The sequence below is a fragment of the Paenibacillus sp. FSL M7-1455 genome (assembly GCF_038004655.1).
GTDB classification, from domain to species: Bacteria; Bacillota; Bacilli; order Paenibacillales; family Paenibacillaceae; genus Paenibacillus_AQ; species Paenibacillus_AQ cookii.
Map to the genome: position 1 here is coordinate 4,550,343 of NZ_JBBORO010000001.1, position 113,834 is coordinate 4,664,176.

At 55.3% G+C, this 113,834-nt stretch carries 111 protein-coding genes and 3 riboswitches (2 of these 114 cut by a window edge); of the genes, 30 read left to right on the forward strand and 81 right to left on the reverse strand.

The genetic code is table 11. The features are described 5' to 3' along the window. From NYE48_RS20980 to NYE48_RS20995, 4 genes are all read left to right on the forward strand, one after another. Positions 1-454: the 3' portion of a MurR/RpiR family transcriptional regulator gene (locus tag NYE48_RS20980; protein WP_340999854.1), read on the forward strand. It extends 431 nt beyond the left edge of the window; the window shows 454 of its 885 coding nt (coding positions 432-885); its start codon lies beyond the left edge, outside the window; the stop codon is at positions 452-454. Next, positions 451-1,179, forward strand: a complete 729-nt coding sequence (nagB, locus tag NYE48_RS20985; protein WP_340999855.1) for a glucosamine-6-phosphate deaminase — start codon at positions 451-453, stop codon at positions 1,177-1,179. The genes NYE48_RS20980 and nagB overlap by 4 nt, the downstream gene beginning before the upstream one ends. Beyond that, positions 1,176-2,348, forward strand: coding sequence for an N-acetylglucosamine-6-phosphate deacetylase (nagA, locus tag NYE48_RS20990; protein WP_340999856.1), 1,173 nt, complete (start codon positions 1,176-1,178; stop codon positions 2,346-2,348). The genes nagB and nagA overlap by 4 nt, the downstream gene beginning before the upstream one ends. A gap of 285 nt (positions 2,349-2,633) precedes the next feature. Further along, positions 2,634-4,007, forward strand: a complete 1,374-nt coding sequence (locus NYE48_RS20995; protein ID WP_340999857.1) for an MATE family efflux transporter — start codon at positions 2,634-2,636, stop codon at positions 4,005-4,007. A 53-nt stretch (positions 4,008-4,060) separates the two neighbouring features. Here the strand turns inward: NYE48_RS20995 and NYE48_RS21000 are convergent, their stop codons facing one another. Both NYE48_RS21000 and NYE48_RS21005 read right to left on the reverse strand, forming a co-directional pair. Beyond that, positions 4,061-5,041 carry a YhcN/YlaJ family sporulation lipoprotein gene (locus NYE48_RS21000; protein ID WP_340999858.1) on the reverse strand — a complete coding sequence of 327 codons (981 nt, stop codon included), beginning with the start codon at positions 5,039-5,041 and terminating at the stop codon, positions 4,061-4,063. Positions 5,042-5,150: 109 nt separating this feature from the next. After that, a complete protein-coding gene (locus tag NYE48_RS21005; RefSeq protein WP_340999859.1) occupies positions 5,151-5,711 on the reverse strand; it encodes a hypothetical protein in 561 nt (186 codons plus the stop codon). Between the two features lie 217 nt (positions 5,712-5,928). Between NYE48_RS21005 and NYE48_RS21010 the strand changes: the two genes are divergently transcribed. Further along, positions 5,929-6,843, forward strand: coding sequence for an NAD-dependent epimerase/dehydratase family protein (locus NYE48_RS21010; RefSeq protein WP_340999860.1), 915 nt, complete (start codon positions 5,929-5,931; stop codon positions 6,841-6,843). A 74-nt stretch (positions 6,844-6,917) separates the two neighbouring features. Here NYE48_RS21010 and NYE48_RS21015 read toward each other — a convergent pair whose 3' ends face one another. The 3 genes from NYE48_RS21015 to NYE48_RS21025 are packed head-to-tail and all read right to left on the reverse strand — an operon-like array spanning position 6,918 to position 8,740. After that, positions 6,918-7,301 carry a hypothetical protein gene (locus NYE48_RS21015; protein WP_212948092.1) on the reverse strand — a complete coding sequence of 128 codons (384 nt, stop codon included), beginning with the start codon at positions 7,299-7,301 and terminating at the stop codon, positions 6,918-6,920. 14 nt (positions 7,302-7,315) lie between these two features. After that, positions 7,316-8,377: a glycosyltransferase family 4 protein gene (locus NYE48_RS21020; protein ID WP_212948094.1), complete on the reverse strand. Its 1,062-nt coding sequence runs from the start codon at positions 8,375-8,377 to the stop codon at positions 7,316-7,318. Positions 8,378-8,404: 27 nt separating this feature from the next. Beyond that, a complete protein-coding gene (locus tag NYE48_RS21025; protein WP_036714372.1) occupies positions 8,405-8,740 on the reverse strand; it encodes a hypothetical protein in 336 nt (111 codons plus the stop codon). Between the two features lie 182 nt (positions 8,741-8,922). Here NYE48_RS21025 and NYE48_RS21030 point away from each other — a divergent pair, with 182 nt between their 5' ends. Beyond that, positions 8,923-9,552 carry a DUF1796 family putative cysteine peptidase gene (locus NYE48_RS21030; protein WP_036714370.1) on the forward strand — a complete coding sequence of 210 codons (630 nt, stop codon included), beginning with the start codon at positions 8,923-8,925 and terminating at the stop codon, positions 9,550-9,552. 90 nt (positions 9,553-9,642) lie between these two features. Here the strand turns inward: NYE48_RS21030 and NYE48_RS21035 are convergent, their stop codons facing one another. The 23 genes from NYE48_RS21035 to NYE48_RS21145 all read right to left on the reverse strand — a co-directional run bounded on the left by NYE48_RS21035 (position 9,643) and on the right by NYE48_RS21145 (position 33,636). Further along, positions 9,643-9,804, reverse strand: coding sequence for a hypothetical protein (locus NYE48_RS21035; RefSeq protein WP_340999861.1), 162 nt, complete (start codon positions 9,802-9,804; stop codon positions 9,643-9,645). A gap of 37 nt (positions 9,805-9,841) precedes the next feature. Next, complete coding sequence (locus tag NYE48_RS21040; RefSeq protein WP_340999862.1) at positions 9,842-11,065, reverse strand: glycosyltransferase family 4 protein; 1,224 nt, start codon at positions 11,063-11,065, stop codon at positions 9,842-9,844. A gap of 204 nt (positions 11,066-11,269) precedes the next feature. Next, a complete protein-coding gene (locus NYE48_RS21045) occupies positions 11,270-11,602 on the reverse strand; it encodes a hypothetical protein (RefSeq protein ID WP_340999863.1) in 333 nt (110 codons plus the stop codon). 224 nt (positions 11,603-11,826) lie between these two features. Beyond that, positions 11,827-12,540 carry a glycosyltransferase gene (locus tag NYE48_RS21050; RefSeq protein ID WP_340999864.1) on the reverse strand — a complete coding sequence of 238 codons (714 nt, stop codon included), beginning with the start codon at positions 12,538-12,540 and terminating at the stop codon, positions 11,827-11,829. After that, on the reverse strand, positions 12,537-13,469 hold the full coding sequence (locus tag NYE48_RS21055) for an NAD-dependent epimerase/dehydratase family protein (protein WP_340999865.1): 933 nt from the start codon (positions 13,467-13,469) through the stop codon (positions 12,537-12,539). Before NYE48_RS21055 ends, NYE48_RS21050 begins: the two co-directional genes overlap by 4 nt. After that, positions 13,430-14,278, reverse strand: a complete 849-nt coding sequence (locus NYE48_RS21060) for an SDR family oxidoreductase (protein ID WP_340999866.1) — start codon at positions 14,276-14,278, stop codon at positions 13,430-13,432. Before NYE48_RS21060 ends, NYE48_RS21055 begins: the two co-directional genes overlap by 40 nt. Then, positions 14,278-15,261, reverse strand: a complete 984-nt coding sequence (locus tag NYE48_RS21065) for a polysaccharide biosynthesis protein (RefSeq protein WP_339323807.1) — start codon at positions 15,259-15,261, stop codon at positions 14,278-14,280. Before NYE48_RS21065 ends, NYE48_RS21060 begins: the two co-directional genes overlap by 1 nt. Then, the gene (gene wecB / locus NYE48_RS21070) at positions 15,254-16,345 is read right to left on the reverse strand and encodes a non-hydrolyzing UDP-N-acetylglucosamine 2-epimerase (RefSeq protein ID WP_212948106.1); all 1,092 of its coding nucleotides are present in this window, start codon (positions 16,343-16,345) and stop codon (positions 15,254-15,256) included. Before wecB ends, NYE48_RS21065 begins: the two co-directional genes overlap by 8 nt. Positions 16,346-16,357: 12 nt before the next feature. Continuing rightward, positions 16,358-17,776: a glycosyltransferase family 4 protein gene (locus NYE48_RS21075; protein ID WP_212948108.1), complete on the reverse strand. Its 1,419-nt coding sequence runs from the start codon at positions 17,774-17,776 to the stop codon at positions 16,358-16,360. A 144-nt stretch (positions 17,777-17,920) separates the two neighbouring features. After that, entirely contained in the window at positions 17,921-19,057 is a 1,137-nt protein-coding gene (locus NYE48_RS21080) for a CgeB family protein (protein WP_445324033.1), read from the reverse strand. An 89-nt stretch (positions 19,058-19,146) separates the two neighbouring features. After that, on the reverse strand, positions 19,147-20,274 hold the full coding sequence (locus tag NYE48_RS21085) for a CgeB family protein (RefSeq protein ID WP_445324034.1): 1,128 nt from the start codon (positions 20,272-20,274) through the stop codon (positions 19,147-19,149). Between the two features lie 253 nt (positions 20,275-20,527). After that, positions 20,528-20,887 (reverse strand): hypothetical protein, encoded by a 360-nt coding sequence (locus NYE48_RS21090; RefSeq protein ID WP_036714362.1) that lies wholly within the window; start codon positions 20,885-20,887, stop codon positions 20,528-20,530. Positions 20,888-20,911: 24 nt separating this feature from the next. Further along, positions 20,912-21,187, reverse strand: coding sequence for a hypothetical protein (locus tag NYE48_RS21095; RefSeq protein ID WP_036714360.1), 276 nt, complete (start codon positions 21,185-21,187; stop codon positions 20,912-20,914). Continuing rightward, on the reverse strand, positions 21,184-21,522 hold the full coding sequence (locus NYE48_RS21100; RefSeq protein WP_212948113.1) for a restriction endonuclease subunit S: 339 nt from the start codon (positions 21,520-21,522) through the stop codon (positions 21,184-21,186). Before NYE48_RS21100 ends, NYE48_RS21095 begins: the two co-directional genes overlap by 4 nt. 30 nt (positions 21,523-21,552) lie before the next feature. Beyond that, positions 21,553-21,840 carry a hypothetical protein gene (locus NYE48_RS21105; RefSeq protein ID WP_036714357.1) on the reverse strand — a complete coding sequence of 96 codons (288 nt, stop codon included), beginning with the start codon at positions 21,838-21,840 and terminating at the stop codon, positions 21,553-21,555. A gap of 133 nt (positions 21,841-21,973) precedes the next feature. Further along, on the reverse strand, positions 21,974-23,317 hold the full coding sequence (locus NYE48_RS21110) for a glycosyltransferase family 2 protein (RefSeq protein WP_340999869.1): 1,344 nt from the start codon (positions 23,315-23,317) through the stop codon (positions 21,974-21,976). Positions 23,318-23,371: 54 nt separating this feature from the next. Then, entirely contained in the window at positions 23,372-24,490 is a 1,119-nt protein-coding gene (locus NYE48_RS21115) for a GT-D fold domain-containing protein (protein WP_340999870.1), read from the reverse strand. Next, a complete protein-coding gene (locus NYE48_RS21120; protein ID WP_212948117.1) occupies positions 24,487-25,218 on the reverse strand; it encodes a sugar phosphate nucleotidyltransferase in 732 nt (243 codons plus the stop codon). The genes NYE48_RS21115 and NYE48_RS21120 overlap by 4 nt, the downstream gene beginning before the upstream one ends. A gap of 27 nt (positions 25,219-25,245) precedes the next feature. Further along, the gene (locus NYE48_RS21125; protein WP_340999871.1) at positions 25,246-26,004 is read right to left on the reverse strand and encodes a glycosyltransferase family 2 protein; all 759 of its coding nucleotides are present in this window, start codon (positions 26,002-26,004) and stop codon (positions 25,246-25,248) included. Continuing rightward, positions 26,001-27,113 carry a glycosyltransferase family 2 protein gene (locus tag NYE48_RS21130; RefSeq protein ID WP_340999872.1) on the reverse strand — a complete coding sequence of 371 codons (1,113 nt, stop codon included), beginning with the start codon at positions 27,111-27,113 and terminating at the stop codon, positions 26,001-26,003. Before NYE48_RS21130 ends, NYE48_RS21125 begins: the two co-directional genes overlap by 4 nt. A 5-nt stretch (positions 27,114-27,118) precedes the next feature. Further along, positions 27,119-27,949, reverse strand: coding sequence for a glycosyltransferase family 2 protein (locus tag NYE48_RS21135; RefSeq protein WP_340999873.1), 831 nt, complete (start codon positions 27,947-27,949; stop codon positions 27,119-27,121). 205 nt (positions 27,950-28,154) lie between these two features. After that, complete coding sequence (locus NYE48_RS21140; RefSeq protein WP_340999874.1) at positions 28,155-32,414, reverse strand: WIAG-tail domain; 4,260 nt, start codon at positions 32,412-32,414, stop codon at positions 28,155-28,157. A gap of 64 nt (positions 32,415-32,478) precedes the next feature. Then, complete coding sequence (locus NYE48_RS21145; protein WP_340999875.1) at positions 32,479-33,636, reverse strand: glycosyltransferase family 4 protein; 1,158 nt, start codon at positions 33,634-33,636, stop codon at positions 32,479-32,481. A 305-nt stretch (positions 33,637-33,941) separates the two neighbouring features. Here NYE48_RS21145 and NYE48_RS21150 point away from each other — a divergent pair, with 305 nt between their 5' ends. Next, positions 33,942-35,024, forward strand: a complete 1,083-nt coding sequence (locus tag NYE48_RS21150; RefSeq protein ID WP_212948126.1) for a YheC/YheD family endospore coat-associated protein — start codon at positions 33,942-33,944, stop codon at positions 35,022-35,024. A gap of 25 nt (positions 35,025-35,049) precedes the next feature. Here NYE48_RS21150 and NYE48_RS21155 read toward each other — a convergent pair whose 3' ends face one another. Genes NYE48_RS21155 through NYE48_RS21165 form a run of 3 tightly spaced genes read right to left on the reverse strand, consistent with a single transcriptional unit; the run spans position 35,050 to position 37,995 of the window. After that, on the reverse strand, positions 35,050-35,856 hold the full coding sequence (locus tag NYE48_RS21155) for an energy-coupling factor transporter transmembrane component T family protein (protein WP_212948320.1): 807 nt from the start codon (positions 35,854-35,856) through the stop codon (positions 35,050-35,052). Beyond that, entirely contained in the window at positions 35,856-37,394 is a 1,539-nt protein-coding gene (locus NYE48_RS21160; RefSeq protein ID WP_212948322.1) for an ABC transporter ATP-binding protein, read from the reverse strand. The genes NYE48_RS21155 and NYE48_RS21160 overlap by 1 nt, the downstream gene beginning before the upstream one ends. Further along, complete coding sequence (locus NYE48_RS21165; protein ID WP_212948128.1) at positions 37,387-37,995, reverse strand: ECF transporter S component; 609 nt, start codon at positions 37,993-37,995, stop codon at positions 37,387-37,389. The genes NYE48_RS21160 and NYE48_RS21165 overlap by 8 nt, the downstream gene beginning before the upstream one ends. A 105-nt stretch (positions 37,996-38,100) precedes the next feature. Beyond that, positions 38,101-38,212, reverse strand: a riboswitch (TPP riboswitch). A 325-nt stretch (positions 38,213-38,537) separates the two neighbouring features. On the opposite strand from NYE48_RS21165, the gene asd reads away from it, so the two are divergent. Beyond that, positions 38,538-39,344 carry an archaetidylserine decarboxylase gene (asd, locus tag NYE48_RS21170; protein ID WP_212948130.1) on the forward strand — a complete coding sequence of 269 codons (807 nt, stop codon included), beginning with the start codon at positions 38,538-38,540 and terminating at the stop codon, positions 39,342-39,344. Here asd and NYE48_RS21175 read toward each other — a convergent pair. From NYE48_RS21175 to pdxR, 4 genes are all read right to left on the reverse strand, one after another. Then, the gene (locus NYE48_RS21175) at positions 39,341-40,207 is read right to left on the reverse strand and encodes an SDR family oxidoreductase (RefSeq protein ID WP_212948132.1); all 867 of its coding nucleotides are present in this window, start codon (positions 40,205-40,207) and stop codon (positions 39,341-39,343) included. The genes asd and NYE48_RS21175 overlap by 4 nt on opposite strands. Positions 40,208-40,218: 11 nt before the next feature. Then, a complete protein-coding gene (locus tag NYE48_RS21180; RefSeq protein WP_212948140.1) occupies positions 40,219-41,229 on the reverse strand; it encodes a phosphotransferase enzyme family protein in 1,011 nt (336 codons plus the stop codon). A gap of 310 nt (positions 41,230-41,539) precedes the next feature. Further along, on the reverse strand, positions 41,540-42,325 hold the full coding sequence (locus tag NYE48_RS21185; RefSeq protein ID WP_036710836.1) for a helix-turn-helix domain-containing protein: 786 nt from the start codon (positions 42,323-42,325) through the stop codon (positions 41,540-41,542). A gap of 114 nt (positions 42,326-42,439) precedes the next feature. Beyond that, the gene (gene pdxR, locus NYE48_RS21190; RefSeq protein ID WP_340999876.1) at positions 42,440-43,891 is read right to left on the reverse strand and encodes a MocR-like pyridoxine biosynthesis transcription factor PdxR; all 1,452 of its coding nucleotides are present in this window, start codon (positions 43,889-43,891) and stop codon (positions 42,440-42,442) included. 156 nt (positions 43,892-44,047) lie between these two features. On the opposite strand from pdxR, the gene NYE48_RS21195 reads away from it, so the two are divergent. Next, positions 44,048-44,707 carry a pyridoxamine 5'-phosphate oxidase family protein gene (locus tag NYE48_RS21195; RefSeq protein WP_212948150.1) on the forward strand — a complete coding sequence of 220 codons (660 nt, stop codon included), beginning with the start codon at positions 44,048-44,050 and terminating at the stop codon, positions 44,705-44,707. A gap of 136 nt (positions 44,708-44,843) precedes the next feature. Continuing rightward, positions 44,844-46,142, forward strand: coding sequence for an aminotransferase class I/II-fold pyridoxal phosphate-dependent enzyme (locus NYE48_RS21200; RefSeq protein WP_340999877.1), 1,299 nt, complete (start codon positions 44,844-44,846; stop codon positions 46,140-46,142). 336 nt (positions 46,143-46,478) lie between these two features. On the opposite strand, the gene NYE48_RS21205 is transcribed toward NYE48_RS21200, so the two are convergent. From NYE48_RS21205 to NYE48_RS21225, 5 genes are all read right to left on the reverse strand, one after another. Beyond that, positions 46,479-47,702, reverse strand: coding sequence for an ABC transporter permease (locus NYE48_RS21205; RefSeq protein WP_036710843.1), 1,224 nt, complete (start codon positions 47,700-47,702; stop codon positions 46,479-46,481). Between the two features lie 2 nt (positions 47,703-47,704). Next, a complete protein-coding gene (locus NYE48_RS21210) occupies positions 47,705-48,451 on the reverse strand; it encodes an ABC transporter ATP-binding protein (protein WP_212948154.1) in 747 nt (248 codons plus the stop codon). Between the two features lie 34 nt (positions 48,452-48,485). Further along, positions 48,486-49,877, reverse strand: a complete 1,392-nt coding sequence (locus NYE48_RS21215; protein ID WP_340999878.1) for a DEAD/DEAH box helicase — start codon at positions 49,875-49,877, stop codon at positions 48,486-48,488. A gap of 126 nt (positions 49,878-50,003) precedes the next feature. Beyond that, positions 50,004-50,777: an SDR family NAD(P)-dependent oxidoreductase gene (locus NYE48_RS21220; RefSeq protein ID WP_340999879.1), complete on the reverse strand. Its 774-nt coding sequence runs from the start codon at positions 50,775-50,777 to the stop codon at positions 50,004-50,006. A 146-nt stretch (positions 50,778-50,923) separates the two neighbouring features. Then, positions 50,924-51,382, reverse strand: a complete 459-nt coding sequence (locus NYE48_RS21225; RefSeq protein ID WP_340999880.1) for a chemotaxis protein CheX — start codon at positions 51,380-51,382, stop codon at positions 50,924-50,926. Positions 51,383-51,811: 429 nt separating this feature from the next. On the opposite strand from NYE48_RS21225, the gene NYE48_RS21230 reads away from it, so the two are divergent. Together NYE48_RS21230 and NYE48_RS21235 are read left to right on the forward strand one after the other, a co-directional pair. Next, positions 51,812-52,714, forward strand: a complete 903-nt coding sequence (locus NYE48_RS21230; RefSeq protein WP_036710850.1) for a LysR family transcriptional regulator — start codon at positions 51,812-51,814, stop codon at positions 52,712-52,714. Positions 52,715-52,750: 36 nt separating this feature from the next. Beyond that, on the forward strand, positions 52,751-53,560 hold the full coding sequence (locus NYE48_RS21235) for a histidinol-phosphatase (protein WP_212948157.1): 810 nt from the start codon (positions 52,751-52,753) through the stop codon (positions 53,558-53,560). Between the two features lie 172 nt (positions 53,561-53,732). On the opposite strand, the gene NYE48_RS21240 is transcribed toward NYE48_RS21235, so the two are convergent. Genes NYE48_RS21240 through NYE48_RS21250 form a run of 3 tightly spaced genes read right to left on the reverse strand, consistent with a single transcriptional unit; the run spans position 53,733 to position 56,215 of the window. Then, positions 53,733-54,701, reverse strand: coding sequence for a DMT family transporter (locus NYE48_RS21240; RefSeq protein WP_340999881.1), 969 nt, complete (start codon positions 54,699-54,701; stop codon positions 53,733-53,735). Beyond that, positions 54,679-55,317 (reverse strand): GNAT family N-acetyltransferase, encoded by a 639-nt coding sequence (locus tag NYE48_RS21245; protein WP_340999882.1) that lies wholly within the window; start codon positions 55,315-55,317, stop codon positions 54,679-54,681. The genes NYE48_RS21240 and NYE48_RS21245 overlap by 23 nt, the downstream gene beginning before the upstream one ends. A 31-nt stretch (positions 55,318-55,348) precedes the next feature. After that, a complete protein-coding gene (locus tag NYE48_RS21250; RefSeq protein WP_340999883.1) occupies positions 55,349-56,215 on the reverse strand; it encodes a metallophosphoesterase in 867 nt (288 codons plus the stop codon). A gap of 155 nt (positions 56,216-56,370) precedes the next feature. On the opposite strand from NYE48_RS21250, the gene NYE48_RS21255 reads away from it, so the two are divergent. Further along, complete coding sequence (locus NYE48_RS21255) at positions 56,371-57,750, forward strand: aldehyde dehydrogenase (protein ID WP_340999884.1); 1,380 nt, start codon at positions 56,371-56,373, stop codon at positions 57,748-57,750. 14 nt (positions 57,751-57,764) lie between these two features. Here NYE48_RS21255 and NYE48_RS21260 read toward each other — a convergent pair whose 3' ends face one another. The 4 genes from NYE48_RS21260 to NYE48_RS21275 form a co-directional block, all read right to left on the reverse strand. Further along, positions 57,765-58,406, reverse strand: coding sequence for a potassium channel family protein (locus NYE48_RS21260; protein WP_340999885.1), 642 nt, complete (start codon positions 58,404-58,406; stop codon positions 57,765-57,767). 232 nt (positions 58,407-58,638) lie between these two features. Then, on the reverse strand, positions 58,639-59,403 hold the full coding sequence (gene sdhB, locus NYE48_RS21265; RefSeq protein WP_212948168.1) for a succinate dehydrogenase iron-sulfur subunit: 765 nt from the start codon (positions 59,401-59,403) through the stop codon (positions 58,639-58,641). Positions 59,404-59,418: 15 nt separating this feature from the next. Continuing rightward, positions 59,419-61,164 (reverse strand): succinate dehydrogenase flavoprotein subunit, encoded by a 1,746-nt coding sequence (gene sdhA / locus NYE48_RS21270; RefSeq protein ID WP_212948170.1) that lies wholly within the window; start codon positions 61,162-61,164, stop codon positions 59,419-59,421. Between the two features lie 15 nt (positions 61,165-61,179). Next, entirely contained in the window at positions 61,180-61,848 is a 669-nt protein-coding gene (locus NYE48_RS21275; protein ID WP_036710857.1) for a succinate dehydrogenase cytochrome b558 subunit, read from the reverse strand. Positions 61,849-62,067: 219 nt separating this feature from the next. Between NYE48_RS21275 and NYE48_RS21280 the strand changes: the two genes are divergently transcribed. Further along, complete coding sequence (locus NYE48_RS21280) at positions 62,068-62,979, forward strand: LysR family transcriptional regulator (RefSeq protein ID WP_340999886.1); 912 nt, start codon at positions 62,068-62,070, stop codon at positions 62,977-62,979. Between the two features lie 92 nt (positions 62,980-63,071). Here NYE48_RS21280 and NYE48_RS21285 read toward each other — a convergent pair whose 3' ends face one another. Genes NYE48_RS21285 through NYE48_RS21295 form a run of 3 tightly spaced genes read right to left on the reverse strand, consistent with a single transcriptional unit; the run spans position 63,072 to position 66,409 of the window. After that, positions 63,072-64,334 carry a cation:proton antiporter gene (locus NYE48_RS21285; protein WP_340999887.1) on the reverse strand — a complete coding sequence of 421 codons (1,263 nt, stop codon included), beginning with the start codon at positions 64,332-64,334 and terminating at the stop codon, positions 63,072-63,074. Positions 64,335-64,350: 16 nt separating this feature from the next. Then, positions 64,351-65,019 carry a potassium channel family protein gene (locus NYE48_RS21290; RefSeq protein WP_036710861.1) on the reverse strand — a complete coding sequence of 223 codons (669 nt, stop codon included), beginning with the start codon at positions 65,017-65,019 and terminating at the stop codon, positions 64,351-64,353. Positions 65,020-65,065: 46 nt separating this feature from the next. After that, positions 65,066-66,409: a TrkH family potassium uptake protein gene (locus NYE48_RS21295; RefSeq protein ID WP_036710862.1), complete on the reverse strand. Its 1,344-nt coding sequence runs from the start codon at positions 66,407-66,409 to the stop codon at positions 65,066-65,068. Positions 66,410-66,471: 62 nt separating this feature from the next. Beyond that, positions 66,472-66,611: riboswitch (cyclic di-AMP (ydaO/yuaA leader) on the reverse strand. Between the two features lie 260 nt (positions 66,612-66,871). Between NYE48_RS21295 and NYE48_RS21300 the strand changes: the two genes are divergently transcribed. After that, positions 66,872-68,569 carry a CPBP family intramembrane glutamic endopeptidase gene (locus NYE48_RS21300; RefSeq protein WP_340999888.1) on the forward strand — a complete coding sequence of 566 codons (1,698 nt, stop codon included), beginning with the start codon at positions 66,872-66,874 and terminating at the stop codon, positions 68,567-68,569. Here the strand turns inward: NYE48_RS21300 and uvrC are convergent. Then, positions 68,538-70,430: an excinuclease ABC subunit UvrC gene (uvrC, locus tag NYE48_RS21305; protein ID WP_212948181.1), complete on the reverse strand. Its 1,893-nt coding sequence runs from the start codon at positions 70,428-70,430 to the stop codon at positions 68,538-68,540. The two genes, NYE48_RS21300 and uvrC, sit on opposite strands and share 32 nt — an antisense overlap. Before the next feature lie 203 nt (positions 70,431-70,633). Continuing rightward, entirely contained in the window at positions 70,634-70,951 is a 318-nt protein-coding gene (gene trxA / locus NYE48_RS21310; protein WP_036710867.1) for a thioredoxin, read from the reverse strand. 310 nt (positions 70,952-71,261) lie between these two features. On the opposite strand from trxA, the gene NYE48_RS21315 reads away from it, so the two are divergent. Continuing rightward, positions 71,262-71,420: a YqzM family protein gene (locus tag NYE48_RS21315; RefSeq protein ID WP_156124594.1), complete on the forward strand. Its 159-nt coding sequence runs from the start codon at positions 71,262-71,264 to the stop codon at positions 71,418-71,420. Positions 71,421-71,512: 92 nt separating this feature from the next. Here the strand turns inward: NYE48_RS21315 and dnaI are convergent, their stop codons facing one another. The 4 genes from dnaI to NYE48_RS21335 form a co-directional block, all read right to left on the reverse strand. Then, positions 71,513-72,469, reverse strand: a complete 957-nt coding sequence (dnaI, locus tag NYE48_RS21320) for a primosomal protein DnaI (RefSeq protein ID WP_212948188.1) — start codon at positions 72,467-72,469, stop codon at positions 71,513-71,515. A gap of 41 nt (positions 72,470-72,510) precedes the next feature. Further along, positions 72,511-74,022: a DnaD domain protein gene (locus tag NYE48_RS21325; RefSeq protein WP_036710870.1), complete on the reverse strand. Its 1,512-nt coding sequence runs from the start codon at positions 74,020-74,022 to the stop codon at positions 72,511-72,513. A gap of 79 nt (positions 74,023-74,101) precedes the next feature. Then, positions 74,102-75,736: an alpha/beta hydrolase family protein gene (locus NYE48_RS21330; protein ID WP_212948199.1), complete on the reverse strand. Its 1,635-nt coding sequence runs from the start codon at positions 75,734-75,736 to the stop codon at positions 74,102-74,104. 131 nt (positions 75,737-75,867) lie between these two features. Then, on the reverse strand, positions 75,868-76,164 hold the full coding sequence (locus tag NYE48_RS21335) for a YuiB family protein (protein ID WP_036710872.1): 297 nt from the start codon (positions 76,162-76,164) through the stop codon (positions 75,868-75,870). Positions 76,165-76,387: 223 nt separating this feature from the next. Between NYE48_RS21335 and hemQ the strand changes: the two genes are divergently transcribed. Next, positions 76,388-77,137, forward strand: coding sequence for a hydrogen peroxide-dependent heme synthase (gene hemQ / locus NYE48_RS21340; protein WP_036710974.1), 750 nt, complete (start codon positions 76,388-76,390; stop codon positions 77,135-77,137). A 63-nt stretch (positions 77,138-77,200) separates the two neighbouring features. On the opposite strand, the gene NYE48_RS21345 is transcribed toward hemQ, so the two are convergent. Then, positions 77,201-77,452: a hypothetical protein gene (locus NYE48_RS21345; protein WP_212948201.1), complete on the reverse strand. Its 252-nt coding sequence runs from the start codon at positions 77,450-77,452 to the stop codon at positions 77,201-77,203. A 2-nt stretch (positions 77,453-77,454) separates the two neighbouring features. Next, on the reverse strand, positions 77,455-78,648 hold the full coding sequence (locus NYE48_RS21350; protein ID WP_036710976.1) for an NAD(P)/FAD-dependent oxidoreductase: 1,194 nt from the start codon (positions 78,646-78,648) through the stop codon (positions 77,455-77,457). A gap of 685 nt (positions 78,649-79,333) precedes the next feature. Between NYE48_RS21350 and NYE48_RS21355 the strand changes: the two genes are divergently transcribed. Further along, on the forward strand, positions 79,334-80,335 hold the full coding sequence (locus NYE48_RS21355; protein WP_340999889.1) for an NAD(P)/FAD-dependent oxidoreductase: 1,002 nt from the start codon (positions 79,334-79,336) through the stop codon (positions 80,333-80,335). A 210-nt stretch (positions 80,336-80,545) separates the two neighbouring features. Here NYE48_RS21355 and NYE48_RS21360 read toward each other — a convergent pair whose 3' ends face one another. Next, positions 80,546-80,689 (reverse strand): sporulation histidine kinase inhibitor Sda, encoded by a 144-nt coding sequence (locus tag NYE48_RS21360; protein ID WP_156124595.1) that lies wholly within the window; start codon positions 80,687-80,689, stop codon positions 80,546-80,548. A 247-nt stretch (positions 80,690-80,936) separates the two neighbouring features. Beyond that, a complete protein-coding gene (locus tag NYE48_RS21365; protein WP_340999891.1) occupies positions 80,937-81,599 on the reverse strand; it encodes a YheC/YheD family protein in 663 nt (220 codons plus the stop codon). A 211-nt stretch (positions 81,600-81,810) separates the two neighbouring features. Between NYE48_RS21365 and NYE48_RS21370 the strand changes: the two genes are divergently transcribed. Then, the gene (locus tag NYE48_RS21370; RefSeq protein WP_036710879.1) at positions 81,811-82,023 is read left to right on the forward strand and encodes a hypothetical protein; all 213 of its coding nucleotides are present in this window, start codon (positions 81,811-81,813) and stop codon (positions 82,021-82,023) included. 103 nt (positions 82,024-82,126) lie between these two features. Here NYE48_RS21370 and NYE48_RS21375 read toward each other — a convergent pair whose 3' ends face one another. Next, positions 82,127-82,486 carry a HesB/IscA family protein gene (locus tag NYE48_RS21375; RefSeq protein WP_212948203.1) on the reverse strand — a complete coding sequence of 120 codons (360 nt, stop codon included), beginning with the start codon at positions 82,484-82,486 and terminating at the stop codon, positions 82,127-82,129. A 488-nt stretch (positions 82,487-82,974) separates the two neighbouring features. Here NYE48_RS21375 and mqnE point away from each other — a divergent pair, with 488 nt between their 5' ends. Next, a complete protein-coding gene (gene mqnE / locus NYE48_RS21380; RefSeq protein WP_212948205.1) occupies positions 82,975-84,081 on the forward strand; it encodes an aminofutalosine synthase MqnE in 1,107 nt (368 codons plus the stop codon). Positions 84,082-84,144: 63 nt separating this feature from the next. Then, positions 84,145-85,206 (forward strand): NAD(P)/FAD-dependent oxidoreductase, encoded by a 1,062-nt coding sequence (locus NYE48_RS21385; RefSeq protein ID WP_340999894.1) that lies wholly within the window; start codon positions 84,145-84,147, stop codon positions 85,204-85,206. Here NYE48_RS21385 and NYE48_RS21390 read toward each other — a convergent pair. Then, positions 85,203-85,457, reverse strand: coding sequence for a YuzB family protein (locus NYE48_RS21390; RefSeq protein ID WP_036710884.1), 255 nt, complete (start codon positions 85,455-85,457; stop codon positions 85,203-85,205). The genes NYE48_RS21385 and NYE48_RS21390 overlap by 4 nt on opposite strands. A gap of 187 nt (positions 85,458-85,644) precedes the next feature. Between NYE48_RS21390 and NYE48_RS21395 the strand changes: the two genes are divergently transcribed. Then, on the forward strand, positions 85,645-85,890 hold the full coding sequence (locus tag NYE48_RS21395) for a NifU family protein (RefSeq protein ID WP_036710886.1): 246 nt from the start codon (positions 85,645-85,647) through the stop codon (positions 85,888-85,890). A gap of 67 nt (positions 85,891-85,957) precedes the next feature. Here the strand turns inward: NYE48_RS21395 and NYE48_RS21400 are convergent, their stop codons facing one another. The 7 genes from NYE48_RS21400 to NYE48_RS21430 all read right to left on the reverse strand — a co-directional run bounded on the left by NYE48_RS21400 (position 85,958) and on the right by NYE48_RS21430 (position 92,405). After that, positions 85,958-86,743, reverse strand: a complete 786-nt coding sequence (locus NYE48_RS21400; RefSeq protein ID WP_036710982.1) for an SDR family oxidoreductase — start codon at positions 86,741-86,743, stop codon at positions 85,958-85,960. A 295-nt stretch (positions 86,744-87,038) separates the two neighbouring features. Beyond that, positions 87,039-87,881, reverse strand: coding sequence for a MetQ/NlpA family ABC transporter substrate-binding protein (locus NYE48_RS21405; protein ID WP_340999897.1), 843 nt, complete (start codon positions 87,879-87,881; stop codon positions 87,039-87,041). Positions 87,882-88,022: 141 nt separating this feature from the next. Next, positions 88,023-88,691, reverse strand: a complete 669-nt coding sequence (locus NYE48_RS21410; RefSeq protein WP_340999898.1) for a methionine ABC transporter permease — start codon at positions 88,689-88,691, stop codon at positions 88,023-88,025. Beyond that, positions 88,691-89,701, reverse strand: coding sequence for a methionine ABC transporter ATP-binding protein (locus NYE48_RS21415; RefSeq protein WP_340999899.1), 1,011 nt, complete (start codon positions 89,699-89,701; stop codon positions 88,691-88,693). The genes NYE48_RS21410 and NYE48_RS21415 overlap by 1 nt, the downstream gene beginning before the upstream one ends. A gap of 146 nt (positions 89,702-89,847) precedes the next feature. Continuing rightward, positions 89,848-89,989: riboswitch (SAM riboswitch) on the reverse strand. Between the two features lie 86 nt (positions 89,990-90,075). Next, complete coding sequence (locus NYE48_RS21420) at positions 90,076-90,777, reverse strand: Cthe_2314 family HEPN domain-containing protein (RefSeq protein ID WP_212948208.1); 702 nt, start codon at positions 90,775-90,777, stop codon at positions 90,076-90,078. Positions 90,778-90,895: 118 nt separating this feature from the next. After that, positions 90,896-91,852 (reverse strand): COX15/CtaA family protein, encoded by a 957-nt coding sequence (locus NYE48_RS21425; protein WP_036710902.1) that lies wholly within the window; start codon positions 91,850-91,852, stop codon positions 90,896-90,898. A gap of 208 nt (positions 91,853-92,060) precedes the next feature. After that, complete coding sequence (locus NYE48_RS21430) at positions 92,061-92,405, reverse strand: thioredoxin family protein (protein ID WP_036710904.1); 345 nt, start codon at positions 92,403-92,405, stop codon at positions 92,061-92,063. A gap of 150 nt (positions 92,406-92,555) precedes the next feature. Here NYE48_RS21430 and NYE48_RS21435 point away from each other — a divergent pair, with 150 nt between their 5' ends. Further along, positions 92,556-93,959, forward strand: a complete 1,404-nt coding sequence (locus NYE48_RS21435) for a DUF2515 family protein (protein WP_340999903.1) — start codon at positions 92,556-92,558, stop codon at positions 93,957-93,959. 15 nt (positions 93,960-93,974) lie between these two features. On the opposite strand, the gene NYE48_RS21440 is transcribed toward NYE48_RS21435, so the two are convergent. The 8 genes from NYE48_RS21440 to NYE48_RS21475 form a co-directional block, all read right to left on the reverse strand. Then, positions 93,975-95,615, reverse strand: coding sequence for a putative polysaccharide biosynthesis protein (locus NYE48_RS21440; protein ID WP_340999904.1), 1,641 nt, complete (start codon positions 95,613-95,615; stop codon positions 93,975-93,977). 124 nt (positions 95,616-95,739) lie between these two features. Then, on the reverse strand, positions 95,740-96,225 hold the full coding sequence (locus NYE48_RS21445; protein ID WP_036710908.1) for a DUF456 domain-containing protein: 486 nt from the start codon (positions 96,223-96,225) through the stop codon (positions 95,740-95,742). A gap of 73 nt (positions 96,226-96,298) precedes the next feature. Continuing rightward, entirely contained in the window at positions 96,299-97,042 is a 744-nt protein-coding gene (locus tag NYE48_RS21450) for a Cof-type HAD-IIB family hydrolase (protein WP_340999905.1), read from the reverse strand. A 218-nt stretch (positions 97,043-97,260) separates the two neighbouring features. Next, positions 97,261-99,333, reverse strand: a complete 2,073-nt coding sequence (locus NYE48_RS21455; RefSeq protein ID WP_445324037.1) for a peptidoglycan D,D-transpeptidase FtsI family protein — start codon at positions 99,331-99,333, stop codon at positions 97,261-97,263. A gap of 272 nt (positions 99,334-99,605) precedes the next feature. Further along, a complete protein-coding gene (locus tag NYE48_RS21460; protein ID WP_212948324.1) occupies positions 99,606-101,669 on the reverse strand; it encodes a peptidoglycan D,D-transpeptidase FtsI family protein in 2,064 nt (687 codons plus the stop codon). A gap of 477 nt (positions 101,670-102,146) precedes the next feature. Beyond that, positions 102,147-103,112, reverse strand: coding sequence for a helix-turn-helix transcriptional regulator (locus NYE48_RS21465; protein WP_036710916.1), 966 nt, complete (start codon positions 103,110-103,112; stop codon positions 102,147-102,149). Positions 103,113-103,263: 151 nt separating this feature from the next. Beyond that, complete coding sequence (locus NYE48_RS21470; RefSeq protein ID WP_036710918.1) at positions 103,264-103,962, reverse strand: hypothetical protein; 699 nt, start codon at positions 103,960-103,962, stop codon at positions 103,264-103,266. 415 nt (positions 103,963-104,377) lie between these two features. Beyond that, positions 104,378-104,536, reverse strand: coding sequence for a hypothetical protein (locus tag NYE48_RS21475; RefSeq protein ID WP_197069977.1), 159 nt, complete (start codon positions 104,534-104,536; stop codon positions 104,378-104,380). A gap of 246 nt (positions 104,537-104,782) precedes the next feature. Here NYE48_RS21475 and NYE48_RS21480 point away from each other — a divergent pair, with 246 nt between their 5' ends. The 3 genes from NYE48_RS21480 (at position 104,783) to NYE48_RS21490 (ending at position 107,330) form a co-directional block, all read left to right on the forward strand. Then, a complete protein-coding gene (locus NYE48_RS21480; RefSeq protein WP_340999907.1) occupies positions 104,783-105,229 on the forward strand; it encodes a hypothetical protein in 447 nt (148 codons plus the stop codon). Positions 105,230-105,261: 32 nt separating this feature from the next. Then, complete coding sequence (locus tag NYE48_RS21485) at positions 105,262-105,963, forward strand: AIM24 family protein (protein WP_212948219.1); 702 nt, start codon at positions 105,262-105,264, stop codon at positions 105,961-105,963. Between the two features lie 92 nt (positions 105,964-106,055). Further along, positions 106,056-107,330, forward strand: coding sequence for an MFS transporter (locus tag NYE48_RS21490; protein ID WP_340999909.1), 1,275 nt, complete (start codon positions 106,056-106,058; stop codon positions 107,328-107,330). A 17-nt stretch (positions 107,331-107,347) separates the two neighbouring features. Here the strand turns inward: NYE48_RS21490 and NYE48_RS21495 are convergent, their stop codons facing one another. Both NYE48_RS21495 and NYE48_RS21500 read right to left on the reverse strand, forming a co-directional pair. Continuing rightward, positions 107,348-108,226 carry an EcsC family protein gene (locus tag NYE48_RS21495; RefSeq protein ID WP_340999910.1) on the reverse strand — a complete coding sequence of 293 codons (879 nt, stop codon included), beginning with the start codon at positions 108,224-108,226 and terminating at the stop codon, positions 107,348-107,350. Positions 108,227-108,324: 98 nt separating this feature from the next. Then, on the reverse strand, positions 108,325-108,780 hold the full coding sequence (locus tag NYE48_RS21500) for an Lrp/AsnC family transcriptional regulator (RefSeq protein ID WP_212948225.1): 456 nt from the start codon (positions 108,778-108,780) through the stop codon (positions 108,325-108,327). A 237-nt stretch (positions 108,781-109,017) separates the two neighbouring features. On the opposite strand from NYE48_RS21500, the gene NYE48_RS21505 reads away from it, so the two are divergent. The 3 genes from NYE48_RS21505 (at position 109,018) to NYE48_RS21515 (ending at position 110,686) form a co-directional block, all read left to right on the forward strand. Then, positions 109,018-109,845 (forward strand): sulfite exporter TauE/SafE family protein, encoded by an 828-nt coding sequence (locus tag NYE48_RS21505; protein WP_212948226.1) that lies wholly within the window; start codon positions 109,018-109,020, stop codon positions 109,843-109,845. A 1-nt stretch (position 109,846) separates the two neighbouring features. Further along, positions 109,847-110,206 (forward strand): DUF1634 domain-containing protein, encoded by a 360-nt coding sequence (locus NYE48_RS21510; protein ID WP_212948228.1) that lies wholly within the window; start codon positions 109,847-109,849, stop codon positions 110,204-110,206. Between the two features lie 219 nt (positions 110,207-110,425). Further along, positions 110,426-110,686: a hypothetical protein gene (locus tag NYE48_RS21515; protein ID WP_156124596.1), complete on the forward strand. Its 261-nt coding sequence runs from the start codon at positions 110,426-110,428 to the stop codon at positions 110,684-110,686. 26 nt (positions 110,687-110,712) lie between these two features. Here the strand turns inward: NYE48_RS21515 and NYE48_RS21520 are convergent, their stop codons facing one another. Next, on the reverse strand, positions 110,713-112,614 hold the full coding sequence (locus NYE48_RS21520; protein WP_340999912.1) for an ATP-binding protein: 1,902 nt from the start codon (positions 112,612-112,614) through the stop codon (positions 110,713-110,715). 265 nt (positions 112,615-112,879) lie between these two features. Here NYE48_RS21520 and NYE48_RS21525 point away from each other — a divergent pair, with 265 nt between their 5' ends. Then, positions 112,880-113,284 carry a hypothetical protein gene (locus NYE48_RS21525; RefSeq protein WP_340999914.1) on the forward strand — a complete coding sequence of 135 codons (405 nt, stop codon included), beginning with the start codon at positions 112,880-112,882 and terminating at the stop codon, positions 113,282-113,284. 100 nt (positions 113,285-113,384) lie between these two features. Here NYE48_RS21525 and NYE48_RS21530 read toward each other — a convergent pair whose 3' ends face one another. Then, positions 113,385-113,834: the end of a YeiH family protein gene (locus tag NYE48_RS21530; protein WP_340999915.1), read on the reverse strand. The gene runs 576 nt beyond the window's last position; only the last 450 of its 1,026 coding nucleotides appear in the window; its start codon lies beyond the right edge, outside the window; its stop codon occupies positions 113,385-113,387.

Consider the following 113,834-nt stretch of genomic DNA (forward strand, 5'->3'; position numbering starts at 1 on the left):
GACGTCGTCGGTCGTGGCGCTCGATTTTTACCAGAAGCTGATCCGGATCGGGAAAAACTGCACCGCCTTCGCCGATCCCCACATGCAAATCACTTCGGCGTCGACCCTGACGGACCGGGACGTGGCGATCGCCATCTCCTATTCCGGGGAGACCGAAGAGACGATCAGCGCGTTGTCCTGCGCCAAAGACAGCGGCGCCGCAACGATCACGCTCACTTCTTACGGCAGCAACACGCTGGCATCCATGGCCGATATCCCCCTCTTCGTTTCTTCCCTGGAGGAAGGCATGCGAAGAGGCGACATGGCTTCCAGGATCGCCCAGCTTCATATCATTGACATTCTTTTCATGGGCATGAGCAGCGAGCAGTTCGGACAATACGTTCCCAAGCTGGAGCAGTCCTATCAAAACGTCCGGAACTACCGCAAAACAAGAGGAGGGTATTCAAAAGCATGAACATCTATACTTTCAAGCATGAGGCCGACTTCAACGCGACCGGTGCGGGTCTCATCGCCAGCCTGCTTCATACGAAACCAAGGTCCGTTCTCGGCATGGCGACGGGCAGTTCGCCGATCGGCATCTACCAGCGCCTGATTGAAATGAACCGGCAAGGGCTGGTCAGCTTCGCCAAAGCGTCCACCTACAACCTGGACGAATACGTCGGCCTGCCTGAAGGGCATCCGGAGAGCTACCGCAGCTTTATGAACGAAAAGCTTTTTAACCACATCGACATCAAAATGGAGAATACGCACGTGCCTGACGGCAACGCCGCCGACCTCGAGGAGGAATGCCGGAAATACGACGCCATGCTCGAAGAAAACGGCCCGGTCGATCTGCAGATTCTTGGACTCGGGCACAACGGTCACATCGGTTTCAATGAACCGGGTGAAAGCCTGATCGGCGGCACCCATGTCGTCGAGCTCCAGGAAAAAACGCGCACGGCCAATGCCCGCTTTTTCCCGTCTTTGGCCGACGTGCCGACGCAAGCGATCACGATGGGCGTCGGGAGCATTTTGAAAGCCAAACAAATCCTGCTGCTGGTCCGCGGCGAAGACAAGGCGGAAATCGTCAAACGCGCCTTAAAAGGGCCGATCACGTCCCAATGCCCGGCATCGCTTCTGCAATGCCATCCGAACGTCGTCGTGTTGCTGGATCAAGGAGCAGGAGGGTTATTAGGATGAGCGAAACTTCAGGACAATTGTTGTACGGTAAAGTCGTCGTGCCGGGCAACGTCATCGAGGACGGCGTCGTCGCCATCCATGAAGGCACCATTCTTTATGCCGGCGAGGTGCAGCATTTGCCGGACCACCTGCATCATCTGAATCCCGGCAAAAAAACGGAAGGATATCTCGTGCCGGGTTTCATCGATGTCCACGTTCACGGCGGCAACGGCGAAGACTTTATGTATTCCGGCAAAGAGGAGCTCGACAAAATCACCTCCTTCCACTGTTCCCAAGGAACGACCGCCATGCTTGCCACCACGATGACGGCTCCTAAAGCATCCATCGACAAGGTGCTGAAGGAAGTCCACGAGTACAGGCAGCAGGATATGCCATATGCCGTGATTGAAGGCGTTCACATGGAAGGGCCTTTCATCAGCCCGAAATGGCCCGGAGCCCAAAATCCCGAGCATATCGTCCATCCGAACGTGGAATGGCTCGAAGCCTGGGAGGCACAGTATCCGGGACTTATCAAACAGGTTACGCTTGCTCCAGAACGCGAAGGCGCGCTTGAGGCCATCGCCTGGATGAGCGAACACGGCATCAACGCCGCTCTCGGCCATACCGATGCATCTTACGAGGAAGTCGAAGCGGCGGTAGAAGCCGGTCTCCGCCAAGCCGTCCATACCTTCAACGCCATGACGCCGATCCATCACCGCAAGCCGGGCACGGCCGGGGCGGTGCTCAGCGACGACCGGATTCATGCCGAAATCATTGCCGACGGCATCCATGTGCATCCGGCGTGCATTTCGATTTTGACGAAAGTTAAAACAAACGATAACTTGATCCTGATTACGGACGCGATGTCCGCAGCGGGCATGCCGGACGGCGAATATACGATCGGCGATTTGCCCGTGGAAGTAAAGGACGGCATTGCGATATTGAAAGGCGAGTCGAACAGCCTGGCCGGCAGCACGCTTACGATGATCAAAGGTTTCCGTTACCTCGTCGAAACCATAGGATTGACCGTCGAGCATGCCTCGCGCATCGCCAGCTACAACCCGGCGAAACGCCTTCGCATCGAAGACCGGACCGGGACGCTCGAAGCCGGCAAGCAGGCGGATGTCCTGATGCTGGATGAGCGTTTGAACATTCAGGGCGTTTGGGTACGCGGACGCCAGGTCTTTTAATGAATTCCATCCTATAACAAAAATGACGCTGGATCGCCGGCGTCGTTTTTTTATGCCGCCCTTCCGAATGGAAAGCGTCTTACGCATCAAAAAAAGCGCCAATCAAAGCGTCATCAGATTCGCTTTTTAAGACTTTTTTACCCAATTAAAGTACCCTCCTATTACTACCCCCTAAAAAACCGCAAATAAGGCATTTATAGAGCGTTAAACAACGTATTTCACACCCGTTTATCCTATGTTATGATGCTCAAATAACGAAAATTAATAAACAAGGATGGACGTCCAATGAACAATCCAATGAGCAACCGATTCGCCAGCGAAAAAATCCCCAAATTGATACTCTCTTTGGCTGCTCCTGCCGTCGTAGCACAGGTTATCAATGCCCTGTACAATGTAGTCGACCGCATGTTTATCGGAAGGATGCCGGGTACGGGGACCCTTGCTCTAACCGGCATTGGGGTAAGCTTTCCGATCATCATGGTGATTTCGGCCTTTGCTGCTCTCATCGGTTTTGGCGGCGCGCCGCTTGCTTCCATTCGGATGGGAGAAGGGAATCATGAAAAAGCCGAACGATTGCTTGGCGCAAGTTTTGTGATGCTGCTGATCGTTTCCATGCTGTTGACTATTTCATTGCTAACGTTGAAGTCCCCGCTGCTGACCTTGTTCGGGGCAAGTCCGGATACCCTGCCTTATGCCGACGATTATATGGGGATCTACCTGACGGGTACGGTAACCGTGCTGCTATCGTTAGGATTGAACCAATTCATCGCGGCGCAAGGATTTGCCAAAACGGCCATGGTTACGGTATGCGTAGGCGCGGCCGTCAATACGATCCTTGACCCTGTTTTTATTTTCGGGATGCATATGGGCGTCAGGGGCGCTGCCCTTGCGACGGTCATTTCGCAAACGATCTCGGCGGTATGGGTGCTTGGATTCCTCGCATCGAAACGATCCCATCTGCGTTTGCGAATCAAACATATGCGCATCAACGTTCGGATCGTCTGGAGCGTGCTCGCCTTGGGGCTGTCTCCCTTTATTATGCAGTCCACCGAAAGCCTGATTCAGATCGTGTTCAACACCTCCCTTGCCAAATACGGCGGGGATCTGTACGTTGCCGCCATGGGCATCATGAGCAGTTTGATGCAAATTTTCACGCTGCTGCTGCAAAGCTTCGCGCAAGGAGCGCAGCCGATCATCGGTTACAATTTCGGATCGGGCGACTTTGCGCGGGTGAAATCCACGATCATATACTGCAGCTTGTTTTGCGCAGTCTTCGGTCTGGCGATGTGGAGCATAGGCCGTTTTTCTTCCTCGGCTTCCCGTCCTGATTTTTACGAACAATGCCGAACTGATCGCTCTGACTTCGGCGCTGATGAACATATTTTTTATGGGCACCTGCATTTACGGCTTCCAATTGGCGTTTCAGCAAATTTTCATCGCACTTGGCCAAGCGAAGGTTTCCATCTTTATCGCCGTGTTGCGCAAAATCATTTTGCTGATACCGCTCGTTTACGCCCTGCCGGCATTCATTCGCCCGAAAACGGGCGGCGTCATTTTGGCCGAACCCATTGCGGATACTTTAGCCGCTCTTACTTGCTGCATTTTATTCGGCTTAACGGTCAAACGGCTTCTTGTCATAAAAAAGACGTGATACGCTAAAACACCAAAAAGCAGCCCGCAATAATGCGCAAAGCTGCTTTTTGTGTTTGTTTTTACTGCGTCATGTGTCTGCCTGCAGGCGTTTTGCCGGGAGCGTTGTGCGTCGTGCCCATCGGGGTTACGCGATGGTCGGTCGTGCTTGTATTCGTCGGGAAAATCCGTTCGATCATCGTCGAAAGCTCATTCACCATGCCGCTGATCGGATGGCCGTTTCTCACATCGGTTGCATAATTGCTGACGCGTTGGACAAAATCAGGATTAGCAGATACGTAAACATTGGTGATGTTTGGATCGGCTTTTTGAACGATCTTCGTGATTTTGTCTTTTACGTCGTTGCTTACCTTATAATTTTGCGAATAGGTTTCGCTTGTGCCAGCCGTTCCCGGCGTGGTGGCGTTAAAACCGTTGTTTCTCGTGATCGGTTCGCCGGCGCTCGTCGTATATCCGCGGAAGTTGCCGCCGGTTCCGGTTCCTGCCGTACCGGTTGTGCCGGTGCCTGTTGCGCCCGTGCCGTTAGTTCCTGCCGCTCCGTTGAAACCGCGGGTATTCACGCCTGCCGCGCCGGTGTTAAAGCTGCTGTTGCTGCCGCTGGCGCCGTGGTTCATCGTGCCGAAGCTGTTATTGCGGAAACGGCCGTGGGTGCCGTCCGTGGCATGATTGGCTTGTGCGCCGTGCTCCAGGGAGACTGCCACGTACGCGCTGTTGCCTGCCTTTAGGACGTTGGCGGTGCGCACTTCCTTCAATGCAGCCACTTTATCCGCGACGTCCTGGGCCGAAGTCAGGTTCGACAGGTCATGTCTTGCGTTTCGCGTACCGAAGTTGCCGTCCGTATTGTAGGTGGAAAAACGGTTGCCGTTTCTCAAAGAGTTGACGTTCAGTCTGCCGTCCCGGGTATCCAGCATCCGCCCGTCATGAACGTTGCGGGTGCGCACGTTCGTATTGGCAGGTTCTCTCGTGCCGCAGCCGGCCAATCCGGCCATGCTGACGATCAGTGCGGCGGATACGGAAAGACTAATGGCTTTGGATCGTATCATGAGTTCATCCTCCGTTATAATTAATGTAGTAACATCGTTTAGGATGACCTCGCGCTTAACGCGCTATGCTGAAAGGATTTGGCATCCTGAAGGCCTTTTCGCGGCAGCATCAGGCCGAAGGAGCTGATTTGAGCCTGTCGACGTCCCCTTCCAGCAACTCCAAATCCTTGACAAATACAGGGTAAGCAAAAGATGCCCCCGACGGAATGATCCATACCCTGTCCGGGTCTGACGGTGCGGCTGCGATCAAATACACGGTTTCTTCCGTGTTAGCCATGCCGGCAACGGTCACGGTCGAGTCGATTATTTCATCTTTTAAATAAGAAACCGGTTGCTTTTGTGCCGCCCCTTTGGCCCAAAGCAAGTTCATCTGGGACAGCACCCGCATGGCATCGGATTCCGCTGCGGGCTTGCCGTTAAGCGACCATCCCCCTTCCCCTGCCCCATCGTTTGAATCGGTACGCTGCAGGAGCCATGACGTTCTTTTCCCCTCCCATTCGACCGCCGTCACGTCTTGCGGATCTACCCAGGCCGGAAGGGGATCGGATCGCCCGGCCGCAGAATCCGGCTTACCCGGCGCTTCGCTTTGATCAGGGAGAAAGAAATACGCAATGCCGACGATCAGAATGGCTGCAATCGCAACGATAAGCGCCAAAACCCTTTTTTTCATCTAACACCTTCCCCTTTCGCATGGCGTATTTTGCATGCATGAACGATTCGGCCCCGCCAAAAAGATGTCATTCACATATTACCCCGTTGGAAGCTTTTTACTACCTCTTTCTCCAAGATGCCCGGCGCCGGATCGAAATCGGGACAATGCCTAATGCCAATGTTGCCGCTGCCACATACGATATCTCATGATTATAGCCTTTTAAGGAGGTCATGACATGACGACGGTGGTAGTGACGGGCGGTGCCGGATTTATCGGATCGCATCTGGTACGTCATTTGATCGGTATGGGGCATCGGGTACATGTCATCGATGATTTGTCGGCCGGCAAGGCGGAGAACGTTCCTCAAGGCGCGACCTTGCATCAGGAGGATGTTCGCTTGCCTGCCGCTTTGGAGACGATCGTTGCGCTCCAGCCGGATACCGTGTTTCATCTAGCTGCCCAAGCGGATGTGCAGCATTCCATCCAGCATCCGCGGGAAGACACCGAAATCAATGTGCTTGGTACGCTGAACATGCTGGAGGCCTGCCGCCAAGGCGGAATCCGCAAATTCGTGTTTGCATCCACCTCGGGCGTTTACGGAAATCTGCAAAAGGATGTGCTGGAGGAAACGGACCCCGCCGTTCCCATCTCGTTTTACGGATTATCCAAATATGCGGCGGAGCATGATGTCCGGCTGTACGGCGAATTGTTCGATCTGGATTGGACCGTCCTGCGGTTCGCGAACGTCTACGGTCCCGGACAAACTTCGAAAGGGGAAGGCGGCGTCGTGTCCATTTTCCTGAACCAGCTCCGGCAAGGCATGCCCTTAACGGTCAATGGGGACGGGGAACAAACGAGGGATTTTATTTACGTTCAAGATGTCGTCGCCGCCCTGGCAGCGGCCCAAACGTCAGGAGAACGGAAAATCCTTCATGTCAGCACCGGCCAAGCGACCTCCGTCAATCGGTTGGTTGAGCTTCTTCGGCTGCACCATGGCCAACATACCGTTTGCGTCCATCGTCCGGACCGGGCCGGAGACATCCGCCACAGCCGCTTGTCCAATGCACGAGCCTTGGCGCATTTAAATTGGCGGCCGGCATACGGCATCGAGGAAGGACTCCAGCTGACGTACCAAAGCTATTTTCGGTAAAAGGAATGCAAAAAAAGCCGATCCCCGGCTGATGGCAGCCGGAGTCGGCTTGATCCGCATGATTCGATTCGTTTTTACGGAGTATCCACCGTTCCTTCCAAATAATACGCGGCAAGCTGCGCTTTGTGTTCGATCGAGCGGGCCGTCAGGAAAAAATGGCGCATAGCGCCGTCTCCCGCCAACACGCATTCTTCTCTCGTACGGGCCTGGGCATAGCAGGTTTCCATCGTCCAATAGATGATGGGTCCGTCCGGGGCGTCCCTCCGAATCATCAGTTCGAGCTCTCCCAGATCGCACATCGGTTTCAGCCAGGATACGTCGATATCCAAAATCACGCGGTCCCCCTCGGCGATTCCTTCCAATGTGACTCCCGTCAGGACCATCTCATCGGGACCGACCGTAAACGGCATGAAGGTTCCCGCTGCAGCCCCCACCCTGGTGTTGTATTTTGCCGTCATGCGACTTCCTCCCATCAAATATGATACAGCATATCAATAAAGCGCACGCAGTACAGATGCGGGTTGAATTCCGTTTGCACCCGTTTTAACGCGCCGCTCCGGATGTTTTCCCTCAGCGGAGCGTTATGCATCAAGTCCAGCCCTTCCTGCACGGCTTGCGCAATATTGCCTAGCGTATAATTTTTGCCGGTTTCGTTATGACGGATGCAAAGCGCGACCCCGTCGGAATTCGTCGCCAGCACCGGACAGCGGCAGCTCATGGCTTCGAGGACCGATAACGGGCCGCCTTCCACCTTGGACGTATTGCACACGAAACCGCCCGAATCGCCTATGGCCGAGAAATAATGCTGCATCTGATGGTTTGGCACGTTCGAATGCATGATTAAACGCGAATGAAGCCCCAATTGATGCACCACGGAATTGAACTGTTCGCGTTCATGGGGAATCGACAAGTTGGGGTCTTCGAAAACCCAAAGTTTCAAATCGGGCACGTAGAAAGACAGCTGATAGCCGATATGAAGGAATTCCCTCCAGTTTTTATTGTCTTCCATGCGTCCAAGCCATGCGATCACCGGGTGTTCCGGAATCGGTCCCGGCCGGTAGGTAAAGCTTTCGGAATCAAAAAAATTGGGGAAATTATACTGAGGAATATTCGGAAACAGTTCCCGAAACAAAGCGGCAATATGCGGAGTGCTCGGATTCAGCAGCGCGCTTGCGTACGTGTTCACGTAAGGAATGGCTTCGATCAGCTGCTGGCGGGCATATTCCTTGGCGCCGTACCCCTGAATTTCCAGTACGAGCTTTCCCGTATATCCCAGCTGCCTGAAGCGGGGAAAGCTTTTGTGATCCGTCGTGACGACGATGACATCGTAATTCCCGGCGGCCAGAATTCCCCGGATCTCTTCATCGTTGTTCGTAATGTACATAGGGACCCCGTCGTTATTTTGCACCCCCGCCCCCCAATGGAAGTAAAGGCAGGAAGCTTGGATTCCGTATCTGGCAAGGGCTTTGCAGCGAAGCCGATTCAACGTATCCATGCCGCCGCTCGGCACGTAAAACACAAACAGCACGTTCATGGCATCCCCTCCTTTGCGTCTTAACGGTCAGATCATTCGAAACATGTCCTCCTGGGTAAACAAAGCGACAAGGTTGCCTTGGTTGCGGACTCTAACGGTCACTGCGGTATGCGTATAATCGTTCACGTTCGTCACCAGCACCAGCTGAAAAGGCTTATGCTCCGTCATCATATGATAGAGGGGAACCGTGCTGCCCGAACCGACATGGATCAACTGAACGTAAAACAGTCCCTGTTCGCCGTAGCCATGCACAAGCATCTCAAAACCTTCCGTACCGACATTGCATATTTCAAGATCGACGGACTGGATGTACGTAGAGTCGATCGGGGCAAAAGGAGCGGCTTCGAGCCGTAATATGGACATAACCTTTCCTCCTGAAAGTCAAGTCTTAATCCTATCCTATGTGACTGCGCTCCAAGTGGAAGGGCGTTTAACGCCCGCCGCAAACCTATTCTTCCGGGAATAAGCGAGAATACAAGCGAAAGAAGCGGCTCTCGCATCTACTATATTGCGAATCGCAATTTAGGAAGAAAGGATGAAAGAATATGAGGGTTGCCGATCTCAAAGGATCCTACGACGCGATTTTCAGTTTGGGAGACTTATGCCTCGCCGCGATGAAGCTCGAAAAATTCGGCCTGCGAAATTATGCCGGTCCGATCGATTGGATGGCGACTTACAATCTATCCGACGTGAACCGCCTTTTAAGGAACCGATTCGCCCATTTTATGGTCTACAACAACCTCGTCGTTGAAGATAAAGTCAGCGAGCAGCTTTATTTGGTGCGCGACACTTATTACGATTTTCTGTCGAATCACGACTTTTTTACCCACAACAACTTCCCGCCCAATCTTGAAGCTTATCCTTACGTAAAAGCCAAATACGACCGCCGCGTGCAGCGTTTCATGGAAAAAATGCTAACCAGCCGTAAAATTTTGTTCATTCGCACGGAAGGCACGTTCGAACAAGCCAAAGAACTCCAGGAGGTTTTATCGAGTCTTGTCGCGCATGATTTTCGGGTGCTGCTGATCAACCATACCCCTGTCAACGACATCGTGGAACTGGACTGGCCGCTTGAAAAGGTCTGCTCCATCCAATTGCCGAACGCCGATAAATGGTCGGGAAATGATCACTTATGGGGACAAATTTTAAGCGGAATTCATATATCCACTCGTTGAAGAATCGATGAAGGCCGCCGATCCGGACACGTGACATGCCGAATTGGGCGGCCCTTTTTTTTGGCTCCGGATTCCTGTTTGTTCGATCGTTTAGAAAGTCAAAACCTCCAAGTCCGGAAGCGTGTAATCTTTTGGAAGCTGCTCGAAAATCCGGTTCCACACCGCATAATTGACCATCAGATCGACATGGGACGATTGCACGGCAAAAATCCGGTTATACAAATCGCCGATGACCATATAAGGCTCAGACACGTCGTCTCCTCCCTTCCGTGGCTCATGGTTCGGCCGTTTATGCTCCTGAAGCTACCCTCGCATATTCGTTCAATAGCCTGGAAATCATCTGATCGAGCGACCAGTGCTGCTGTCCCCAGCGCGCCGCATTTTGGCCGAGCATGCGCCGGTATTCATCGTTTCCTAGCAGCGTATTCAGATGCTGTGCCAGCGTAAGCGGATCTTTCACCGGGGAAACCAGTCCGGTCACGCCATGTTCCACCATCTCCGGCAGTCCTCCGGCATTCGACACGCATGCCGGCAAGCCGGCGAACTGTGCCTCCATCACCGAAAACGGCTGATTATCCTGGATGCAGGAATGGACGAAAATGTCCGATTGCAGAAGCAGGGCCGGAATATCATGGCGCTCGCCGAAAAACACCACATCATTTTGCAATGCCAGAGCTTGGGTTTGGTCCCACAGCTCCTCCCTTTTATCGCCGTCTCCGACGATCCAGCACACCCAATCCTGCTGCCTCATGCTTTTCAGGATGCTGAGCGCCGAGATCAATACATCGATCCCCTTGACGAACGACAGCCTTGCCGGACAGATGATCACCTTTTTATCCGGCGGCCGGCTGACATCCGTTCCCATATGGGCTTTATGCCAAAATTCCTGGGCATCCAGGCCGTATTGGAAAACGCTGATGCGATGTTCCGGAATGCCGAAATCGCGGACGAGCAGGTTTTTCTGCCACTGCGTCGACGTGATCGTGACGTTTCCGGACGCAGCGCCGCGAGATTCAACGGAAGGGAAATACTTCCAGGCCGGCGAATGCTCGTTGATGCCGAGCTGCGGGTTCATCCGGAAATGGTTGTGAAGTTCTCCCGTGACGGAGCCGTGAACCTGCGAAATCAACGGAACGTGTGCCGGCTTCACCCTGGCGAGCGAGCGGGCCGCAAATATATCCTGGGTGTGGATGATGTCATATTGATCCAGCCCGAAACACGCGGCCGAAAGCTCCAGCATATAGCGGTCCATCTCATAATAGTGAATGAGGGGATCCGCATGCAGCAAGGGCGCGTATTCCCTGGCCAGCTTGGTGACCACAAGCGGGCGGATCCATTCCTTGGAGATTTCGCGGCCGCGGTTAATAATATGGAATTTGGCGTAATCCGGGCTGTTTCCGAGCAGATCCACCTGATGTCCCATGGCTTCCAGCCGCTGCTGGATTTGCGTCATGTATTTCCATACTCCGCCGACATGGGGAATCAGCCAGTATGTCGCTAGCAGTATCTTCATGCCTTCTCCTTCCCATGGGATCCGGCGACGGGAGCCGGACTCATTGATGGTTTAATGGACGATGCCGACAATATACTATATTGGAAAACGATGCGGCGGGACACGACTCTTGAACCCCCTCACGCCGAATGTTCGGAAATTTCGGACAAAAAAATCACCGGAACATCAGTTCCGGTGATCCCAGTTCGTTTAAGCGCCTTTGAATTAGTCGGAGTAAGCCACGGCTTCGAAGCTTTCGGGCCCTACCCGGGTCGGAATGACCGCCAGTCCTCCAGGAATGCTGACGAAAGCCTGATAAACGACGAATCCAGGGTTCGTCGTCAACAAATCGATGCCCGTTACGGTAATGACCTCGGTCGTCAGAAGCAACGTCCCTACCGGCAGCGACTGCGTAGCGGAATAGACGAGAGTGGATACCCCGCCAACGACCCGGAAAATCGTAATGGTTATAGGGACCAGGACGGAAACGATAGCGCTCAGCGTAACGGTTGCCGTGAAATGAACGGAAAGATTCGGCCCTGCCGCGGCTGTGTTCAAGCCAAGCGTGCCGAACAAAGCGGGGGTGGAGCTTGCGGGGATGTTAACTGCGCCTGCGGTGGAGAGACGTTTTGGGAAATCTGGCTATCTATCAAACGGTTTGGCATAAGGAATTCTCCCTCCTTTCATCCATAGATTATGCTAGAGTTTCGCATCATGCATGGACGAACCATCCAGTCTATTCATACAAAACCGGAAGAAGGGAGAAGTGGTAGAATTCCATATTACCCTATAATCGACAAAATTGGATGAATCGCGTTCCGGACGCGTTCCTGCGTCATGGCATATTCCTGCCGAATGAGATCCTGATACCGAAGCGTGCCCATCGCTTCGTGCCAACGGTACCCGACCAGCGCCTCATCGAGGTACGGGAACGATATGCCTGCCTGAATCGCCCTGATCCATAAATCCAGATCATGCGTATAAGGGAGGGACTCGTTAAACAATCCGATATGGTAAAACAGTTCCTTTTTCATGATCACCGTGCAGCCGTTGACCGGATTGTTGATCAGAAAAGTGCGGTAAAAGTCCGCCGTCCCGTGAAAAGCGAAGCCGGCACGATGCTGTACGATCTGGCTTTGCCTATCGATATAATCGAAGTTGGTATGGGATATCCACGCCCCCCGTTCCAGCATAAACTGGATCTGGCGGTTGATTTTATCGTGGTAAAATATATCGTCGGAGCTGAGCCATGCGACATATTCCCCCGAAGCATACCGGATTCCGTGATTTAATGCGCTAGCGGTGCCGCCGTTGGCCTTTCCTAGATAATGGATATACGGCATGTACGGACCTAACCGGTCGGCATGCATCGTCGAACCGTCGTCGACGACGATAATTTCGATCGGCCTGTACGATTGCGTCAGCGCGCTTTGCACCGCTTGATCCACGTAAGGATCGTTGTAAAAAGGAATGACGATCGTAACAAGCGGTTTCATTTGGATACTCCCCCTCCGGTGCGGAAATATTGAAGAATGTCCGATATCGACCTCTCGATCGGAATGGACGGCTTCCAGCCGAGCGATTCCAAGCCCATGGGAACCTGCGAATCCCGCTCCTTGATGGAATCGTCCTCATCCCCCCACTCGACCGGGACATCGCTCCCCGAAGCCTTCATGAACAAAACGGCAATTTCCTCAAGCGTGCGTTCTTTGCCCGACGTGACGGTGTAGACCTCTCCCGGCGTTCCCTTTTCAAGCATGATGCCGTAAGCCCGGACGGCATCCCTGACATCCAGAAAATCGCGCCGCGAGGCTCGCGACGAAATGCGGAAAGCCTTCATCGCCTCTCCTCTTTCGCATGCCGCGATGTAGCGGCCCAGCAAAGCGCAAAAGCCCGTCGACGGCCCGGGTCCGATCAAATTCGACGGCTCCGCCAGCATGACCGGCTGCCCGAACAGGCAGCTCCAGGACATGACGGCCGCCTTCTGCAAGCTTTTGCTTAAGCTGTACGGATGGGGCGGCCGGTAAGGAGGAGTGAGGCTGAACACGGCTTTCGTTCCGGCAATCAGTACCCGGCACGCCGGAAACGGGCGAAGGGCATTCAGCAAATAAAGCGTCGGAAGCACGTTGGTTTCCATGTAGAGCAGCGGATCGGCCCAGGATTCGGGGACCGAGTTTTTCCCGCCGAGATGAAGGACATAGTCGGGAGCGATCTTCCGGGCAAGCTCGTCAAGCTTCTGCTTATCCATCAGATCGCAGGTGTAGTATCTTACCCCTTCGATGGCCGGAAGTGCCTGCGTTTGCCGCACGATGCCGGCGACCCGCATGCCGAGCCCGGCAAAATACCGGCAGGCATGGCCGCCGGTAAATCCCGAAGCTCCGGTAATCATAATGACGCGCTTGCGGAGGGAAGCTCGTTCATCCATATCTTCAACTCCTTCAGCATGTCTCGGTAATGGGGGACGGCATAATCGATGTCGGCCCGCGTCGACACCAGCGTGCGGTCCTGCACCGGCTGGTCGACAGGCAAAACCACGACGTCGCGAAGATCCCATATTTCCTGAAACAGCAGCAGCAGGTCATGTTTGCAGATCGGGACCGGGTGGGCCAGATGGATCAAACCCGACACGGAAGAATTCATGAAGCGATCGACGGCCTTCGCCAGCTCCAGCGTCGTCACGCCGTTCCACATGACGTTGCGGTAGCCGGTAACCGTTCCTTTTTGCGACATGAACCAATGCATGAGCCCGATGCCATGGCTTCGGATCTCCGGACCGATAATCGACGTCCGGATGGTCAGATGCCCTGGAGCCCGCACTTCGCCCAGCGCTTTGGTCATCGCGTACATGCTCGTTCCGTCCGGCTGGTCTTCCTCCGTATAGCCGCCCCGGGTTCCTTCGAAGACGCAGTCCGTGCTGATATGAATGAGGCGGGCACCGATCCGGTCCGCGGCCCGGCAGAGCCGGTGGGGCAAAAAGCCGTTGATATGATACGCATTGATCCGGTCTTCATCGGCATGATGGTTCAGGACGCCGATGGCATTGATCACGACATCGGGCCGGACGATGTCCAGCAGCCGGTCGACCATGCACGGTTCGGAGGCGTCAAGGTAAAGTCCCCCGGGACTTCGGGCTTCCCGGGTGGTGTAGAAGACGCGATGTTTTTCCTGACGCCGAAAGTAATGAACCAGCATATGGCCCGCCATTCCGTTTCCGCCAAGAATAAGCAATTTCATCACAGAAACCCTCCGCGCTGGAGAATGTTTTTGATCTCCTCTTTATTCATCAAGTGATGGTTGGAGCTGAAGCTGCTGAATTCTACCGGTCTGCAGTGTTTGTAACGTTCCTTGAGCTCGGGCATATGAAGCGTCGGCAGGATGACGAGGTACTCTTCGTCGTATACCACCGTCGTCATGCTTTCGAAATCGCTCATCAGGATTTCGTGGATCTTCTCTCCGGGGCGGATGCCGGATTCCACGATGCTTACGTTTTCTTTGCCGGAGGCTTCGATCAGCACCTCCGCCAGGTCCACGATTCTGCAAGCAGGCATCGTCATGACGAAGATTTCCCCGCCGTAGCTTTCCTCCGCGGCCTTGAACAGCAGTTTGATCGCGTCCGGCAGCGTCAGGAAAAACCGGGTCATCTCCATGTCCGTAATCAGCACCTGGCCTTTGCTCCGGATTTGGTCCTTGAACACGTGCACCACGGAGCCGTTTGTCCCAAGCACGTTGCCGCCGCGAACGGTAACAAAGCGGGTTTCGCTGTTGAGCAGATTCGCGTACACGACCAGCTTTTCGCCGATGGCTTTGGTCATGCCGTAAAAATTCGAAGGATTGGCCGCCTTGTCGGTCGAGATGTAAAACACTTTCTTGACCTTGTTGTCGATGGCTGCTTCGATCACGTTTTGGGTGCCGATGACGTTGGTTTTAAGCGCTTCGTACGGCTGGTCCTCGCACACCGGAACATGCTTGAGCGCGGCAAGATGGAACACGTAGTCGATGCCTTGGCAAACGGCGGTCAGCGCCTCTTTGTCACGGATGTCCCCGATCCGGAAGCTCAGGCGCTTGTCTTCGAACGTCCGGCTCATCGCCACTTGCGACGATTCGTTGCGGGAGAACACGATCACCTCCCTCGGATTTTGCATAAGCAGCTGGGCAACCAATTCATACCCCCAGGATCCGGTCCCCCCAGTCACCATAATACGTTGATTTTCAAACATGCACTTTCCCTCCAAGCAGAAATTTGACTACCTTATCCGAGACGTTTTTGGCCAAATACCCTTCCGGGCAGACCCATTCCCGGTTCAAGCTGATCATCAGGTCCGCCGCGCGCGCGATATGCTTCGCTTCAAGGCCTGATACGATGTTGCTGCCGCAGTCGACGGTTTCCGGGCGTTCGGTCGTATGCCGCATCGTGACGGTGGGGACCTGCATGATGCAGCATTCCTCCTGGACCGTTCCGCTGTCCGTCAATGCGCAGCAGGCGTGCCTTTCCAGCTTGACGAAATCGAAAAATCCGAAAGGCTCGTGGAATTCCACCAGCGGGTGCGTGCGCAAATCTTTCAGCCCCGCAATGCGGGAGGCCGTTCGCGGATGAATGCTGCAGATGAGCCGGCGGCCGTATTTTTCCGCGATCATGTTCAGCCCTTCGACGATTTGCCGCAGCCGTTCCGGATGATCCACGTTCTCCGCGCGGTGGGCCGTAACCAAAAAATATTCCTTCGGCTTCAGGGAGAGGCTGTTCAAAATGCGGCTTGCTTCGATCGAATCCTTGTAGTGCTCCATCACTTCATAGATCGGATTTCCCGTCAGCACGATGCGCGAGCTGGGAAAACCTTCGGCAAGCAAATGTTTTTTGCTCTGTTCCGTATACGGCATGTTGATCGAAGAGATCGCGTCGATGACCCGCCGGTTTTTCTCTTCGGGCACGCCCAGGTCAAAGCAGCGGTTGCCGGCTTCCATATGAACCACGGGATATCCGAGCCTTTCGGCAAGCACCGCGCACAGCGCGCTGTTGGTATCGCCAAGCAGAAGGATGGTATCGGGCTTCTCCTTATCCAGAATCCGCTCCATTTGAAGGAACATGGACGACAGCTGTTCCCCAAGCGTTGCGGCTGCATCCTGCAAAACGTAATCCGGTGAGCGCAAGCCCATCTGCTTAAAAAAAATGCCGCTCAGCCTTTCTGCAAAATTTTGCCCGGTATGCACCAGCACATGCCGCTCTGCATACCGGTCCAGCTTGGGAAGGATGAGGCTGAGGCGGATAATTTCGGGCCGGGTGCCCAAAATCGTCATGATTCTCATAGCGTCCGTCCCCTACTTTCGTTTAATGGACTTGGAGCGACGTTTGGAACGTTTGCCTGCTCCTGCCTTTCTTTGGATCCGGCGTGCTCGAACCGCGGCCGCCGGCCTTCTTGCTTTCCTTGCATGTTTCCTTCTCCTGCCCGCCCTCCTTTTTGCCGGGGCAGCTTGCCCAACCGGAGGCGGCGGAACGTTCAACGCAGGGACGCCTGCGGCGGATACGCGGCGGGAAACGTCCCCGCTCATCCAATCGGGGCATCCCCGCTGCAGCTCCTGAACGAATCCGTGAACCCGCTGCCGGTAGGTCTCCATGCCGTATGCCGTCCTCGCGGCGTTTGCGTTCATGCTTCCGGTATACTGCAGGAACTCCGGTTGATTGACCAGTTCGGATACCTTGGCCGCCAGCGCTCCATAGTCGCCCGTCGGAACCGCAAAGTGACCGTTGCCCGTATTTTTCATCAGCTCGCCGAGACCACCGGAATCGAAGGATACGACCGGCTTGCCGCAAAGCATGCCTTCCAGCGCCGTCATCCCGAAACCTTCCTGCACCATGCTCGGAACGACAAGGATATCCATGGCGCTGTAAGCCGAATGCACCGATTCCACAAATGGGATGAAGCGGAAAGAATTTCGGTGGCCGGAATCATTCACTTCCTGAACGCAGCGGTCGTAATAGGACTGGTCGGCGGGTTTCCCGATCACGACAAACCGGCAATTCGGGTACGACGCCGCCAGAATTTTCGCCATGCGGATGAACTCAAGCAGCCCCTTTTCGGGATGGATAAAAGAAGAGATATAGCCGATGCAGATATGGGAGTCCTTCAGGCGGAGAATTTTACGATAGCCGTTCCGGATCAGCATTTGGGAAGGCTGCAAAAGCTCATTGTCCGCGGACGGGGGAAGCAGCGTGATCGGTTTGGAGACCGTTCCGCGAAAGACGCGGGCCGACGCCTCCGAAATCGCGATCAGGCAATCGCTGTACTTCTCTACCACGGCCGTGGCCGCAGACGTGTATGCCGTCGTTTGCATCGTTTCGGTTATTTTCCATAAGACCGGAATGCCAAGCAATTTGGCAGCCATGGCGGGCATCACGTTCACGATGGTATTGGTGAGGACGATGTCGGGAGCCGTCTCCGCCATGCAGCGGACAACCGAAGCAAAATCCGGATGGTGCCGAAGCCCCTCCGCTTCCTGTTCGAGCCGTTCGCCGGGCTGATACATGCCAAAAAGCAAGGGGCAGGATTGGATTCGTACCGTCATGCCTTGTTTACGGGCAGAAGCCGTCAGCTTGCCTTCCTGCGGAGCGACCAGAATGCACTCGAAATAAGGCGCGATTTGAAGGCAGAACATCAGCAGGAGCTTTTCGGCCCCCGTGATGCTGCTTGTATTGCTGACATGGGAGAACAGCATCATCTTAGGCTTATACGTCATCATGGGCGTTGAGACCGCTGCAAAAAAGCACAGGGTACGATTCGCACCTCCTTTCACCCAAGTAATACAATATATTAGAAGTGAATCTGTACCGGCACGACATATGCTCCCCTCCAGATGTCCAAAAGTGGAGGGGAACCTCCCCGTTTACGGAAATACGATGGACAGCAATTGGTTCAAGCGATGGCCGTACGTATGCTCGCGGAGCGTGCGGTCCAGCGCGTTCAGGGCGATCTCCCTGCGCTCCTGCTCGTGATGGAGATAATATTGGATTTTGTCTAACAACTCTTCCGGCGAGTTGTACGTTTCGATCTCCTTGCCGGGCGTATAAAGTTTGGCAAGGTCGCTTCGGGAATCGGTGAGCTGCAGCGTGGCGCAGGCGGAAATTTCGAACGTGCGCGGATTCGGGGATGCGGCGGGAATTTTTACGGCATTGTTGTTGACGGAATCATCTTCGTGGGAACGGTGAAGATTGATGACGATTTTCGAGGCGTTGTAAGCATCCGACGTTTCCTGCGGTCCCATCCATTTATTGACTTCGATCCGGTCCCGGTAAGCGGCAAAATTGGGCAGGCGGTCCCACCAAATGCCGTTGATGAGCGTATTATACTGCATTAACCGGTCCATGATCGGACTCAGGAATTCGATCCGGTTCCAGTAAGCGGAACCGATGAAGCTGACGTCCCTGCGCTGCGGGGAAGGCGTTCTTGCCGGTTTGTAATAATCCGGAAAAGCGGCGAAAGGCAGATGATAAACCTGCTTGCAGCCAAGCTGCTGGTAATATGGAATGCAGTTGGATTCCAATGTGAATACGTAATCGTAATGGTTGACGTTTTCCGTGGTCATATCCGTGTAATACGGATCATCCGTCAGCCAGACGGCCGTTTTGATCCCTTGGCGGCGGATATCGTCCAGCTGCTCGTTTTGAACAAACATGCCGTCCAGCACGAGAACGAGGTCCGGCATCAGTTGATAAGCGATTTCGCTGACCGGCTGGCCAGGCTCAATGACGGTGACTTGGGCAACCAGCCCGCGCAGCGTCGTCGAAATGGCTTCGTCCATCGGAGAATACGGGAACCCTTTCCCCGAGGCGACGTACAGGACGTGAAGCTGGCGGAAAGGGAACGATTCCGTGTGGCTTTTGACGATATAGTCGGCCCGGCCCTTTAAATATCCCTCTTCGTATCCCCCCGAATACCCCGCCTCGCGTCCGCGCGCCCGCGCTTCTTCAGCCGGACTCGGCTGATAGTGGTGCACCATTTTCCGGTGTTTTACGATTGACATGTGACAACCCGCTCCTCTTTCTTTTTTTTTCGACAATCTCCAGACCTATCGACTTCGGGGTTCGGTGCCCCGTCTTTGAATAAGTTGGGTTAAACATGCTCCAGCAGCGTTTTGATTCTCGAAACGAAGGAATGCTCTTTTCGCGTCGTCCATAAACCGCGCCATGCCAATTGTAAGCGCTCGTCGTCATGTGCCAGGTAATGGCTGATTTTGTCCTGCAGCTCTTTGACCGAACCGAAGGTTTCGATGTCGTAGCCCGGCCGGTAATGCGAATGCGTATCCTCCCGGATGTCCGTAATTTGCATCGTGCCGCAGGCGCTGATTTCGTACGTGCGCGGATTGATGGATTTGGCGCGGATGCGGTGGGTGTTCCGGTTGTCCTGCCCATACTCGTCCGGGCGATGGATATTGATGACGATTTTTGCCCCGTTGTAATAGTTCACGGTCTCCTCCGGCGGAATGAACCCCAGGTGCAGGAACCGCCCGAGGATTCGGGTCTCCTTCAGCCTTTCCCAAAAACCGCCGGCGATCAGCACCTTTTTGTCTTCCAAAAACGGGGCCATTTCGTCGAAGATCGCGACCCTGTTCCAAAAGGCGTTGCCGATAAAGCAAATGTCGTACAAATGCTGGGGGGCCGGACGTTGGGGCTTGAACATGGCGGTGTTGACGGCCAAGGGCAAATAATGCACCTTCGCCGCGCCAAGTCCGCGGTAAAACGGGACGCAGCTGAGTTCATGGGTAAACACGATATCGTAGCCCGTGCACATGGGGGCCGTATCTTCCGTAAAATACGGATCATCCACGAACCAAATTGCCGTTTTGATCCCCATCCCCCGGATTCTGGCCACATCCTCCAGGTGATTGTCGGGGAATATGTGCAGCCCGTTCATGACAAGGACGAGATCGGGCCGTTCCTTGACGGCCAGCTCCAGCATTTTCGGGGCTTCCCCGACGATGCATTCCTTTACCAGGCTGCGAAGCGCCGACGCAACTCCCTGATCAATGGCATGAAAGCCTTGGGGAACGTAAAGTATTTTCATATCCCGGAAATAGGGCGGCGGCGGCGGGACTCTTTTCTCGACGGCTTGACAAATGCCGAGCCGGTAGCCGGCACCGTAACCGCTTCGGTAACCTTCGCTTTGTTCTGCAACATTTTTTTCCACAGCTCTCACCCTGCCTGTCGTAAAATAAGGTAGAATTCCGGCCGCATATAACATGCGGGAAAAGTGTTCCTATTTGCAGCTGATCTAAGCCGGCTCGGCATTCGCCGAAGGCTTATATCATTCTATAATGATAAATATATGCGGAAGAGGCACATGCATCATGGACGGCTGCCTTTCGGGCGGGAAATTGGCGCGTATCACGTTTTAAGGGCGCGAAAAAGCCTTCAACCCCATAGGTTTCCCATGGAGCGAAGGCTTGACTGTGTTCCTATCCCTGCTAATTTATTTCAGGATTTTGGCCAAATCCTCATTTCGATTGATAAGCGAGCTGATGCCCGTCTTCATAACCTTTGGCGAATCCGGCATTAAAACCTTCGTTGTAAGCTTCGTCGTATCCTTCGTTATAAGCGACGTCCGGCGATTGCGGCAGCGAGCCCTGCTCTACCGGAGCCGGAAGGACGGGGTTACCCCACCCGCGTCTGCGCTTCCTGCGAAGGGCGCCAAGCCGGGAAAGCCGTCCTTTTCTGCCCTTGACAAGCCGGCGCGGCCTGGTTTTGTTCGCACGGAGCCTTCCCGTTCTTTGCACTCGGGCCTTTCGGGCAACGAGAAGCTTCCGCCTCCGGGTGCCGGATCTCGCGGACCGGGAAACACGTTTCTTGGTCTTCATCCGTTATTCCTCCTGTTAGTTCGGTCATCGTGCATGCGGCAGTCGGGATGCGTTTAACCAGGGCGGCGCAGGAGTACCGCTGCGGGGGTGGCATAACGTGATTCCTTGCAGCATCTCGCACATGGCGGCTTGATACTGCGTGAGAAGACGGATGTTTTCGCTCAAACTCCGCGCGGACAATTCCGAATGGGAGGAAATATCCGCAATGCTGCCGAGAATCCGGGCAAGCGCCTGCTGGCTGCGCGCGATGGAGGCGATCAGCTCAAGCTTTGCTTCCTGTTCTCTCACGAAAAGACTCATTTTTCGATGTCTCCCATATCGAATCCCGGGCCGAACATGCCGTCCTCGCCGCCGAAGCCTCCTTCATCCTGAACGAGCACGGCTTTCAAATTGCTGCAAAGCCCGTTTTCGAGTTTGGTCAAACCTTCGAGCAGCTCGACGATTTGGCCGTGAATTTGCAGCGGTTCGTTAAGCTGATGATCATGCGTTTCAAATGCATCCGGGGTCAAGTGGTTGATCGCCCAGTTCCGGACTTTCTCCGCCTCAACCGCCTTAGCCTCCAAAATCATCGCAATGTTCCACTGAATTTTGGATGCGGCGTCCAGCATATGCAAAAATGCCTGCTCCCTGCTCATCTGCAGCACTCTCCTATATCAAGTCTCCAATTACTCTTCCTCATTGCTGCCGAGCTCTTTCACGACATGATTCAGAGTCTCCGCGAGCGCTTCCTGAAGATCCGCGATACTTCCCAGATAGGCGATGATGCTCTTATTGATTTGCCCGGAGTTCTCGATCAATCCGCTAATCCCGTCGAATTCGGGATCGGCGTCCGGAAGGTCGTGAATGATCTGGGACATCCGGACGGCCATTTGCCGCTCGGCATCCAGAACCCTGGCCATCTGTTGATGGGAATGGGACATATGGATTAACATTTCATCGATTTTATTCTGCATGGTCGATTCCTCCTGTAGATGTTCCGCGAAAAGCCGCGAAGGCCCGCCCCTCCTGATCCGCTTCTGCCTGCTATATCTTATGCCGGCCGCCTACATACAGTTACGGGTAACCCGGCCCGCAGTCAGAAATTTATTACAGCACGGGATTTTCGAGCACCGGGGGAGCGATGATCGGCAATCCGCGGGGGATCAAGCGCAGCTTTTCAGGCGGGAGATGAACGATGTTCCGCTCTTTCAGGTTCCAGCGCTTCAGGGCATAGTCCGAAACGAAGGGCCGAACCGAACCTTGGCGCCACTGATAGACGGTTCCGTCGCCGCAGCTGACGATTTGCCCGTCGCTCAGCCCGCCTTCGGCGGGCCTAAGCAAAGCCAGCATCTCCTGTTCCCCCATCGGCGCCTCTGCCGCCGGGATGCTGCGGAGATCCAGCCTGGACAACACAACCGACCGGATTCCCGCCTTCTCTTCCATCCCGTTGCACGGATGTTTTTTGCCTTCGCAGAGAACATACTGACGCCCCCCTTGATCCCGGATCAGCACTTGGGTGGGGAAAAAGTCGGCGGGCGAGCCGCAAGGCTCAGCCTCCCCGTCGGCACCGCGGTATCCAAGCTGCCGTGCCTCCTCTACCCACGCATGGGGATTCCCCCATTTCTCCGCATAATACCGCTCGTTGTATCCTTGAACCGTTTCGAACCGTTCCCGTCCCAGATTCTTCATGCTGACGCTGCCGAAATGATGGATGAACGCGTCGCCCGCAATGACGAGCTTAAGGCCGCACAGCCGGATCCGGATCATCCAGTCGTCATCCTCGTAATTTCCGACGCGGAAGCCTTCATCGAAATAACCGACCCGCTCCAGCAGTTCCTTCCGGAAAAGCACGCAAAATCCGACGATCCTGTCGGTTTGCCGCCATTTGGACGCATCCGGCCGGCAGAAGGCAGCCGCGAACTCCCACATCTGCTCCACGTCGTTATACGGCACCGGGATCTGCTGCTCGCCGCTGATGTAATTCGTCACCGGTCCTACGGCGCCGATTCGGGGGTCGCTTTCCAGGCAGCGCAGCATATGGGTAAGCCAGCCGCCCGTGACCAGCGTATCGTTGTTCAAAATGACGATGGTGTCGCCTTTGGCCATCATGAGCCCTTGATTCACGCCGCCGGCGAACCCCCGGTTCGTTTCCAAACGTTTGTACCGCAGCCGGCCCGCTTTTCGATTCAAGTAGGCTTCCGTCCCGTCCGTCGAACCGTTATCGACGACGATGATTTCGTATGGTTCGGCCGTGTGCGTTTCGATGCTGTCGATGCAGCGGGACAGGTAATCCAGCTGGTTATAGCTGGGAATGACGATGCTTGTGCCGTGGAACGGGCGTCCGAACGCTTCTCGGCCTTGGGCAAGCCCCTGTTCGTAGCCCCGCTCGAACCCGGCTTGGTAACGCAGGGCGGCATCCTTCGCCCGGACGCCGGTTTTTTTCCTGTTCATAGATCAACCCTCCTCGCCTGGCATGATGTCCGCCGGTGCCGGGCACCGGCCGTCTTACGATGCGTCGTCATCGTAGGTCAGCTCGCCGGAAATGAGCTTATCGGCCAAATGGCCGAAATCGAGCGCTACTTTGCCAAGCTCCGCGGCGATGGTTTGGCAGATCACGACCGCGGGAATCCCGCTTGCGACCAGCGCGATATCGAACGTATGCTGCGCCGTCGCCGCAAGCGCGCCAGGAACGTCCCTGAACCCGTTGACGGGGGCGACCGTCCCCGTAATATGCACGCCTGAGGCGGAAAGGACTTCAGCCAACGGTTCTGCCTTGTTGCCGATGACCAGCACTTGCCTGTTTCGCAGCAGCGGTTGAAGCAGCCTGTGCTCGTGAAGCGCATAATTTATGGTTGAGATGGTGAAACGATGCGGGTCATGGCCGATGCCGTAATAACGGAGTACCGGAAACAGCAGGCCCTGATACGTAGGCAACCGCGACGCCGGAATGCCGATGATGTCCGCTCCCCGGACGGCTTCCGCCAGCCGCTCCCTCGCCTCGTAATCCGGGAGGGTGATCCCGGCGCGGGTCAGGAACGGCCCCGCCGCCTTGGCATGCGCCAGCGGAAGCACGGTGTCGTGGGCCAAAGCAAGCAGTTCCCCGTCCCCCAGCCGAACGACCGACAACGGTTTTTTTAAGGCTAACGATTGTTCGAGGCGAACATGAACCTCCTCCGGTTTCAACAACGGCTGAAGCCGGGGCAAAAAACGCTGTAATCCAGCCTCCATCACCTCTTTGGCCGAGACGCCCGGGAGAATCGTGTACGGCGGAAGCAGCGACGCCATCTCCTCTTCCGCTCCGGTCGCGGCGCCCGCCTTGTAACCTGCGTCAAATCCTTTGGCATACGCCGACTCTTCGGCTTGGTCCGTTCGCGAATCCCGAATCTCTCCCGTGTCGGGCAAGTTGAGTTCTTGAGTGTGCGCTGCTGAAAAATCGGCCATTCGCCTGCGCCGATGAGAGACCGGGGCCGCTTTTCTCCAGGGGCTGCGTCCGCGTCTTGCATGCCGCTTGCCGGATCGGGCGGCCGCCCGTACGCCGTTTCTTCGCCTTTTGGCGCTCCTGACAAGAGCAGCCTTCTTCCGTAAAGGAACGAAGGCTGCCGTGGTATGATATGGCCGTGTCATGGAATCATCCCCTTCATGCGCCGCCCGGCTTCCTGCAGCGATTCGAAGGTGCCTGCGTCGCTCCACCATTTTTGGAGAATGTCGTATTCCAACTTTCCTTCCGCTGCATACACGTTATTCACATCCGTAATTTCAAGCTCCCCGCGTTCCGAGGGATGAATTTGCGAGATGATATCGAATACGGCCGTATCGTACATATATATTCCGGTGACGCAATAAGAGGACTTGGGCTGCGCGGGCTTTTCTTCGATTTTGGCGATCAGTTCCTTGTTTTTTTCGTCGAAAACGGGGACTCCGTAACGTCTCGCATCTTTCACCTGCTTTAAGAGGACTTTGGCCGTTCCCTCCGGCTGGCGAACAAAACCGTCAACGAACGGCTTCAAATCATCCATAAACAGATTGTCGCCGAGCAGCACGACAAAACGTTCTCCTTCCGCCACAAATCCCCGGGCCAATTCCAACGCCTCGGCGATGCCGCCCGCCTCTTCTTGAATCCGGTAGGTGAGATGGACCCCGAATTCCTTGCCGCTGCCCAAAAAGTCCGTGTACAACCCGGCGGACTGCTTGCCTATCACCATCAATATATCGGTAATCCCTGCTTGGCGAAGCCTCTCCAAGCCGTAGAGGATCATCGGGTACTTCCCTACCGGAAGCAAATGCTTGTTGATCAGCCGGGTCAGCGGGTACAATCTGGTTCCTGTGCCGCCTGCCAATACGACGCCTTTCACTGCACTTTCCCTCCTTCGGGTTCGGTTTTAGTGTTCTTCGATAAACTGGCGCGGATCAAAATGCCATTTTTCGATAAACAACCGGTAATTTCGTTCGATCAATGCCTGCAGCTGCTCCGGCTGCGCTTGTCTGAAGCTGACGCTTCCCCGGTGATGCACGAGCACGTCCCCGCAAATCAGCAAACGGTAGCCCGCAAGCCGGGCCCGGTGACAATAATCGTCGTCTTCATAGTGGCCGGGGGAAAACGCTTCGTCAAAATAGCCGATCCGGTTCACCACTTCCCTCTTGATAAGCAGGCACATGCCGATGATCCGCTTTACTTCGAGCCAACGCCCCGGATCCGGACGGTTGTTTTCGAAGGCGATCCGCTGAAATTCGGACAGGTCCTGAAAGGCAATCTCCACCTTTTGAATGCCGCTTGCCTCGTTGGTGACCGGCCCGACGAGCCCGATGTCCGGGCGGCTGTCGGCGGCGGCAAGCAAATTGCCGAGCCAGTTTTTCGTAACGGTCACGTCGTTGTTCAACAGGAGGAGATACTCCCCGCGGGCTGCCTTCATCCCGAGATTGCAAGCCTTGGGAAATCCTTCGTTGGCCGGCAGGGATATAAAAACGACGCCTTCCCGGACGCAATATTCATCCGTGCCGTCGGTGGACGCGTTATCCACGACGATAATTTCGTAAGGAACATCGGTGTATTCGCGGATCGACTCGATGCACGAGACGAGCATATCCAAGCCGTTGAAGGTGGGAATGATAATGCTGGTCAAACCCCGTTTCCTTTTCACATCGCATTCCTCCGCATCGCGACGTCCTTGCGGGACAAAGGAGGCTTCAGGCCGGAAACTCCCCTCCGTCTCAGCACTTCTCCAAGCGCTTCCGCATGGTCGCCGATAATCATGCCTGCAACGCTGTTGCCCCTGCCCGTGTTGCCTGCCCGCCTCCGGTTGCCCGAAAAGACGTCTACGGCATGCACCGCCTCCACGCGGTACCCTTCAAGCACCGCTATCGCTTGCGCTTTCGGCGGAACGGACAAATGGCGTAGATCCAACTGCCGGAGAAGCCGCCCGGACAGGGCATGCGGCACGGCGGTCATGGAATTTGCGCCCAAATCCCCCCGGGAAAGAACGGCATTCAAAAAGCTTTTGCAGCGCGTGACCTCATCCTGATCGGCGAACAAGGGCAAAAATCCGTTAAGGTCATTCAAGGCCACGTCGCACCCTGCGTCAACGGCATATAAAAAGGGCGCCAGATCCTCCGCGGCGATGGCCATGTCCCCGTCGCAGAACAACACGATGTCCGCTTCGGCGAGCTTGGCGCCGAGGCTCCGGCCTACGTCGTGCCCCAACAGGTCCGGATAATACGCGACCGTTACCCGGCGGTGCTTCCGGGCAAGCGCGTAACTGCGGTCCCGGCATCCGTTCAGCACGACGATGATCTGCCGGAGCGGCAGCCTTTCCAGCTCGCGCAGCACGGCATCGATGCTGTCCTCCTCGCTGCTCGCGCACACCACCGCAGCCGCGCTGCCGCGCAGCGGAAGCGGAATCCCCCTGTCCTTGCGCCCGGCGGCATCGGAGTACCCTTGAGCGTAAGCTTCCGACAAACGTTTCATTCTGGCGTAACCCGGTTTTTCTTTTATGCTTTCGTTCATCCATTCCGCAAACGATTGCTGAAGCGCGGAAGCATGGAACGCCGAGGCTCCGGAATCCGGCGGGGCGGCGTTTCCGGCTTCCCATCCGGCGCTCGCCGCGCGGCGCAGCCACGGGTCCCTCCAGGTTCCTCCGCGGTAAACCGATGAACGCTTTTTCGTTGTTGATACGCGATGTTTCCTTTCGGGGCGGCGGGACCGCCCGCTATTCCGGCGTTTTCTTGCCGACCGGCCCGTTCCTGCACCCATACCCTTCACCTCCCCACCCTGTCTCTATCCCGGCCCAGATCGGTGAATCCTGCCCTGGAATCCGTATGGGATATATACCATTCCATCGCCCGCAAATGGTCGTCGATGACGACCTGCTGCAGCAGATCCTGCCCGTTATGTTTGCCCCTGCGCCGGTTCATCCTTCCGACAGGAACCTCGTGAACGGCAGCTACCTTAAGGCCGCTCCGTACGGCGATCGCCTGGGCAAGCGGGGGGACGGAAAGATTGCTTGTTTCGATGCAATCGGCGGCTTTGCGGCTGATCGCATGCGGAACGGTGGTCATCGAGGCTCCGGACAAATCGGGGCGCCCCAAAAACGTGTTCAGCGTATGCTTGGCTAATACGACGGGATGGGGGTGTCGCAGGCGGATCGGCCCGCCGTAACGGTTCAACGCGACATCCGTCCCGTTTAACACCGCGGACACAAACGGTTTAAGATCCGAACCGCCGATCCTGATGTCGGCATCGACAAACAACAACGCCCGACCCGCGGCCGCGGCGGCGCCAACGGCCCGGCCCGCGTCGTGTCCAAGCGGCTCGTCGTAATGCAGGACCCGGGCTCCCATCGCTGCGGCAATCTCCTCCGTTCGGTCGGTACAACCGTTAGCGACGACGATCACTTCGCAGGACTCGTGGACTTTCCAGGCTTCCCTGATGACGTGGCCGATTGTCCTTTCCTCGTTCATTGCCGGGATAATGACCGATACGACCGGGCTCCCGCATGTCCTGCGCGCCAAAAAGCTTGCAACGGTGCGGTTGCTTCTCCTCCGCCGCGACCGATTTGTAGTTCGTATTCGTCCAGATGGCTTGTGCATGCGGGCATACTCCCCCCTGTTCGAGTCGGCTGATATTCCTTAAGTATCCTATGCGGCGGCCACAAGAGCGGACGCGGCGTTTGTGCATGTTTGCTTCGCTCCGCAGCGGTTTGAGCGGCAACGGCTCGCGTGGCTTCAAACGCAAAACGAGCCGGGATCAAGGTCCTTCCAACCTTGACCCGGCTCGCATCATGTCCGGCTTTGATTACATCGGGGCGCTGCCGACGGCAATCCAGGAAAGGAATCCGAACGTTTCGGCCCCGTTTTGGCGGCGAACCACTTCAATGAACGCGGTATCCTCCCGTTGGGTTTTCAATACGGCATAAAAATCTGGGTGGTTGCACATCGCCACGATGACGTACTGGTTGCTTGGGTACGGCTCCTGCAGCATGACGGGGACTTCGACCTTCGTCTCGCCTTCCCCGATGCGGAAAGAGGTCATTCCGCACTGCTGCACGGTCGGCACCCGCGATGCGCTTCGGACCGGAGCGAAGGCCAAATGGGCGGCCGTCACCGATTGATCGGCCAAATGCCTTGCCTCAACGGATTGGTCCTGGAGATGGTTTCCGTTCACGGCCCCCGGCTGCAAATGCCATTCCTCAACGCTTTCGGCCTGCAAATGAAGCGAACGGATCGACTCCGGCTGAATATGGGTGGCGGATATCGCGCCGGGCGCGACCTTGGCCGAATGCACCGCGCCGTCGCGGAGCGCTTCGCCGTGCACGGCGCCGGGGACCAAATGCCGGGCACCGATCGCTCCGGATTGGATATGGACGCTTCCGACCGAAGATTCCGCCAGTTTTTCGAACGTGACCGCCTCGTTGCCCAAAATCTCCGTGCTCACTGCCCCGCTGGCGAGATGCCGCTCGCTGACGACGCCCGGCTGCAGTTGGTCTTCGCCGACCGATTCGGCGGCCAAATGCATGTAGTCGACCGCCCCCGGTGCGAGATGCCACTTTTGTACCGATTTTTCCTGAAGCTGAGCCGCGGATACCGACCCTGGCAGGATGTGCCCGTGCCCGATCGAACCGGGCGCGATTTTATCCCCGGTGACGGCTTCCTCCTGCAAAGCATCACCCGATACGGCCCCGTAAGCAAGATGCCGCTCCGTGATGATTCCCTCCTGCAGATGGCCGCCGCCGACGGCTTCCGGCGCGAGATGGGAGAAACTGACGATGCCGTCCCCCAAATGCCGTTCTTGTATAGAGCCGGACTGCAGATGGTAAGCCCCAACCGACTCCTCTGCCAGCTGATGGCTTCCGATCGACTCGAAGGCAATTTTGCTTCGCGTTACGGCACCGTCCTGGATCGCCCCGCCGTAAACGGAGCCTTCGGTCAGATGCTCCGCTCCGACGCATCCGTTTTGGAGCTGCTCCGGTCCGACGGAATCCTCGGCCAAATGGCGCGATACGACGGCATTCGGCGCGATATGCCGCTGCTGGATGCTTTTTTCGTGAAGATGGATGGAACGAACGGCCTCCTGCTGCAAATGCACGCTTGCTACCGACTCCGGCGACAAATGCTGGGCGGCAACGGAACCGCCTTGGATCGCTTCTGATCCGACCGAACCGACGCTAAGGTGACGTTCCTGCACGATCCCCGGCTGCAGCTGTTCCGATCCGACTGACTCCGCCGCCAAATGCCGGTATTCCACCGCGCCGTCTTCGATCGCTTCTGATCCGACCGAACCGACGCTAAGGTGACGTTCCTGCACGATCCCCGGCTGCAGCTGCTCCGATCCGACTGACTCCGCCGCCAAATGCCGGTATTCCACCGCGCTGTTTTCGATCGCCAGGGAATGGACGGCCCCTTCGGCCACATGTTCCCTTCCGACCGCGCCCTTGGCAATTTTGGAAGAGAGGATGCTGCCGTCCGCCAGCTTCTCCGGCGTGACAGCCGAATCTTGGAGTTTATCCGTGGCGACGCTTTCGGGCGCCAGCTTTAGCGAAGTGACCGCATAATCGGTGAGATGGACATGGGTCACGATGGCGGGATTCAAATGTCTCGTCTGGATGCTGCCCGGGGCCAATCGGTCCGACGTGACCGCTTCCCTGCCGAGAATGTCCGTGTTGACGATCCCGGCCTGGAGATGTTCGGCCGCAATCGCTCCCGCGCCGATATGGCGGGATTGGATCGCTTCATCCGCAAGGGCATCGGGCGAGACGCTCCGGCCTGCGAGATGGCGGCTGCCCACGGCTCCTGCGCGGATATGTTCCGACCCGATGCTCTCTGCCGCGATCGTTTCCCCGCCGACGGAGTTCGGGGCAAGCTTGCTTGCGGTAACGCTCGCATCCGCCAGCTTCTCGGTCGTTACGGAAGCGGACTGCAGTTGGCCGGCTCCGACGGCTCCTTCCGAAATATGCTTTTGTTCCACGGCCTGGTCGCCTAAATGGGTGTTCTGGACGGAGGCCTGCCGCAAATGCCTTGACTCCACGCTGTTTTCCGCCAAATGTTCCCCGCCAACCGCACCCTGGCGGATTTTGGCGGAGAGGATGCTGCCGTCCGCCAGTTTGTTGGCCGTGATGGCCAAGTCTTGAATTTTGTCCGTGGCGATGCTTTCGGGCGACAGCTTTAATGAAGTGACCGCATGATCGGCGAGATGGACATGGGTCACGATGGACGGATTCAGATGTCTCATCTGGATGCTGCCTGCAGCCAGACGGTCGGACGTGACCGCTTCCCTGCCGAGTATATCCGTGCCGACGATGCCGGGCTGGAGATGTTCGGCCGAAATCGCGCCGGGGCCGATATGGCGGGTCTCGACGGCTTTGTCTGCAATCGCACCGGATTCCACGCTAAGCCCGGCAAGATGGCGGCTGCCGACCGCTCCTGCGCGGATGTGCTCCGACCCGACGCCCTCTGCCGCGATGATTTCCCCTCCGACGGAGCGGGGCGCGAGCTTGCTTGCGGTAACGCTCGCATCGGCCAGCTTCTCGGACGTAACGGAAGCGGACTCCAGTTGTCCCGTTCCGACGGCTCCTGCCGTAATATGGTGTTGTTTCACGGCCTGCCCGCCCAGATGGATGTCCTGAACGGAAGCCGGCTGCAATTGTCCGGACCCTACGCTGTTATCTGCCAAATGCCCCGCGGTAACGGCTCCCTGCCGAATATGGCGGCCGGAAACGGAATCAGGCGCAATCTGTCCTTCCTGTACGGCCCCCTGCCCCAAATGGCGTGTTTGGACCGCTTCGCTTGCGATTTTGCTCGGCAAAATGCTCTGATCGGCGATTTTGGAGGACGTAACGGTCTGATCCACGATATGGGCCGTGCTGACGGACTGCTCCTCCAGCTTCGAGGAGCTGATGCTCTGGTCGGCAATGTGTGCTGCGGTAATTTCCCCCGTCCCGATATGCCGGCCTTGAATGGTGCCGTCCGCGAAATGGATGCCGAAAATGGATGACGGAGCTATGCTGCCGCCGCCGATGGACCCCGGCTGAATATGGCTCGAGGTTACGGATCCCTCGGCCAGCTGGGCCGTGCCGATGCTTCCGGCCGCGATCTGTCCGCTTGAGATCGCACCGTCCGCAATCAGGTCGCCCGTCAGCGACCGTTCCCGGATGTGGATGCCTTCAAGCGTTCGTTCCTTGATCTTTTCCCCGGTAATTCCGCCGTCGCGCAATTTGGAGGCCGTGACCGCGCCGTCCGCCAGCTTTGAGGTATCTACCGCACCGCTTGCGAGATGGCGGGATTGGATGCTGGAGCCGGCGATTTTTTCCTCGGTGACGGCCTCATCCTGGATCAGCCGGCTCGAGACGACAAGCTCCGCGAGATGGCGCGTTTTGATCGAGCCGTCGGCGATTTTTTCCGATGCGATCGCTTGATCCTGCAGTTTGTCGGAGGTGATGCTGCCAGCGCGGATTTTTTCTCCGCCGATCGATTGGTCCCGCAGCTTGCTTCCGCCGAATGCGCCGTCCGCCACATGGTCTTCGATGATCGAATACGCCGCGATTTTGGAGGTCGTTACCGCCCCGTCGGCCAAATGGACATGGGTGACGGCATAATCGGCGATCGCTTCGCCATCGACCGCGCCGGGCTTCAGTCTGGACGAGTCGACCGCGCGGAATGCGATTTTGGAAGTGACGACGGATCCGTCGCTCAAATCCTCGGCATAAATAAAGGGCTTCGCCGACTCCGGCAGCTTTTTCTCCGCAATCCATTCCTCGATCGTCTCCTGGGGCTCAAGAACGCTGATCCCAAGGGTCTCTGCCCCTGCATCCGGCTCTGCCGGGACTTCTTGCTGCTCAGCTTCATATTGCTGTTCTTCTGCCTCCGGTTCCACGGGGATCGCCGGCTCCGGCGGTGCCTCCGCAACGACCGATTTGATTTGAGCATGCGTTTCCTGGACTTTCGGCATAAGATCCAGTTTTGGTTTAGGTATCATTTCCAACTCATGAATATTCGGGTTATCCACGAAATAGCGGCGTCTGCCGTTTCTGTCGGGCTGTTTTTTACCCTTCTTTTTCAAGTACCCTCGCTCCCTTCCTGGCCGTAACATCCTTTGGCATCATATGCGCCCGGATGGGCCTTTGTCACAACGAGGCGAGCTTTTGCATCAGTTCATGCCATCTGGCGGCCGTCTGCTGCCATTGGAAGGACCGGGCGGCCCGCAAGCGCCCCGCTTGCCCCAATTCCCTCCGCAGCGGTTCATCGTTTAAAAGCCGGATCACGGCAGCGCCAAGCTGTTTTCCAAGGGAGGGAAGCGGCAGCACGATCCCGCTTTTCCCGTTCTCTACGATTTCCGGGATCCCGCCCGCATCCGAAGCCACCACCGGAACCGCCGATGCCATCGCTTCCACGTTCACCAGGCCGAAGGCTTCGCCTTCCGCGGAAGGAACCGCCACGACATCGGCCAGATGGTACCAATACGATATCGCGGGGTACGAGACGAAGGGGATGAAGGTCACATGCCCAAGGTAAGGTTCTGCCAGATCGTGAAGATACCGTTCATAAGGATGAGGCCTGCCGGATTGGTAATACGGGCTGCCGACGATCAGCACCATGACGTCCGGCACGGCCCGCACCAGCTCAGGAAGAGCGGCAAGCAGATGATGCACGCCCTTGATCGGCAGCAGCCTTCCGGCATACATGACGATCCGCCTTCCCTGCCAGCCCCTGTCCCTCAGTTTGGCTTCCCGAAGCGCCTCGGAGGACGGATTCCAGCGCGGGGTAAAGTCCTGGAGCCTGACTCCAAGCGGGTTGACGCTTATTTTGTCCCGGAGCGCGGGATGGCGCGCGGTCACCTCATGCTTCAAATACATGCTGTTGACGACGATTCCGTCCAGCGGCTGCAGGACCCGGCCTGCCGACTCCCGATCCATATAAGGCGGCGAAATATAGGTAAGCGAATGAATGGATGCCACCACCTTGCTGTCAGGCAAAGCTTCTTTAATCTTGCAGGCCAGAAGCGGACGGTTCTGCACGTCGACCACCCGCGGCCTCCACGCCGACAGGGCTTGGATCACGGCCGAAGCATAACGGGCGCCTCCGGGAAGGCGATGAACCGGAATCCCGCCGTCGATCGACCCGACGACAGGGCGTCCCGGCTCCCGGACTCCGTAAATTCTCGTATCGAAACCTGCTGGCACCATAGGGATCATCTGTTCCACCACCCGCTCCACGGAACTGCTCCGGCCCGAAGGAATATAAAACGAACCCGGCGTTACGACGGCGGCTTTTTGCTTTTCCATTTGCTGTCCCCTCCTTCCCACCAGGTGGAAGTGCCTGTTCGGCATAAACATGCGACTGAACCTTCCCTTCTCTAGCCTATACAACCACGGGGGAGGGCGGTGACAAACGGGGAAGACCCGAAGCCAAAATAGGCTGAAAACAAACGGACAAACGTCCCTTGCTGTCACGAAACCAGCGGCATAAACTATATCGACCGGGGGGAACGCCATCCGGAAGGCACCGGCCAAGTTTCCGCATCCTAAGATCACGGGCATCTATGGCGAGAGTTAAAAAAACGACGATAAAGATACAGGAGGGATGAAATGTGTGGTTTTCTTATGTCGGGATTCTGTTGAATGCGGCTGTGCACCGGGGAATTCCGCATGGAACAACCGGGCAGGAATCCCTATCGAACTATGAGGAGGCCGCGCGGGTTTACGGTCTGATCCCCTGCTATATGCGGCTTCAGGATCTTGACCCGGACAACGGGCAGTGCAGCGCTTACGTGCTCAGGGACGATGCTTGGACGCTCGTGCGCATGCCGATCCCGCGCGTCATTCATAACCGGGCGATCTATTTGGACGCTGGGTCGCGGCAAAAAGTCGAATACCTGCTCCGCCAGGGTTACGTTATCTTTAATGCTTTTAACCGCTATGGAAAAGATGAAATACACCATCTGCTCAAAAAAGACCCGCTGCTTGCGCCCCACCTCCCGGAAACGCAAAATGCCACATCCTCATCCATCACGGACATGATGCGGCATTACGACGATTTGGTCATGAAGCCCTGCGTCGGCAGCGTCGGCCGCGGCATATGGCGGCTCCGCCGGGCCGGAGCGGCCTGGAAGCTTACCTATTCCCCCAGCGGCCGATCCTCCGGCTGGAAAACGGTAACGCTGCATCAAAACCAGCTGCCGGCCATGCTGCGGAGACGGCTCGCGCGCATGCCTTACCTCGTGCAGGAACGCATCGCCCTGGCGGAGTACAAGGACCGGCCGTACGACCTGCGCGTTTCCGTGCAGCGGGGCATCAGCGGACAATGGGAAATCACGGGGTTGTACGCGAAGGCGGCCTCCTCCCGCACCTTCGTCTCGAACGTGGCGCAAGGAGGCAGGGCTTTTCCCGCCGAAACCGTCCTTGCCGAAAGCCTTCCCGGATTGGCGCCCGATGTCGTCTTGACGGACGTAAAACAGCTTGCCCTGCGGATCGCCGCAAGATTGGAGCTGCATCTCCCCTGGGCGGCCGACTTCGGGCTCGACATCGGCTTGTCGAAAACGGGGAAACCTTATTTTATCGAATGCAACGGACGCGATCAGCGTTACGGCTTCCGCAAGGCCGGCCTGAACGGGCTGTGGATGGAAACGTACCGCAAACCCATGGCCTATGCACGTTATCTTCTTGGGGACTGATGCCCGCTCCCTCGTTCCCTCATGTTTAGGAATGATAGCGGACATCGGCGATGCCGAACCACGGGAAGACGACCGCGGCGGCATAAGCCGCGCATGGAGCGAGGGCAAGCAGCAGGACGGCGGCCGCGTCGGTCCATGAAACGTTCGACGGGTAATAATAGGTTCGTTTTCCCCCGCCGTCAAACTGCTTCGCTTCCATCGCAACGGCTACCCGGTGGGCCCGGCGGATGCTTTGGGACAGGAGCGGCACGGCGTACAGCCGGACATGCTCCGCCATCCCCCGCAACCCTTTTCCGCGAACCGTGATCCCCCGTACCTGAAGCGCCTGCCTGCGGATCAAAAATTCCTCCCACACCATCGGCAGCAGGCGGATCGAGGCCATAAAGCTGTAAGCAAACCGTGGGGCCAGCCTGAAATTTTGCATCAGGGCGTAAAACAGCTTCACGGACGGCGTCGTGCTGACAAAAAGCAACCCTTCGGCCGCAAACGCAATCGAGCGGAATCCCAGATGCAGCCCGCGGTAAAAGCTTTCCTCCGAAATGCGAAAGAGCCCCCACTGCCACCACAACGTGTCCCCCTTCCCGAACAGGATCATCGTCATCGAAGAGGAGACGAAAAGAAAACCAAACGGCAGAACCAACAGCAGCGTCTTCCGGACCGGAAACCCGCCGAACGCGAACAATAGAACGGTATAAGTCAGCGCCTGGTACGCCGCGAAGTCGATGTTCCGCGTCAGCACCGTGACCAGGCACAACGCGACAAACAGGACGAGCTTGATGGCCGGATTGGTGCGCAGCAGCACCGTTTGCCGCGTAGGTTTCAGCAATTCGATCATGTGCCCGCCCGCCTTTCTGCCAGATCGGCCTCGATCGCCGGACGTTCGGTAACCGCGCCGTCCAGCACCTCCCACACCTTCGTGGCAACACGCCGGGCGATATTCTCTTCATGGGTGACCATTACGATGGCTGCGCCCTTTTCCTGCATCTCCAGGCAGTATTCGAGGATCGCAAACGTATTCCGGGCATCCTGGCCGAAAGTCGGTTCATCCAGCAAAAGGACGGGCTGCTCGCCCACGACGGCGGCCGCCATGCTAAGCCTCCGTTTTTGGCCGGTGGAAAGCTGGTACGGATGGCGGCGTTCCAGCCCTTCCAAATGAAAGAATCGCAGCAACCTTCGCGCTTTCGCTTCGGCCTCGGCCTTCCCCGCTTGTTTCGCTTTCGCGGAAAAGCCGGCTTCCCCCAGCACCGATTCCGCGACGAACTGGAATTCCGGGTTTTGGAACACGTAACCGATCCGGTCCGTGGGCGGACGAATCGCCCGGCGCGCTCTCCGGGAAGCGCCCTCCGTTTCCGGCATGGCCTCCCCGCATAACCGGTATTCCCCCCGAAAGCGCAGCAGCGACATCAGGCTGAGCAACAACGAGCTTTTGCCCGCCCCGTTCGGACCGACGACCGCGATAAAATCCCCGGGATCGACCCGCGCCTCGTCTGCCCGCACCACGGGCCGGCCGGCCCGGAATCCCGAAAACCGCCGCAGCGTGAGAAGCGGAGCGGATGCGTCCGGTTCCAACGGTTTCGCCGCTCCGCCCCGCCTCAGGTCAAGCACCTTGAAAAAATCCGCCCATACGCCCGGATACCAGATGCCGTACTGCTGCAGCTCCCGCCGGAAGGCGCCGAAAACCCATGCGGGAGGGCCGTCGCCGAGAATGCTCCCGTCCGGAGCCAGCAGGACGATCCGGTCCATCCGGTCCGCGATCTCTTCGATCCGGTGCTCCACGACGATTAAAGTCCGCCCTTCCGCCGCTTTCCAGACGGACTCCCACATCTGTTTTCTTCCCTCGGGATCCAGGAGGGCGGACGGTTCGTCCAGAAAAATGACCTCGGGCTCCAGCAGCAGCACGGAGGCCAGCGCCAGCCGCTGCTTCATGCCTTGGGACAGGCTGTCTACCGGAACATGCAGCAGATCCGGACGCAAACCGACCGCTTCAAGGGCCCGGCGCATTTCGGGCACCATCCGTTCCCGCGGAATGCCGCGGTTCTCCAATACGAACGCCAGCTCTTCGTCGACGTATGGCATGCAAAACTGCGTATCCGGATCCTGGAACACGTACCCTCTGGAATCCGGCGCCACGATGCCTTCCGCTTTGATCGGCACCTCGATCACTTGCGGAATCAGCCCGCCGAGCACCTGCAGCAGCGTCGATTTGCCGCAGCCGCTGGGCCCGAGCAGCAGCACTTTCTCGCCGCGACGAACGGACAGGGACAAATCCTTGAACACGAAAGACGGCTCTCCCGGAAATTTAAGCCTGAGCTTGCTGACTCCCGCCACGGTCTCCGGCCCGAACGGTTCTAAATCCAACGGCTCAATCATGGTCAAGCGCTTCATAATCCTTTTGGGTCACGGGCCGCAGCAGCTGCGTCACGCCGGTAGCCTCCAATGCCTTCGCCAGCGCAAACGCCAAATATCCCGCCAAAATCGCGGAGCTGATGATTCTAAGCACGTATTTGAACAGCATCATCCCGAGCGTATAGTCCGTCACGTAACCGAAATAAACATCGACCGCAAACGAACCGAGCGCAGCGGCCGCGCCCGCAAATGCCGCCGTCCCCATCTTGAAGCTGCGGTAGCGCAGCAAGGCAAAAACCAGTTCCGCCGCAAGGCCCTGCGCGACGCTGTACAGCACCAGCTGAACGCCCCATTCGCTGCCGAACAAAATTTCCACGTGTGCCGCCGCCACCTCCGCCAACAGGGCAACGCCGGGTTTGCGAATCAGGAGCATGGCGAGCGTCGGCGCCAAAAACCAGACCCCGTACACCAGCTCATCAGCCTGAAAAAACAGCGGCTTGAACAGATCGTACACCGAGCTCCAAAAATGATAGACGACGCCAAGCGCAAGCGACAGCAAAATCGTGACCAGCAGGTCGCTCAGCCGCAGCCCTTTCCTTTTTTCCGCCTGAAGCACGTGATTCATCCTACATCTTCCTCTCTTCTTCGGTGAGCGGGAATGCGCAAAAATAGGCATGAAAAAAACCGCCCTGGATACGCAAAGAGAGACGGTTAAATAAGCCCGGTCCATGGGCTTCTATCGCGAATTCTCTACGCTGGCATTATCCAGATCAGATTCCCGGTCAGCAGCGGATACAGCTGCAATCTCAGCCTGATTCACTCAAGCTCCCGCATCCCATATGTAACGGACCGCCCTTCGCCAAAAAAACGAAGCATGCGAAAGCGTCCGGTTCCTGGTTCCAAAATACACCAATTCCGTGCCGGTTGGCAACAGAAAAAATTTTTCCTCGGCAGCCCCTGCCCTACTTCCTCCCCCTGCATGCGGCCGTCCGTCTTGCGTTAGACGTTATTGATTTAACCGCTATTCTATGTCAATATATTTCAGAGTGTTCCAAAAATAGTATGCTGCGCATTTCGGATCCGGCCGAAATTCGGTGAAACCAAAAGGCGGCCGCGCACGTTAACTCTATAAATCGACTCGAAGCACCATCCGAAGGGAGAAATAGCATGGCAAAACGATTGTTAAGGCTGATGACGGAGCTCTCCTCAAGAAAGTGGCTATCCGCATTGATGGGGCGTTTTTCCCATAGCAGGCTCAGCAGGGGCGTCATCCCTTATTTTATAAAAAGCTATCAGATTCCAGCCGACGAAGCCGAAAAGGAAATCCACGAATACAGGACGCTGAACGAGTTTTTTTCGCGCCGGCTGAAGCCGGGCATGCGCCCGGTCGAGGAAGGGCCGAACGTGCTGACAAGCCCGGTCGACGCCAAAATAACGGCCATGGGCGACATTTCCGCGGGGACGATATTAAACGTCAAAGGCCAGGATTATTCCGTGGCGGAGCTGCTGAACTTCTCCCCCCATTTGGAGCTGTACAAACACGGCTATTTTTTTGTGCTTTATTTAAGCCCGACCGACTACCACCGCATCCATTCCCCCATTACGGGGGTGCGTACGGAAAGCGAGCACATCAAGGGCCGGGCTTATCCGGTCAACGAATTCGGCATGACCCGGATGAAATCGGTGCTGTGCCGGAACGAGCGGCTGATCACCTACATCGCCGGGGAATACGGCGAGGTGGCCGTCGTGAAGGTCGGCGCCATGAACGTCAGCAGCATCCGTTACGACGACGAATCCGTGTCCCGCTGGAACAACGGCGACGACCTGGCCTATTTCGAATTCGGCTCGACCGTCGTGCTGCTGACGCAGGACGGAACGTTTACGCCAAGGGCCGGCCTGAAGCCCGGGGACCACGTCCGGATGGGCCAGCTTCTCGGAACGCTTCACCCTCCGGTCCCGCGGGACAAGGGCTAAGATCCGCTTTCGTCCCGTCCCATGACGGAAGCGATCATCTTTTGCAGCAAACGCCCCGGCAGGATCGCTTTGGCCCGGAGCGTCAACCGCGTGCTTCCCGGCAGGGCGTACCGGAACGCGGGCCGCTTCATGCATGCGATACGCGCAACGAGTTCGGCTACCTCCTTCGGGTCGCCTCCTTGTCGTGCGCTTTTTCGCGAAAACGCCAGCACCTTGTCCATCATGGCCCGGTAAGGCGAACCTTCGGGAGCGCTCATTTGCGCGAACCCCTTGTCCCAAATCGGGGTGCCGTAGGCACCGGGCTCTACCAGGACCACATCGATGCCGAAGGGTTTGGCTTCGAGCGCAAGGCATTCGCTGAAACCCTCCATGGCGAATTTCGAGGAAGCATACGGCGCATATCCCGGAAATCCGATGCGGCCGCTGATGCTGCTCATCTGGATGATCCGGCCTTTCCCCCGCTCCCGCATGATCGGCAGCACCGCCTGCGTCACCCGCACCATGCCGTGAAAGTTCGTATCCATCTGTTCCTGCCAAATCGCGGCAGGCACCTCCTCGACGAAACCTCCGTAGGCCGTTCCGGCATTGTTGACCAGCACGTCCAACCGGCCGTACTGCCGGCGTATGTATGCCGCAGCGTCCGCCACGCCGGCCGGGTCGGTAACGTCCAGCCGCACGGCAACGATTTTTCCCTGCACCCCGGCCTCCGCCGCCGCGTCCATCAGCCCTGCCTGCGCCTCCATCCTCCGGATGCCCGCGATGACGGCGAATCCCCGCCGGGCAAGCTCAACCGCCGTCAGCAGCCCGAAGCCGCTTGAACCGCCCGTGACCAGGGCTACCGGCTCCCCTTGCATTGTTTTCATGTTACCCCACCTTATACGGGAATCGCTTCGAACAGAAACGGATTCCCGTCCAAATAATGCCGAAGGAGCGCCAACGAATACGGCTTGCTTTCCCTCAGCTCCGCCGCTTCCCACGGATGCGGGGCATGGAAGCTCTGGTTTTCGATCAGCGCTTTGACAAAAAACGTTTCGAGCGCAGGAATGCAGCCCGGCTGGCCGGAAACGGGCCGCAGCCGCTCGTATCCTTCCATGAACCATTGACGCTGCACAGGGTACAAGCCGATAAACGACTGCGCCAAATCATACAAATAGAAGCCGAAACCGCAGCGCCCGAAATCGATCGGATAAGGCTCCCCGCCTTTGAACACCATGTTTCCTTCGTGGAAATCGCCGTGAATGAGGCCGAAACTCTCGCGATCCCGCCGCATGCCGGACATATGGGCCGTCACTTTGGCGGCCGCCTGCTCATAAATCGCGTATTCGTCCGAGGTTAGAAAACTCCCATGATGCTGCTTGAGCCTGGCCGTCTCCCGCGCGAACGGCTCCCCGTCCCATACCGGGCGGACAAAGCCCTCGGCAGGTTTGAAACGGAGGGCCGCCCGGTGCATCTTCGCCAGCAGACCGCCCATGAGAAGGAGCTGCTCTTCGCTGTACTGTCCCTCCCAATGGTCGCCATCGATCCAGCGAAGCACCGACACCTTCCAGCTTTGCCCCCGACCCGTCTCCACCTCGGTGACGTACGAGCCTTCGCGGTTCGGAACGCCCGTGGGGACCACAAGCCCCTCGACCCGCGCCAAATATTCGAGCCACTCCATTTCCGAAACGGTTTCCCCTGAGGATGCCGCTGCGGGATGAACGCGGAGCAAATACAACCTTCCCGCTTCATCTTCGATTTTATAGGTGACATGCTCCGACACCTGAATGAAATCCAGATGTTTTTCCTGAATACCGTACTGCTCCAGGGCAGCCGTCAGAGCCGCCTCCGCCTGAACGAGCAGCAGTCTTCTGCTGTCCTCCGAATCCGCATGAAACGCTTCGTTCATGGGTATCCCCCCCTTGTTTTCGCTCTTTTGCCGTTTTTTTCTGTTCTATCATTACAAAATTCCATATAGCCAGCATAGCATACCGGGCCCGGAAATTTCGATAGCCATCGCCGCCGTGCCGCCTGCTCCGGTCCTCGCCATCCCCTCTTGCAGGCCTCCGGCCCATCGCTTGCCCTTCCCAAAAAAAACTCATTGCAGCAAAAATGGCGGTACGGAGTCGACCCGACCCGCCCGCCATGCGTATGTTTGTTCCTTTACGGGACCGTTGCCTGTCCGCCCGCGATCATCGGAGGAAGGCTCCGATAAGGATTCAACGGATTTCGGAAGGTTTTTTTCCCGTATATTGCTTAAACTGCCTGCTGAAGAAAAAGATGTCGCGATAGCCGAGGGCGTCCGCCACCTCCGTTACGTTCATGCCCGCATGAAGCAAAAGATGCTGCGCGCGCTCGATTCGCGTCCGGATGATGTAGGACTGGACCGGCGTCCCGATCAGCTCCTTGAATTTGATCGAAAAATAGCGCGGCGACAATCCCGCGCGGGCGGCAAGATCCTCTACCCGGTGAGGTTTGCCCGGATGCTGCTGGACGTAGTTCGCGATTTCGTGGATGGCCTCGGTCAGCTGGTTGCTGGCCTTTTTCTCCTCCGGCTGTTCGCGGTCATGCCGCAGCAGATGGATCATGAGCTGCTTCAGGATCAGCTGTCCTTCCTCCTGCGCGGCGAACGTGTTCACCAGAAACAGCCTCACGTACCGGGAAAGCATGTACTCGAAATCAACCGTGTCCGTGAGCCTCCGGTAAGGCTGCGGAATGTCGGTCACCGGCTCGTTGATCCTGAAATGGCTGTACGTCAGCACGAGCGGTTTTTGCGGATTATGGGTTGCGCTCGTATGATCCCCCGGCCTGAACAAAAAGCAGCTGCCTTTGCCGACCTCAAACGGCTCGTCGTTGCGGATCACCGTTCCTTCCCCGCTCCATACATAAAACAAATCGTAGTTCTCCAGCGCTTTTTCGCGTTTCTGCCATTTCCATCCCGGCTCGCATACGATTTTCGCCAGCGAAGGCAGTATTTGAAAAGAAGACGGCGACGCATGCAGCATGGCGTCATTCCCCCTTATGATATTTACTGAACATGAATCAAGTCGATCGCCGTGTACGCAAAAGCGAATGCCGCAATGCAGCAAAAGCGCAAATCCATCTATCATGATACCCTTTCACGAGAAATTTTGCACATCCTGCCACGCAAGCACCAGCCTTCGGACGCCGTCCGCGATCTGTTCCTCCGTCAGATGGGCGAACCCGAAACAGGCCGCCGGAGGCCCCTGTCCCATCCAATACGCCTGCGCATCCCGGAATACAACGCCCCGGCGGACCGCTGCGCCGCGAAACGCCTCGTATTCATCCGCGGACTTCAGCCAGTTCGCATACACATGCAGCCCGGCATCGCCGGGCATCAGTTCGAAAAGATCCCCGGCGAGCGCATGCATCAGCCCCCAGAAATGTCCGTGCCGCGCCCCATACAACCGGGTTAGACGGCGCAAATGGCGCATGTAGCTTCCTTTGGACATGAACCTGGCGAGCGCCCGCTGTTCCAGCAGCCCCGGCGACATCGGCTCATACAGCGATTTGGCGCGCACGGCGGCCTCGACCAGCCCTTCCGGCAGAACCGCAAACCCCAGCCTCAGGCCGGGAAACATCGTCTGGGAGAAGGAGCCGATATAAATGACCCGCTCCTGGGTATCGAGCGTTTTCAGCGGCTCGATCGGACGCCCGCCAAAACGGAATTCGCTGTCGTAATCGTCCTCGATGATGACCGCATCATGCCGCTGCGCCCAGTCGAGAAGCTGCCGCCGCCGCTTCAGGCTGAGCACGGCCCCCGTGGGGTACTGCCTGCTCGGCGTCACGAACAAAATGCCCGCATCCCACTCCTGCGGCCGCACTCCCTGCCGGTCGACCGCCGCCGGAATGATGTTGCCGCCGCAGGCCTCGACCGCCCGCCGGATGCCGTGGAATCCCGGATTTTCGACGACGGCGGCCTCCCCTTCGTTCATCAGCAGCTGAAAAAGCAAAACGATGGCCTGCATCGAACCGTTAAAAAGGACGACATGCTCCGGACGGGCCATGATGCCCCGCGTCACGCGCAAATGGGAAGCGATCGCCTCGCGCAGCTGTCCGTCCCCTTCCGGGGGCGCTTTATGCTGCAGGCCGACTCCTTTGCGCCCCCCGGCAAATGACAAGGCGCTCCGCCACTCTTCGTACGGGAAACGGCTCATCTCGAGCGGCTGGTTGATGAAGCTGATCTCCGCCCGCTTCGCGGCATCGAGCGGCATGTCCGGGATGCGGAGCAGCCGTTCCCCCCATTGGGAAAGCTTGATCGGCGTTTCCTTTATTTTTTCCATCGACGGCGGGGAATAGCCCGCATCCGTGACGAAGGTCCCCCGGCCCGTTTCGGCATATACGTATCCTTCGGCCATCAGCATGTCATAGCTTTGGGCCACCGCCCCGCGGGACAAGCCGTACCGCTCCGCCATCTCGCGGGTCGACGGCAGCTTCATGCCGCCGGGCAAGCGGCCCTCCTGGATGGCCTCCCTTAACGCATGATACAGCGCCAAGTATTTGAATCGGTGTCGGTCGAGATATGCCTCCATATGGAGCGTCAATTCCATCCCCGTCGTCTCCTTTGTTCGAAAGGCAAAATTGGACTATTAAAATTAATCTAAATTGGATCTTTTTTATTGTCAATGTCTCCATTATGCTGACAACAAGCTTTCGCGGCTTGAAGGGCTGCGATACCGGCAATAGAAATATTGGAGGGAAACCAGATGAGAAGAGATGAATTCAGCGTTGACGAAGAAAAGGAAATCGAAGCATTTTTGTCCGGGATGAGTTTCGGCTTTCTCGGCACGGTCGGGGAGGACGGACGTCCGCGGGTGACGCCGCTCAACTTCGTATACGATCAGGGGATATTTTATTTTCACGGCAGCCGGATCGGCGAAAAAATGAACCATTTGAAAGCGAGTCCCATGGTCAGCTTCAGCGTCGCCGACGAATACGCCCTCATCCCGTCCTACTTCACGGATCCCAATCTTGCCTGTCCGGCCACGACGTATTTCAAAAGCGTCACGGTAAGCGGACGGGCCGAAATCGTGACCGACGTGCGCGAAAAAGCGGCGGTGTTCACGCTGCTGATGCACAAACTCCAGCCGGAAGGCGGCTATGATCCGATCGATGCCGACCATCCGGTATATGCTCCGAGACTGCGCAACGTGGCCGTCGTCAAAATCGTTCCGGAACGCCTCACCGCCAAATTCAAATTCGGCCAAAACCTGGAAGAAGGCGAAAGACGCCAAATCCTCTGCGGGCTGGAAGCCCGGAACCGGGAACGCGACCTTGAAACGGCAGAGCTCGTCCGCAGCAGCGTTCCGGAACGCCCCCGGAAGAAAAACGAATCGCCGTGCCAATCCATGGAAAATATCGAATGATATCCCTGTCCAAAGCGGTTTTGTCCGTGACGGTTCCGGCGGCAAATGATATAATGTAAGGCAGTGAAAACGGAAACCTGACATGGAAATCCCACGGCATTTCCGAACTTACAACCGATTTGGAAGGATGGAAGACATGGTAAACCGACCTGCTGAACAATTGAACGAAAGCATCAAATCCGGCAATCCGCATGTATACGACATGCTGTCCACGCTGGGCAAGGAGATCTACTTTCCGAAAGAAGGCATTCTGAGCCAATCCGCCGAAGCTGCCGGCCATGCCAAAAAGTACAACGCGACGATCGGCATTGCGACCGAAGGCGGCATTCCGATGCATTTGGACGTCATCCAAAACAAGCTGTCCGCCTATCAGCCGAAGGACCTTTATCCGTACGCGCCGCCTGCCGGCAAACCGGAGCTCCGGACCGCCTGGCTTGCCAAGATGAAGGAGGAAAATCCTTCGCTGGAAGGAAAATCGCTCAGCAGCCCGATCGTGACCAACGCGCTGACGCACGGGCTGAGCATCGTTGCCGACCTGTTCGTCGATGAAGGGGACGCCGTCATTTTCCCGGACAAAAACTGGGAGAACTATGAGCTGACCTTCGGCATCCGCCGCCACGCGGAGATCGTCAATTATCCGCTTTTTACGGACGAAATGACGTTCAACAGCCAAGGCCTGCGCGAGGCACTGTTAGCGCAAAAAGACAAAGGCAAAGCGATCGTCATCCTCAACTTCCCGAACAACCCGACGGGATATACGCCGGGCCTTAAGGAAGGCGATGAAATCGTTGCGGCCGTCAAGGAAGCGGCGGAAGCGGGCATCAACGTGGTCGTGGTCACGGACGACGCTTATTTCGGACTCTTTTTCGAGGATTCCTTGAAGGAATCGTTGTTCGGCAAGCTGGCCGATCTTCATCCGCGCGTCCTGGCCGTCAAGGTCGACGGCGCGACCAAAGAAGAATTCGTCTGGGGCTTCCGCGTCGGCTTCATTACCTATGCATCCGAAAGCAAAGACGTGCTGAACGCGCTGGAACAAAAAACGCTCGGCATCATCCGCGCCACCGTCTCCAGCTGCTCCCATCCTTCCCAGACGTTCGTGCTCGATGCGCTTAAATCGCCGGAGTTCAACGCCCAGAAGGAAGAAAAATTCCAAATCATGAAAGGCCGCGCCAACAAGGTCAAGGCGCTGCTCGACAGCGGAAAATACGGCGACGTGTGGGAATATTACCCGTTCAACTCGGGTTACTTCATGTGCCTGAAGCTGAAGGACGTTTCCGCCGAAGAGCTCCGCACGCATATCCTCCATCAGTACGGCGTCGGAACGATCGCGCTCGGCGAACATGACCTTCGCATCGCGTTTTCCTGCATCGAAGAGGAATACCTGGAGGACCTGTTTGACCTCGTGTACAAAGGCATTGCCGATCTACGGAAATAAGGCGCCTGGAATAGATTTTTTTAGTCAGGAACGGGTGATTGCCCAAGCACAGTCTTTCCCCGAGACATAAGATACCGTGTAACGCAAAACAATCCAAAGTAAAGGGGAATGAACAATGAGCGAAGAAGTAAGAGGCGGATACGGATACGGTTGTGGACCTGGATTATTCGGTAACACGGGTGCTATCCTGGTTCTCTTCATCCTCCTGGTTATCATCACTCGTTCTTTCTGGGTATAATCGCATACCCTTGACTTACAGGCATCGATAAGCACCGCTAAAAAAGGCAGAAGGCCGGAATTCCGGCCTTCTGCCTTTTTGTTTTCGATACTTGCGCGTTATTCGTCGTCCTCATCGTCTTCCGTCTTTTTCCTGCTTGCAAAGAATCGGGACAACAGGCAAAGAACGATCCCGCCAAGCAGCGCCATGAGCACGGTCCCCATTCGTTCGAGCCCGGCCCCGAGCAACGGAAGCCATGTGACTGCCGCAAACGTCAGTTGAATCTGAAACGCGAGTTTGATGGCATTCCTCCGCCGGCTGCCCGGCGCGATCGGATAGACGTGAAGCCAGAAAGATTCGCTGTGAAAACGCAGCAGCGACGACAGCTGGATGCCTGCCAGAAACACGAAAAACCAATAGATGCCGATGCCGACGTTGCTTCCGCGCTGCCACCAAGCCAAAAACGCCGCCAAAATGCCGACCCTGAGCACGATGCCGAGAATGTCGCTGCGCACAAAGCTTTTCATCAGCAAATACCGGTAAGCCGCTTCCGGCTTCCAAGGAATGTTGTTTCCCGCCCACGAAAGCCACTTTCTGGCATAAACGCGCTGCTCCCGTCCCGGAACGTTGACGAACCACCCCAGGACCATCAGCACCCGCCCGCTGTGGACTTTCTCCTGGGCAATAAGTCTTTCCCATGCGACGGGGTGTTTGGCGGGAAGTCGAAGCGCGGCGGTATACGTGGCCGCAAGCAGCACGATAAATATCAGGCTCCGGCCTGCCGGCTGCCAGATCCATGCCGCGACGCAAAGCGCAAGCACGACGTAGCGCAGCACCCTATAGGCAAACGCGGCGCGCCGGGAAACCATGCGCAGTTCCTTCCAGCAGCCGTAGCTGGCGAGCAGCTTCAGTGCGATCAGCACGAGCAGGAACAGCCAAAACGGCTTGGGCTGTCCGTCGCTCCGGACGTAAATCGGCCACGAAATGAGAAAGATGAGGGCGAGTCCCAGCAGTTTGTACACGACCCCGCTGGTCCAGCTTCCTTGAAAATAGCTTTTCATCCGGGATTCCTGCGGCAGCAGGAACACGGTGTCCGCCGGCGCGAGATAGGTTCTGAAGCTGCTGTTGACCGTCAGCGGCACGAATAATACGAGCATGATCCAGCGAATCGGGAGCCCCGCCGGAATATGCTGCACCAGGGACGTATACCAAGCCGAAAAAACGATCAGCGCGAACAGCATCAGCGCCGCGACCCCGCTTTGCAGTACATAACCGAGATACGGCAGCACTTCCTTCCCCCAGAAGCGGCTCCGGCGCTCGGCCCTTAACTTCATCAAGTCCATCGTCAATCCCTGCCTTGCACGAGGGTATAAAACATATCTTCCAGCCCTGCCCCGGTCGTTCCGGCCTGCGCTTCGATCGCTTCCAGCGTCCCCTGCGCAATGATGCTTCCCTGATGCAGCACGACAAACCGGTCGCAGTAGTTTTCGATCGTCGACAGGATATGGGAGCTCAGCAGAATGGAAGAGCCCCCTTCCTTCAACTCAACCATAAAATCAAGCAAAGACCGGATGCCGAGCGGATCGAGCCCGAGAAACGGCTCGTCGATAATGTACAGAGACGGGCGGGCGACGAAGGCGCACATGATCATGACCTTCTGCCGCATGCCTTTGGACAGCTGCGTCGAAAGACTGTCCATCTTGTCCTGCATCCGGAAAATCCGGGAAAGCCTGTCCGCGCGTTCTTCGTAATCGCCGCGCGGAACGTTGTAGGCCCTCGCCGTGAATTCGAGATGCTCGCGGACGGTCATATCATCGTATAACAGCGGAGACTCCGGTACGAATGCCAGGGAGCCGTGATAGGTTTCGGAATCTTCGTCCCGTTTTTTCCCCCTGACGCGAATCTCTCCTTTTTGGGGAGTCATCAGCCCAAGGATATGCTTCATGGTCGTGCTTTTTCCCGCGCCGTTCAGCCCGATCAAGCCGACCATTTCGCCCGGATTCACCTGAAAGGACACATCATGCAGCACGGGGCGGTTCAAGCTGTATCCGCCGCTCAAGCCTTGAATATCCAGCACCGTATTTCCGTTCATTGCATCACCTCCAAAAAATACCCGGCTCATCCGCTTATGGACGTTTTTTGTCTTTCAGCCATTTGGGAGCCCCTTTGTTTTTCCGGTCGCGGTCCCGCTCGCTGCCTTTTCGTTCCGGCTGCTTGCCGCCGCGGACCCATTCGTTTTTGCCTTTGGCCGGGCCCGGCGCCCGGCGCGTTTCTTCCTTGGCTGTGCGGTTTCTGCCTTCCCCGCCCCCCGACACGTCCGCCGTCGCTTTCTTGTCCGAAGGCTTTCGCGTTCCGGACGGGCCGCGCCCGCCGGGCAGCGCCCCGGGTTTCAGCACTTTGCCGCCGTACAGCCTGCGCTCTTCCAGCGAAATGCCGAGCTCCCTGGCAAATTTGTTCATGATGAAAATTTGACGGTGCGTCACCAGGGAGAGAACGAGGCCGCTGCGACCCATGCGCCCGGTACGGCCGGCACGGTGTACATAGTGCTCGGAATCCGCAGGCGGATCGTAGTTGACCACCATCTCGAGCCCTTCGATGTCGAGACCGCGGGCGGCGACGTCGCTCGCGACCAGCACCTTGAACTTGCCGCTGCGGAAACCGGAGAGCACCCTGCTTCGGGTCAGTTTATCCGCATCCGCGTACAACCCCTCTGCCGAAAGCCCCATATAATTCAATTTGCCCTGCACTTCGGCGATGGTTTCCGTCTGATTGACGAACACGATCGCCTTTTTCGGATCGTAATGGCGGATCACCCGGCGCAGCGTCTCGATTTTATCCCGCTCGTCGCCGGCAAAATAATAATGCTCAAGCCCTTTGGCGGTCGACTGGTCGGGATCGATGCCGATTTCGACCGGAGCGTTCATCTCGCGTTTGACGAGCGCCGCCGTTTCCTCGCTGACGGTCGCCGACAAAAACACGAGCTGCCGGTCCCGGAGCGCGCTCCGGAGGATGCGGTCGACATCGGCCGCGCCGCCAAGCTGAAACACCTGATCGACTTCATCCACGACGATCGTGTTTACTTCATGCATTTTCACCTTGCGCATTTCGATCAGTTCCCGGATTCTTCCCGGGGTTCCGACGAGAAGCTGGGGGTGCTGCTTCAGCTTTTCCACCTGGCGTTTCAGGGCCGCGCCCCCGATCAATCCAAGCACGTTGATGCCAAGGTTTTGTCCGTATTTTTCGCCTTCCCTGACGATTTGCATGGCAAGCTCCTGCGTCGGCGCGATCACGAGCTTTTGCGCCGATTTCCGCTGGGCGTCGATGCCCTGCAGGACCGGCAGCAGATAGGCGAGCGTTTTGCCTGTCCCGGTCTGGGAACGGGCAAGCACGTCCGCCCCTTTCAAAATCGCGGGAATCGCTTCCGCCTGCACCGGCGTCGGATCCGTAATGCCGTATTCCGATAAGCTGTCCATCAAAGATTGTTCAATGCCCAGCGCTGTAAACGAAGTTGGGTTCATTCCATTCCATCCTTTTATAGAAGTCATTCTTAACCATTATATGATAAAAGGGCCGCCACACCAAAAAATTAATTTGCGCGTACGGCGGAGGACGCGAAAAAACCGGCTCTATGCCGAGCCGGCCTGTCATTTTTTATTCATCATCCGATAGGTAAGCCGATCCGACAGGCGCGGGAACAGCTGGTACAAACGCATGGCCGCGGCTGCTTTGAGCGGCAGGTTCAGCTCTTCCTTTCGGGTATCCATCAGGCGCACCATTTTGCGGGCCACGTGCTCCGGCTTCATCATCAGCCATTTGACGTTGCTTACGTAGCCTCCCGAAGGATCCGCGATATCGAAAAAAGGCGTGTCGATGGGGCCCGGGTTGACGGTAGACACCGTAATTCCCGTGCCGCGCAGCTCCTGGCGCAGGGCGTTGCTGAAGCCGAGCACCGCATGTTTCGTCGCCGTATAGGCGGTCGACTTCGCCGTGCCGATTTTTCCGGCCATGGAAGTGACGTTGACGATTTGCCCGCTCCGGCGTTCAAGCATATGGGGAAGCACCGCCTTGGCGCAGCGCACCGTTCCCATATAATTGACGTCCATCATCCGCTCGAATTCCGCGGAAGGCATATCCGTCGCAGGCTCGAATTTGCCGTACCCCGCGTTGTTCAGCAAAATATCGATTCGCCCGTACTCCCGTATCACTTCTTCGACTGCCCGCTTCACTTCGTCTTCCCGGGTCACGTCAAGCGTCTTGACCCCGTGTTTCCCGGCAATGCCGGCGGAAGCTTCGGCCAGCTTGCGCCCGGAGCGCGCCGCGAGGACCGGTACCGCTCCCTTTTCGCTGAGCATTTGCGCCGTCAACAGGCCGATTCCGCTGGAAGCCCCGGTAATGAAAACGACTTTATCCTTTAACATGTTCCCGACCTCCTCCTAAGCGATGCATCCTAACGGGCCATGCCCGCGATGCGCTTTTTGCCTCTCCTCTAAAGATAGCAGAAACTGCCGCCGGGAGAAAATCCACCGGAACGAACCGGCCGGGACCCGCTTAGGACTGCCTTTTTCTAGGAAATCATGACCTGAATGTCCAGCTCCCCGATTCCGTCCATGACAAGAGGGATGCTGAGCGCTTTTTGCGGAAGAATCGACGTAACATGCTCGCTTTTGACCACCTTCGGCGGCGTAATGTCGACGCTGACGCCTTGATTGGACAAAATGGTGCTCGCGTTGCCGCTGATCATGTTGCCAAGCTCGGAAATGGCGCTTTGCCCCATCTCGTCCATTTCCGTCAGCACGTAGCCTCCCATCATGACGGAAACCATGCGTAGCGCCACGCGCTCATGGATGCCGAACATGATGTTTCCGTTCAACTGTCCGGTCATTCCGATTTGAATCCATATATGGTCCTGAATAAACTCGACCGTCTTGACCCCCAGGTTTCCCGTCGAAGGGGATACCTGTATCACCTGCTCAATGACAAGCCGCGCGGATTCCAGAAAAGGATTAATAACCTCCGCTTTCATTAATGTTTAACACCCCTTCCAGATAGATGACAGCACTACGCTCCAAAAGTCCCATTCCCGTTTGAACCAATTATACGTGAAACCCCTTCACAAATCTCGAAAAATTCATATCCGGTTTAATAACTAGGGTATAATTACCCTTATGATTAATCCCTTTTTCCTATTTAAGAATTGTAAGAGGCCGAATCCTGATATGTATATCGGTCCTTTAGGCATAATTTTGAAGGCCTTGGCGAATTTTGTAGATGCATTTTTTCCTTCCCCGGCAGGCCCTGCTTTCCGGGCAAAGCCCGAAGCCATAAGCCGAGCGGCATTGCCGTCACTTTCCGAATCCCATATAATTAAAGGATATACATTGGGTCGAGGCTCAGTTAAGGTGAGGATTTGCAAAATCCTGAGGGTACAAATAAGAGTCTAAGGAGGAACTGCATGAACATCAGTCAACTGGAGACACTGATTACCATCTCGAAGACGATGAGTTTCCGCAAAGCCGGAGAACTGCTCAATTTGACCCAGCCTGCGGTATCCGCCCAAATCAAAAGCTTGGAGGACGAGTTCAAAACCGTTCTGGTCGACCGGAATCAGCCGGTAACCCTTACCGACCGGGGGCAAGTGTTCCTTGAACATGCCGAGCGGATTTTGGCCGTCGTGGAGGAGTTGAAACAGCGGCTGTCCGATCTGGATCAGATCCCGCAGGGACATATCGTGCTGGGCACGACGACCTCCATCGCGATCCAAATCCTGCCCCGGGTGCTTTCCTATTTTCAGAACCAGTTCCCGCTGATCAAAACGTCGATCCAGTCCATGGCCTCCTCCCAAATTTATACGAGCGTGGAAAACGGCCAGATCGATGTCGGCATCGGATACTTGATTGAACGCAATCCCAATTTGATTACATCCGTGCTTTATTACGACACTTTCGAGCTGATCGTGTCCCCGAGGCATCCCCTTGCCCGCAAAACGACGGTATCGATGGACGTTCTTCGGGATACGCCGCTGATCCTGCTGTCCCAGGATACGGTCGGCAGAAAGTTCAGCGACGACATATTCAAAAAACACGGCATCGTCCCCAACGTGGTCATGGAGCTGTCCAGCAGCGAGGAAATCAAACGGATGGTCGAAATCGACCTTGGCGCGGCCATCATGTCCAAACAATCGGTCGCAAGCGAGCTCCGCCACGGCACCCTCAAAATCATCCCGCTCAGGGAGCTCGAGGTCAGCCATCCCGTCGGCGTGATCTATAAATCCGGAAAATATTTGAACTCCGCCATGCAGCAGTTTTTAAGCGATCTCAAAGGCATGCCGGAAACCCAGTTCATCAGCTCCGAATAAATTCGGGCATCTATTATAGCGAAGGGAGACTGCAGGATGAAATTCGATCTTCATACCCACCATTTCCGCTGCGGCCATGCGGACGGCACGATCCGCGATTACGTCGAAGCCGCCATTTCCGCCGGGCTGCAGGCCATCGGCATTTCCGATCACACCCCTTATTTCGGGGAAAAAGCGGAGCAGGCTTTTCCGGGAATCGCCATGGGGAAATCCGAAATCGCCAACTACGTCGAAGAAGTGCTGGAGCTGAAAAAAGAATACGCGGGCAAAATCGACGTGCTGCTCGGCATCGAATCCGACTATTTTCCCGAGCATTTCGAAACCTACCGCAAAGTGCTGTCCAATTACCCGTTCGACTACATCATCGGGTCGGTGCACAACGTGGGGGGCGTCAGCATTTTCAATAAAAACCGGTGGAAAAAGCTAAGCGATCAGCAACAAATCGAAGTCAAGGAAGACTATTACCGGCTGATCCAGGATTCGGCGCGAAGCGGCCTCTTTCAATTTTTGGGCCACATCGACGCCATGAAAGGAAATTATCCCGCTTTTTCCGATATTCCCGCCGAACGGATGTTGGACGAAACGCTGCAGGTCATCGCGGAAAACGGGGTAGCGATCGAAATCAACACTTCCGGCAAAACGAAGCTGAGCGGGGGGTGGTACCCTTCCGACGCGATTCTGGAGCGCGCCTTGCATTTCGGCGTCGACGTGACGTTCGGCTCGGACGCGCACAAACCTTCCCGGGTGGGCGACGAGCTGAACCAAGTGGCCGCGCGGCTGAAGGAAATCGGCTTCAAAGAATGGGTGTATTTCAAAAACAAGCAAAAGATCAGCGTGCCGCTGTAATCTGCTGCTTTCTAACGCAAAAAAAATGGACCCGTCACGAGCGGGTCCTCAAAACATCATTTATATTTTCAAAAAGGGGGTCATGCAATAAGTGTACCCCGTCTCTGTTAGAGACGCATAACAGCAATATTTCATTTATGTTACAAAACCATTCCCCCGTTGCAAGCTTCCGTTACAGGCTTCTTTCGCCCCCTTTTTTAACGATCCGCTTCTGATTCCCTGCTTGACCGGAACGGTTCACGATCACGATGCCGGCAACGACCAGGCCAAGCGACAGCCCGATCCAGGCCGACACGCGTTCATCCAGCAGCACTGCCGACAGCAGGACGCCGAAAACCGGAATCAGGAACAGGTATAAGGATACTTTGCCGACCGCGTTATATTTCATGACCGTGTTCCACAGCGCAAACCCTGCGGCGGAAAGCACGGACAGGTAGATCAGGAGCAGCCACCCTTTGGCGTCAAAAGAAAACGGCGCGATGCCGCTTCGGACGGCCCCTACGGCGAGAAGCCCCAGGCCGCCGGCGAGCATCTGCTTTCCCGTCAGCGCCATGACGGATTCGCTCACGCTTTCCTTGCGGAAAAGCACGTTCCCGAATCCGCCGAAAGCGGCCGATGCCAAGAGCAGGACGGCGCCGATGCCGAAATGGAACTGCACGCCCTGCTGCGCAAACCCCATGACCAGAATGCCGAGAAATCCGAGCAGCAGCCCCATCCATTTCGCCGGGTTCAACCCTTCCGACTTGTCCAGAAGCCGTGCCGACAAAATTTGAAACAGCGAGGTGGAGCCCACCAAAATGGAGCCTTCGATGCCGGAACTGTAGCTGAGCCCCGCGTACAACACGAGGTACTGCAAAAAGGTCTGGATGAAACCGAGCCGTGCGAGGCGGGGCATGGAAAGCGGCTTGCGCCCCGGACTTCGGGTCTGTCCCGTCAGCATGGCCAGAAGGATCAAAATCAACCCCGCCAGCGCAAACCGGTAGCCTGCAAACACCCATTCCCCGAACACGTCCTTGGAATCGATATGAAAATGCCCATAGCTGATCTTGATGACCGGCAGCGCGCTGCCCCACAACAGGGTTGCCCCCGCAGAGCTGATCAAAATGCCTGCCGGATGTTTAAACCATGTTTCTGCCTTCACTTTGCTGTGCTGAATCTCCCTTCAAATCCTTACCGTCGCTTGTCATGCCCTTGTCCTGAAGGGCCTGGTATTGCAGGTTCGTAAGGCTGTAAATTTTCATCTCGAGCGGTGCCGCAAAAAACATCCTTTTATGGGAGAACGTACGCTCCAGCACCATCCCGTTTTTTTGCATGACGCGTTCCGAAGCGGTGTTGACCGCATGGCACCGCCCTTCTACCCGATGCAGCCGCAGCCCGGCAAAAACATACTGCAGCAGCACGCCTACCGCTTCGGTCGCCAATCCCTGCTGCCAAAACTTCCGGTCGAGCATGTAGCCGATCATGGCGTCCTTTTGCTCCTGCCTCCAGTTTTGCAGCGACACGACCCCGACGGGAACGTTCGTCCCCGGAATCCAAATGCCGTAATGCATCGAATCCGGACGGCTGTCGTTCAATAGCTCCGCGGCCACGCGGCGCGACCGCCCGAAGCTGAACAGCGATCCTTGCGTGACGTATTTCATGACCTGCGGATCGGAGAGGATGCCAAGCAAAGCGGGGGCATCCTTTTTCTCGACCTGCCGGAGCGCCAGGCGCTCCCCCGTCAATTCGGGCGAAAACCGAAACTTTTCCGCGAACATCCGCTTCCTCTCCTTTGCATCGCTACATGATTCAGGCGTTTCCCGACCTCAGCGTCATCATGGTCAGCTCCGGCGTGCACAGGAATCGTATCGGCAAATGGGTTTCGCCGATGCCGCGGTTGACGTAAAGCGGCATTGCCCGCTCCCCGACCGCGTAGGCTCCCATCACGTAACGTCTTGCTCCCGGCGGCGTGAGCATCGCTCCGATGAGCGGAACCCGGACCTGTCCTCCATGGCTGTGTCCGGATATTTGCATGTCGAACGGGTACGCGGCCGCCGTGTCCGCGTAATCCGGCTCATGCATCATCAGCAGCGTAAACAGGCCGTCGGGAACGCCGCCAAGCCCCTTTGCGGGGTCCGGGAAACCCTTTAACCCGTCATCCAGGCCCACGATGGCGATCGCCTCTCCTCGCCGCTCCACAAGGGCGCTTCCGTTTCTCAAGACTTGAAAGCCTGCGACCTTCAGCATGTCGGCGACCAAATCCGGGCGGGTCATGTAATCATGGTTGCCGAGGATCGCAAACTTGCCGAGCGTCCCGTTCATGGAAGCCAGCAGCGGAAGATACTCGCGCAAAGCGTCCGCCTCCGAATCTACCGCATCCCCGGTAAAAAGGACCAGATCGGGCGTTTCGCTTCCGATCGCTTCGGCCAGCCTGGCAATCACGCTTTTCCTGGAGTAGAAACCCAGATGGAGGTCGCTGAAATGCGCAATCCGAATCCCGTCAAATGCGGCCGGAAGCCTGGGGCAGCGGAAGGACGGGCGGACGATGTCCAGCTGCACGGGCTCCCAAAACGAGGCGTATCCCCCGGCCAGCATGCCGGCGCCCAACATAGCCGCCCCCGAGCGCTTCAAAAATGCCCTGCGCGTCATCCTGCCGGACTTTGGACTGTTTTTCATCGTCTGGCCGCTCCCTGTATAATAATGATAAGAAAAGCGTCTTTTTACGTTGATGATTCGAACCCTGAGACCGTTTCCAGAAAGAACGGCATTTGCCAAAAAACTTATCCGTTCTCCATCAATCCAAATAGATCAAAGGAAAGGGATGATTCCCTATGTCTAACGATACCATGTCAAGCCTCATTCAGAAACAAAAACATTTTTACAAAAGCGGCATAACGCGCCCCTTGGCTTATCGTTTGGAGCAGCTCAAAAAGCTGCGGGACGCGCTGACCGCAAACGAGAAAAGGATCATCGAAGCCCTGAACAACGATTTGAACAAAAGCGAGTTCGAAGCCTTTTCCACGGAGATCGGCATCGTGTACGAAGAATTGGCCTTTACGCTCAAACATCTGCGCCGCTGGATGGCGCCCAAAAGGGTCCGAACCGCATTGACGCATATCGGAAGCCGAGGCCGAATCATTCCCGAACCTTACGGTACCGCGCTGATTATAGCCCCGTGGAATTACCCGTTCCAGCTCGCCGTATCCCCGCTTATCGGGGCATTGGCGGCCGGAAACACCGCGCTGCTGAAGCCTTCGGAGCTCACCCCCGCCACGTCGGCGCTGTTGGCCGACATGCTCGGCGGCATCTACGGCGAGGAATACGTGGCCGTGGTGCAAGGCGGGCCGGATGTCAGCCAGGAGCTGCTGGCCCAGCCCGTGGACTACATCTTTTTTACCGGCAGCGTCAACGTCGGCAAAATCGTCATGCAGGCAGCCGCCGAACGGCTTATTCCGCTGACGCTCGAGCTCGGCGGCAAAAGCCCCTGCATCGTCCACGAAGATGCCGAGCTTAAGCTTGCGGCCCGTCGCATCGCTTTCGGCAAATTCACGAACGCCGGCCAGACCTGCATCGCCCCGGACTATGTGCTGGCGCACCGCAGCATCAAAAACAAGCTGATCCCGCACCTGCGGGAAGCCATCCGGGAGCTTTACGGACCCGATCCGTTATTTAACCCGTCGTATGGCCGCATCGTTTCCGAAAAACATTTCAAAAGGCTTGTATCCTTCCTGGGGAACGGCAGCATCGCCGCAGGCGGCCGGACGGATCCGGACCGGCTCCGCATCGAGCCTACGCTTCTGGATCAAGCGACATGGGATATGCCCGTCATGCAGGAGGAAATCTTCGGCCCGATTTTGCCGATACTGGAATACGACGACATCCAGGAAACCGTGGACATGATTAACGCCCGTCCCAAGCCGCTTGCTTTGTATCTGTTCACCCGGGATGCCGGGACCGAGAAGGCGGTTGTCGGCAGCGTCTCCTACGGCGGCGGCTGCGTCAACGACACGCTGATGCATATCGCCACCCCCTACCTGCCGTTCGGCGGCGTCGGCGAAAGCGGCATGGGGGCCTATCACGGGAAAGGGAGCTTCGACACCTTCACGCATTACAAAAGCGTCCTGAAGCAGACGACCCGTTTTGATATCGCCTTCCGTTACCCGTCCTCCAAAAACGGGCTCAAACTGTTGCGCAAGCTGATGAAGCCGTAAAGCCTGGACCCTCGCTACAGCTCCTCCGGCAGCTTGTCGTCGGGTCCCGGGCTAAAAATCCGCCGGAATTCGGTCAGCATCGACAAAGCGTACGCCACGGTAATGAAGCTGAAGCATATTTCCATGATGACCGCCAGCCGGGACGTGCTGTCCACGGGCGATATGTCGCCATATCCGACGGTCGCAAAGGTCGCCACGCTGAAATAGAGGAAAGAAACCAGCTGGCTGACAAGATCGCTGCCGATGTTTTCCCCGTCAAACGCGTTTTGTCCGAACAGCTTGTAAATCGACGTATAAATGATCGTAAAAAAGCACACGCACATAAGTGCGGCCGCGCTGATCCGAATCAGCAGCGTCTTCATGTAAAACTTCCTTTTTTTCAGCGCGGACTCGGCAATGCCGTTAAAAATGTACAATATGTAAAAAATGACGGAGGCAAGGCAAAACAGCAGGATTAGCGCCCGCATGCCCCCGCGTCCCGGCACGATGCTCATCAGGTCGATCAGGCCGAACAAATCCTCCAGCGACACCAGCACGTAAATGATGACGGGCGCCAGCAGCACCGCCTTGCTCGTCCATTTTTTCTCCAGCCGGTAAAAAACGGCCATCAACGCCAATAAGCCCGCGATATTCAAAAGCCACATCCACCACGTCATGATCGAACACGCTCCCGCCCGTTACGGAGTCCCGGTTGCCTTTTTGTCCTTGCGGCCCGGTACCGTAAGCCTTGGATTTATAAAAATTTCTTTAATTTGCATTACCCCCGGGCGGGCATTTCGTCACATATTTCGTCCGTGCGGCTGATCCTTGAGCGATTCCGCAGCAAAAAGCCCCTCCGCCCTGCAGTTCACTGCAGCGATGGGAGGGGCCTTACGCTTGGGCTGAACGTTATACGCTAAGCCATTTTTTGAACAAATGCTTGGTCGTCTGTTTGTTGATTTCCGCGATGGACGTCGTGAGCGGAATGCCTTTCGGACAGGAACGCACGCAGTTCTGCGAGTTGCCGCAGCCTTCGATGCCGCCGTCGTCCATCAGGGCGTCCAGCCGTTCGTCCGCGTTCATTTCGCCCGTCGGATGGGCGTTGAACAAGCGAACCTGGGAAATAGCCGCCGGCCCGATGAAGTCGGATTTGTCGTTGACGTTCGGGCAGGCTTCGAGGCAAACGCCGCAGGTCATGCACTTGGACAGCTCGTATGCCCATTGGCGTTTTTTCTCGGCCATGCGCGGTCCGGGACCCAGATCGTACGTGCCGTCGATCGGAATCCACGCTTTGACGCGTTTCAAAGCGTTGAACATCCGGCTGCGGTCGATGACCAGGTCGCGAACGACCGGGAAGGTCCGCATCGGCTGCACGCGGATCGGCTGCTCCAGCTTATCGACCAGCGCCGCGCACGCCTGTCGCGGCTTGCCGTTGATCACCATGGAGCAGGCGCCGCAAACCTCTTCGAGGCAGTTGGATTCCCAGCATACCGGGGCGACTTTTTCGCCTTTGGCATTCTGAGGGTTGCGCTGAATTTCCATCAGCGCGCTGATTACGTTCATCCCCGGGCGATAAGGAAGCTCGAATTCCTCGGCGTACGGCGCCGATTCCGGGCTGTCCTGACGGGTAATGATAAACTTCACTTTTTTGGTAGAAGCAGTTTGTTCCGCCATGTCAAATCCCCCTTCTTACTTGTCTTTGGAATAGTCGCGAATCCGCGGCGGGATGAGCGACACGTCGACCGCCTCATAGGAAATTTCCGGACCGTCCGGCGTCCAGGCCGCCTTGGTCGTTTTCAGGAACTCCTCGTCGTTGCGGTCCGGGAATTCCGGCTTGTAGTGCGCGCCGCGGCTTTCGTTGCGCAGCAGCGCTCCCAGCGTCATCGCTTCGGCCAGCTCAAGCATGTTCCACAGCTGGCGGGTAAAGGATGCCCCCGGATTGTTCCAGCGCGATTTATCGTTGATGTTGATGTTTTTGTAGCGTTCTTTCAATTCCTTGATTTTGCCGATCGTTTTTTCCAGCTTGTCGTTGTAGCGAACCACCGTCATGTTGGCGGTCATCCATTCGCCCAGTTCTTTATGCAGCACATAGGCGTTTTCGTTTCCGTCCATCTTGAGGATGTTTTCGTATTTGTCTTCCTGCTTCTTTTTGTACTGGTCGAAGACGGTCGAGGATACGTCCGCCGCGGACTTTTTCAAGCCTTTGATATATTCGACCGCTTTTGGTCCTGCCACCATGCCGCCGAAAATCGCGGATACGAGCGAATTCGCTCCGAGGCGGTTGGCGCCGTGGTATTGGTATTCGCATTCCCCGGCCGCAAACAGGCCCGGAATGTTGGTCATTTGGTTGTAGTCGACCCACATGCCGCCCATGGAATAGTGAACGGCAGGGAAAATTTTCATCGGGATTTTGCGAGGATCGTCGCCGACGAATTTTTCATAGATTTCAATGATGCCGCCGAGCTTGACGTCCAATTCCTTCGGATCTTTATGCGACAGATCGAGATAGACGGTGTTTTCGCCGTTGACCCCGAGGCCTTGGTTGACGCACACGTCGAAAATTTCCCGGGTCGCGATATCCCGCGGAACGAGGTTGCCGTACGCCGGATATTTTTCCTCCAGGAAGTACCAAGGTTTGCCGTCCTTGTAAGTCCAGATCCGGCCGCCTTCGCCGCGCGCGGATTCGGACATCAGGCGCAGCTTGTCATCCCCTGGAATGGCCGTCGGGTGAATTTGGATGAATTCGCCGTTGGCGTAATATACGCCCTGCTGGTAAACGGCGCTTGCCGCCGTCCCCGTGTTGATGACCGAGTTGGTCGTTTTGCCGAAAATGATGCCGGGACCGCCGCTGGCGAGGATCACCGCATCGGCTGCGAACGTATGGATTTCCATCGAGCGCAGGTCCTGCGCGACGATGCCGCGGCAAACGCCTTCGTCATCGATGACGGCCTGAAGGAATTCCCAGTTTTCATGCTTCGTGACCAGTCCGGCCGTCTCGTGGCGGCGAACCTGCTCATCCAGCGCGTACAGCAGCTGCTGGCCCGTCGTTGCGCCGGCATAGGCCGTACGGTGGTGCTTCGTTCCGCCGAAACGGCGGAAATCGAGCAAACCTTCAGGGGTCCGGTTGAACATGACGCCCATCCGGTCCATGAGGTGAATGATGCCCGGAGCCGCTTCGCACATCGCTTTTACCGGAGGCTGGTTGGCAAGGAAGTCCCCGCCGTAGACGGTGTCGTCAAAATGGATCCATGGCGAGTCGCCTTCGCCTTTCGTGTTGACGGCTCCGTTGATGCCGCCCTGCGCGCATACGGAGTGCGATCTTTTAACAGGGACAAGCGAAAACAGGTGAACATGGACGCCCGCTTCCGCCGCTTTGATGGTAGCCATCAAGCCGGCCAGACCGCCGCCCACGATAATGATGTTGTTTGATGCCATTTTTGCTCACTCTCCTTAACTAAGAACTGACTTTACGGTATCAAGCCAAGCGGTTGCTTCCTGGAATTCCGCGCCGCGGAACGCGATCATGGACAACACGAGCATCACGCTTACAAGGACGAACAACGTCATGCAGATGTAAGACGATACGCGCTGCGCGCGAGGCCCGACCGTGATGCCCCAGCTGACGAAGAAAGACCAGAGGCCGTTGGCGAAGTGGAACGAAGCCGATACGACGCCGATCAGGTACAGGATGAACAGTCCCGGTTGGACGAAGATGTCGTGCATCGTGCTTCCCAGCTGTTCATGGGTAATGTTGCCGAGGGCCAACTGGATGCGCGTTTCGTATACGTGCCAGATGATGTACACGAACGTGATGACACCTGTTATCCGCTGGAACAGGTAACGCCAGTTGCGCGAATACTGAAAGCGCCCGTTATTCGGCTTGGCTTGGTAGGCGATATACAAACCGAACACGCCGTGGTAAATCAGCGGCAGGTAGATCAGCCCCCACTCGAGCAACCAGAGAAGCGGAAGATCATTGATCAGCTTGACGCCGGCGTTAAAACGCGCGAGCCCTCCTTCGAATGCGCCGAAGTTCGTCAGCGCATGCTCGATGAAAAACAAGCCGAGCGGAATGACTCCAAGAAGCGAATGCAGCTTTCTGGAATAATAACCATTCATAGATTGACGTGCCCCTTTCTCACATTATAACGTTTTCAATTTTTCATTTTCCGACATTTCACGGAAGTTCGCACACGAAAGTGTGAACAACTTGTGGCACTTTTCATGTTACTCTTTTTTTTCTTATAATGGAATTGCAATATAATTATTAATCATTATAATTTAGATGCATATGTAATAAACGTTGACCCCGATTCCATGGTAAGGAAGGTGAATCCGATGTTCGAGGATTTGGACGTCTTTGCGACGATTGTCGAACAGTCCAGCCTGAACAAAGCATCCCGGATATTGAATTTGTCGCAGCCGGCCCTGTCCCGCAAAATTTCAAAGCTGGAGGACGAGCTGGGCGTCAGCCTGTTCAATCGGCGCGGCAAAAGGCTGGAGCTTACCGCTTTCGGGCAAACCGCCTACAACTTCGCATTGGAGCAGCGGCAGCAAAAGCTCAAATTCATGCAAATGATCTCCAAATACAAAGGCGACGACCAAATTTCCGTTACGCTCGGCGCCAGCCTCACCACCCTGCAGACGACCCTGCCGCCGCTCGTGACCGCGTTCATGGAAAAACACCCGACGGCCGAGCTGAAGCTGATCACGGGCAAAACGCATGAAATCGTCTCCGCCGTGCGCGACAAAAAGCTTGACGCGGGCATCGTCGCCTCTTCCATCGAGGAACCCGGGCTGCGCTGCACCGCATTGTTCGACGACCATCTGGAGCTGGTGCTTCCGAAAAGCCATCCGCTGCTCGAAAAGGATGACGTAAGCATGGACATGCTTCACGGTCTTCCTATGATCATATTCTCAACCGGAACCTGGTACCGTAAACTGACCGACGATCTTTTTCATCGCGCCGGCGTCGTGCCGGACATCCGGATGGAGATAGACTCGTTCGAAGCGATCGTCCGGCTGCTTCCGGCCTGCAAGGCCGCCGCGCTGCTGCCGAAATCGTATTTGCGGAGCCAGCTGCTCGAGGATAACGATCTCGCCACGATCCATGTCCCGGATTTGAAGGAAACGCGGCGCACGACCTCGCTCATTTATCCGGACAACGGCGGGCTCAGCGCCGGCGCCAAACGCTGGGTGGAAGAAACGAAATCGATCTTCGGCCAACTTGCCCGGCAGCATCATTCATGAAAAACAAACCTCTGTTGCACGCCAAAAAGCTGCTCTCCGCCGTCGTATCGTTACGGCCGGAAGCAGCTTTTTTGAGCGGCGAACCTCTCGTTCTATGCTTTTGCCCCGGCGGATGCGGGTTGGCCGTCAGGTGTGATTTCGAGCCCCAATTTGCGGGCGACAAGGCCGGTCGTGCTTGCCTGAAGCAAAATCGTGAGCATGATCGCCATGAACGTCATCGCCGAAATCGCCCCGGCATGCGCCACGCCCATGCCCGCGATCATGCCGGACAAAGCCGCGGGAATGACCCCCGTCTCGCGTACCCACATCATGAACAGAAGCTCGCGCCAAGTCCATTTGACCTTCCGGTCAGGCAGCGCGCAGAGCAGGACGGTAAGCGGACGGGCCACGAACATGAGCACCAGGACCGCCGCAAAGCTTGGCCAAAAATAGTCGCCGAGCGCCTGAAAATCCACCTGGCTGCCGAGCAAAATGAAAATCAGCATCCGCATCATGATGCTCGTATTGTCGGCAAAGGACCCGGTTTCCTCCAGTTTGTCGTTCATCGACAATCCCATCGTGTCCGCATTCCCCCAGACCAGCCCGGCGACAAACGTCGCCATAAATCCGCTGACGTGCAGCATGTCCCCTATTAAATAGGAAGAAAGTGCAACGACGATCATCGCGATCGTCGTATAATCCTTTAACACGCCGAGGCGGAAATGGGCGACCAAATAGGTGAGAATGATCGAAACGACCGCTCCGACGGCAATCCCGCCGACAGCCGTTTTGACGAAATCCCAAGCCATGTCCCCCGCTTGCAGCGCCTTTCCTCCCGTAACCGCCGCGAGCAGCGAAAACGTCAGTATGGAACCGGTCGCGTCGTTAAACGCCGATTCGCTTTCGACCGTTTCCCTGACCCGCTCCTTGATTTTCACCTGTTTAAAGACGGGAATGATCGAAGCCGGATCGGTCGAGGCAATGACGGCGGCCGCGAGAAACGAAACGATCCAATCGAGCCCAAACAAAAAATGCACCGCGGCGCCCACGATGCCTGTCGTAATAATGACGCCGGGGACGCTCAGCAGCGACAGGGTGATCCAAACCTTCCGCAGCCCGCCAAAGCTCAGGTTCCGGCCGCCATCGAACAGGATCAAAGCCGAGCCGGCGGTCAAAATAAACTGATTGATCAGCGAGCTGCTTTCCGCATGGATCAGGTGCAGACCTCTCCCCAGCACCATGCCGGCGATGATAAACACGGCTACGTCCGGCAAACGAAGCCAGGATGCCAGCCTTCCGGCCAACATCCCGACGGTAATGATAAAGAGCAGCAGGATTAAAATATGATGAATGATTTCGGTCGTCTGGGTTTCCACGTTAACTTACTCCCATCTAGTCTGCATTGACGGCTTCGCTTTCGAACCGGTCGATGTTGTCGTTCGCGCCGATGATCACCATAATGTCGCCGGCGCGGAGCTGATCCATTGCCGTCGGAGCGACGATCACTTTTCCCTGGCGGTGGATCGCCACGATGCTGCAACCGAATTTGGCGCGGGTGTTGATTTCGTTTAACGTTTTGCAGTCCAGTTTTTCAGGCACCTTCATTTCGACGATGCTGTATTCCTTGGACAGCTCGATGTAGTCGAGCAGGTTCGGCGTCACGAGCTGGTGGGCAACCCGGATCCCCATGTCCTTTTCCGGAAAAATGACCCGGTCGACGCCCAGCTTCTCCAGCGCGCGCCCGTGAAGCACAGAAATCGCCTTGGCCACGACCGTGCGCACGCCCAAATCCTTCAGCAAAATCGCGGCCAGGATGCTCATCTGGATATCGTCGCCGATCGCGACGATTCCGCAGTCGAAATTGCGGATTCCGAGCGATTTGAGGACTTCCTCGTCCGTGGCGTCGGCCACGACGGCATGCGTCAAATATTCGCTCATGTCGCTGACGACTTCCTCGTTTTTATCGACCCCGAGCACCTCGTATCCCAAATCGACGAGCTCGAGTGCAAGGCTGGAGCCGAAACGTCCCAGACCGATGACGACAAACTGCTGTGTTTTCATTCTCTCCTGATACTCCTTATTTAATCAATTTCTGTTTTCTTTGAAACTAGCCGATAATGATTTTGCCTTCCGGATGCCGGTACAGCTCTTTGCCTTTTTTCGGGCCGAGTGCGTAAGCCAAAGTCAGCGGCCCAAGCCGTCCCGCAAACATCGTGAGGCAGATCAATATTTTCCCGACCAGCGTCAAATGCTGCGTAAGTCCAAGCGAAAGCCCGACCGTCCCGAAAGCCGAAGTCGTTTCATACAAAATGGTCAAAAAGTTGCTGTCCTCCGTCGTCGAAAGCACCATCGACACCCCGACCACCAGAAACAACGCGAGGAAGGTGATCGTCAGCGCCTTAAAGATGCGGTCCTGCGCCAGGCGGTAGCGGTAGAGCACGATATCGTCGCGTCCGCGGATCATGGCGATGACCGCGCCGACCAGAATGGTGAAGGTGGTCGTTTTGATCCCGCCTCCGGTGGATCCCGGCGATGCGCCGATAAACATCAGGATGACCATGAAAAATTGGGACGCTTGCCGCATGCTTGCGAGATCCAGCGTGTTGGCCCCCGCGGTCCGCGGCGAAACCGATTGGAAAAACGACGCAAGAATTTTGCCGCCCCAATTCAAGGAACCGAGCGTTTTCGGGTTCGTGAATTCGAAAACGAAGATGACGATCGCCCCGACCAGAATCAGCGCCCCGGTCATGGACAGCACGATTTTCGTATGCAGCGAAAGCTTCCGTTTGTGCCGGTAATCCACCAGGTCCGACATGACGATAAATCCGATCCCGCCCGAAACGATCAAAAACATGACGACGATATTCACGAGCGGATCGTACACATACCCCGTCAGGCTGTTGAAATGGCCGAAAAGGTCGAAGCCCGCGTTGTTGAACATCGATACCCCGTGAAATATCCCGAAGTATACCGCCCGGCCGACAGGCATGTCAAAGGACCAGCGGATGGCGAACAAAACCGCTCCGCAGCCTTCGATCACGAGCGAAAAGATAAGCACCTTCCGGATCAGCCGCACGATGCCCTCCATCGTGTTCTGGTTCATCGCTTCCTGAAGGATCAGGCGGTCGCGCAGCGAAATCTTCCGCTTCAGCACGAGGGAAAACAAGGTGGCCATCGTCATGAAGCCGAGCCCCCCGACCTGAATCAGCAGCATAATAACGACTTGTCCGAAGGTGCTGAAAAACGTTCCCGTATCCTTAACAACCAAACCGGTAACGCAAGTCGCCGAAGTCGCCGTAAACAAAGCATCGATGAACCGGAGCGGCTTGCCCGTCGTGTTCGAAATCGGCAAGGTGAGGAGTATGGCTCCGATCAATATAATGCCGGCGAACCCCAATACAAGAATTTGCGGGGGAGCCAATCGAAACCACCTGATTTTTGCTGTCAACATAGTCACCTCTTTAAAAAAGTCAAAAGAAAAAAAGCATCGGAAATCCAATGCCTTTCGGTTTGGTTCCTGCTGCATAACGCCTACGAGGTTAGCTGACGGATTCGGGCATGCACAGGTTGCCCTATTCGCTATGGATAAAGCGAAATTCACCCCAAAATAATGGTTCCCCCGTTTTCATATCGAAATTCGGCGTACGGATTATTCATTTGCTTCAAAGATTATAATCCTATTCGTTTTACATCACAAAGCCATTATTCGAATGAATACGTGGGAATACGGCCCGATTGCATCGCAAATCTCATAAAAGTCTGCCTTTCTCTCGCGTTTACAATCACTTTCCACGATTTTCATCATTTTTTCACGGCCAATGGGGGAGAAAACTGGCTTTCGAGGGACATCGTATGCTATGTTTACGTTTATACTAGGTATATATCTTTAGAATCCAAACAAAGGGGGCATTTCATGAATCCCGTCGGACAACCGCTGCGGCTCAAAGCCAATTACAAATGGCTGGGCATTTTTGCGGTCATCGGACTCGTTTTATTCGTCTTGTTCCAGATTCTCCCTTCCACCGCCTCGGAAACGCTGGAGCAGCAAAACACGAAGGTCATCAGCAAGGCGGAGGCCCAACGCGCCGCGGAGGCCTTCATGCAAAACACGCTGCATTTGGAGGCGGACCCGAGCAAGGACGCGGTCATCACGTACCAGTCCAACTCGGATTTATACGGCTATTTGTCGCGGGAAAAACTGCTGAACGAATACAACAAAACGTTTGAAAAAAGTTATCCCTACGACGTGTTCCGCGTCCGTTTGGCCGAACGCCAAAACGAAGGTTACGCCAATATCGACGTACATATGAATTCGGGCAAGGTCGTCGCTTTTTCCGTTACGCCCCGTTATTCGAATTATGCCGCGGCCATGGCGGACCCGAATAAATCCAAACGCGAAACCAAGCTGAAAATCGTGGAAGGCGGCCTGTCGCTGGAGAAAAAAGAAGAGCTTGCCGCACCTTGGCTGCAGCAAATGGGTTACGACCCGGGCAAGCTGGAGCTGTCGACCAAGGAGAACGAGGCGGGGCTCGTATACACCGACCCGAACCGGGCGATCGGCCGTTCAAGCCTTCAAGTCAAATTGACGTTCGAGGAAGGGAACGTTCATTCCTTCGAACAGACCTTTAGCGTGCCGGAGGCGCATGCGGCCTACGTCGAAAAGGAAACGTCCAAAGCCAAATGGCTGACCATCTTGGGCTACGGGCTGCTGACGTTCGTCCTGGGCGTGCTGGCCATCGTATACAGCGCGTTGACCCGGGCCCATACGTCGTTCAAGAGGGGCATTTTCCTGAGCGTGTTTTATTTTGCGGTCGCCACGTTCAGCACGTACAACATGCTGCCGGTATTCCAAGGCGAGGGGGTTTCGAATTTCGGCCTCGTCTTCATGCTCGGTTTTCAGACTTTCTTTAACCTGGTGATGGCTGCCCTTTTGTACTTCTCGCTCGTGGGCGGGGACGGATTATGGCGCAAAGCCGGCATCAATGCCTGGGCCAAAGCCAAAGAACCCGGCTACGGGCCTTACGTGCTGCACAGCATGTACACCGGGTACCTATGGGCGTTTATTCTGATGGGCGTCCAGTCCGTCATTTACATCGTACTCGACAAAACGATCCACAGCTGGTCGACGACCGATGCCACGCAATCGCCGTACAACATGCTATATCCTTGGCTTCTGCCGATTATGGCGTGGATGGCGGGCATTTCCGAGGAAGCGGTCTACCGCCTGTTCGGCATTCCGATGCTGAAAAAGCTGCTGCGCAGCACGTTTGCCGCCTGCCTGATCACGACGCTGATTTGGGCGCTCGGACACACGCTTTATCCGATTTACCCCGTCATTACGCGTCCGATCGAACTGACGGTCATCGGGCTGCTGTTCAGCTTCATTTTCCTGAAGCACGGCTACATCGCCGCCATGTTCAGCCACGTCGTCTTCGACAGCGTCCTGATGAGCTTCAGCCTGTTCGCGCTGGGCGACGTGCCGGACATCATCGCGGGAATCGTCACGATCGTGATGCCTGCCGTCGTCGCTTATATCGTTTACCTGTACAACCGCAACAAAAAGAAAGAGGAGCCATATGTCATGACTCCTCATCCCGGAGGGCTGCAATAATTTGTTTGGCGAGCTTGTCTCCGATGGAAAGAGGCCGGAAATCTTCGATGCTGGCCTCTTTTATTTTTTTCAGCGATCCGAAATGCTTCAGCAGCAGCTTGCGCCGCTTCTCGCCGATGCCCGGGATCGAATCGAGCTTGGACGCGACCATCGACTTGCCCCGCTGTTCCCGGTGGAACGAAATGGCAAAACGGTGAACCTCGTCCTGAATCCGCTGCAGCAAATAAAACTCCTGGCTGTCGCGCGGCAGGTCGACCGGCTCGGGCGGGTCGCCGACCATAAGCTGCGCCGTTCTATGTTTGGCGTCCTTGACGAGTCCGCATACGGGGATGAACAAACCGAGCTCGTTTTCAAGCACGTCGACCGCTGCCGAAATTTGGCCCTTGCCCCCGTCTACGACGATGAGATCGGGCATTTCCAGGTTCTCCTTCAGCACGCGTTCATACCGGCGGCGGATGACCTCGCGCATCGTTTCGTAATCGTCCGGTCCTTGCACGGTGCGGACCTTATATTTGCGGTATTCCTTTTTATCCGGCTTCCCGTCGATGAAAACGACCATGGCGGACACGGGATTGGCCCCTTGGATATTCGAGTTGTCGAAAGCTTCGATACGGTGAAGATGTTCGATGCCGATATATTGGCCCAGGTTCGCTGCCGCTTTCAGCGTTCTTTCCTCGTCCCGCTCGATCAGCCGGAATTTTTCGTCCAGGGACACCTTCGCGTTTTCCACGGCCATGCCGACCATCTGCCGTTTTTGGCCGCGCTGCGGCACGAGCACTTTGACGCCCAGCCATTCCTGGAGGGAGGCAGCCGCGCTGTGCGCATCCAAAACGTCGCCGCCGTTTTCCGTTTCCCCCGCCGCCTTGTCCGAGCCTTCGGCATCCTTCCCGGAATCGGGCAGCAGTATTTCCTGCGGCAGGGCCGGGTTGTCGCTGTAATATTGGGTCACGAACGACATAAAATCGCTGTACGCCTCGCCGTAAAACGGAAAAGCCGAAGCATGGCGCTGAACCATCTTTCCTTGGCGCATGTACAAAATTTGTACGCACATCCAGCCTTTGTCGACGGCGAAACCAAGCACGTCGCGGTCTTTTGCGTCGGACGTCGTGATTTTTTGTTTCTGCATGATGGCGTCGATGTTCATGATTTGGTCGCGAAGTTCCTTGGCCCGTTCGAAATACAACTCTTCGGCCGCCTCTTCCATCTTCCGCTGCAGCTCTTTTTTGATCTCTTCATGCCCGCCGCTCAGAAACGACTGTATTTCCTGGGTAATCCGTTCGTATTCCGCAGGGTCGACTTCTTTTTCGCAAGGCGCGAGGCATTGGCCCATATGGTAATACAGGCAAACCTCCTTCGGCATGACGCCGCATTTGCGGAGCGGATACATCCGGTCGAGCAGCTTTTTGGTCTGCTGGGCGGCGTACGCGTTCGGGTAAGGCCCGAAATATTTGGCCTTGTCCTTCAGCACGCGCCGCGTGACTTCCAGGCGGGGATGCGCCTCGTAAGTGATCTTGATGTAAGGGAACGTCTTGTCGTCCTTCAGCAGCACGTTATATTTGGGCTGGTGCATTTTGATCAGGTTGCATTCCAAAATGAGCGCCTCGATATTGCTGCCGGTGACGATATATTCGAAATCGCGGATATCCGCTACAAGCCGCTGGGTTTTTCCGTTATGGCTGCCGGTAAAATAGGATCGGACCCGGTTTTTCAGCACTTTGGCCTTGCCGACGTAGATAATGGTGCCTGCCGCGTTTTTCATGAGGTAGCATCCGGGCAAATCCGGCAGCAGCGCCAGCTTGTTGCGGATGTTTTCCTGCGCTTTTTCCAGCTCGGCTAACGTTTCGGTCTTTTTTTCGTCCATATATTCCGCTCTCCCCCTCTCCATAACATGTAACAAGAATCGGAAATATAACTTTTATTATATGGGGAATTCTCCAAAATCCAAAGCGCATTTTATGGGAGAATGTACGACATGCCTGAAAAAAGGCGGCTATGTGAACGCAGCAAAGCGCCCCCGGAAGTTCCGGAGGCGCATCTTATGGCTGATCATGCATATGGCTTGAATTACTGGTGTTTGGAGATGATGTTTTTCAGGTTTTCCTTGGAATTCAATCCAACCACTTTGTCAACCGGCTGGCCGTCTTTGAAGAAGATCAGCGTCGGGATGCTCATCACGCCGAAACGGGAAGCCGTTTCCGGATTTTCATCCACGTTCAACTTCGCGATTTTGACGGAGTCGCCCATTTCGTTTGCGAGCTCATCCAGAATCGGAGCGATCATTTTGCAAGGGCCGCACCATGGTGCCCAGAAATCAACCAATACTGTACCTTGGCCTTCAATTTCAGCATTAAAGGATTGGTCAGTTACGTTTACAATAGCCATAATATTTCTCCTCCTTATAAAAAGCTGAATTTCATCGAAACTTCAGGATTTGTGAAAATCCTCAACTGAAATGTCTTAGCGGACAGTTTTAGTATACCACAATTTTTTCAGAAATGTAAATTCCTTAATTACAGATCTTGCTTCGGCTGTCCTGACCGGCGTGAACCAGCTTATTGTACCCTAAAGTATTCGCCATATATTCTTTACAAATTCTTTGGACTTTGGGTATACTAAGGTTAACTCGGGTTTCTGTGTCAATGACCGCGCTCATTTACATAAAGTGAAACCATCCTGAGGAGGCATTGTATTCATGGATGCAAACGTGCACGCTAACGACCCGCGGGAACACGTAAACGAAGAGCCGCGCAATGACTTGATGGATCTGATGAACGGCTTCGGGGGCATGGCTTTGTTCATGACTCTGATTTTCGCGATCATGGTCATCATCAAGTTCGTGATCTCCGGCTAACATGCTCATCGCTGAAGCGATAGCAAAAAGCCTGGCCTTTCCGCCGCTTCGGCAGAAGGTCAGGCTTTTTTCAATTTCTTGGTGATTCACGTTCAGGAACGAACCCGGCGCTGGTTTTCCCCATGCAGATGCACCACGTCGACAAAAGGCAAAATCCGGTCCATCAGCCGCTGTCCTTTGTACAATTCCTCTCCGTCCTTGCTTGTAAAGCTGAGATGCTTTTCCAGGCCCGCCAGATCGTAATTGGACGTATAAAAGGTCGGCTTGCGGTTCATCCGGTAATTGAGGATCGCTCCGAGTACATGATCGCGTACCCACGGGCTCAAATTTTCCGCTCCGATGTCGTCGAAAATAAGCAGGTCGCAGTTTTTCATGACCTCCACCGTTTCTTTCAGCTTTTGGCTGTCCTGGAGCATCGATTTCAGGTCTTCCACGAAGTCGGGCATGTAGACGATGACGCCGGTGTAACCCGCGATCGCCAGCTCATGGAGCAGATAGCTCATCAGGAACGTTTTTCCCGTCCCGAAGGAGCCGAACAAATACAGTCCTTTCGGCGTGAGCCCCTGCTCCTTCACTTCGCGGATATAGCGGAAAACATGGCTGACCGCCGGCGCGCGCAGCCGGTCTTTCCCCATGATCTCCACTTCGTTGTACCCTTCCGCAAGCGCCCGTTCATCGACGTAAAAGCTGCGGATCCGCTTCCTGATTCTCTCTTCGTTTTGTCTCGCGATGTGCAGCGCGCACGGGGCTTTGCGCTCGACCAATTCCCGCCGCCCGTTTTGCTCGGCCATCTCCAGCTTGGAGTAGTGGCCTTCGAAATCGTTGGGGCATCTGTCGAGCCCCGGACAGTTTTGGCAGTTGCGCCGGTCGTTGACGTATTGGTACAGCCGCGGCAAATTGGCGCGCAGCCGGTCTTCGTCCATCTCCGGATGTTCGGCGCGCAGCTCCTTGACGATCGGATCGCGAAGCAGGTCCTCGAAAATCGCCTGCGATCTTTGCAAAAACGACGGTCCGTTCATTTGTTTTAACACTTGGCCTAATGATTCCAACTTGTATGCTCCTCCTTCCCGTCAAGTGATGCACGATGCCGTCACTTGTTTTTGCTCGCCTGCATTTCGGCGGCCATCCGCAGCATCTCTTCGAATTCTTCCTCGCTGACGGCGTTTGCGGCCCCGCTCTCCTGGGCAATCGGAATATCAGGCTTTAACCTGGCCGCCTTGCTGCCGTATGTACGGGTCCTTCCGCCCCCGGAAGCGGCCGCCTGCTTGCCTTTCACCTTGGATTGGTCGCGGATGTATTGAACGGCTTTTTCGTACGTGTTCACCTGCTTCAGCAGCATGTTGGAAGCGATCGCTTCGACGAAATTGCGGTTGATGCGCTGCTCGTTGCCTCCCGAGGTCAACAAGGACATTAAATAATGGATCAGAACGTTGATGACTTCCCCGGGAAGCTTGTAGCTGTGGTCGATCTTTTCGAAAATATCAAAAAAGTTGTCCGGCACCGCCCCCGGAAAAAACGTCTTCAGCAGACGCGTGTACGGTTCATTGCGCAGCATCATGTTGTATTGGTGGATGTCGCATTTGGATTGGAACTGGACCGGAACGTCCACGTAATATTCCATTTCGACCGCATGTTCCATCGGCGCCGGCTCCGCCGGATCCTCGAGCTGCCTGAGCGCTACCACCTTCCCGGCATACACCTCGCGCTGCTCCTGGCGCCGTTTATCCTGACGGAATTGCAGGTTGGCCCTGCGCTCCAGCTCTTCAAGCGCGACGCTGCCGTCGGGAGCGAACGCCCCGTCTTCGTCCAGCAGCCGGCATAAATCCTGCACGCTCAGGTCGTATTTATGCACGACGTAATTCAGGACCCCCATCTGCTCATGGTTGAAGCGGAGCTTTTCGACATGGGTCCGGTTGACCGAATCTTTCGGAAAACGGAGAATGATGTCGGCATAATTCAGCGCATTTTCGTCCTCGTGAACCCTAACCCCCGGCTGCCTTGCCGAAGACACCTCGGAAAGCGCCTGCTCCAGCTCGTAATCGATCACATGCGTGTTCAGCTCGAAAATGTCGTAAAACGCGAGCGAGATGTTTTCCTTATGTCCTCCCCTCGGTCCCGACAGTTCCTCCGGTTCGCGCGCCCAAAGCTCCTCGCGGAGCGCCAGCACCGCAAACTTGCCGATTTTGTCCCGAAGCAGCAGCGTCAGGTGCTGGGTATTAAAAAATTCGGCCGGCGACAAAGGCTGCTGAAGCTCGTATTCGTAAACGTAATCCTCCTGCTCCGGCATATAGATGCGGCAGGTTTGAAGCAGCCCGACCGCTTCCAGAAGCGAGGCCTGCTCGATCAGGTACCGGCGGCCTTTTTCGCTGGGCTCGAGTCCCAGGGTCAAAAACAGGCGCCGCTGCTGTTCAAGCGGAGAATAACCCAATTTCTCTATAGGAATCTGCTGAAACAGCAGATGGTACAAACTGATGGCGAAGGCTCCGACCATGGGCTGATAAACCGAGCTGAGCATCCTGCTGTCCAGACTGCTTAAACAAAAATCACGATAAACGCAAAACCTGTGATTTTCCGTAAAATGCAGCAGGCTCTTCATGTGCATATTTTGGCTCCTCCCATCGTAACGTAGACTTTCTCTATTCTATCATAAAAGGAATCCCCGCTCCGATATATTTCGACGATTATTTTATCCCCAAATGAATCCAGTCTGCCAAATCCCGGATGACGAATTCGGGAACGTTCGAGGCGAATCGATATTCGTCGCCCGTCGAAGGCCGGTCGTACAATGCGTACATATGGTTCAGCCCGGGATATAATTTGCAGCTGACGTCCGTCCGTGTCCCCAGCGCCTGCTTCCATACCTTCAAACTGGAGGGAGGAACCTGCACGTCATTGCCCCCCTGGAGAATGAAAAGGGGCACGTCCTGTCCGCGGGCGATCATCGGGCCGCTGTATTCCCGTATATCGAACCACCAATAAGCGTTAGGCAGCGGAAAATCGGCCGGCAAACGCGCCTTGGAATAACGGTCGTCGTGCAGCATGTCCACCGCCCGCCGCCACGTATGCAGGTTCGCTTGCTTGCGCTCCAGCTCCGCCCCGGTTTCGCCCGCTTCTCCCGCCCGCTTCAAAATGCCTTCGTATTGGGAAAGCATCAAATCCTCCAGCGCTCCCGAGGGAGCGGACAAAAGCATCCCGCCGGCGATGGAGCCGCCCCGGTCTTCTTCGATGATCGCAGGGAGGAGCATGCCGCCTTGGCTGTGACCCAGCACGAATATCCGGTCCGGATCGATCCGCTTGTCCTGCCGCAGCAGCCCGACCGCCGACAGAGCGTCTTCGACCGTTTCCTCCCGGACGGTAAAATGAGGCGTCAAGGAACGGTTGGGATATTCATATGTCCGTTTGGCATAACGCAGAACCGCAATTCCCTCGCGGGCGAGCCCGACGGCGATGTCGCGGAACATTTTGCCGCCTCCCGACGATTCGTCCGCGTCGTTCGGGCCCGAACCGTGGACGAGGACGACGGCAGGCACCTTCTCCCCGGCCCCGGCAGGTAGCGTCAACGTTCCGGGAAGCGGGAGGCTTGCGGTCCCGACGATCACGTTTTCGGTTATGTATCGGCCATGAGCGTCATAGGAGGGGGGACGGTACCGATCGGAAACGTTCGGAAGCAGCGCCAGATCGTCCAGCTTCCCGTCCCGGCCGAAGCGCAGTTCCATCCGGAAGCTTCGGCCGCGCGGCGTTTGGTAGGACAAAACCGCGTTCCGGTGCACCCGGTTTTCGGTTGAGCCGGCTTGGATCAGCGTCCAGGAGCCGTAGCTTTCCTCCAGATGCCTTTTGTACCGCTCCAGGACATCGGCCGAAAACAGCTTCGCCAAACCGGGGCTCATCATGTCCCTGGCCTCGCCGTATTCCCCCAGCTGCAAAAGCCGCATCCAGTACATCCCCAGGCCGGCCGGATCGGCTTCCGACGCCCTCCACCGTCCGTCGCGAAAATTCATTTGGACGCCCAGCGCCTCATGAAAAGCGGACACGGGGACATACAGCCTGCCCATCCTGTTCAGGACAGCAAGCTTCGGAAGGTCCAGCGGAAGGCCGTCGATTTCGGACCGGGCGCTGCCCGGCGTGATGTTCCATTTCCGGTTTCCCAACAACACCTTGGCCGCCTTTTCCTCCTTCACCCACAGCACGGTTCCTCCCAAGGCTTCGACCGCGTCGCGGACCGGTACGGCATCCGGTTCGGCCTCCCCCTTTTCCGGGATCCAAACGCACAACATGACAATCGCTGCAAACAGCGCAAGACAGGATTTTCCTTTCAACTTCCCTTCCCCTTCCCGGTTCATGCATGGAGCTGACGACGAGCAAGTTTTGATCAGGGATGCGGAGCAAGCCAGCTCTAAATGAAGCAAAACAGCCCCCCTGCCGGAGAGCTGTCTGCCTTACGTTTGCTTTAAAACATTTTAAATCCGCTTTTGCGCAGCTTTTGGATCGATACGCCGCTGACGATCGCCCCTACGAGCCCCGCCACTCCCGTCAAATAATCGACGATGCGGAAGGAGCCCAGGTAATGGAGAAACGAAGTGTCTCCCCGGTCCCAAAGCGAATAAACGACGATCGGCAAAATCACGATAATAAACAAATAGGATGGAAACCAAGTGGTCTTCATAAGCATATTTAAGATGAAGCCGATCCCGAACATCATCATAAAAAACAAAACCATCAGCACCAATACAGGGATAAACTGCATGCTAACCTGTTCACCTCTTCTTCTCTATGACCCGCTCGCGGTGCGCGGATATGGCTAACGAAAAAACGCTTCTTATTTTATGATAGTAAGTTTACTAGAAAATTTGTCACGAAGCAACGAACAATACGTGAATAGATTGTGACTTCATTTGCTCTTTCCGTTGCGGTTGGGATACAATGAGAAGAAGGTGTTAAAGCAACTAAACTTGGGAGTGATCGATAAAATGAACGAAGCAGCATCCACTTTAGAAGGCTGGTACGCTCTTCACGATTTTCGTTCCATCAACTGGACGGCCTGGAAGTCCGCGGACGACGAAGAACGCGCTATGGCGCTCGACGAGCTCCAGGAATTTTTCAAGGAATGGTCCGAGGTCGAATCCGCGAAACAAGGCAGCACGGCCGTTTACGGCATCGTGGGACAAAAAGCGGACTTTGTCCTGATGCATCTGCGCGAAACGCTGGAAGAACTCAACGCGGTGGAAACCGCATTCAATAAAACGCTCTTCGCCCGCTTCACCACCAAAGCCTACTCTTACGTAAGCGTGGTCGAGCTGAGCAACTATCTGGCAGGGGAAGGCGGCGGCGATCCGATGGAAAATCCGCATGTCGTCGCGCGTTTGAAGCCGATCCTTCCGAAAACGAAATATATCTGCTTCTACCCGATGAACAAAAAACGCGATCTAAGCGACAACTGGTATATGCTCGACATGGAAGAACGCCGGAACATGATGCGCAGCCACGGGCTCATCGGCCGCTCCTATGCCGGCAAAGTGAAGCAAATCATTACCGGTTCGGTCGGCTTCGACGATTGGGAATGGGGCGTTACGCTGTTCGCGGACGACGCGCTTCAATTCAAGAAGCTCGTGTATGAAATGCGTTTTGACGAGGTCAGCGCGCGGTTCGGCGAATTCGGCAGCTTTTTTGTCGGTCCGCTGCTCACGCCCGAATCGTTTGATGACATGCTCAAAGTATAAACAACGGCAAAAAGCTTGCTTCCTTTACTCGGAAGCAAGCTTTTTTATTATGAAAAAAGAGCATCATTCGGATTCGTGCCCGGCGTTTTTGAGGGATTCGAGAAATTCGGCGGTAGCCCGGTCGCGGTCGCGGCTTTTTTCCTTCAGCCTTTCGATGGCAGGCAAAATCAAAATATCGATTTCCTTCTGCACGGCGTATGCCAGGTCATAGCGGTTTTGGTCCTCCAAATAACCTCCCACTTCCATCAGCGCGTTATACCGGTCCAGCTCCTCCCTCGTCAAAAGCGAGCGGACTTGAACACTGCAGTGTCGCATCCTTACAAGAACCTTCCTTTCCTCAGCACGAGCGGAATGCCCCCGATGATGAACAAATAGCGCAAATCGACGAGCTTTTTCAGCTGCGCGGCTTTCCAGCCTTTGTAATGCTTGTCGCCCACGACCCCGATGCCTTCCCCTTTGCCCAGGGAAGCGACGGTGCCCTTGTTCTGGAACACGAATCTGCGCGGCTGCTGGTTGCGGATGGCCGCGACGATGTTATGCGCGCAGCATACGCCCTGCTGCATGGCGATTTGCGCCGTCGGCGGATAAGGCCGCCCTTCCGGATTAAAGACGAGGGCATTGTCACCGATAATATAGATGTTGTCATGGCCGGGGGCGTGAAGATATTCGTCGACCTTCACCCGGCCGCGGGCGGTTTCGAATCCCGCTGCTTCGATCATATGGTTGCCGCGGATGCCGCCGGTCCAAACGACGGTCGCGGCTTTGATTTCTTCGCCGGTAGCCAGCAGAACGCCGTCAGGCGTGCATTCCTGGATGGCAACGCCCAGTTTGAACGTCACGCCTTTTCTCTTCAGCACGTCCATCGCGTATTCGACGAGCTCAGGGGCAAATCCGGGCAGCGCGGTCGGCGAGGCTTCCACGTTATAGATGTTCACCTGGGCCGGATCGACGTCGTATTCTTTGCACAGCGCCGGAATCCGGTCCGCAAGCTCCGCCGCGAATTCGATCCCGCTGAAGCCCGCTCCGCCGATGACGAAGTTCAGGCGATGCTGCGGATGCCTTTCGTTTTTGTAAAGCGCAAACTGGTATTCGATATGCTTGCGGATCAGGCGCACCGAGTTGATGCTGCGGATCGTCATCGCATAATCGGCCAATCCCGGAATGCCGAAGGTCTCGGATTCGCCGCCCAGGGAAATGACCAAATAATCATAAGAAAGGGTTCCGTCCTCCAAAATGACCTTTTTTTCATGCGGGCGGATTTCCTGCACGGAAGACTTGACCAGGTCGATCTTAAATTCGTCGATCAGCTTCGAAATGGGAACCCGTGTATTTTCAACGCTGTCCGTGCCTGCGGCAGGCATATGCAAATGGGTCGTAATATAATGGTAATCGTGACGGTTCACGAGCGTGACGTCGGCTTCGTTATAATTCAATTCTTTCTGGAGCCGCTGTGCTGTCAGAATACCTGCGTATCCCGCGCCGAGGATTACGATCTTGGGAATGTTGCTCATCATCTTGCTCCTTCCAAATCCTTTGTTGTATGAATCAATTCCACATGGTTAAAAGCGCAATAATGAAACGATATATAGACGGTTCAACTGCTTCGATCTATATATCGTTCGGGATTAGAGCCGCTGTTAAGTTTATGAAATTGATTCTTATATCTATATTTGTGATACATTACAAAACTTATTGTGAAATTATACACTTTTATTGTCGTGATGTATCGCGATCCCGGTTATCGAATGGGATATGGATTCCGCCTGATTCTGACGGCTGCGGGAAACGTTAATCAGCGGTCAATTAGAAAAGCAGAAAAAGCAGGAAAAAAATGTCCGAAATTCGACAAAAAGATGGTAATGCACAATTGAAATGATAGCTAGTTTCAGGCAAAAGATCAAGTCTTATTTGGGCCTGAAATCCGCGTCCGAAGCCGCTTTTTCCGGACGGGAACGAACGGCCTCCGCGAATCCTCCCATTCTCTGTTCGCCATGGCCAAGGCAGACGAATTCACTTTCCAGCGGCGGCCGGGATATATTATAATAAGAAAAGCGTCGATTGAAGCGCTTCGAAGCAGGCTGGCCGCTTGTCCAAGTTCGAATTGCGATTGGGGTTGCTGATCTCTTTGAAGATGATTTCTTTTCGATATTCATAGATTATATCATTCGATAACAACGCGGAGGTGCAATATAAAACATGACATCACATACCGATGGTGTTGAAATATCCGACCTGCTCATTATTGGGGGAGGTCCTACGGGAATGTTCGCTTCCTTTTATTGCGGGATGCGTCAGGCTTCGGTCACGCTGATCGAAAGCATGCCGCAGCTTGGCGGGCAGCTGACGGCGTTATATCCTGAAAAATACATCTACGACGTGGCCGGATTTCCGAAGGTAACGGCACAGGAACTGGTGGACAATTTATCCAAGCAAATGGAGTTGTTCCAAACGAACGTGCGCTTGGAGGAGAAGGTCACTTCCCTCGTCAAACGGGACGAGCGTCATTTCGTCGTGACGACGGATAAAGGGGAATACCACGCCAAGGCGGTCATCATTACGGCCGGCGTCGGCGCATTCCAGCCGCGCCGGCTTGAAGTCGAAGGCGCGGAGAAATTCGAAAAAGCGAACCTCCATTATTTCGTGAACGATCTGCAGCAATTCAAGGGCAAAAAAGTGCTTCTGACCGGTGGCGGCGACTCGGCCGTTGACTGGGCCCTCATGCTGGAGCCGATTGCCGAGGAAGTGACGCTCGTTCATCGCCGCGACAAATTCCGCGCCCATGAGCACAGCGTCGAGAATTTGCTGAAATCCAAGGTGCGCGTCGTGACGCCGACGGAAATCACGGCGCTGCACGGCGAAGACGCCATTACGAAGGTCACGCTGACCCACGTCAAAACCAAGGAAACGCAAGAGATCGAAGTGGATGACGTGATCGTCAATTTCGGGTTCGTGTCGACGCTCGGCCCGATCGCCGAATGGGGCATCCAGATCGAATCCAACTCGATCGTCGTCGATTCGAGAATGGAAACGAACATTCCGGGCATTTTCGCTGCCGGCGACATTACGACCTACCCGGGCAAAATCAAGCTGATCGCCGTCGGTTTCGGCGAGGCGCCGACGGCCGTCAACAATGCCAAGGTATACATCGATCCGGACGCCAAGCTGTCCCCTGGACACAGCAGCAACATGAAGCTGTAGAAGCCTTTTTACCAAAATAGATATACAAAAAAGGGTATCCTTACGTTTGGAACGCTTCAACTTCCAATCGGTAAGGGTACCCTCATTTTTTTTCATGTCGTCTCTATGTATTTCGATAATAGAATGTACACCTCCACAACGCCGTCAAATGGTACAACTGTGCTGCATGTCAAAGGAAATAACGATGGATGTGCATGGGATTCCCGTCGCTTAGTGAACGATGCCCGGAGGATCAGCCTCAAGATTCCGTTTATGAATCTCAGCCAGGAGCAGCGTGATGAAGTCCCGGTCAAGCATCAATTCAACAGCTGCATGATAAGAATCAAGGAGCATTTCATCCGTCAAGATAGCCATTCCTTTCACATCCTTTCCTTTATTTTCCTCGAATCTATCATATCAAACATTCCACATCGGAACAAGCGTTCGCAATATCCACAGGTTATTGTGGAAATCCTGTGTATAATTTGTTAGCAAGTGTCGTAATACCAATAAAAATGCAGTGGATTTTGGGGATAACACTTATACACAGGAGGATGAATTATCAACAACCCTAAAAATATTTTTTCTGAATCTATGATCGGCGGTCTTCCGTTTCATAGGTTTACTGGGGTCTGGTATTAACTTCGAAAATCCATATCTTCCCGCTGTAATCCAGCCCGTAATCGAAACCCAACTGGCCGATGCCGGGAAAATGGCGTTCCAGAATGGCCGTGCATTTTCGCGTCAGATGGCGCATTTCATTCCGTTTGGCCGCCGAGGAGATGTGGGGCAGCGATCTGCGCAGCCCTTCACTGCAGCTCAGCAAACGCCCGCCTTTGCACAGGTTGGTAACGAACAGCCCTTGTCTGGCCAATCGCCCTACCATCGCCCTGAACTCCCAATGGTCTCCGGATTTGACATATTTCACGCGGTAATCGATCGGGCGGCCTTGGATGCGCGCCAGATGAATGCCCTGCTGGATCAAATATTTCCGCCTTACCTTGACCCGAAGCAGCGCTTGGTACATGTCGTTAAAATTGGCATACCGGCTCGTTTGCAAGGATTTCGTAATGCTGTAACCCATGCCGGACCGGTTTATTTTGATCACGCCGTATCCGCCGCCCCCTACGATCGGTTTAACGACGACAAATTCATAGGATTCCAACATCGAATAAAGATTTTCCCTATTTAGTCCTCTGGTTTGCGGTATATAAGGGGCTACTTCGGGATCTGTCAGCAGTGCTTCGGTTTTCAGCCACTTGCTAGCCAGCTGTCTTCCCCCCACTTGTACCGCCTCCTTTCTCACTCTTATCTTTTAGCATACTCGCCGGAGGCGTTCCTCTCCTGTATGTTTGTACATAAACGGTGCATATGGGAGGAAAACGGGGGATTGCGGAGTAAAAACGGAAGCATGGAGCCATAATAGTTCTATTGGCGTCTATCGTTTTATCGGATATAATGGGATTTGAATGTGACAAAGGGAGGAAGCTAACGCCGTGGCTGAATTTTTCAAGATATTGTACTGGGTTGCCATGATCGGCATGTCGATTACGCTGGTTGCCGTTACCGTGGGCATTTTCGCCATTGGATTCAAGTTCATTAAAGATAAACGCAAGGGACTGGGCACCGGCTGCATCGTATTCTCCATCCTCGCGGCAGCGATGATCGTGCTGATGGTTAACCACACCTTCATCGTCCCGGCATCCTGACGCAAGACACTACCCGAAAACGAACGGACAACGCAAAAAAGGGCTCGCGCCATGCTTCATACGAAGCGGTGCGGGCCCTTTTGGACGAGCGGTGGTTTGTGGATCAGCATTCTTCCGGTGCCGGCTTGCCAGCGTTCGTGGCCGTGCGGAACGAAGCTCCGCAGCCGCAGGTAGCCGTGGCGTTCGGGTTGTGCATCGTGAAGCCGCCGCTCATTCCTGCATCCTCATAATCGATTTCAAGGCCGTTGATCAAAGGCAGGCTTTGCTTATCGATGACGACCTTCAGGTCGTTGACGTTCATATATACATCGTTTTCCGTTTCTTCGTCGTCAAATCCCATCGCGTAGGAAAAGCCGCTGCAGCCGCCCTCCTGCACGCCCAAACGAAGGAACATATCCGGCACTTCTTGCTCGGCGAGCATTTCTTTTAGCTTATCGGAAGCGGAATCGCTGATTTGAATCATAAGTCACCCTCCTAAAAGTTTTGCGGAGCCATGCCCCTCGGATCTTTCTTTTTAGCAAAACCGGTATCGTAAGCAGACGCTTACTTAAGCTCAGTATACTCCACAAACGGTATCCTCTCAAGTGACCCCAGCCTTCATCCCAGGAAATACCGACCTTTTTTTTCCTCCCTACCGTATTGCGGAGCCTGAATGTGCGGTTTATAATAGGGTGGGTGACAGGGGAAAGGCATTTGTCGGAATTTTGTCACCAACAGGACAATGGTCTGCCATATTTTTTTGTTATTTTTTTCACAAAAAACATTTACATCCATGACGCAGGCAAGCAGATCTGCCGCCCATACTTAACCGGCCTTTGCTCCTTTCGAGCGCATTGACAAGCCGTTATTTCAAGACTTGATTGAATGAAGCCGGACACCTTCCGACGAGCGGATTTTTTTGTGTTTTTTGACGCAAAGCCGCAACCCATTACATGAACAGGAGGAATGGATATGTCCATGATCGTAACATCGAATACCAGCAAGAGAATGCAAGAAATCGCCGAAAAAGTACGCCACGGGGAGCGCCTGAACCTCGAGGATGGCGTATTTCTTTATGAAACGGATGACCTGCTGACGCTCGGCCAATTGGCGAATGAGGTCAACCTGCGCAAAAACGGCAAAAAGGTCTATTTCATCGAAAACATGAGCCTTTATTTCACCAACGTGTGCGAAGCCAGATGCGCATTCTGCAACTTCCGCAAAGACCTCGGCGACGAAGGCGCTTATACGCTGACCGGCCAGGAAATGATCGAATACGTGGAGCAGCACATCCATCCGGGCGTCCGCGAATTCCATATCGTCGGCGGCCATAACCACCATATGCCGTTCCAATACTACGTCGACTCGCTGCAGGCGCTCACCGACCGCTTCCCGGACGTGACCCTGAAAGCCTATACCGCGGCGGAAATCGATTTTTACACGCGGATCAGCGGGCTGAGCATCGAAGAAGTGCTGAAAGAGCTGCAAAAGGCCGGACTGAAGTCGCTGACGGGCGGCGGAGCCGAAATTTTGTCCGATGAATACCGCAAAAAAATGAAGGTCGACAAAGCCAACGTCGATCGTTACCTTGAAGTGCACAGAACGGCGCACAATCTGGGCATGAAAACCCATACGACGATGCTGTACGGCGCCATCGAAACGCACGAAGACCGCATCCGCCATATGATGCAGATCCGCGAGCTTCAGGATGAAACGAACGGTTTCCTGGTGTTCATTCCGCTTTCCATGCAGCCTAGAAACAAAAACGCCGGCATCATGCGCCGCAACTCGGCCTACGAGGATTTGAAAACCATCGCCATCAGCCGCCTGATGCTGGATAACTTCGATCACATCAAAGCTTACTTCATCAACATCGGCCCGCAGCTGACGCAGGTATCGCTTTCCTTCGGCGCCTCCGACGTGCACGGCACGATCCTCAAGGAACGCATCAGCCATGCGGCGGGAGCCCTGACGCCTGAAGGCCTGACCCGGAACGAACTGGTGTGGCTGATCAAAGGCGCAGGACGGATTCCGGTGGAACGGGATACTTTCTACAATGAAATCAAAGTATATGAGTAGGGCAATTGTGGGCAAACGCGCCAATCCTTAATCCCGATGCAAAAGAAAGGAAAGACGGACTTAATGAGAAAATTTGTCATCCTTGGTGGAGGTTACGGCGGCCTGGCGATGATCGAAGGCCTGGTGAACGGCAATCTTCCGGCGGATATCGAAATCGTGCTGGTCGACCGGATGCCGTTCCAAGGCATCAAAACGGAATACTACGCGCTTGCGGCCGGAACGGCTTCGGATTTCGATCTTCGGATCCAGTTCCCGCAGCATAACCAGCTGACCAAAAGATACGGCGAAGTGACGTCCATTGATCTGGAGAAGAAGCTGGTTCATATGGATCAGGACGAACCGATCGAATACGACTATCTTGCGATCGCCCTCGGCTGCACGGACCGTTATCACGGCATTCCGGGCGCCGAGGAGTATACGGACAGCATCCAGACCTTTTCCAGCACCCGCAAAACGTATCAGCGCTTGAACGACATCAGGCCGTACGGCCAGGTTCATATCATCGGTGGAGGCTTGAGCGGCGTCGAAACGGCCGCGGAGCTTCGCGAGAGCCGTCCCGACCTGAACATCACGATTCTTGACCGGGGCAGCCGGGTGCTGTCGGCCTTCCCTTCCACGCTTTCCGCTTACGTGGAGCAGTGGTTCCGCGATCATGACGTCAATACGAGATCCCATATCTCGGTATCGCGCGTCGAGCAGGGAGCGGTATACAACGGCGACGAGGCGATTTATACCGACGCGGCCGTCTGGACCGGAGGCATTCAGCCGGTCAAGGTCGTCCAGGATCTCGATTTGCCGAAAGACCGCGGCGGGCGGCTTCTGATCAACGAATATTCGCAGCTTCCGGATTATCCGGAGGTTTACGTGATCGGGGACTGCGCGAGCATTCCTTTTGCCCCAAGCGCGCAGGCTGCCGGCGCCCAAGCCGAGCAGGTGGCGGAAGTGATCCACGCCCTTTGGCGGGGAGATACGCCGAAAATCCATAAAATCCGCCTGAAGGGCACGCTCGGTTCGCTCGGCAGCAAAGCGGGCTTCGGATTGATGGGGAAAACCTCCGTAAAAGGAAGAGTACCCCGCATCCTGAAGAGCGGGGTACTCTGGTTGTCCAAACGCCATTTCGGCTAGTCCAGCTCGAGGCTGTCCCAAGCCTCGAGCTCTTTTATTTTGGCCATGATCGCCTCGTAAAGCTCGTCCGCGCTGTCGGCGTCGACGATTTCGCCGTTGACCATGGCGAACGGCATCATGGCGCATTGGCCGCAATTGCTTAAGCAGCCGTACTCTATCACATCATAGTCCGGATTTTCTTCCAGCTTTTCCATGACTTCATCGGTTCCGAAATGCATGTTGTTCGTGCAAAACTCGATAATGGGTCTCAATTGACATCACCTGCTTCATGAATGAATATCAGGATTGTGTATTAATCCTTGGAATAATGAACTTCCCTTAGTTTAGCGGGGCAAAAACAAAATATCAATGCCGTTCATGCGTTCCGAGCAGATATAGCCATTTTATTTTGGCTCGTTTTGTAATATAATAATCATTACAGGAAAGGAGTTGAAACTAATGAGCGAAAACGCACAAAGCACCATGTACGATGAGGTAGCGGAAGTGCTGGATAAGCTTCGTCCGTTCCTTCAGCGCGATGGCGGTGACGTGGAACTGGTTGACGTGGAAGACGGCATCGTGAAATTGAAATTGATGGGTGCATGCGGAAGCTGCCCAAGCTCCACCATTACACTCAAAGCCGGGATTGAACGCGCCCTCGTTGAGGAAGTCGACGGAATCAACGACGTTATTCAAGTATTCTAATCCCATTTCATATCTTCAAACGCAAAGAGTCCTGCCTTCTAACCGGAAGCGCAGGACTCTTTTTTGTTCATGATTTGGGGCCGGCCGGTTCGATCCAAGGACGGATCGGGTCCAGCCCGCCGGAAACGTCCATGATGTTGCCCGTGATGAAATCCGAGTCCTCATGGCATAAATAACGGATGACGCGGGCGATGTCTTCCCCGCTTCCCGGCCTTCCCCGGGGCGTTTCTCCGTCCGAAAGGCCGGATACCTCCGCAATCGTTTTTTCCTTGTTGTCTCCGCGAATGTCGCCGGGACAGACCATGTTGACGGTAATGCCGAACGGTGCTTCTTCCACCGCAAGCGTCTTCGTGAACGAAACCAGGCCCGTTTTCGCCGCGGCATATACCGCCCGGTGCGGCCAGGCCCTTGCTTCCGACGCATGGCCATAGCCGAAATGGATGATCCTTCCCCATTTTTTATGCCGCATGGCCGGCAAGACGAGATGATCCAGCAGCATCGTGCCGACCAGGTTCCCCTGGACGAGCGACAGAATTTCTTCCTTCGCGTATTCGGCAAACAATCTCCTCTCGCGGATGAACGGTCCGGCGTTGTTGACGACGATATCCGCGCTTCCCAGCCGGGATTCCACCTGACGCACCAGCTCTTCAATCTGGGCCGCCTCCGAAATGTCCGCCTGGACGGCAATGCACCGTACTCCAAGCTCCTCGATCCGCTGTTTGAGCTCTTCCGCCTCCTGCCGGCTGTGCACGTAGTTGAGCGCGATGTCGCAACCCTGCTCGGCCAGCGTGAGCGCCGTCATTTTTCCAAGCCCTTTTGCGCTTCCGGTAATCAAGGCGATTTTATCCTTCAACATTGCTCCTCCTCCATGGGCATCGGAAACCCGTTCCAAGTTTCAATATGTATCCGGATTTTTGCGAAATCCTCATATTTATAACCGTATTTCATCGATTCGTTATGTATTCCCTGCTCTTCTAGTATAGAAGATTGGACGGCTTCCCAGCAACTTGAAGGCGGCAGCGTTCGGAATTTCTGCAAAGGTTCGCAGCCCATAGGAAGAAGCATAAAAAAATCCGCGAAGGCATGAACGCCTCCGCGGATCTTCGTCTTACGGTATGCTCAAATGGACGGGTCATCGGCTTAAGCGATTAAAATGCCGGAATGACGGCCCCTTTGTATTGGTCTTCGATGAATTTTTTGACGTCGTCGGAAGTCAGCGCCGCAGCCAGTTTTTTGATCGCGTCGGAATCTTTGTTGTCCGGGCGGGCTACGAGAATGTTCGCGTAAGGATTATCTTTGTCTTCCATGAACAGCGCTTCTTTCACGGGATCGATGCCGGAATCCAGCGCGTAGTTCGTGTTGATGACCGCCAGGTCGAATTGGTCCAATTGGCGTGGAAGCATGGCGGCGTCAAGCTCTTTGATTTTGATGTTTTTCGGATTTTCGACGATGTCTTTGACGGTGGCTTGAATCATGTTGTCTTGTTTCAGTTTGATCAGCCCGTTTTTCGCCAGCAGGCTCAGCGCGCGGCCGCCGTTCGTTTTGTCGTTCGGAATGCCGACGACTGCGCCGTCTTTGATTTCGTCCACGGATTTCACCTTTTTGGAATACGCGCCAAGCGGCTCCACGTGCACGGCTACGACAGGGACGAGATCCATGTTGCGGGTTTTGTTTTCGTCGTCAAGATACGGTTTATGCTGGAAGAAGTTTGCGTCAAGCTGCTTTTGGAACGTTTGAACGTTCGGCTGCACGTAATCGGAAAATTCCTTGATTTCCAGTTTTACGCCTTCTTTTTCAAGCGCCGGCTGAATGTGCTTCAAAATTTCCGCATGCGGTACGGCCGTAGCTCCCACCGTCAACGTGACGGTTTTGGCTTCCGTCCCTTTGTTTTCCCCGCCTGCCGCCGGTTTCACCTCGGCGTTTTTGTTTCCGCAAGCGGCAAGCGCCACCACGAGAATGAGGCTGAGCAATGCAAACAATCCTTTTTTCATTGTAAATCCCCCTTTAATTGATCAACTTAATAAGATTTATGATTGGAGAACTTGGCGCATGTCTTTCCTTTGAAGCGGAAACCACATGCAGGCGCCAAAGCTCTCCCGACATCCGAAGGTTCGGATGGAATTACCCTTCTATCATTTGCGCGTAAAATGCTTGACGAGCCGGTCACCGGCCATCTGCAGCACCTGCACCAAAACGATCATAAACAGCACGGAAATGATCATGACTTCCTTCTGATACCGGTAATAACCGTAACGGATCGCAAGGTCTCCAAGCCCGCCGCCGCCGACCATGCCGGACATGGCCGTATAGGATACCAGCGTGACGACCGTGATCGTAATGCCTGCAAGCAGGCCCGGTCCGGCTTCCGGCAGCAGCACCTTCATGATGATCTGCCACGTGGAAGCGCCCATCGACTGCGCGGCTTCCAGCACGCCCCGGTCCACCTCGCGCAGCGAGGTCTCCACCAGTCTGGCAAAAAACGGCGCGGCCGCGATCACCAGCGGCGGAATCGTCCCGAGCACTCCATAGGATACGCCCACGATCCATGTCGTAAACGGGATCAAAGCAACGATCAGGATGATAAACGGCACGGAACGCAAAATGTTGACGATGACCGACAGCACGTTGTAGACGATCCGCACCCAGCCGGTGTTCGATCGCGACGTCTGGTACAGCAGCACGCCAAGCGGCAGGCCGAGAATAAACGTAAACACCGCGGAGGAAACGAGCATTTTCAACGTATCCGCGCTGGCTACGCCGATTTCGTTCCAATCCAGCAGCGAAAAATCAATACCGAACATCAGTCATACACCTCCACGTCCAAACCTTCGTCCCGAACCTTCCGGATCGTTTCCTCGATCGGCCCGGACTCGCCTTCCAGCCGAACGATCAGCTGGCCGTAAGGGATGTCCTTGATCTTCGAAATCGTCCCCTGCAAAATCGCGAAATCGACGCCGGTTTCCCTTGCCGTCCGGGATAAAATCGAGTCGTACGTTTTTTCCCCCAGGAACGTCAGCTTGCATAGCTTGGACGAACCGTCATGCGGCGCCTGCAGCGCAAGCTGGGCGGATTCTCCCACCTCGCCGAGGATAAACTCGCGGGTCACCGGATGCTGCGGCTTCAGGAACACTTCGGCCACGGCCCCCTCCTCCACGATGCCGCCTTGATGAATGACGGCGACGCGGTCGCAAATGCTTTGGATGACATGCATCTCATGCGTGATGAGAACGATGGTCAGGTTGAATTTTTGGTTGATGTCAAGCAGCAGCTTGAGTATGGAATCGGTCGTCTGCGGATCCAAAGCCGATGTGGCTTCGTCGCACAGCAGCACCTGCGGGTCGCTGGCCAGCGCGCGGGCAATGCCGACCCTTTGCTTCTGGCCGCCGGACAGCTGCGCCGGATATTTGTCGCGGTGATCCTCCAGCCCGACAAGCTGAAGGAGTTCGTTCACTTTGTTCGCCATTTTGGCTTTATCCACATGGGCGAGCCGCAGCGGAAACGCGATGTTGTCGTAGACGGTCGCCGAGCTCAGCAGATTGAAATGTTGAAAAATCATGCCGATTTCCCTGCGCTTGGTCTGCAGCTGCTGCTTGCCGAGCTTGGTCAAATCCACGCCATCGACCCATACCTCGCCGGACGTCGGCCGCTCCAACAGGTTCATGCAGCGGATCAGCGTGCTTTTGCCGGCGCCGGAATGTCCGATGACCCCGAAGATCTCTCCTTTTTTAATGGAAAGGTTAAGGCCGGATAGAGCTTCCGTCGTCTTCGTGCCTTTGCCGTATCTTTTGGTTACTTGTTTCAATTCAATCAATCCGAAGCTCTCCTTCCTTGCTTTCTTAAAGCTTAAGCCTTGCGTCCTATCTATCAATGAAATGCCGCTCTTCGACATAAGTAGACAAAATAAAAAGCCCTCTTGACGGAATCAAAAAGGGCTCTTCTATTCGAAGTCGCTTCCTCTTCTCATCTGCCAATCTGCAGCGCATGCCTGCAGTTGTAGGAATTAGCACCATGTCATTCGGGACTTTGGCCTCGCGGGGCCGCTTCTCGAATCGGTTGCCGGGCTTCATCGGGCCTGTCCCTCCGCCTCTCTCGATAAGAAAAAAATGTATGCAAACAATATTATTTTTTCACGTGATTCAGTATAATCACTTTTCCGCTTCTTGTCAAAAGGAAATTTGTTGGATTTTAGGACCACAGTCTCCCTGCATACCGGTATACCGCGATCAACGATTTGCAGACCATGTCAAGCCCCTGCCGCAGATCCTCCAAATGCTGATCCAGGTCCTCCAGCTCCACTTTGGCATGCAGGCCCTGATGCCGCTGCCACAGGTCGTCCTGCATCTCCGCGTTCATGTAATGAATCTCCGCGTTCCTCCGTTTGCGCAGCACGTTCAGCGCGTCGCGGTATTCGTTTTTGACGGAATTCAGTTCGCCCTCCAGTTCAGGACTGCGCTCCAGTTCCCGGAGCCTGCGGAGGACGGTGAAATACGAGTAATGCTCCTTCACTTTGGCCGTATTCAAGTCAAAAAGTTCATTCAGCACCGTGCCGAGCTTATCCAAAACCGAAAAGACGCGGATAAAGCCGTTTTTATAAAAATAGGCGTATCTTGCATATTCGGTCTGCTCTTGAACGTTCATGTCGTCGACGTATCCGGCCTTGACCGATTTGCGGAAAAAGGCGGCGGCAAACAAGCTTTGTTCCAGCTCGTCCAATGAGGAAACCAGCCCCCGCGTCCATATGTCCAGCTTCCGGAAATCATGGCTCGGGTCGTCGTTTTTGTCCATTTCCTTTTGAAGCAGCCCGATGGTGCGGTGCATCGCATCCATGGCTTCCCCAATCCGTCCCTTGTTCTGGCGCGGCATTTCTCCAAGCAGTGTTCGCAGCATGGGCTTCTCTCCCGGCGTATAGTTTCGGATAACGTACATTCTTGATAAGACCAAACAAAGCCCTCGAAGACGAAACTCGCGGACTTTGCTGTAGGCAAATGTTTATGATGCCTTGCACTTACACATTTGATGCAGGCTTCAGTTGTTCGACGGGCTCTTTGCCGAGCTGCCATACCCGTACGCTCAAATAACACAGGACGCCGAACAACGAGGAAATGAGCAGGTTATGAAGCAGCGCCGCAAAAATGTAAACCTCGGGGTTGCCCAGCGTGTACACGATGCCCGCGCCGCTGAACACCTGCAGAAGGCACAATACGGCGGCGGCGCCTCCGAGCGTTCGAATCTCCCTGCTGTTCCGGTGCAGCTTAAACGCGCAAACAGCCATGACCACGACGGCGATCAACAGCAGCAATGCCGCTAACCGGTGAACAAACGCGATGGCCACGCTTCCCGTGAGCGTCGGAATGAATTGCCCGTTGCACAGCGGCCAGCCGGAACAACCCCCGGCCGAGCTTGTATGGCTGACGTAAGCCCCGACGTAGACCACTAGGTACGAATAGATCGTAATCGACCATACAAAAGTACGGAAGCCGGGCGAAACGGCCGGTTGATCCTCGGGAGAATCCGTTTGCTTTTCCCGGTCCATTTTTCGGGCCCCGAGGGCAAGCATAAGCGAACTGGCGAAAGCAATGAGCGAAAATCCAAAATGAAGCGCTAACACGGCGGACGATTGGTCATAAATGACGGCGAGCGCCCCCATCAATGCTTGCACGATCACAAAAATAAGCGTCAGCACGGAATAGACGCGCAGATCTTTGCGGTTTTTGGCGTAAAGCCAAAAGGCCGCCACGACGGCCACCGCTGTAAGCCCTGCCAGGCCGCTGACCAGGCGGTGCGAATATTCGATCAGCGAAGCGATCGTGTGCGCGGGAATGAATTGCCCGTGGCATAAAGGCCATTCGTGGCCGCATCCAAGCCCGGAATCGGTTTTGGTGACGACCGTCCCTCCGAACGTTGCGAAAAACATGACGATAAAAGTCAGGTAGCTCAGCCATTTCAATTGTTTTGTATTCAAAATATCTCACCCGCAAGAATCAAAGTAAAAACGCCTCATTTCCCTGAAGCGCCCGTATATTACCAATCCTATTTATTATACCTGATATACCATCGCGAAATATAGCCATTTTGTGACAAAAAGACAAAGCCGCCCTTAAGGCTTACGGATTCGGCAGAAAAACCCGCACCGCTTTTGCGTGAAGGCAAAAGCGGTGCCGTAATGGTTGTTACTTATGAATCGCTTGATATACCTCGACGGCCCGCTGCAGGAAGGTTTCGATTTCCTCCCGCGACTTGCGCAGCTTGTTGACGAGGCGGACGAGCTCGCGTCCATCCGTAAACGCCACGAAGCTCGGAATCCCAAGAATGTTCAGCTCCTGGCTGACATCGTCCACTTTATCGACGTCCACCTCGACCAAAGTCAATTCGTTTTTGAATTTCTCTTCCACATCGGGCATAAACGGATCCATGAATTTGCAGTCCCCGCACCAATCGGCTTTGAACACGGCCACCGTCAAACGGGGAGACTGGGTCGCGACTTGAAATTCGGCTTTGGACGTAATTTTTTGCATCTATAATCAGTCCTTTCCTGAACATCGATTCGTTTTTTCTTCCGGATTTTGCAAAATCCTACCCTTAGTGAATCAAAATATGGAGTGGAAGTCAAATTTTTGAGACATACTGGGAATAAGGGATTTCATGAAGAAAGGAGGAGGCTACCCGTGTCGGAAAAGGTGGACGGACAAACGTTCAAAGGGTTCATCCGGCTGGCCAAAACGCTGCCTCAAACGGCGGCTGAAGCGGTCAAAGGCAAATATGTTTGCTGGAAAGCGTCGCAGGAGCTGATTAAGGTCCGCAGGCCGCTGGGCTGGAGGGAATCGGCCGCCCACAGCATCCGCGATCAGCTCAAGCGGCAGCTTGCCGACCGGAATCGGATGCACAGCGGCGATTTCGGCAAGGAAGAGGCGCCGGCCCCGTTGTCGGCGGAGGATCTTGAAACCGTCCAATCGATCCGTGGAGCTGCCCTGGAGGCCTCGCGCAGCAACGTAACCCGGACGAGGGCGTACTACGAGTGCTACCGCGAGTACCCGGAGCTGCATTGGTCCTTTTTGGCCCATATGGTATCCCGCAATGCGGGCTGGAACATGACCGACCTGAAGGGCGGACTGTTTTCCGACGTGATTCCGGCGGAGCTTCAGGAAGATATTTATCAAATGCTGGAGCGCAGCAACGCGCTCATTTTTCTGGATGCCTACCCCCAGCTGATGCTCTACGCCCGCAGCCGGAAGCTCGGAAGAAGCCTGTTCTACCTGCTGCGCGAGTTTCGCGTTTCGGCTTTCATGCGCCCGTTCTGGGAACGCTTTTGGATCGAGCGGGACAGCGCCCTGCTCGCCGTCGGCCTGATCATCAACGAGCAAAACTACATCGAAGGCCGGGTCGTCCAAAACCGTTATTTTAAGCAGCGGGTTTTGCGGCATCCTTTTTTTGCGATGAACAGCGCCTTCCAGATGAATCAGGTCCTTTTTCCGATGCTTGTTGCGCCCCCGGCCGAAGCCGAATCGTCGGAGGAGGCGCCCCTCCCCCCTTCCGGCGAAGGCGAAGGCAGCACCGATGGGGAGCAGGGCTGCCGCGGCATGGTCGGGCTGATTTTGGAGCATTTTGCCGACCTGGACGAACGGATCGAATTCGGCAAGGCGCTGTATGCCATGCTGTTCGGTTACCAAGACGTGCTCGCGGGCGTCGAGGCGTTTGCCGCCAACGTGGTCCACAGGGGCTCCCGCCAGGAATATTGGCCGAAGCTGTTTACGGACGACAAAAAAACAGCCCTGAACTCTCCCCAGGAGAGCGCAGAGCTGCTGAAACGGGAATGGCTGCCGCCGGACAAGCGGTTGTACAGCCCTTCGCTTGCCGAGGTATGGCATGATATGCCGTACGAGCCGATTACCCGTTACGACTGGTTCAAATCCAATGAAGCGCTCGATCATCTCACGCGGCCGAAACGGCCGGTGCTGATCGAAATGTCGCATGCGCACCGGTTTGCCGTACAAAAGGCGGCGCTAACGCATGATACGGAACGCGCGGTTTCCGCCGATGCCGCTCCGGGGCGGCCGGACGCGACGCAATGACCGTCAGGCCTCGGCTTACTGTCCCTGGGAATCGGCGGACTTGTACCTGGCCGGCTGCAGGCGCATCAGCGGCCGCAGCAGCTTCTGCACTTTGCGCGGGTAGCCGGCAAGCTCGTGCTGCCGCAGCACGCCGAGCATGATCAGCAGCCCCAGGTACAACAGGACGACCGCCCCGCCGACGATGATGCAGGTAATCAGGAACGCCAGCCGGTCCGGCATGATGCGGGTCAGCTGAATTCCTGTTTCGTTCAGGCCGTAACCGACCGCCGCGGTCAGAATGACGGCCGCCAAAAAGCCAGGCCACCGTTGGCCGAGGATGGAAAACGGCACGATCGTCTTCAATTGGCGGAGGTTCAGCAGCGTAATGACCAGGAAACAAAGCCCGGTAGCGGCGATGATGCCGTAAATGCCGATAACGAGCGCCAGCAGGAAGCTGCCGGCCAGCTTCACCAAAATCCCGACCATCACGTTCACCATCGACAGCTTCGCTTTGTTGACGCCAAGCAGGATGGAGTTCGTGGTCATCATCGTGATTTGAAAAATCGTGCCGAACGTCAGCAGCATGATGATCCAGCTGCCGTCGAGGCTGCTGAAAAGCAGCCCGTTAATGGAATAGGCAGCCGTGCAAAGCGCGATGACGATCGGCATCCCCGTCAAAATCGAAATGCGCAGCGCCAGCGTCATCTGCTGCTGCAAATGCTCCTGATCCTTGCGGGCAAAAGCCGACGAAATGATCGGAATCAGCGACGTGCTGAGCGCGATCGCCAGGATCGGCGGGATGCCGGCGATGCTTTGCGCGCGCTGGCCGAGAATCCCGAGCACCTGCGTCGCCTTGGCTTCCCCGATCTGCCCGATCAGCAGCGGGTTGACGATCGACGAATCGATGAAATTCACGGCAGGCACCGTCAGCGACGATAAAACGATCGGAATGGACAACGTAAAAATATCCCGATAAATCCTCATAAGCGGCAGCTTAGGATCGACGGTTTCCTGGAGCATCAGCACCTTGTCCTGCCGGCGCATTTTCACCGTGTAATACAGCATGATGGCAAACGCCCCGATGCTTCCGAGAACGCCTCCGAAGGAAGCGCCTGCGGCGATCCAGCTTCCGCTGTACCCGGCTTTGAGCATGATATAAGCGATAATGATGGCGGCCCCGACGCGGGCAAACTGCTCGACGATTTGCGAAACGCCGCCTGCGGTCATGTTGTTCCGCCCCTGGAAATAACCGCGCATCATGGCGATGGCGGGAAACAGGAGCAGCGCGGGCGCCAAGGCCCGGATCGCCAGCGTCGCTTCGGGCTGTTTGGAGACGTACGTCGCGTAATACGGAGCCAAAATATAAAGCAGCGCCGTAATGATCACGCCGGCAGCCACCGCAAACCAAAGCGCCGCATGATAGACCTGGCGGGCTTCGCCGGGCCGCTTCAGCGCGTAACGTTCCGACACCATTTTGCTCAGCGTGCTCGGAATGCCCGCCGTCGCCACGGTGAGCAGCATCAGATAGACGTTGTTGGCAATCGAAAACGAAGCGTTGCCGACTTCGTCGAGCAGATGTTCCAGGGGCACCCTTTGCACGAGCCCCAGCACCCTCGCCACCAGAGCCGCGGCGGCAAGGATCAGCGTACCTTTGATAAACGATTCTTTTTTAGCCAAACTGTTTCCCCTTCTTTCCCCCAGCGAGCAACCCCCATGGAGCAGATTGCCGGGATTAGCGAAATCCCTGATTGCCAATAACCGCAATGCAAACGGCCATGGAACAAAAATAAAAGCCTGTCCCCTAGGCCCATACAATCCAAATAATAAACACGACGATCATGACGATTTGCAAAATGATTTTCATGACCATGCTGCTGAACAGCCCCACGAGCGTGCCGAAGCCGACCTTCGTCGCCTTCGATACCGAGGAACCGTCGATCAGCTCGCCCACGAAGGCCCCGAGAAACGGACCGATGACCAGCCCGAACGCCGGGATGACAAACGGTCCGATAATGGCGCCGATCGTGCTTAATATGACGGACAGCTTTCCGCCCCCGTACTTTTTCGTCCCCCAGGCGCCGACGGCATAGTCGGCGACAAACAGCACGACGATGATCAGCGTTTCGATGATCCAAAACCACACGCCAAAATGCTCGAACGTAAAAAACCATCCGTAAACGAAAAAGGCTGCGAATATGGCGATTGCCCCGGGCAGCACGGGAACGATCGTCCCGGCCATCCCGACGGCAAACAAGGCGATGATAAGAATCCATCCGAGTACAGCCATTGCTTGATCTCCTTTTGACATTCGTATCCGCCCGGATACTTTGGAATTGATGTATCAGAGTGCTGCGGAATCCTTACATATGAAAAATGAATTTCCGAATGACTTCCGCGATGCCGTCCTTATCGTTGCTCGACGTGACAAAATCGGCGGCTTCCCGGACGACCTCCTGGGCATTTTCCATGGCGACGCCAAGCCCGGCCGCCTGGATGGCGGCCAAATCGTTCATGCTGTCCCCGACGGCGATGACCTCGCTCATGTCGATGTCGAGCAAGCCGCACACCGTTCGAATCCCCGACGCTTTGTTGATTCCCTGCGGGTTCACCTCTAGGTTATGAGGGGAAGAATTCGTGATTTCAAGGCCGCCCATATCCTGCAGCCGCATCAGGATGCGGTGCCGGGCTTCGTCATCCTCCGTATGGTAGCCGAACTTAAGCCACTCCTTCCCTTCGATGGAATCCGTCCAGTGATCCTTGTTATAGACTCTTTCCACGGAGTAGGCCCAAAACCAGCAGTCCTCGGCGACCGCGATGGCATGCATATCCGAGATCAGCTTCGGGTCCATCAGCGAGCGCTGGTGCAGCCGATGCGGGGCGCGCCACACTTCGCTGCCGTTGACCGTGATCATCGGCGTCGAAAGTCCGAGTTCCTCCCCGTAAGGAAGCGCGCTCTCGAAGCTTCTTCCCGTCGAGAGGCATACGTGGACGCCTTCTTCTTTCGCCCGCTTGATCCACTCGGCCGTGTCCGGCGAAATGGTCTGGTCGCTCGTCAGCAGCGTCCCGTCCATGTCCAGCGCCAGCATTTTATATTTCGTGTTCATACCGCTCCTCCTATTTGTACGCATTTTCACGTTTCACACACACATACGGACATTTTACCATAAGCCGCTTGGGGCCACAAAAGTGTTTTTAAAGGCTCTGCCCGGGCCCTTCCGAAAGCTGCAAGCGGCAGGCATGCAAAAGGGCAGGTCCGGGTGCCCCGAATCCTGCCCTCGAGATCATAACGATCCGATGAGTTCAAAAAAGATCGAATGCCGGCTTATTGGACGCCGTTCGTCGTTCCGGTCGTTCCGTTTGCCGCCTGGTTGTTTGCATTTCCTTTCGGCACGCCGTCCAGGCCGTAAACCTGGTCGTAGGCGTCGAATATTTTCCGCGCGACCGGCGCGGCGCTTTGCGAACCGAAGCCGCCTTCCGGGATCATGACCGCGACGGCCAAGACCGGATTTTCACGCGGCGCATAAGCAATGAATACGCCGTTATCAACTGGTCTGTGACCCACTTGCTGTGTCGAGGTCCCCGTCTTCCGGGCAAAATCGTAAGGGAAATCACCGAAGGCTGATACGTCACTGTTCATGCCTCGTTTAATCACATTCCAGTACGATTTGGGGAAACTTACTGAGTTAAGCACCTCAGGCTTGAAGGTTTTGACAACGTTGCCCTTCTCGTCGGTAATTTTGCTGACCAGCTGCGGTTTCAACCGTTTGCCTTCGTTCGCCAGCATGACCGTGTATTGCGCCAGCTGCAAGGTCGTATATTTCCCCTGCTGCCCGAACGACGCATACGCCATCGCGGATTGGGTACTTCCCGCCTGTTTGACGTTCGTATATTCCTTGCGCCCTTTCCATTCGCCCGGCAAGCCGCTCTCCGTCAGGACGCCAAGCCCAAACTCGGTCATGTATTTGTCCCAAACCCCAATGCTTCTGTCCTGATATTTTTTATAAAGTTTGTTTCCTATCATATCAACCATAAATGCATTTGAGGATTTCTCGATGGCTCGAGCCGGATCCATTCCACCATAAACATGTCCCTGAGAATTTTGCACGCGAGTCTGATGACCTTCCTTACCGAAGTAAGCGGCGCCTTTATCTTGATAATACGTATTTGGCGTAATCAAACCCTCATTTAGGCCAACCAGCACGCTGAGCGGCTTTTGGGTCGAACCGAGCAGGACGACCGACTCCGGATGATCGCCTTTTTTTCCCGGATTAAACGAACGGATCGTTCCGTTCAAGTAAATGTTCTGGATTTTTTTCCAGTTGTCCGGCGTGACGCTGCCCGTCTGCCAGACGTTTGCATCGTAATCCGGCATGCTGGCCATGGCGACGACATTCCCCGTCTTCACTTCCATCGCGACCGCAAAACCGGTCGTGGCGTTCGGGTGGGTCCGTCCGGACACCGGATGGGTATGCAGCCAGCTCAGCTGATCCATGATCGCCTGCTCCGTGGCCAGTTGCACTTGTTTGTTGATCGTGCTGTAAATGTTGTTGCCTTTGACCGGCGGAACGACTTCGTCCACGCCTTCCGGCATGTTTCGCGGATTGATCGGCACTTTTTTATAGCCGTTTTTGCCGCGAAGCTCGTCCTGGTACATCAGCTCGAGTCCGTCGAAGCCGACGAATTCGGGTTCCGTGTACACCAGGCCGGGATCGGTCGTGACGTCGCTGCTCCGCTGCTTTTCGTCGATTTCCTTATATTTGCTCAGGCTCTTCGAACCGCTGAACGTGCGGATATACCCGATCGTTTGGACCGCAACGGTCTCCGGATCGTAATGGCGGACGCTTTCCTCTTCGATCGAAATGCCGGGAAACTCGGATTTATGCTCGCTGAAATAAGCGATTTCCTTTTGGCTCAAATCCATTTTGATCCGCCGCGGGGAATAACCGGCGTATTTTTTGTAATCCAAGTCCATGGCGTCGATGATGTCCTGCTTCGTCATCTTTTCAGCGGCAGGATCCCCGTATTTATCGAATACGTCCAGCAGTCGCTGCGCGATCTGCTCCGCTTCGGGACGGTTTTTGCTGCCGTTTTTTTGGCTGTAATCCTTCATTAACGTAATGTAAAGCGATTGCGTCGGGGTCGAGTAAGCCAGCGGCACGCCTGCCGCATCATAGATGGTGCCCCGAATCGGCGGAAGCGGTACGTCCTTGACGATGTTGCTGGATTCCTTCTCCGTGAGCGTAGGCCCTTCGACAAACTGCAAAATGGCGAGTCTGATAATGATGACGCAAAAAATGATGAACGTGCTGAAAAAAAACAGGTTGATCCTTAAGTTCAAATTTCCTTTTTTCTTCGTTTCCTCCTGTTCCGGATTGTCCGGTGTATATTCGGTCACCGGCCTCCCTCCTCTCTGCCTGAACATGATCGGTTCGGATTTCGAAAAATCCTCGTCTGAAAATAACATTCATATTTTAGCACAGATGGAGGGTGCTCGGCATCTTTCCCTACCGTTCGACAAGGACGGCCTTTTTACGCAAGCCGGAATGCCTTTTTTCAAGGGACATATCCCCGTGAATTGAAGCCAGGGAGCCCCGCTGCTCTAGGGGAGATGCATACATACGCAAGAAAAAACGGCAGCCCGGACGTTCCGGGCTGCCTCGCGCAAACTTACTGCTGTTTGTTGTTGTCTTGTTTTCCTGCGGTATCCAAACCGGTTTGGTTTTTCAGCTGCTTTTTCGGCACGCCGTCAAGGCCGTACACCTCATCATAGGCGTCGAATATTTTACGGGCGATCGGCGCCGCGCTTTGCGAGCCGAATCCGCCCTCCGGAACGACGACCGCGACCGCCAGTTTCGGGTTGTTGCGCGGGGCGTAAGCGATAAACACGCCGTTGTCGAGCAGCCCGTCTTTCCCCGCGTCCTGCTGCGAGGTACCGGTTTTCCGGGCAAAATCGTACGGGAAACCGGCGAAGGCGGCGCTGACGTTCGTATTCATCCCTCTGCGGATGAGCTTCCAATACGAAGGATCGAATTGAACCCGGCTCAACACTTCGCGTTGGGTCTGTTTCACGACTTTCCCGTTTGCGTCGGTAATTTTTTTGACGATCTGCGGCTTGATGCGCTCCCCCTCGTTCGCCAGCATGACGGTATATTGAGCAAGCTGCAGCGGCGTATATTTCCCGCCTTGGCCGAAGGAGGCGTACACAAGCGCGGCTTGGGCGCTGCCGACGGATTTGGGGATGTCCTCCGAGGTGCCGTATTCTTTTTTTCCGAGCCATTCGTTCGGCAAATCGATCCCCGTAGCGACGCCCAATCCGAATTCCTCCATATATCTGTTCCATACGTCGACGCCTTTTTTGCCGTACTTTTTGTACAGGGCGTTGCCGACCATATCGACCATAAACACATTGGAGGAATGTTCAATGGCGTCGGCAGGGGTACGGAAATAACCGTAGGCATGCCCCTGGGAGTTTTGGACGCGCGCCTGATGTCCCTCTTTCCCGAAAAAGGCTTCTCCGGTATCCGTATAAGGCGTCGTCGTCTTAAACAGATTTTCCTTTAACCCGATCAGCACGCTCAGCGGCTTGATCGTCGAGCCGAGCAGGACGGCCGAATCGAATTCATGCTTCGATTTGCCGGAGCTCAGCGGCGTGATGGCGCCGTTTTGATAATTGTTGTTCAGTTTCTTGAAGTCCTCCGTGGAGGACGCCCCCGTCTTCCAAATGTTCGTGTCGTAATCGGGAATGCTGGCCATGGCCACGACGTTGCCGGTATCGACCTCCATCGCCACCGCGTAGCCGGTCACGGCCTCGGGATGCGTTTTACCGGATACCTGGTGGGTATGGAGCCACTCCAGCTGGTCCTTGATCGCCTGTTCCGTTTTCAGCTGAACCTCTTTATTGATCGTCAGCCATACGTCATTTCCTTTGACCGGCGGCACGATGTCCACCACTTCTTCCGGAATGTTGGCGGAGCTGACCGATACGACCTTATAGCCGTTTTTCCCTCTCAATTCGTCCTGAAACGAGAGCTCGACCCCGTCGAACCCGACAAGCTCGTCTTTCGTGTACGTTTCGTCGGGTTTCGTGCCGTCTTTGCTATCCTGCCGCGCCTTGTCGTACGCTTTCAGGCTTTCCGTGCGCTTGAACGATTTGACGTAACCCACGGTCTGCACGGCCACCGTCTCCGGATCGTAATGCCGCAGCGTTTCTTCGATGATTTCGATGCCCGGAAACTCGGATTTATGCTCCATGAAATATTGGATTTCTTTTTTATTGAGATCCGATTTTATCCGCCGAGGCGTATAACCGCTGTCCCGTTTGGATTCGAGATCCATCGCTTCGATCACGTCTTCCGGGGCCATCGGCTTGGTGCCCGGGTTTCCGAATGTTTTAAACGCGGCCGCCATCCGTTTCGCCATATCCTCGATTTCGGGACGGTTTTTCTTTCCCTTATCCGAATTGGCGTTGTAATCCTTCATCAGCGTAATATACAGCGATTGGACCGGCTGTGAATAAGCCAGCTTCACCCCGGCGGCGTCGCGGATGTTCCCGCGGTCCGGCGGGAGCGGAATGTTTTTCGTATTCTGGTTCGCTTCTTTTTCGGTCAGCGTCGGCGCTTCCACGAATTGGATGACCGCAAGCCGGACGATGACGACGCAAAAAATGATGAACGTGCTGAAAAAAAACATGTTAATGCGCAGATTCAAACTGTTTTTGCTTTCCTGTTCCATTTCCTCCGGCGATTTCCCGGACAAGAAAAAACGCAAGTTCCTCTCCCCCTTTTTCCTGCACGTTTACCGAATCAAGCTTTATGTATCCCGATGTCCTGCTCTTATAAATTTTAACATATAAAACCATTAAAAGGAAAACCCGCTGCCATCTCTTTTTGCGTCTTCGCAGCCAAACAAAGCCCCAACGAAGGCTCCAACCCCATCCTATTTCCCGGGCCATAAAACACACCTTCGGCGGCATGCTTCCTTATGGAAGAAAGCCCCGTTTAGCGGCCGTGAGTCTCATTGAAGGAGAAAGAACCGTCCAAAGCTGCGGGAAGAAGGACGCGAAGTAGACGTGGGGGGCATTGAGTCGGCCCTTGCAGGAGCATGGAATGGAGGGAGTCAGCCAGAGACTGGGGCCAGCCTGTCGGCTGTGGCGGTTTTAAATGCCGGCATGTCCCCGATCGTTCACGCCAAAAAGCCTATCATCGTCATTCAGCCATATACCGCAAGCCATTTTTTCAATTCGCGTTTCATCATTTCGCGATACTGCGCGGGCTCGATAATCTCCGCCTCGGATCCGAATTGGGACAGCCAGCTCATAAAACCTGGAACATCTTCGACGGTGACGTCGATGATGACGCTCCCGTCTTTCTCCTCCGACTCCGCCAGAGGAATGATCGATTCCTTTTCCTTGTATTTGGGGATCGCCGCAGCGGTGAGTCTTATCTTAAAATCTACCGTTTCTTTCTCTTCATTTCCTCGGAAATGTGGGTGCCATTCTTGCTGCATATTGGTATGTACTTTGATAAAAACGTCATCCAGCACGACGACCCGCGCAAAATATTTTAACCTATAGGTATACAGTTTTCCCGTATTATGATTTCGTCCCACGAGGTAAAATCGGTGCTGCCAAGGAACAAGGATATAGGGATCGATTTTGCCGTACAGAAGCTCGTTTCGCTCGGGAACGTAATATTCCGCTTGAATGATTTGCTGCGATAACGTCGCAAACAAGATCGGGATAAGATATTGCGATTGTTCCTCCGTTTCCTCGTTCCAGGCCCCTTTTGCCATGAGACTGTCCTGATCGTCAAGCTCGGTCTCCAGTCGTTCCGCCCGTTGTTTGTGATGGGCTGCCATCACCTTTTCGTAAGCTCCTTCAAATCCGCCGGGGAGCAGCGGCTTGACCTGGTGCATCACCTTGGCCAGCGCCGTAAAGGATTGAAGCTCCTCTTCGGTCCAATCGAACGGATACAAGGCGAAGCTGCCGATAAACCGGTAACCTTTTCCGTATCCGAGATGAGTGATAGGTATATGCATGGCGCTTAACGCTTCCATATCGCGATAAATGGTACGTTCGGTGGTACTGCATCTCTCCGCCAGCTCTCTGGCCAAAATGCCCGGTTTGGCTTGAACGAGAGTAATGATACGCATCAATCGAATCAATCTGTCAGTCATGTGGATTCTCCTAGCTCGTATAGTAAATTAGACCCATATCCATTTTGCGTAATGTAGTCCATTCGACTTGCAGCAAAGTGAATCCTGCCTGATAAATCCGATCCCGCTTACGGCAAATGACGTCAACCGCAGGCGCTTCGAAAACAGGGGGCTAGCCATTTTTGATTTTCAGAACCTTATGATTCCGGTACGTCCCGATATAATGTTCGCTAAGCTGATAAAGCATGTCCGCCTCTTCCAGCAAACGTTCGTCCGTATGGCGCGCCGCTTCGATCAGCATCTCGTCCCCTTTTCGGCGCAGCAGCCATTCCCCGCGTTCGATGTCGCCGTTTTCGAACAAATGGATGGCTTCCTTCAAAATGCTTTGGGTTTCCAGCAGCATGACGTGTTTCCTGACATGAAAGCTCTCCGGCTGTTGCAGCAATCCGGTATGGTACGTGTAGTTCATATATAATTCCTTCACAGGAAGTTCCTTGATCCGTTCCTTGTTTTTTTCTTTGAATTTCCACTGGGCGGACAAAACGCCATGCATGCCGGCGCTTTGGGGCTGAAGAGCAAGCTCGATGGCCAGAAACTGCTTCACGCCGTCATACAGATGACCAAGAGGAATCATGAGTGATTGACCCAGGTTTTTCATCGCCTTCGCTCCGTGGATGCGGACCAAAGCAACTTGCGGTTCAAGCCATAAGTGCAGCTGCACGTCTTGGGCGATCAGTTTGGGCGTGTTTCTTCTTCTGGATTGGCGGAAAGATCCCCCGTACCACTCAACCAACAAAATGACTGTATTGGAGCCGCTTGCAAGAATATGACTCCGGTTCCATGTGAAATTTTCCTGAATACCTGAATGCAAGGATTTCACCCCTTTTCATGTCATCTTTCTATCGTACCAAGATCGGCTGACATCATTATGTCATGGAACGTATGTTCGCATGATATATTTCTTTCATGTTAGCATATTTTCAACAGCCAGCGAAGATATTTGGCGATTTTTAATTCCCCCCCATCCTTGCTCAGATGCGCAAAAAGACCTACTCAATACCCATTATAGTATATAAGAACTACACAAAAATAAATGTCGAATTGTGTAACTATGGGTTGAAATAAAAATATTATTTTGCCGGGCGCGCAGCAAACTTCACACTTTCGGCCCATTTCGGCAAAAACACCGAAAAAAGCCCGAAACCCTTCGGATTTCGGACTTTTACGCACGGTTATGATATGATGTAAAAAAGGGCTGGATCATTCCTATAAACGAAGGCAGGCTTTCAGCCCGCCACCGGTCCGGTTCCGGTACCGGACGCCTTGTCGGCTAGCGGGTTCGCCGCTACCGGCGCGTAAGTGACCTTGTCGATCCAGATCTCCCTGCCGACAGGTTTGCCGTTTACCGTGATCAGCATTTTTTTGTATTGGTGTTCTTTTTCCATAACGATCTCTCCTTTTGCGTTTGACGATTTTTCTTCTTAGCGAACCTTTCGCGCAGCGCCTGCAGGCCTTGCGGGATATCGGCTGTCTATGTACAAACATGTACAAGCTTTTTTAACATTGGAATGGGAAGCGGGATCCATCCTGGAAGGGAAGGTATCCGCTTCTTTACGATATTTTTTTAAACGGGCGAACCTGGAATGAAACAACCCGGGCTTGTTCCATTTTATGCATCAGGTGGTGTTATCATGACCAAAAGAAAACGGCGCAACGATTTCGCTTTGCCGCAAGTAGCCGTCCTATTTCTGATTCTCTTGTTCGGCCCGGCTCTTTCTCCGCCTCCCGCCAGCGCCAATTATTTTAACGATTTCTATAACGGCGTGGAGAAGTTTTCCGGCCTGCCGGGGGAAGTCAACGAACTGAAGGAAAGCTATCGGCAAACGCTGGACGAGCTGGACCGGGCCAAAGAAAGCGCCAAGGCATTCGAGGAGCAAAACGCGGAGCTCGTGCAGCAAAACCGTCAGCTGGCCGAAACCGTCAACGAGCTGAAGAAACAAAGCGATCTGAAGGACGCCAAAGCCCGAAAATTCAAAACGATGCTGATTGCCGTTATTTTGCTTGTGGCAGGGTATTTTATCGGGATACGCGTACTGAGGTTCTTGATGCGGCGTTCGAACCGTCGAGTGCGGCGGTAGCCTCGGATCGCACCAGAAAGGGGAAAGCGTTTTTGAATATCGATATCCGGGAATCCGGGGGAGAAGTCGGCCAAGCCGTTGATTTTGCGCTTCGTCCCGGCGAAACCGTGCATATTCTTCATCCGGAGCAAATCATCACGTACCGCGGACCTTCCGACGGCCGCAGCGACCGTTTGATGAACGTCAAGGGCATGTACCGCAAAAAGAAGCTGATTCAGGCGGATCTAAGCGGACCGTGCGAGTTTACCGCCGCCCTGCCTCCCGGGTTTGCCGTCAAAGCGGTGGAGCTTCGGGAAGGCAGCGATTTGCTGTACGATTTCCGCAACATTTTCTTTTACAGTTCGGGCATCGAAATGCAGGCGCGGATTCTGCACATTAAAAACATGCTGATCACGAAAGACGCGGTCAAAATGAAATTTTCGGGCACGGGCACGATCGGGCTGTTGACGGAAGGCGCGGTGTACGAAGCCGAACTTCGCCCCGACGAACCGCTTTACGTGGATGCCCGCAGCCTCGTCGCTTATCCCGAAAACGCCAAGCTGGAATTGACCGTATACGGCAACACGCTGGCCAGCCAGCACATGAACTACCAATGGAAAATGACGGGCAGCGGAACGGTGCTGTTCCATGCGGGGCCCAAAGGAAGCCGTCTGCAAAAAGAGATGGATCAGGACAATATCTTCAAGCGGATTTTGCGCGAGGTGATTCCTTTCGGAGGGGTCATCATCAAGTAAATCATCAAGTAAATCATCAAGTAAGGGGTATACGCCTACCCATTATCTGTCATATAATCTCCTTATCCATTCGATGAGAGCAGGAGGTCCACATGTCAGTTCCAACCGTCAATACCGCCGCGCCGCAAAAAGGACGGCAGCCTCTGGCCGGCACCGACGCCGGCGCCACCGTCTTCCGCATCCTGATTGCGATCAGCCTCGTTCATTTGTTCAACGATTCGATTCAGTCGGTCATACCGGCGATCTTCCCGATTTTGCGCAGCTCGATGCATTTGAACTACACGCAAATCGGCTGGATTTCCTTTGCCATAAATTTCACTTCTTCCATCATGCAGCCCGTGGTGGGCTGGTTTGCGGACCGCAAGCCGAAGCCGGCGCTGCTGCCGATCGGCATGGGATTTACCTTTACGGGCATGCTTCTCCTTGCCTTCGCGGAATCGTATCCGGCGGTGCTGATCGCCGTCGTCTTCGTCGGCCTTGGTTCGGCGGCCTTCCACCCCGAAGGGTCGAGAGTCGCCCATATGGCTTCCGGCTCGCGCAGAGGTTTGGCCCAGTCCATCTTCCAGGTCGGCGGCAACGCCGGCCAGTCCCTCGCTCCGATGCTGACGATGTGGATTTTCATTCCGCTCGGATTGTTCGGGTCGATCTGGTTCACTCTTGTCGCCGGAGCGGGCATCGCCGTCCAGATGTATATCGCCAGATGGTACGGCCGCAAGCTCCAAAGCGGAGCCCAGGTAAAGAAAAAGGCGCAGTCGCGCCGGTTGAAACCCGAGGTGCGCACCAAGGTCAGATTTGCGATCGTCATGCTTGTCGTGCTGGTTTTCGTCCGTTCCTGGTACAGCTCTTCGATCAGTACCTTTTTTCCGTTTTATTTGATCGATCATTTCGGACTCAGCGTCGACGACGCGCAAATATTCATATTCCTGTTCCTTGGCGCGGGAGCCGTGGGCACCTTCTTCGGCGGTCCGGTCGCGGACCGGATCGGCAAGCGAAACGTCATTTTTGCTTCCATGGTGCTTGCCGCGCCGCTGGCGCTGCTCCTGCCGCATGTCGGGTTATGGGGCGTCGGCGTCCTCCTTGCGCTGCTTGGGCTGATCGTCTTCTCCAGCTTTTCGGTCACCGTCGTATATGCCCAGATGCTGTTTCCGGGCAAAATCGGCACCGTATCGGGTCTGATTACCGGTCTTGCGTTCGGGCTGGGCGGCCTCGGGGCGCTAGTGCTCGGCAAATGGATCGACCTGGCCGGCGTCAATACGGTCATGGCCATTTGCAGCTTCCTGCCGCTCCTGGGCATCCTGACGTTCCTGCTTCCTTCCGACCAGCAGCTGAACCGGTGGTCCGGCGAAAGCGACGAAACGAAATCCTGATCCCGCGGGCATGGCCATCAACGATCCGAATCGTTCATGGCCATGTTTTTTTGGTTCAGCCGCGCCAAAATCCTGCGCTTGCGGTACAGCATTTTCCCCGCCTCCGCCACGTCCTCGATCGTCCCTTTATTGCTGATGGAGCCGAAAATCATGCCGGCTACCGGAATGAGCTGAAACAGCTTTTTCGTGCCGAAGCTGTCCCGGTACGTTTGCACGACCTCGCGCCATCCCTGGATTTGGGAAAAGACCTGGAGTTCCTTGTCCTCGCGCTCGAACAGCGCCAGCTCTTCCAGCACCGCTTTTTTTCCGACGACGTCGGCGGAAGCGAACTGAAGGCATTTTACGATAAAAATCCGTTCCTGCTCCGTGCGGGGATCATAACCGTAACAAACCGCGATTTCCTGCAGCACCTTCAGCGACAAGCCCAATACCATGGGAATGTCCGCGGCCAGCGTAAACACGCCGCCGACGCCCGTCGTCGCGCCCTGCACCGCTGCGAATTTGACGCGTCCGCGGATCAGCTCCTCCACCGTCCGGTCCATGATCGCAAGCGGCAGCTCCCGCGCCTGTTCTAGCGTAAGCCCGCCTTGGGGTTCGTCAATCGTTTCCCCTGCCGCCAAAGTTCCGCTATGTTGCTGCCGATTTTGCTCAAGCAGCTTGAGCACGCTTTTGGGCTGAACGAGATATTGCCCGCCGCTCTGCAGAAACCTTCCCATTTCCCCGAGCAAATCCCCAAGCTTATCGCGGATCAGCTTCGGCGTGACTTTGTCCAGCAGCATAAAAGGAAGGCGGCTCAGCTTCTCCCAGAAAAAGACCTGCTTCTGTTCCTTCTCCCATGCTTCGATGTTCTGCAGTTCCTTTTGCAGATCCATGTCTTTATCCCAATTTTCTCTCATATTTTATACGCTCCTCTCATGAACCCGCCTTTCGGCAAACGAAAATCATTCTTCGGGTATCCCCCCTGCAATTCGGAAATACTGAAGACCAAGGGAAATTAAATCAATAGGCCTTCCCGCTCCTTGAACCTTTTGATCAAAAATTCGCTATGGACGCCCGTGATGCCTTCCAGCTTCCGAAGCCTTGCGAGATAGCGCTCGACGTGCTCCTGATCGTCCATCAAGGCATGAACGTGCAGGTGCGGGCCGCCGCTCATCTGATATACGCTCGTAATTTCCTCGTCGCCAAGCAGCTGTTCGGCGACGGTTTCCAGGCGGCTCCATTCCACGTCGATGTTAAAATATACGGACATGTTTTTGCCTGCTTTGATCGGATTGACCGTCACGGTAAATTTGTCGATGATCCCCTGTTCCATCAGATGATTCACCCGTTCCCGGACGGCCGCGCGCGTCAGATTGACAAGCCTGCCGAGCTCGGCGTGGCTCAGTCTGCCGTTATCCAGCAAATGTTTGAGGATCATCTCGTCTTTTTCGTCCAATTGTTTAAATCGCATGGGTCTTCCTCCTCTTCCATGTAGCGAGCCTCCTTCGGAACGGCTGCCGGTATTTTACAATGTAATTAAAATCGCAATGAAAACATCCGATTGTATATTAATTATTTTACAATCGTTGTATAATAAACCGGTAATCGATTCGATTGTCAAGTCAATCTACTTCCTAGTTTACAAGTACTACGGAGGAAAAAGCAATCGGGTTCATTTTTATCGAGAGGAAGGTGTTCTACCTTGGTCATGTATTCATTGGAAATCCTTCTGATCTCCATTTTGGCCGGCATCGTCGGATCCGTTCTGGGGCTGGGAGGGGGCATCATCGTGACGCCGGCCTTGACGCTGCTTTTCGGCGTCAGCATCGAGCATGCCATCGGCGCCAGCATCATTTCCGTCATCGCGACGTCGAGCGGATCGGCGATCGCTTATATACGCGACCGCATCACCAATCTTCGCGTCGGCATGTTCCTTGAGATCGCCACGACCGTCGGCGCCATCACCGGCGCCTTTATCGGAGGACTGATCGCCCCCAATCTTCTGTATATCATTTTCGGCCTGCTGCTGGTCTATTCGGCGGTCAATATGATCAAAAGAAAAAAAGGCGGCCAGCAGGAGCAGATCGCCATGCACCCCGCCGCCGCCAAGCTGAGGCTCGGGGGAAGCTATTACGACAAAGCGGCGCAAGAGCAAATCTCTTATAATGTAGGAAATGTGTATGGAGGGTTCGGCGTCATGTACGGCGCGGGCGTCGTATCCGGGTTGCTTGGCATCGGCAGCGGCAGCTTTAAAGTCATGGCGATGGACGTGTTCATGAAACTGCCGCTGAAGGTTTCGACCGCGACGAGCAACTTCATGATGGGAGTCACCGCCGCCGCCAGCGCGGGCGTGTACCTGCTGCGCGGGGATATCGATCCGCATATCGCCGGGCCCGTCGCCCTTGGCGTCCTTGCGGGGGCTACGATCGGGGCGCAGATTATGCAGCGGATGAAGAGCAAAACGATTCGCATGCTGTTTATCCCGGTGCTCCTTTATGTCGCGTTTCAAATGATTTATGAAGGAGTGGCATTGTAGCATGAACGAAAACAGCGAAATTCAAGACGTCGAACTTGCCGTCAGCCGCTGGCTCCGGATCGGCGTTATCATCAGCGCCGCCGTCATCATCCTTGGCCTCATCCTGCTTTTTATTCAAGGCGGAAGCGGGTACCCCGGAGACACTTACCCGCACGACCTGCCGGACATTTTCCGCGGCCTGATCGAGCTTAAGCCCTATGCCGTGATCACGGTGGGATTGATGCTGCTGATCCTTACGCCGGTGCTGCGGGTCGCGATTTCGATTTGGGTTTTTGTCCGGGAAGGCGATAAGTTGTACGTCGTTATCACGTCCATCGTTTTGATCATTCTGATCGTCAGCTTTGCGCTTGGCAAAGCCTGATGGAAGGAGCAGACAGCGTGAGCAGGAGGCTTCTATCTATCGGATGCTTCCGTGATGCCATGCAAAAAAGCAGAAGGAACTCTTCTGCTTTTTTGCTTTTCTTCGTCCATTTTAAGCCGCTGCGGGAACTGCATCCCCTTGCCGAACATAATCTACTGTGAGTACGTTATGCGTTTTATCCGGTTGAATCAAGGTTTATGAAAGGAGTGTTCTGTACCCATGCGTGGAAAGAACTGCAATGCCTCCGTCAGTCAGCGCAACGCCTCTAATAGCCAGCGAAACCCTTCCCTTAATCAACGCAATAACTCCCTCAATCAACGTAACGGCTCCCCCAGCCAACGCAATAACTTCCTTAGTCAACGCGCTACCAAAGAGCTTGCCCTGGTTGCGGCGGTTTTGTTTTTGATCGCGGCCACGATCAGCCTTTATCTGGCATGGCTGGACTTGCGGGGAGGCGGCACGGAGGAAATTCTGGTGTAAGCTCCAAGGCGGTCCCGGCCCCTGCTTCACCCTTTTGGCCCGTCTGCTTTCGGGAAACGGACGACGACCTCGGTTCCGATTCCTTTGCCGCTCTTGAATTCGATCCGCCCCTGCATCGCTTCAATGATTCGGAACGTGACCATGAGCCCGAGGCCGGTGCCTTTCGTTTTGTTCGAAAAATAAGGCTCGCCAAGCCTTGCAAGTTCGGCGGGCTCCATGCCTTCGCCGTTGTCCTGGATATGGATGACGATTTCATGCTTTTGGGCGTAAGCCCAAATCAGGATTTGTCCTTCCTCCCGCAGCGCTTCAATGCTGTTTTTGACGATATTGATAAAGGCCTGCTTGAATTTCGAAGAATTCCCTTGAACATATAAGCCTGGCGGAATTCTTGACGTAATTTTGCTCCCTTGGAAGTTCGCCATCGGAATCAGAATCCCTTCAATATGACGGAACTCGTCGGCCAGGTCCAGCAGCTGAACCTGGTCGATTTCCGGTTTTGCGAAGGTCAGAAAATCGGTGATGATGCCCGAAGCGCGGTCTAGCTCCTCCAAAGCGAGGTTCAGATATTCCTTTTCCTTGCTTCCCGACTTTTTTTCCAGCAATTGCAGGAACCCGCGCGTCACCTGAAGCGGATTGCGCACCTCATGCGCGACGGACGCCGCAAGCTCGCTGATGATCTCCATTTTCTCCGAGCGCTGCAGCTCCGTATTGAACCTTTCCAGTTCCTTCGAATAGATGAGAATCTGACGGTGGTTTTGCGCAAACCGTTGGCCAAGCACGGCGATCAGCGCGATCGCAAACCCGAGCACCCCCCATTTCCACCAAAACAGCTCGTATTTTCCCCCGCTGCCCAAATAGCAGGCCATTTCAACCATGACGGTGAGGCCGAACACGGCAAACCCCAGCGTAAAAATCAACGCGTTCCGGTTCCCCTTGACCGCATACCCGATGGAGCTCCCGATCAGCAGAACGACCTGCAGAATGATCAGGTAACCGAGCGTTTTGACCGAAAACAGGTCGTAAATGGCGATAAGCCGGTCGTGGAGCGCAACGTTAATGGCCAGTAAAACGAGACAAAAAGCCGAATAAACGACTTGGAATTTCCGGAAATGCCGGATCAGATGTTTATATCCCGTGCCGACCGTTTTTTCGAAGAAAAAAGTCGTTGCGGGCAGCAGCGTCAGCAGCGCCATGTCGTAAATGACCAGAAAACATTGTCCGTATCGGTTAAACAGGCTGTACAACAGCGGCGAATAGGTCAAAATCAAAACGCCGATCGACGTCAACACGGCCGTTAACGCCAACCAGGAGACCAAATGGCTTTTGCGCATAAACAAAGCGGGAATCAGCATCATGACGCCGAGGAAAACCATGGAGCTGCCCAAAATCAAGTCGTCCATATTGGATTGGACGTACTGCTTAAGCAGCGACGCGTAATCCCCCGAAAGAACTTCCCCCCCGATTCCGATCCGGTTCCGTTCCTTCTCCGACACGATTTGGACCCGCAGCGTTTTCCCTTCGTCTTCGGGACGTAACGGAAGCAAAATTTTATGGACGTCATACATATAGCTGCGGGCCTGCTCGTAAATTTTTCGTTCGTTTAGATAAATCACGATCCGTTCGCCGTAAACCTTTTTCAGCAGCAATGCCGGAGTGCCTTCCGGCAGTCCCGGCACGACCGTCCGGTACCATGCCTCTTTGTCATGATGGGCGGGCCGGGGAAGCTCCCGCAGCGAATCAAGCCGCTGCCAGCCCCCGTCTTTCTGGTCCGGCTCCGAAAGCGGCGGGCTCCATTTGAACTCCCACTCCCACCGGGCATCCCCCTCCCCCGAGGCCGAAGCCGGCACAGCCGAAAAAGAAATGGCGCCGAGGAAATTTCCTATGACGAGAACCAGTAGAATGATGACTTTTTGCAACGAGATTTTCATAGGACACACCCCAAATTGGTTCGAATGATGTGAGGCCAACCGACAAAATCGCCGGGCATTCCGCAACATCTCTTTGGGTCCATTATGTTCGATTCCAAAACTTTGCGCAATTTCCCGACACCGAAATGGTTCGGAAGTCCGGCAGGCATGCGGCATTTTTCAGCCCGAACCCAATTTAAGGTTTATTTCCGTCCGTTTCGGGTAAGGGTAAATATGAATCCCAGACCATCCCATGAAACCATTCCATGAAAAGGAGATGAAGCGAATGCCCGAACCCTACAAATCCGAAGCCGAATGGACCTATGAACGTTATCAAAATGCCGGGGACCATCCCGCCGAGGACGGCCTGCCCGCGGACGATTTGCGCGACGTGAACACCGAAACGGCCCAAAGCATTTCCGCGGAACCTGACGCGGCCGACGTGGAATTTTATGTCCGTTCGGACATGAGCGACGAGCTCGGCGGCCGTCGGGAGACAACCTCCGGGCAAGCCGTCGAGTCAGGCGCCGATGAAAGCGGCGAAGAAAGCGGGGATGAATATACCGAGCTGGAAGACGTGCCCGATGCGGACGACATCCAAATGGACAGCCCCATCGACCCCGTGGCGACCATCGAGGATATGCATGGAACCGACCTGATCAACGGCTTTGACGGCGACGAGACGGAGTAACTTGCGAAACGTTCTTCAAATAGAAATGATAGCTTGCGCAGGACATGAAAAAACGGCCCCGGATCACGGCGGCCGTTTTGATGTTTTTTATGCTGCTTTTTTATGCGAACCCCAGCACATGAACCAGCAATAAACCGAGGCCGGCGAGCACGACGGATCCCAATGCTCCGGCGGCAAACGGTTTGACCCCGTTGCGGCGGAAGAAGGCAAAATCCACGTTCAGGCCAAGCCCTGCCATCGCCATGGCGATCAGGATATACGCGAGGTTGATGATTTGCGCGGTCACCGCATGCGGAATGATGCCGAGCGAATTGACGCCGCTCATCAGCAGGAAGCCGAGGACGAACCATGGGATTTGTATTTTGCTTTTTTGCGCCGTCCCCTCCTGCTTGCGGCTTGCCCAATATCCGACGCACAGGGAGATGGGAACCAGCAGCGCGACCCGGGTCAGCTTGACGATGACGGACATATCTTCCGCCTCCTTGCCGCCGGGAGCCGCTGCCGCGATGGCGTGCGCCACCTCGTGCAGCGTGCCGCCCGCAAACGCGCC

What these genes read in the sequence shown, in the direction of transcription:
- NYE48_RS21360 (WP_156124595.1), bottom strand. Translation starts at nt 80,689, where the DNA reads ATGGCTATCTTGACGGATGAAATGCTCCTTGATTCTTATCATGCAGCT.
- NYE48_RS21065 (WP_339323807.1), bottom strand. Translation starts at nt 15,261, where the DNA reads ATGTTTGAAAATCAACGTATTATGGTGACTGGGGGGACCGGATCCTGG.
- NYE48_RS21300 (WP_340999888.1), top strand. Translation starts at nt 66,872, where the DNA reads ATGAATCCCGTCGGACAACCGCTGCGGCTCAAAGCCAATTACAAATGG.
- NYE48_RS21385 (WP_340999894.1), top strand. Translation starts at nt 84,145, where the DNA reads ATGAGAAAATTTGTCATCCTTGGTGGAGGTTACGGCGGCCTGGCGATG.
- NYE48_RS21460 (WP_212948324.1), bottom strand. Translation starts at nt 101,669, where the DNA reads ATGGAACAGGAAAGCAAAAACAGTTTGAATCTGCGCATTAACATGTTT.
- NYE48_RS21160 (WP_212948322.1), bottom strand. Translation starts at nt 37,394, where the DNA reads ATGATTGAGCCGTTGGATTTAGAACCGTTCGGGCCGGAGACCGTGGCG.
- NYE48_RS21290 (WP_036710861.1), bottom strand. Translation starts at nt 65,019, where the DNA reads ATGAAAACACAGCAGTTTGTCGTCATCGGTCTGGGACGTTTCGGCTCC.
- NYE48_RS21315 (WP_156124594.1), top strand. Translation starts at nt 71,262, where the DNA reads ATGGATGCAAACGTGCACGCTAACGACCCGCGGGAACACGTAAACGAA.
- NYE48_RS21025 (WP_036714372.1), bottom strand. Translation starts at nt 8,740, where the DNA reads ATGTCCATATTACGGCTCGAAGCCGCTCCTTTTGCCCCGATCGACTCT.
- NYE48_RS21185 (WP_036710836.1), bottom strand. Translation starts at nt 42,325, where the DNA reads ATGCTGCATGCGTCGCCGTCTTCTTTTCAAATACTGCCTTCGCTGGCG.
- NYE48_RS21445 (WP_036710908.1), bottom strand. Translation starts at nt 96,225, where the DNA reads ATGGCTGTACTCGGATGGATTCTTATCATCGCCTTGTTTGCCGTCGGG.
- NYE48_RS21080 (WP_445324033.1), bottom strand. Translation starts at nt 19,057, where the DNA reads ATGTCAATCGTAAAACACCGGAAAATGGTGCACCACTATCAGCCGAGT.
- NYE48_RS21345 (WP_212948201.1), bottom strand. Translation starts at nt 77,452, where the DNA reads ATGCGACACTGCAGTGTTCAAGTCCGCTCGCTTTTGACGAGGGAGGAG.
- NYE48_RS21395 (WP_036710886.1), top strand. Translation starts at nt 85,645, where the DNA reads ATGAGCGAAAACGCACAAAGCACCATGTACGATGAGGTAGCGGAAGTG.
- NYE48_RS21505 (WP_212948226.1), top strand. Translation starts at nt 109,018, where the DNA reads ATGTATTCATTGGAAATCCTTCTGATCTCCATTTTGGCCGGCATCGTC.
- NYE48_RS21090 (WP_036714362.1), bottom strand. Translation starts at nt 20,887, where the DNA reads ATGAAGACCAAGAAACGTGTTTCCCGGTCCGCGAGATCCGGCACCCGG.
- NYE48_RS21420 (WP_212948208.1), bottom strand. Translation starts at nt 90,777, where the DNA reads ATGCTGCGAACACTGCTTGGAGAAATGCCGCGCCAGAACAAGGGACGG.
- NYE48_RS21100 (WP_212948113.1), bottom strand. Translation starts at nt 21,522, where the DNA reads ATGAGCAGGGAGCAGGCATTTTTGCATATGCTGGACGCCGCATCCAAA.
- NYE48_RS21410 (WP_340999898.1), bottom strand. Translation starts at nt 88,691, where the DNA reads ATGTTCGGTATTGATTTTTCGCTGCTGGATTGGAACGAAATCGGCGTA.
- NYE48_RS21060 (WP_340999866.1), bottom strand. Translation starts at nt 14,278, where the DNA reads ATGAAATTGCTTATTCTTGGCGGAAACGGAATGGCGGGCCATATGCTG.
- NYE48_RS21095 (WP_036714360.1), bottom strand. Translation starts at nt 21,187, where the DNA reads ATGAGTCTTTTCGTGAGAGAACAGGAAGCAAAGCTTGAGCTGATCGCC.
- NYE48_RS21050 (WP_340999864.1), bottom strand. Translation starts at nt 12,540, where the DNA reads ATGAAACCGCTTGTTACGATCGTCATTCCTTTTTACAACGATCCTTAC.
- NYE48_RS21335 (WP_036710872.1), bottom strand. Translation starts at nt 76,164, where the DNA reads ATGCAGTTTATCCCTGTATTGGTGCTGATGGTTTTGTTTTTTATGATG.
- nagB (WP_340999855.1), top strand. Translation starts at nt 451, where the DNA reads ATGAACATCTATACTTTCAAGCATGAGGCCGACTTCAACGCGACCGGT.
- NYE48_RS21230 (WP_036710850.1), top strand. Translation starts at nt 51,812, where the DNA reads ATGAACATCAGTCAACTGGAGACACTGATTACCATCTCGAAGACGATG.
- NYE48_RS21200 (WP_340999877.1), top strand. Translation starts at nt 44,844, where the DNA reads ATGGTAAACCGACCTGCTGAACAATTGAACGAAAGCATCAAATCCGGC.
- NYE48_RS21040 (WP_340999862.1), bottom strand. Translation starts at nt 11,065, where the DNA reads ATGAAGATACTGCTAGCGACATACTGGCTGATTCCCCATGTCGGCGGA.
- wecB (WP_212948106.1), bottom strand. Translation starts at nt 16,345, where the DNA reads ATGAGAATCATGACGATTTTGGGCACCCGGCCCGAAATTATCCGCCTC.
- pdxR (WP_340999876.1), bottom strand. Translation starts at nt 43,891, where the DNA reads ATGGAATTGACGCTCCATATGGAGGCATATCTCGACCGACACCGATTC.
- NYE48_RS21105 (WP_036714357.1), bottom strand. Translation starts at nt 21,840, where the DNA reads ATGCAGAATAAAATCGATGAAATGTTAATCCATATGTCCCATTCCCAT.
- NYE48_RS21480 (WP_340999907.1), top strand. Translation starts at nt 104,783, where the DNA reads ATGACCAAAAGAAAACGGCGCAACGATTTCGCTTTGCCGCAAGTAGCC.
- NYE48_RS21115 (WP_340999870.1), bottom strand. Translation starts at nt 24,490, where the DNA reads ATGACACGGCCATATCATACCACGGCAGCCTTCGTTCCTTTACGGAAG.
- NYE48_RS21295 (WP_036710862.1), bottom strand. Translation starts at nt 66,409, where the DNA reads ATGTTGACAGCAAAAATCAGGTGGTTTCGATTGGCTCCCCCGCAAATT.
- NYE48_RS21490 (WP_340999909.1), top strand. Translation starts at nt 106,056, where the DNA reads ATGTCAGTTCCAACCGTCAATACCGCCGCGCCGCAAAAAGGACGGCAG.
- NYE48_RS21235 (WP_212948157.1), top strand. Translation starts at nt 52,751, where the DNA reads ATGAAATTCGATCTTCATACCCACCATTTCCGCTGCGGCCATGCGGAC.
- mqnE (WP_212948205.1), top strand. Translation starts at nt 82,975, where the DNA reads ATGTCCATGATCGTAACATCGAATACCAGCAAGAGAATGCAAGAAATC.
- NYE48_RS21005 (WP_340999859.1), bottom strand. Translation starts at nt 5,711, where the DNA reads ATGAAAAAAAGGGTTTTGGCGCTTATCGTTGCGATTGCAGCCATTCTG.
- NYE48_RS21165 (WP_212948128.1), bottom strand. Translation starts at nt 37,995, where the DNA reads ATGAATCACGTGCTTCAGGCGGAAAAAAGGAAAGGGCTGCGGCTGAGC.
- NYE48_RS21205 (WP_036710843.1), bottom strand. Translation starts at nt 47,702, where the DNA reads ATGGACTTGATGAAGTTAAGGGCCGAGCGCCGGAGCCGCTTCTGGGGG.
- NYE48_RS21085 (WP_445324034.1), bottom strand. Translation starts at nt 20,274, where the DNA reads ATGTTATATGCGGCCGGAATTCTACCTTATTTTACGACAGGCAGGGTG.
- NYE48_RS21000 (WP_340999858.1), bottom strand. Translation starts at nt 5,041, where the DNA reads ATGATACGATCCAAAGCCATTAGTCTTTCCGTATCCGCCGCACTGATC.
- NYE48_RS21110 (WP_340999869.1), bottom strand. Translation starts at nt 23,317, where the DNA reads ATGAACAGGAAAAAAACCGGCGTCCGGGCGAAGGATGCCGCCCTGCGT.
- NYE48_RS21195 (WP_212948150.1), top strand. Translation starts at nt 44,048, where the DNA reads ATGAGAAGAGATGAATTCAGCGTTGACGAAGAAAAGGAAATCGAAGCA.
- NYE48_RS21245 (WP_340999882.1), bottom strand. Translation starts at nt 55,317, where the DNA reads ATGTTCGCGGAAAAGTTTCGGTTTTCGCCCGAATTGACGGGGGAGCGC.
- NYE48_RS21475 (WP_197069977.1), bottom strand. Translation starts at nt 104,536, where the DNA reads ATGGAAAAAGAACACCAATACAAAAAAATGCTGATCACGGTAAACGGC.
- NYE48_RS21260 (WP_340999885.1), bottom strand. Translation starts at nt 58,406, where the DNA reads ATGACGTGGTGGATGTGGCTTTTGAATATCGCGGGCTTATTGGCGTTG.
- NYE48_RS21015 (WP_212948092.1), bottom strand. Translation starts at nt 7,301, where the DNA reads ATGACGGCAAAATACAACACCAGGGTGGGGGCTGCAGCGGGAACCTTC.
- NYE48_RS21010 (WP_340999860.1), top strand. Translation starts at nt 5,929, where the DNA reads ATGACGACGGTGGTAGTGACGGGCGGTGCCGGATTTATCGGATCGCAT.
- sdhA (WP_212948170.1), bottom strand. Translation starts at nt 61,164, where the DNA reads ATGGCATCAAACAACATCATTATCGTGGGCGGCGGTCTGGCCGGCTTG.
- NYE48_RS21020 (WP_212948094.1), bottom strand. Translation starts at nt 8,377, where the DNA reads ATGAACGTGCTGTTTGTGTTTTACGTGCCGAGCGGCGGCATGGATACG.
- NYE48_RS21220 (WP_340999879.1), bottom strand. Translation starts at nt 50,777, where the DNA reads ATGTTAAAGGATAAAGTCGTTTTCATTACCGGGGCTTCCAGCGGAATC.
- NYE48_RS21375 (WP_212948203.1), bottom strand. Translation starts at nt 82,486, where the DNA reads ATGATTCAAATCAGCGATTCCGCTTCCGATAAGCTAAAAGAAATGCTC.
- uvrC (WP_212948181.1), bottom strand. Translation starts at nt 70,430, where the DNA reads ATGGACGAAAAAAAGACCGAAACGTTAGCCGAGCTGGAAAAAGCGCAG.
- nagA (WP_340999856.1), top strand. Translation starts at nt 1,176, where the DNA reads ATGAGCGAAACTTCAGGACAATTGTTGTACGGTAAAGTCGTCGTGCCG.
- NYE48_RS21520 (WP_340999912.1), bottom strand. Translation starts at nt 112,614, where the DNA reads ATGAAAATCTCGTTGCAAAAAGTCATCATTCTACTGGTTCTCGTCATA.
- NYE48_RS21280 (WP_340999886.1), top strand. Translation starts at nt 62,068, where the DNA reads ATGTTCGAGGATTTGGACGTCTTTGCGACGATTGTCGAACAGTCCAGC.
- NYE48_RS21515 (WP_156124596.1), top strand. Translation starts at nt 110,426, where the DNA reads ATGCGTGGAAAGAACTGCAATGCCTCCGTCAGTCAGCGCAACGCCTCT.
- NYE48_RS21180 (WP_212948140.1), bottom strand. Translation starts at nt 41,229, where the DNA reads ATGAACGAAGCGTTTCATGCGGATTCGGAGGACAGCAGAAGACTGCTG.
- NYE48_RS21030 (WP_036714370.1), top strand. Translation starts at nt 8,923, where the DNA reads ATGAGGGTTGCCGATCTCAAAGGATCCTACGACGCGATTTTCAGTTTG.
- NYE48_RS21075 (WP_212948108.1), bottom strand. Translation starts at nt 17,776, where the DNA reads ATGATGACGTATAAGCCTAAGATGATGCTGTTCTCCCATGTCAGCAAT.
- NYE48_RS21210 (WP_212948154.1), bottom strand. Translation starts at nt 48,451, where the DNA reads ATGAACGGAAATACGGTGCTGGATATTCAAGGCTTGAGCGGCGGATAC.
- NYE48_RS21510 (WP_212948228.1), top strand. Translation starts at nt 109,847, where the DNA reads ATGAACGAAAACAGCGAAATTCAAGACGTCGAACTTGCCGTCAGCCGC.
- NYE48_RS21430 (WP_036710904.1), bottom strand. Translation starts at nt 92,405, where the DNA reads ATGCAAAAAATTACGTCCAAAGCCGAATTTCAAGTCGCGACCCAGTCT.
- NYE48_RS21215 (WP_340999878.1), bottom strand. Translation starts at nt 49,877, where the DNA reads ATGAACCCAACTTCGTTTACAGCGCTGGGCATTGAACAATCTTTGATG.
- hemQ (WP_036710974.1), top strand. Translation starts at nt 76,388, where the DNA reads ATGAACGAAGCAGCATCCACTTTAGAAGGCTGGTACGCTCTTCACGAT.
- NYE48_RS21135 (WP_340999873.1), bottom strand. Translation starts at nt 27,949, where the DNA reads ATGCACAAGCCATCTGGACGAATACGAACTACAAATCGGTCGCGGCGG.
- NYE48_RS21255 (WP_340999884.1), top strand. Translation starts at nt 56,371, where the DNA reads ATGTCTAACGATACCATGTCAAGCCTCATTCAGAAACAAAAACATTTT.
- asd (WP_212948130.1), top strand. Translation starts at nt 38,538, where the DNA reads ATGGCAAAACGATTGTTAAGGCTGATGACGGAGCTCTCCTCAAGAAAG.
- NYE48_RS21500 (WP_212948225.1), bottom strand. Translation starts at nt 108,780, where the DNA reads ATGCGATTTAAACAATTGGACGAAAAAGACGAGATGATCCTCAAACAT.
- NYE48_RS21450 (WP_340999905.1), bottom strand. Translation starts at nt 97,042, where the DNA reads ATGAACACGAAATATAAAATGCTGGCGCTGGACATGGACGGGACGCTG.
- NYE48_RS21465 (WP_036710916.1), bottom strand. Translation starts at nt 103,112, where the DNA reads ATGACTGACAGATTGATTCGATTGATGCGTATCATTACTCTCGTTCAA.
- NYE48_RS21055 (WP_340999865.1), bottom strand. Translation starts at nt 13,469, where the DNA reads ATGGATGAACGAGCTTCCCTCCGCAAGCGCGTCATTATGATTACCGGA.
- sdhB (WP_212948168.1), bottom strand. Translation starts at nt 59,403, where the DNA reads ATGGCGGAACAAACTGCTTCTACCAAAAAAGTGAAGTTTATCATTACC.
- trxA (WP_036710867.1), bottom strand. Translation starts at nt 70,951, where the DNA reads ATGGCTATTGTAAACGTAACTGACCAATCCTTTAATGCTGAAATTGAA.
- NYE48_RS21355 (WP_340999889.1), top strand. Translation starts at nt 79,334, where the DNA reads ATGACATCACATACCGATGGTGTTGAAATATCCGACCTGCTCATTATT.
- NYE48_RS21405 (WP_340999897.1), bottom strand. Translation starts at nt 87,881, where the DNA reads ATGAAAAAAGGATTGTTTGCATTGCTCAGCCTCATTCTCGTGGTGGCG.
- NYE48_RS21225 (WP_340999880.1), bottom strand. Translation starts at nt 51,382, where the DNA reads ATGAAAGCGGAGGTTATTAATCCTTTTCTGGAATCCGCGCGGCTTGTC.
- NYE48_RS21350 (WP_036710976.1), bottom strand. Translation starts at nt 78,648, where the DNA reads ATGAGCAACATTCCCAAGATCGTAATCCTCGGCGCGGGATACGCAGGT.
- NYE48_RS21175 (WP_212948132.1), bottom strand. Translation starts at nt 40,207, where the DNA reads ATGAAAACAATGCAAGGGGAGCCGGTAGCCCTGGTCACGGGCGGTTCA.
- NYE48_RS21325 (WP_036710870.1), bottom strand. Translation starts at nt 74,022, where the DNA reads ATGCACATGAAGAGCCTGCTGCATTTTACGGAAAATCACAGGTTTTGC.
- NYE48_RS21130 (WP_340999872.1), bottom strand. Translation starts at nt 27,113, where the DNA reads ATGGGTGCAGGAACGGGCCGGTCGGCAAGAAAACGCCGGAATAGCGGG.
- NYE48_RS21250 (WP_340999883.1), bottom strand. Translation starts at nt 56,215, where the DNA reads ATGAAAAACAGTCCAAAGTCCGGCAGGATGACGCGCAGGGCATTTTTG.
- NYE48_RS21275 (WP_036710857.1), bottom strand. Translation starts at nt 61,848, where the DNA reads ATGAATGGTTATTATTCCAGAAAGCTGCATTCGCTTCTTGGAGTCATT.
- NYE48_RS21495 (WP_340999910.1), bottom strand. Translation starts at nt 108,226, where the DNA reads ATGAGAGAAAATTGGGATAAAGACATGGATCTGCAAAAGGAACTGCAG.
- NYE48_RS21525 (WP_340999914.1), top strand. Translation starts at nt 112,880, where the DNA reads ATGCCCGAACCCTACAAATCCGAAGCCGAATGGACCTATGAACGTTAT.
- NYE48_RS20995 (WP_340999857.1), top strand. Translation starts at nt 2,634, where the DNA reads ATGAACAATCCAATGAGCAACCGATTCGCCAGCGAAAAAATCCCCAAA.
- NYE48_RS21145 (WP_340999875.1), bottom strand. Translation starts at nt 33,636, where the DNA reads ATGGAAAAGCAAAAAGCCGCCGTCGTAACGCCGGGTTCGTTTTATATT.